The sequence below is a fragment of the Quadrisphaera sp. INWT6 genome (assembly GCF_015390235.1).
Classification (GTDB): domain Bacteria; phylum Actinomycetota; class Actinomycetes; order Actinomycetales; family Quadrisphaeraceae; genus Quadrisphaera.
Genome location: NZ_VUOH01000001.1, coordinates 804,886 through 918,013, shown reverse-complemented (window position 1 = coordinate 918,013; position 113,128 = coordinate 804,886). Strand labels below are relative to the sequence as shown.

Genomic DNA, 113,128 nt, shown 5'->3' with positions numbered 1-113,128 from the left:
ACCGAGCGCAGCCGATGCTGCTGCGAGGACGCGCCGTCCGGGTGGTGTCATCGCCCGCCCTCCTGCGTGGACATCATGGATCAAGGACGCGGTGTAGGTCTGGCGCGTTGCAGATGGACTTTATACAGATGAGCCCGTTCCCAAGGACGTGTTCGCGCCGGTGCTGGCCTCGTCCAAACCGCGGCGTCGACCAGGTCGTCCATGACCGGGTCGCCGGCAGGACAAGTCGCCAGTGGATCGTGTGACGGTCGGTGTTTCACTGATGACCGATGACCGGGCACTTCAGGTGCCCTGTCGCTCCTCAGCGACGCGCGCCGCGATCCGTCTCAAAACGAATCCCCGACCGGGTTGGCATTTCGCTGGAGATGACGCGATAGAATTCGACCCTAGGACAAGGCGGACGGCTACACCCTGGGAGCCAGCGGAATGACTCCTGGCACAGACGTTTGCACTCTTAGGTCGACCACATCCACGGATGTGTCATTTTCCCCCGGTCGCGGGATCGCAGCTGGTCGCATCGTCGCGAAGATGAGTGCCATCTCTTCTCGAGCCGGGAGGCATCCATTTCGATGGGGTACGGCCGAGTCGTCCGCGTTTGTGGCCGCCCACCTTGTGTAAGCGAGAGCCTTCTCGATCTTGTCGTTTCCGCCGATGTGGCCGGGATAGTAGTCTTCTAGACAACCACGAGACAGGACATGAACGTGCTGCCGACGAAGACTCTCGAGTACAACCCCTTGAGGCGGTGGAGTTCCGCATCGTCGGACTGGAGTAAGAGCCGGTATTGCTCAGAAGCCATGGCCCGCTGAAAGAAGGCCTCGACGGCGGCATTGAGCCGCTCGAACTGTTTCGGATCAACACGCCAGGCCTCGTGACACTCAACTGCTGTCCGCCAAAGACCTTGCACATCCCCTCGCCCTCGTAGCGACTTGAGTGAGGAGCTGGTCGCGTCGTCGGCAGAGGTCTGGGAAAGTCGTTGCAGGTGCGCCATGAGCGCATCCCGGGCTCGGAGGGAATCGTCATCCGGCCCCAGTTTGTCAAAACCCTCAGTCAGTGCATCGAGGTCACACGCAATGTGGACGTCGACTCCGAACTCCCCGAAGAAGTTTCTATATCGAGCAAAGCTTCCCTTTCCACTGACCCTCACAAAGACCACTGAGTGACGGTGACTGTCCCAGTCGGAATGCATACTTCTGGCGATCTCAGGCAGGACAATGAAGTCACTGTCACCCTCAACCAGGACGACGACGTCGGCGAAGAGAGCAGCGTTGTTGTTTTCGTACCCTATGAGCTGCAGCTGATCCTTCTTGCCAAGGTCGGAGAGGTCTACGGGATGACACGTCGTGGCCGGGGGTTTCTGTTCGTCAACCAGCACCTTGGCCACCTTGACGAAGTGCGTGGTTTCGCTGGCATCGACAAAGGCGGGTGAGTGTGTGGTCACAAGTACTTCATGCTCTGTCGCGAAGCTACTAAGGGCCTTGAACAACTGCTGCTGCGCTGCGGGATGCAGGAACAATTCTGGCTCTTCGAAGAGCAGGATGTACGGCTGACGCGGGGATGAGTGGCCTGGCTCAGAGCTGGCCTCGCGCGGACCTAAGCCCGTCGCCTTTAGCTCCGCCCACGCCTGCAGGACGGCGAATGCAACGGCCCGCTTTAAGCCATCCCCCTTGGCTGCAATCGGTCCCGAGGTCCCGTCATCCGCGGTCAACTCGGCACCATGGAGAACCTGCTTCAAATCTGGCGCTGAAACTGAGAGTCGCAGACTGACGTCAGGGAAGTTTTGGCGCACGTACTTCTCAAGGGTTTGCTCGACCCGCTGCACCTCAGGCAGCCTCTCATCTACCTCCTGTCCGTCGACCAGCACACGACTGAGTCGCCGCTGAAGGTCCTTGAACTGCTCGTCGATGGCATCAAACTCACCCTGGATCTCGTCGAATAGGATCGCCAGCAACTTGCCGAATGCAGCCGAGCCGGTCGTCTTAATCTCGTCCGCAACATCCTTGACGGCCGGGATGTACACCACCTCTGGCAGCAAAGGAAAGATGGACTTGTCCAGTCCCGTGCTAAGCGGCGCGTCCTCAGGGCGCATCTCGTCTTCGGCGAGGCGGGCACACAGCACCTCCAGCTGAGTTCTAACTTCTTTCTGCGTCACCTTCGGCGAGAGCAATGCATCCATTGCCGGAACGAGGTCGACGACAGCCTGGCGTGACCGGTCAGGATTAGCCTTCATGGCGTCGATCAGGATCGACTCGTTGAGATTTTCATCGCGCGGAATCAGTTTACGAAACAGCAGGGTGGACTTACCGGAAGTATCATAAAGGCGGACCAAGGTGATGCTGCCATTAACTAGCATCGCGCGGAACCGCTCTCGATGCTGCTCTTCCTTAACACGCAATAAATCCTGCTCGCCAATACCCTCAAAAGTTAGAGCAATGCGAATTGGCTTGAGGGGGTCGTGGTAATTTGATGGCCCCAACGAAGAGCCGCTCCGGAGCAGTAGAACTGCCTGCAGAAGGGAGGACTTGCCGCTGTTGTTGCGACCGACGAAGCAAGCAAATCTCGAGAGTGGGACTGTGACGTCCCGCAAAGCTCGGTAATTGCTCACACTCAACTCGGCAAGGCGCACTTTTCCCCCATGATCGACGCACTGCTGTCGTAACGCTAAGCACTGCGGGCCGATCACGTCAGCGATTGCCGGAACTGCGGCGACGGGTGAACGCTGGACACCACGTCCGTGGACTTGACTGACGCCAGGTCCCGGCGCGGGGCGCCGGGGAACCGGCGGACGTAAGACTGCTTAGGCCGCCCACCGACGGACCGTTGTCCGGTCAGCGAGTCACGGGGTGGAGGCGACATCCGGGAAACCGGCGCACGCCAGCTCGTGGAAGCCCGCGCGGGTGGTGAGCACCGGTCTGGAGCCCCTGTCACCGTCGGGGTCGTACTCGGAGTACAGCACCGCATCTGGCCCGGCGGCTGCCACTGAGGCCAGCTCTGGGGCACCGAAGTCCACCTGGCGCAGCTCGCTCTGGCTCCCGAACGCAGAGGCAATCACGAACTCGGTGGAGTCAAGGGGTAGCGACGCCGGAGCCCCGCTCCACCCAGGCGGCGGTGCCAGCAGCGACACTTCCGTCGGCGTGGTGACCGGTGCTGGGGCCTTCAGCACCGCGACGGGCGCGTTCACGCCTCCGATGTTGGGACCGGCCACGTCGATGGTGTCCACCGCGCCGCGACACACCTCCAAGACCAGCACGGGGCTGCCTGTCGCATCGGCGGCGAGCCCGACTTGGCCGTTGATCCCCGCGGGCCCGCCGTCGGGGCCGGTGTCACCGGGAAGCAGCGTGTTCACCGCCAGCAAGCCCACGAACAGGGTCCCGGTCACCAAGACCGGGACCAGGAAGGTCCCTGTGCCGAAGCGGACCCGGCGTGCCCCGAGCCGCGCCGCGGTGACCACCATGGTGATGAGGCCAGCGACGGCGATGACCTGAGCGACGAGGTAGATCAGGCCCCCGCCGATGTTGGGCCCGCCCCAGCTCAGGGGGTACAGGGTCCGGAGCACCTGGTCGGTGATCTGCCATGACAGGCCTAGCGCGAGCAGGGCCGCGCCGGTCCACCACGCCCTGGTCATGTGGTCTTTTCCTCGGTATCAGCGGGACCAGGTGTGGGCATGTGCTGAGGGAAGCAGCGAAGCCGTTGCGCAGGAAGCCGCCGCGCTGTGCTGGGGCTGTGGTGACGACCGGGTTGCGGCGTCGTCGCCGTCGCCGGATCCATCGCGACCGGTGTCGGGTCCTCGAAGTACCCCGCCACATCGAGCTGTCGCGCAACAGGCTCCGGAGCCCCTCGGCCACGAGAGCATGCCTCATGGCTGCCGGAGGATCCTTCGCTGTCCTGCTGCTTCTCGCCGTCAACGCCGCCTGCATCGCCGGCATCCTGGCGATCATCGTGCGCAGGCAGCCGGGGTGGGCAGCGGTGGGCGTCATCGGGTTGTGGGGTGTGTCCGTGCTTGCCACTGCACTCCTGGCGTGGCAGATCGGCCACCTCATGACGGCCTATGACGAGGTCTACGGCTGAGGGCACGGCGAGCGTTGCATTCGAGGACCGCTGCCCGGGCACGCCATGACAGTGCGTCACCGATCCCGAGCCTCTGACCTGCGGTGCCCGGGTACCCCGCCCGGTGGTCTGTCTCACCCGACGCACGCTCTACGAAGATCGGCGTCATCGATCCAGAGGGCGTGGGCGGTCGGCCACCAGGTGCGGGAACGACCGCTCCTGAGACACCGCGCCGACGGGACCGTGCACGACTCGCGTCCAGAGCACCTCGTGGACGGGCCCGACGTCGGAGACGAGTCCTGAGACAGCGGCGACGCGGCTGAGCGACTCGCGGTCAGACCCGTCGAGCGCTGAGCGGCCCCCACGCCCCGGCTAGCTGTCCGAGCTCGTGCTGGCGCGCCGCTGTGCGTCCAGGGCGACCAGGCGCTCGGCCACCGCCGCCGGCTGCAGGTCCGTGGTGTCGATGACGACGTCACCCACGCCCGCCTGCTCCATCGCGCGCTGGCGGGCGAGCGAGGCGGCCACAGCCCCCTGCTGCTCCACCTCGGAGAGCCCTCGCAGCGCATCGCCGGCGAGGTTCGCGCCCTCACCCCGTGCACGAGCGGCGGTGCGCTCCCGCAGCGCCGCCGCGCCAGCCACCAGGCGCACCGCGAGCACGGGGGTACCGGCGAGCGCCGCTCGGAAGGCGTCGACGTCAGCGGACGAGCGGACGTCGGCGCGCACCACCAGCGCCTCCGAGCCCGCAGCCCGGTGGGTGCCCCAGAGGTCGCCCACGAGCGAGGCGGTCGCCGCCGCGGCCCGGGGGTGGCGCCCCGGGAGGTCGGCGGCGAAGGACAGCTGGTGTCCGTCGAGGTACGTGCAGGTCTCGCCCCGCGCCCAGGACGACGACGCGAGCCCGAACCCCGCGGTCGAGGCCCCTGCGGCGGGCGGACCGCAGAGGAGCAGCGCTCGTCCCCCACCCACCGCCGCGTCCCCGGCGAGGCGCGGTGCGCCGCCGGGACCCGCCCTCGGCCGGGCCTCGGCGAAGAGCGCCGCCGCACGCTCCGCGGCCTCCCGGGTCGAGCAGTGAGTGGTGTCGACGGCGGGCACGTCGCTGCTGTCCCAGCGCAGCGCGTCATCGAGGGCTCGCGCCGCGGCGGCGTCGTCGTACCGCTCGCTGAGGCGGTCGCGGAGCAGGTCCTCGTCGGCGCGCACCCGGCCGAAGGCGACGGGCAGTTCGCCGAGCGCGTCGCGCACCAGGTCAGCGCCTCCGGGGGCGAGCACTCCCGAGACCACGACGACCTCCGCGCCGCGGCTCAGGTGGTGGCGCGCCACCACCGCCGCTGACCGCGCCTTGAGGGCCGAGCGCGCGCCGTCGTCGCGCGGCTCGGGGTAGCACATGCCGAGCTGGTCGACGTCGACGTACGAGCGCGGCCGGCCGGCCAGGACGCCGGCGAACAGCTCCCGAGCAGTGGCTGACTTGCCCGCGCACGGAGGCCCGGTGAGCCACCAGACGGCGGGATCCGCGGCGCACACGTGCAGTCCTGGGTGGTAGAGGGTGGTGGACGAGGCGGCGTCGTCGACGCCCCGCCGCGGGAGAACCTAGGGCTCCACCGGGGTCTTGCGGCAAGGGCCTGCGGTGCGCCAGTATCCGGCCCCGCCCGCGGGCTCGAGGGGGCCGGCCGGGTCAGTGGGCCGTCGTCGGAGCCGGGGCGCCGGCGCGCTCGGCCGCCGTGCGGAGCCGGAACGCGGGGACCGTCCGGTGGACGATCGGCCCGATGGCCAGCGCGTAGACGAGCGTCCCCCACCCGACGGTGCCACCGAGCACGAACCCGATGCCGAGGGCCAGCAGCTCGACGCCGGTGCGGACCACCCGCAGCGGCAGCCCGCGTGCGGCCAGGCCGAGGCTGAGCCCGTCGCGCGGTCCCGGCCCGAGACCGGCACCGACGTAGACCCCGGTGACCACGCCGTTCATCACGACACCGGTCAGCAGCAGCGCCCAGGCGGCCACCGCGCCCTGCGCCGGGGGCACCAGCGCGAGCACGGTGTTGATGGAGAGCCCCACGAGCACGACGTTGGCGATGGTCCCCAGACCGGGTCGCTGCCGCAGCGGGACCCACGTCAGCAGCACGACGACGCCGACGATGATCGACCAGGTGCCCACCTGGCCGCCGAACGCGCGAGACAGGCCCTGGTCGAGCACGGACCACGGCATGACGCCGAGCCCGGAGCGCAGCATCAGGGCGATGCTGGCGCCGTAGCCGACGAGCCCGGCCACGAGCGCCACGAGGCGCAGCGGCAGGCGGTCGGTGGGCAGCGGCAGGAGCAGGCGGGTGGGGCTCACCCGTCCACTGTCCGCGGCTTGGCCCTGTTGCAACAGGGCCAAAGCCACCACGATGGCCGGTGTGGACCCCGGCCGCCTGACCTCCCTGCTCACCCCGTGGCTGCGCGGCGGCCCCGGCTACGCCGCGGTGGCCGACGGCGTGCGCGGGCTCGCCCTCGACGGCCGCCTGCCGGCGGGCACGCGCCTGCCGAGCGAGCGGGCGCTCGCCGTCGCCCTCGGGGTCAGCCGCACGACGGTGAGCGCGGCGTACGACGTCCTGCGCACCGAGGGCTACCTCGTCAGCGCCCACGGCGCAGGCAGCCGCGTGGCCCTGCCGGCGGCGCTGCACGTGCGCCCCGACGCCGACCCGGGCGAGCCGGCGTCGGTGCTCGACCTCACCGTGGCCGCCCTGCCCGCTCCCCCGCAGGTGCTCGAGGCGGCGACGGCCGCCGCCGGCACCGACCTGGCGGCGCTCCTGGCCGACCACGGCCTCCACCCCTACGGGCTGCCCGCCCTGCGCTCGGCGGTCGCCGCGCACCTCAGCAGCCGCGGGGTGCCCACCGAGGCCGAGCAGGTGCTCGTCACCGGCGGGGCCCTGCAGGGCTGGAACCTCCTCCTGCGCACCCTGACCAGTCCCGGCCAGCGGGTGGTGGTCGAGCAGCCGACCTACCCCGCCGTCATCGACGCCGTGCGCGCCCACCACCTGCGGCCCGTGGCGCTGCCGGTCACCGCTGACGGGTGGGACCCGCCGTCGTCGTCCACCGCGCGCGGCGCGGTGCTCGCCCACGTCACCGCTGACGGGCAGAACCCGACGGGGCTGCTGGCCAGCGCCGAGCAGCGCCGTGAGCTGCTCGCCGGCCTCAGGGGCGTGCCGGTGGTGGCCGTCGACGAGACGTTCGCCGACCTGGTCGACCCGGCCGAGGCTCCTCCACGCCTGGCCGCGGTCGAGCGCCGCCCCGGTGACCCGGCGGTGGTGACCCTCGGCTCGATGAGCAAGAGCTTCTGGGCGGGCCTGCGGGTCGGCTGGGTGCGGGGCGAGCCCGACCTGCTGGCCCGGCTCGCCCAGGCGCGCGCCAGCCTGGACATCACCTCGCCGGTGCTCGACCAGCTGGTGGCCGTCCGGCTGCTCGCGCAGGCCGACGCCGTGCTCGCCGAGCGGCGGGCGCTGCTCACCGAGCGCCGCGACGCGCTCCTGGCGGCGCTGGCCCGCGGCGTGCCCGACTGGGTGGTCAGGCCCTCGCGCGGCGGGCTGGTGCTGTGGGTCCTGCTGCCGACGCCGGGCGCCACGCTGCTCGCCGCCCACGCCCTGGACCTGGGGGTGCGCCTGTCACCCGGGCCGCGGTTCACCGTCGACGGCACGGGCGACCGGTGGCTGCGCGTCCCGTTCACGACGCCCGTCGACGGCGTGGCGGCGCTCGTCGACGTGCTGCGCGAGGCCCGGGCGCGGGCGGTCTCGGCGACCCCCACCGACCGCACGCCCGCCCGGTGGACCGCGTGAGCGCCCCCCTGACCCGGTCGACCAGGGAGACCCGGACCGACCCGGGGCTCCGGGGGCCCGTGGTCGCGGGCGTCGTGGGGGCCGTCACCGGGTTCGCGAGCTCGTTCACCGTCGTCCTCACCGGTCTCACCGCCGTGGGCGCCACCCCCGCCCAGGCGGCGTCGGGCCTGCTCGCGCTGTGCGCGCTGCAGGGCGTGCTCGCCATCGCCCTGTCGTGGCGCCACCGGGTGCCGCTGTCGTTCGCGTGGTCGACGCCCGGCGCCGCCGTCCTGGTGGCCGCCGGGGCGAACGGCGTCACCTTCCCCGAGGCCGTCGGGGCGTTCGTGCTGTGCGGCGCCCTCGTGGTGCTCACCGGGGCGTGGCCGGCGCTGGCGCGCCTGGTGACGCGGGTGCCCGCGCCGCTGTCCGGAGCGCTGCTCGCGGGCGTGCTGCTGCCGCTGTGCCTGGCGCCCGTGACCGCCGTGGCCACCGAGCCGCTGGCGGGCGGGGCCGTCGTCCTGGTCTGGCTGGTGCTGCGCCGGCTCGCCGCGGCGTGGGCGGTCCCGGCGGCGCTGGTGGTGGCGCTGGTCCTGACGCTCACCGTCGAGCGCGCCGCACCAGGAGCAGCCACCTCCGCAGAGGGTCTCGGCTGGGCACCCGTGATCACCTGGACGACGCCGCAGCTCGACCCCCTCGTGCTCCTCGGCATCGGCCTGCCGCTGTACCTGGTGACGATGGCGAGCCAGAACGTCCCGGGGCTGGCGGTGCTGCGGGGCGCCGGATACCCCGAGCCGCCCGCGCGACCGGCGCTCGTCGCCTCGGGAGCTGCGACGGTGGTGGGCGCCCCGTTCGGCGCGCACGCGCTGAACCTCGCGGCGCTGTCCGCGGCGATCATGGCCGGGCCCGACGCCCATCCCGACCCGCGCCGCCGCTGGCCGTCGGCGGTCACCGGAGGGGTGACCTACCTGGTGCTCGCGCTCCTCGCGGGCGCCGCGGCGGCGCTCGTCGCGGGCGCTCCCCCGCTGCTGGTCCAGGCCGTGGCCGGGCTGGCCCTGCTGGGGGCCTTCCTCGGCGGCGCGGCGTCCGCCGTCGACGCCGCGCAGCCCGTCGAGCACCGGACCGCCGCCGTCCTCACCTTCCTCGTGGTGGCCTCGGGGGTGGCCGTCGCGGGCGTGGGCAGCGCGGTGTGGGGGCTGCTCGCCGGCGCGGTCTGCTGGCTGTGGCTGAGCCGCCGGCCCGCCGCCGCGACGTGACGGCGTCGCACCGCCGCTGACCCCCGGCTCAGGTGCTGCGCCGCAGAGCCAGCAGGCGCAGGGCTGCGTGCACGTCGAGGCTGCGCGGAGGGGCCTCCCACCCGGCCCCCAGGAGTTGGTGGAGCCGCTCCAGGCGTTGGCGGACCGTGTTGACGTGCACGAACAGGCGGGCCGCGGCGGCGCTGCGCGAGCCCTCCTCCAGCACCGCCGCGGCCGTCTCGGCCAGGTGCGTGCCGTGCTGGGCGTCGTAGGCGAGCACCGCTCCCAGCTGGCGCTCGACGAGCGCGTCGACGACGCCGGGGTCGTGCCCGCCGAGCAGCAGGCCGGCGACCCCGAGGCGGGCCCTGTCGACGTGGCCGCTGCGCCAGCCGAGCACCTGGGCGGCGCGCGCCACCTGCGCCGCCTCGGCGTGGGCCCGGGCCAGCGGACCCGCTCCGAGCGCCTCGGCCGCGGCGCAGCCGACGACCCCGGTGACGCCGGCGGCGGCGAGCGCGGCCTCGGCCCGGTCGCCGAGCTCGTCGGCGTCGACCCCGCGCCCCACCCCGCCAGCGCCCCCAGCACCGCCACCACCGCCGCTCCCCCCACCGGAGGTGCGCACGACGCAGACGTGCCCCGCGTGCACGGCGACCAGCCCGCCTCCCGTGACGAGGGGGCGCAGCGCGGCGGCGCTGCGCTCGCGGTCGGCAGGAGGCACCAGGAGCACCAGCGATGCCACCGGCGAGCGGAGGTCGACGCCGTGGGCCAGCGCCCGCGCCTCGACGACCTCGCGGCGGGCGGAGCGCTCTCCGGTGGCACCGGGGCCGCCGTCGTCCGTGCACTCCTCGAGCAGGTCGTCCAGGAGCGCCGCGGGTGAGCGGTCGCCGGCCTCGGCGAGCTCGTGCTCCACCTGCAGCGCCAGCCCGACGGCGAGCGCGCCCCGCTCCAGCACCGCGAGGGCGGTGGGCGTCTGCAGGTCGTCACCGTCGCAAGCCCCGGCGACGAGGCGCGTCCCCGTTCCGGGGACCTCGCTGACCACCCGCCCGTCCGGAGCGGGGGGGCGAACCGCAGCGCTGCGTCCCGTCAGCACCGAGCAGGACCACAGGGGCACCCAGCTCAGCGGCGAGCTCCTCCACGACGGCGTGGCAGCCACCGCCGTCGCGCAGCGCGGCGAGGAGCCGGGCGTCCAGCGCGAGCAGGGCGGCGTCGCGGGCGGCAGCTGCCGAGACCGCGTCGGCGCGGGTGCGCAGGGTGGCGATCTCGATGGCGCGGCGGGTCTGCTCCAGGGCGACGGCGGCCTGGAGCGCCAGCAGCCGCAGCGCCTCCAGCCCGGCCGGGGGCATCTCCACGGGCGTGCGGTGCGCCACGAGGAGGGCGCCGACGAGGTGCCCGTCGACCCGCAGCGGCTCGCCGCTGATCGCCCTGACGCCCTCGGCGGCCACCGCCTCGTCGATGTGGGTGAGGTGGTTGAGATCGGCGTCGGCGAGGTAGTCGTCGGTGTGCACCGAGGTCCCTCCCGCGGCCACCGAGCCGAGGATCCCCGTGCCCAGCGGCATCCGGATCTGGGCGTAGGCGCGGGTGCGCACGCCGTCGGTGACGTGGATCCAGGTCTCGCCGGCGTCGAGGTCGTTCAACGACAGGTAGGCCATGTCGGCGCCCAGCAGGGCGCGGGTGCGGCGCACCAGCGCCCGCAGGATCACCGCGCGGTCGCGCACGCTCGCCAGGTCGGTGGCGGAGTCGTGGACGGCGCGCAGCAGGGCCGCGGGTGACGGGTCGGAGAAGGAGCCCAGCGCCGACCCCGCGCCCTCGAGGGTGGTCACGAGCAGGTGTCTACCGCGCACACCCCGGGGCCGCCAGTGTGTGGGCAGCCTCCATGGTCACCTGCCGCCCGCCCGGCGCAGATTGGTCGTGCGCCGCAGCCCGGCGGCGCCCGCGACGACGCGAGACGAGGGGTCCCCGTGACTGGTGCTGCTCCCGAGATGAAGCTCCACGTGCTCTCCACCGGCGTGATGGAGACCGACCTGACCTGGCTCCTCCTCAAGGGCGGTCGGACCATCCGGGACCGCCACCACAAGGACGACCCGGTGGTCTGGGGCGACTGCCCCACCCACGCCGTCCTCATCGAGCACCCCGAGGGCCGGGTGCTGTGGGACACGGGCGTGCCGCGCGACTGGGAGGAGCGCTGGGCGCCCACCGGCTTCCACGACTTCTTCCCCGTGGAGGAGCCCACCGACGGCCCCGGGTACCTCGACTCCTCGCTGGCCTCGCTCGAGCTGGCCCCCGAGGACATCGACATCCTCGTGCTGAGCCACCTGCACTTCGACCACGCCGCCAACGCCCGCGACTTCGCGAACGGCAAGACCCGCATCATCGCCAACGACAAGGAGGTCGAGGGCGCGATGGCGGTGCAGGGGTACTCGTCCGGCGCGCACATCCGCAGCGACTACGAGGGCCTGCCGATCGAGACCGTCAGCGGTGACGTGGAAATCCTCCCCGGCATCTCGGTGATCGAGACCCCCGGCCACACCTGGGGGACCATGTCCCTCAAGGTCGACCTGCCCCAGGAGGGGCCGAAGATCTTCACCTCCGACGCGGTCTACCTGCGCGACTCGTGGGGTCCGCCCGCCGTCGGGGCCGCCATCGTCTGGAACAACCTGGCGTGGCTGGAGAGCGTGGAGAAGCTGCGCAGGATCGCCGAGGAGACCGGCGCCGAGGTCATCTTCGGGCACGACGCCGAGCAGGCCCGGCAGCTGCGCCACGCCCCCGACGGGGTGTACCGCTGATGGTCCTGCACGACTTCACCTGCGAGCAGGGCCACCGCTTCGAGGCGGGCGTGCCGTCCATGACCTCCCCCGACCCCGCGTGCCCGGCGTGCGGGAGCGCCACCCGCCGTCGTCCCAGCCGCCTCAACGTGGGCGGGCGCGCGTCCACCGGGGTGCCGCGCGAGCGGATGCCGCGCAGCTGGGAGGGCGTCGGCCGCGGCGACCGGGAGGCGGTCGCGCACTGGCGGAAGGTCGCGGAGAAGAGGGAGGCGCTGGAGGAGCGCCACCCGGAGCTCGCCGGAGACCGCCGCCCGGTGCTCGCGCACGAGGGCGTCTTCGCCGGGCGTCCGCTGCGCGCCGGCGACGACGTCGGCGCCGCGCTCACCGCCGCGAGGGCCGCTCGCGCGGCGGAGCAGGCCCCGTCGGCGGGGAGCGGGGCTGCATCGTGAGGGCGCGCGGCGCGGTGCTCGTGGAGATCGGCCGGGAGCGCCCCTACGCGAGCAGCCGCCCGGTGGAGGTGGTCGACGTCGAGCTGGACCCTCCCGGCCCGGGTGAGCTGCTGGTCCGCATGGAGGCGGCGGGGGTCTGCCACTCCGACCTGTCGGTGGTCGACGGCAACCGCGTGCGACCGGTCCCGATGCTGCTGGGACACGAGGCGTGCGGCCGCGTCGAGCAGGTCGGCGAGGGGGTCGACGACGTCGCCGTCGGCCAGCGCGTGGTCATGGCGTTCCTGCCGCGGTGCGGGGAGTGCGCGAACTGCCGCACCGAGGGCCGACTGCCCTGCACCCCCGGCTCAGCGGCCAACAACGCCGGGGAGCTGCTGGGCGGCGGACGGCGGCTGCACACCAGCGACGGTGCGGAGCTGCACCACCACCTCGGCGTCAGCGGCTTCGCGACGCACGCCGTGGTCGACCGCCGCTCCGCCGTGCCCGTCGACGACGACGTGCCCCCCGAGGTGGCTGCCGTCCTCGGCTGCGCGGTGCTCACGGGCGGCGGCGCGGTGCTGAACGCCGGGAAGCCCGGCGAGGGTGACACCGTCGTCGTCGTCGGCCTCGGAGGTGTCGGGATGGCCGCCCTCATCACGGCCGTCTCGCTCGGGCGTGGCGACGTCATCGGTGTGGACGCGGTGCCGGAGAAGCTGGCCCGTGCCTCGGAGCTCGGCGCCTCGGCGGTGTTCACCCCCGCCGAGGCGTTGGAGAACGGCCTCAAGGCTCCCGTCGTCGTGGAGGCGGCGGGTAACGCACGGGCCTTCGAGACGGCGGTCGCGCTGACCGGCGTGGGGGGCACCACCGTCACCGTGGGGCTGCCAGCGCCGACGGCGGAGGCCACCATCACGCCGCTCGGCATCACCGCCGAGGCCCGCACCATCGTGGGCAGCTACCTCGGCTCGGCGGTGCCCGCCCGCGACATCCCCACCTACGCGCAGATGTGGCGCGAGGGCCGGCTGCCCGTCGACGCGCTCATCTCGTCGACCACCACCCTCGACGGCATCAACGAGGCGATGGACGCCCTGGCCGAGGGCCGGGCGGTGCGCCAGGTGGTCCTGTTCGACGTCCCCGGTGACGCCCCCGCGGGCGCGGGAGGAGGAGGATCGGGGTCATGACCGCGACCGAGATCTCCCCCGAGCAGGCCACCCGCGAGGAGGCGCTCGTCGCGAGCGTCCCCACCGACCTCCTCATCGGGGGCCGCTGGGTCCCGTCGTCCAGCGGCGAGCGCTTCGCCGTGGAGGACCCGGCCACCGGCGCCGTCCTGACCACCGTCGCCGACGCCACCGCCGCGGACGGCGCAGCCGCGCTCGACGCCGCGGCCGCCGCGCAGGAGGCGTGGGGCCGCACCGCCCCCCGCGAGCGCGCGGAGCTGCTGCGGCGCGCGTTCGACGCCGTCATCGCCCGCACCGACGACCTCGCGCTGCTCATGACGCTGGAGATGGGCAAGTCCGTCGCCGAGGCGCGCGGTGAGGTCGCGTACGGCGCGGAGTTCCTGCGGTGGAGCTCGGAGCAGGCCGCGCACGTGGCGGGCCGGTACCTGCCGGCGCCCGACGGCAAGCAGCGCCTGCTGGTGGTGAAGAAGCCGGTGGGTCCGTGCCTGTTCATCACGCCCTGGAACTTCCCGCTGGCCATGGCCACCCGCAAGATCGCCCCGGCGCTGGCGGCGGGCTGCACCGTCGTCCTCAAGCCGGCGGCGGAGACGCCGCTGACGGCGCTGCTGTTCGCGCAGGTGCTCCTCGACGCGGGGCTGCCGGCGGGTGTGCTCAACGTCGTCCCGTGCACGAAGGCGGGTGAGGTGACCGGTCCGCTCATCGCCGACCCGCGCCTGCGCAAGCTGTCGTTCACGGGCTCCACGCCGGTGGGCAAGCAGCTGCTGAAGCAGGCCGCCGAGGGCGTGCTGCGCACCTCGATGGAGCTCGGCGGCAACGCGCCGTTCCTGGTCTTCGAGGACGCCGACGTCGACGCCGCGGTCGAGGGCGCCCTGCTCGCCAAGCTGCGCAACGGCGGCGAGGCCTGCACGAGCGCCAACCGCTTCTACGTGCACGCCTCGGTGGCGGCGGAGTTCTCCTCGAAGCTCGCGGAGCGGGTCGGGGCGATGAAGGTGTCGCGCGGCACCGAGGACGGCGCGCAGATCGGCCCGATCATCAACGAGAAGGGGCGCGCGAAGATCGCCGACCTCGTCGACGACGCCGTCTCCCGCGGCGCGACCGTGCTGACGGGCGGCAGCCGGGTGGACGGGCCCGGGTACTTCTTCTCCCCCACCGTGCTGGGCGACGTCCCCCTGGGCTCGCGGCTGCTGAAGGAGGAGATCTTCGGCCCCGTGGCGCCGGTGACGACCTTCGAGACCGAGGACGAGGCCGTCGCGCTCGCCAACGACACCGAGTTCGGCCTGATCTCCTACGCCTACACGGCGTCGACGTCGCGGGCGCTGCGCCTGGCCGAGCGCCTGGAGACGGGGATGCTCGGCATCAACACCGGCGTCATCTCCAACCCGGCGGCGCCGTTCGGCGGGGTGAAGCAGTCGGGCCTCGGCCGCGAGGGCGGCGAGGAGGGCATCGAGGAGTACCTCGAGACCCTCTACGTCGGCATCGCCGACCCCTGGGCCTGACCGCCGCGCCGCTCCACGCCGCCCCGCGCCGCCCCGCGCCGCCCCAGCGGTGTGACGCCGGACGGGCAGAGGTCCGCCCGGGCTCCTCGACGAGGCCCCTGGGCGGACTTCTGCCCGTCGGCCGTCACGCGGGCTGGCGGGCGGACCGACGGGGAGGTGTCGACCCGGTCTGGCGCGGTCTTCCGCGCTCGCACAGGGCTCCGGTCCTCCCGGCCGGTGCGCCCGGCCGGGAGGACCGCTCGGAGCGTCCCGCCGAGCATGCACAACCCGGTCCGCTGAGGGCTCAGCGAGCTGGACGGTCCCCTTCCGCATGCTCGACGGGACGCTTCCGCGGTGCCAGGCGCTGCTCCCGCGCTGCGGCCGCGGGCGACCCCGGTGTCGGCAACCACCGCAGGACCGCCAGCTGCTGGCCCAGCGACCACACCGCCGAGGTGGCCCAGTAGACGAGCAGCCCCAGCGGCACCGCAGCGCTGGTGGCGGCCATGACCAGCGGCAGCAGCCAGGCGGTGGCCCGCTGCGCCTGCCCGACGGGCCCCTCCAGCACCGCCGGGTCGGTGCCCCGGGTGAGCTGCAGGCGCGTGGTCGCCCAGGTGGCCGCAGCGACGACGAGCACCAGCGCACCACCCAGCAGGGCCCCGGCACCACCGCCCAGGAGCGAACCGGACAGCGGCGCCCCCAGCACCGTCGCCGCCCCGGCCTGCAGCGCCAGGGCCGGGGTCAGCAGCCCCACGGCGTGCCCCCGGGCGGCCCCGTCGAGCACCCGGGCCAGCGCGATCATCACCGGCACCTGGAGCAGCGCCGGCAGGAGCGGTGCCAGCGGGGAGGCCCCGGCCTCGCGGTACAGGGCGGCCTGCTCTGCACGCAGCTGCGCCAGCTCTCCCGGGTCGCGGGTCAGCCCCGGCCGGGAGTACCGCGCCTGGAGGGCGCGCAGCTGCGGCGCGACCGCCGCGGCGCGGTGACCGGCGCGCAGGCCCCGCACCACCAGCGGCAGCAGGGCGACGCGGACCACCACCACGAGGACGACGACGGCCGCCGTCCACGCAGGACCCCCGGCCGGGTCGAGCCCCGCGGCGGCGAGGAGGGAGTGGGCGGCCACGAGGACGCCGGAGACGGCGGCCTCCAGCCAGGCGAGGGGGTTGAGCAGGGACCAGGACTCGGGCACGACGGGGCTCCAGACGGGTGCGGGGGGACGTGGGGTCCCCCGCGCCGGGCCGCCGGGCGAGTCGTCAGGAGGCTCGTCAGGTGGCGGGGCGGCGCGGGGTGGTCCCCGCGCCCGGTGCCCGGGAGCGCGTGCGGCCGGGGCGTCCCGGCCTGTCGTCGAGGCGGACGGCGACGTCGGCCTCCCACCGCACCGCAGCGGGTGCGCGCGGCGGGCCGGACAGGAGCAGGACGACGAGCGCGGCGGCCACCGCGAGGCCCCCGGCCAGCGCGGACCCGGCGAGCACCGCGGCCACCAGGGCGCCGCCGGCGAGGACGTGCCCGTCGGCGAGCGACGGGCCGAGGAGCAGCAGCGGCCCGAGCACCACGGCGAGGGCGGCGACGAGCACGCGCAGGCGCCCGACCACCGCGTCCTCCTGCCAGTGCATCCCGCCACTGTGCGGCCGGGCCCCTGGCCGACGCAACACCCGGCGCGCGCGGCGGGGGCGTCGACCGCCGTGCTCGAGGCCGCCCACACCAACACCGCGGCCCAGGCCCTCTGCGAGAGCGAGGGCTGGGTGCGCGACACCACCCACCGGACCTGCGCGCTGCAGCTCTGGCCCTTGGCGCGAGGGCCCGACGCGGGTAAGTTCTTGCGACCGTGCGCCTCTCCCCGGGACCCCAGCGCCGGGGGCCCGAGCAGGACCTCCCGCGGGGCGCCGCCAGCACCTGGCTGAGGGTCCACGGACGCCTGCTGGCCTCGGGGTTCCGCCGGGGCGCCGCCTACCGCGGGGCGGCGCTCGGCGGCCTGGTCGCCAACGTGACGTTCGGCTTCCTCAAGGTCAGCGTCCTCACCGCCGCGGTCGCGGCCGGCGGGGGCGAGCTCGGCGGGTACGACGAGGCCGCGATCATCGCCTACGCCTGGCTGAGCCAGGCGCTGCTCGGCTCGGTGAACCTCTTCGGCCGCACCGACCTGGCCGACCGCATCAAGGACGGCAGCGTGGCCGTCGACCTGCTCCGCCCCCTCGACGTGCAGACGGCCACCACGGCGCAGGAGGTCGGCCGGGCGCTGTTCCAGCTGCTGCCGCGCGGGCTGCCGATCATCGTGCTGGGGGTGCTGGTCGGCGGGATGCGGCTGCCCACCGACCCGGCGACCCTCGCCCTCGGCCTGCTCAGCGCGCTGCTGGCGGTCCTGCTGTCGTTCCTGCTGGTCTACCTCGTGGCGGCGACCGGCTTCTGGACGGTCGAGACCCGGGGCGTCCAGGTGCTCTACATGATCGTGTCCGGGTTCCTGGCGGGGCTGTTCGTCCCCGTGACGCTCTTCCCGCAGTGGCTGTACGCGCTGGCGCTGGCCACGCCCTTCCCGTCGCTGCTGCAGGTCCCGATCGACGTCATCTCGGGGCGGGTCGACGGCGCCGCGGCCCTCGGCGTGGTCGGGGTCCAGGTCGCGTGGGTGGCGGCGGTCTTCGCCGTCGGGCACCTCATGACGCGCGCCGGGCGCCGCCGCCTGGAGGTGCAGGGTGGCTGACCCCGCCCTCCGCGGCGGGCGGACGGGCTGGTGGCGGCCCTACCGCGCGGTGCTCGCCAGCCGGGTGCGCGCCCAGACCAGCTACCGCGGCAGCTTCGCGCTCGACCTGGCCAGCTCGGTGCTCATCGGGCTGGTCGAGCTCGCCGAGATCTGGGTGCTGTACCGCTCGGTCGACGCGCTCGGCGGCCTCGACCTCGCCGCCGTGCTGCTCGTCTTCGGCATCGCCGACACCGCCTTCAGCACCGCCGACCTGTTCGTCGGGCACGTCGACACGCTCCCCCGCTACCTGCGCGCCGGGACCCTCGACGTCTTCTACCTGCGCCCGCAGCCGCTGCTCGCCCAGCTGGTGACCAGCGAGATCAGCGTGCGCCGCGTCACGCGCATCGGGGTGGGGCTCACCGCCCTCGTCGTCGGGCTCGCCGTGAACGACATCGCCTGGTCGCCGCTGGTGGTGGCGTTCCTCGTCGTCGTCCTCGTCGCCAGCACGCTCACGTTCGCCGGGCTGTTCGTCGCGGCGGCGGGGGTGCAGTTCTTCCTCGTCGACGCCTCGGAGATGACGAACGCCGTCGTCTACGGCGGGCGCTACGCCGCGACGCAGCCGGCGTCGGTGTGGGGCAAGCCGCTGGTGGCGCTGTTCGGGTTCGCGGTGCCGATCGCCTTCACCGCCTACCTGCCGGTGGTGGCGCTGCTGGGGCTGCCCGGCGCGGAGTGGCTGCCGTCGTGGCTGGGCTGGCTGGCCCCGCTCGCGGCGGTGTGGACGTGGGCGGTCGCGCTGCTGGCGTGGCGGACCGGGGTGCGGCACTACCAGGGGGGCGGCGGATGACCACCGCGAGCAGCGCGAGCGGGACGACGGCGATCGAGGTGGCGGGGCTGACCCGGCGCTTCCGCGTGCGCAGCAGGGGTTTCGCGCGCAAGGAGGTCACCGCGGTCGACGGCCTGACGCTGACCGTCGGCGCCGGGGAGTCGGTCGGGTACATCGGCGCCAACGGCGCGGGCAAGTCGACGACCATCAAGATGCTCGCCGGCATCCTCGTGCCGAGCGCCGGGACGGTCCGCACCTGCGGGCTGGAGCCCGTGCGGCAGCGCCGCGAGCTGGCCCGCCGCCTCGGCGTCGTCTTCGGGCAGCGGTCGCAGCTGTGGTGGGACCTGCCGCTGGCGGAGTCGTACCGGATCCTCGCGGCGGTGCACTCGCTGTCGCCGCAGCGCGAGCGCGAGCGCACCGCGGAGCTCGTGGAGCGCCTGGAGCTGGGCGAGTTCCTCGCGACGCCGGTGCGGCAGCTGTCGCTCGGGCAGCGGATGCGCGGCGAGGTCGCGGCGGCGCTGCTGCACTCCCCCGCCCTGCTGGTGCTCGACGAGCCGACGATCGGCCTCGACGTCCTCAGCAAGCAGCGGCTGCGGGAGTTCCTGCTCGCGGAGCGCGCCGCGCACGGCACCACGCTGCTGCTGACCACGCACGACATGGGCGACGTCTCGCGGCTGTGCGAGCGGGTGCTGCTGGTCGACCGCGGGCGCCTGGCCTACGACGGCTCGCTGGCGGGGCTGTCGAAGACCGTCGGGGCGCGGCGGGTGCTCGTGGTCGACCTGGCCGCTCCCGCCCCCGACCTGCTCGGCGTCCCGCACGCCGAGCACCTGGGCAGCGAGGGCGGCGGCCTGCGCCAGCGGCTCGCCTTCGACGACGCCGCGACGACGGCGGCCGCCGTGCTCTCCGCGGTGAGCGAGCGCGTGGAGGTGCGCGACCTGTCCGTGGAGGAGCCCGACGTGGAGGACGTCGTCCGCCGCATCTACGCGGCCGGTGGCCGGTGAGCCCACCCCACCGTGATCATGGGCTTCCGCCACCCAGCGCGAAGCTCTCCAGCACCTCGTAGCGCCCGTCGGAGGCGTGGCTCTGCACGAGCTGCACCTCGCGCGCCGTCCACGTCGGGCCGCTGAGGTGCGCCAGCTGCGCCGCCAGCTGCTCCGCCAGGCGCGGCAGCTCGCCACCCGCGCCCCGCCCGGCGGCGCGCGCCAGGGTGACGTGCGGGCGGTACGCCTGCTCGCCCGGCTCAGCGGACTCGCCGACGGCCCCGGCGCTGCGCCCGGCGTGGGCCACCGCGGCGGCCAGCGCCGACAGCCGGTCGAGGTCGCCGGCCACTCCGGCCCACAGCACCCGGTCGCCGAAGCACCCGGTGCCGGCCAGGCGCAGCCGCGGCGGCTCGTGAGCCGCCGCGGCCGCGGCCAGCGCCCGTGCGAGCGGAGGCACGCCGACGGCGTCGACCTCCCCGAGGAAGGCCAGCGTGACGTGCCACCGGTGCGGCGGCGACCACCGCACGCCCGGCACCCGCCCCAGCTCGGTGACGGCGTCAGCCACCGTCTGCACCGCCTCGAGGGGCGGGGTCAGCGAGACGAAGAGGCGCACGGGGCGAGGGGTCAGCGGACGTTCAGGAGCGACTCGATCGGCGCGATCGCGAAGTACACGACGAACAGCGCGGCCAGCAGCCACAGCAGCGGGTGCACCTTCCTGGCGCGCCCGGTCACGGCCATGAGCAGCGCGTACGACACGAGGCCCGCGCCGATGCCGTTGCTGATCGAGTACGTGAACGGCATGACGACGATCGTCAGGAACGCCGGCACCGCGAGGCTCACGTCGCTCCAGTCGAGCGAGCGGACCTGCGTGGCCATGAGGAACCCGACGACGACGAGCGCGGGCGAGGCGGCCTCGAAGGGCACGACCTCGACCAGCGGCGTGAAGAAGACCGCCAGCAGGAAGAGCACGCCGGTGACGACGCTCGCCAGACCGGTGCGCGCCCCCTCGCCGACGCCGGCGGCCGACTCGACGAACGTGGTGTTCGACGACGTCGAGCTCAGGCCGCCCGCCGCCGCGGCGACGGAGTCGACCAGGAGGACGCGCTGCACGCCGGGCAGCTGCTTGTCCTCGTCGAGCAGGCCCGCCTCGGCGCCGACGCCGGTCACGGTGCCGACGGTGTCGAAGAAGTCGGCGAGGACGAGCGTGAACACCACGAGGACCGCGGCCACCACGCCGACGCGGGCGAACCCGCCGAGCAGGTCGAACGCGCCCAGCAGCGACAGGTCGGGGGTGCCGACCAGCTGCTCGGGCAGCGTCGGCACCACCAGGCTCCAGCCCGAGGGGTTGGTGGCGCCGTCGGCCGCGGTGCGCGGGCCGGTGCCGGTGACGGCCTCGACGACGACGGCGAACACGGTGGCCGAGATGATGCCGATGAGGATCGCGCCCTTCACCTTGCGCGCCATCAGCACCAGGGTGAGCAGCAGGCCGACCACGAACGTGACGGTGGGCCAGCCCGTGAGGCTGCCGCCCACGCCGAGCTCCAGCGGCGTGCCGCCGCCGGCCGGGGTGCGGACGAAGCCCGAGTCGACGAAGCCGATCAGCGCGATGAACAGGCCGATGCCGACGCCGATCGCGGTCTTGAGCTGCGCGGGGACGGCCCGGAACACCGCCGTCCTGAAGCCGGTGAGCACCAGGACCGTGATGACGATGCCCTCGATGACCACCAGGCCCATGGCCTCGGCCCACGTCATCTGGCTGGCCACGGAGAAGGCGACGAAGGCGTTGAGCCCGAGGCCGGCGGCGATGGCGAAGGGGTACTTGCCGACCACGCCCATCAGGAGGGTCATGACGCCCGCCACGAGGGCCGTCGCCGCGGCGACCGCGGGCACGCCGAGCACGGTGCCGTCGACGTCGGCCGCCGTCCCGATGATCAGGGGGTTCAGGACGACGATGTACGCCATCGTGAAGAAGGTGGCGAAGCCGCCGCGGACCTCGCGCCCGACGGTCGAGCCGCGCTGGCTGATGGAGAAGTAGCGGTCGAGCCCGCCGCGGCCCTGGGGGCCGGGGTGCTCGCGCGTGCTGCTGGAGGAGGGTGCGGGTTCGGACACGTGGGCGGATTCTGCCCTGGCCGCGGCGTGATCGGCGCCCCCGCCGCCGAGTCGTGACCTGCGGAGCGCGTGCCGGTCACGCAGCGGGGTACGTCGGTCGCAGCGGGTCGAGACTCCGGCCTCCGGTCGCTCCTCGAGGAGGCCCCCGTGTCCCAGCCCCCGCAGCAGCAGTCCGTGCCCGGAACCACCGGCGCCATGGACCCCGCCCCCGACCACGGCGAGCAGAGCTACCGCGGCTCCGGGCGCCTCACCGGCAAGAGGGCGGTCATCACCGGCGGTGACAGCGGCATTGGCCGCGCCGTCGCCATCGCCTACGCCCGGGAGGGCGCCGACGTCCTGGTGTCGTACCTGGACGAGCACGACGACGCCGCCGAGACCCAGCGCTGGGTCGAGGAGGCCGGACGGCGCTGCGTGCTGGTGCCCGGCGACCTGGGCGACCCGGCGCACTGCCGCGCCGTCATCGCCCGAGCCTTCGAGGAGCTCGGCGGGATCGACGTCCTGGTCAGCAACGCCGCCTTCCAGATGAGCCGCGACTCCCTCGAGGAGACGCCGGACGAGGAGTGGGACCGCACCATCGCCACCAACCTCTCGGCGTTCTTCCACCTCACCAAGGCGGCGCTGCCGCACCTGGGGCCGGGCTCGTCGATCATCGGCTCCTCCAGCGTGAACTCGGACAACCCCTCGCCGCAGCTGCTGCCGTACGCGGCGACGAAGTCGGCGATCGCCAACATGACGGCGTCGATGGCCCAGCTGCTGGGTGACCGGGGCATCCGCGCCAACTCCGTGGCGCCGGGGCCCATCTGGACGCCGCTGATCCCCTCGACGATGCCGGAGGAGAAGGTCGAGCACTTCGGGGAGGAGACCCCGCTGGGCCGGGTCGGGCAGCCGGCGGAGCTCGCGCCGGTGTACGTGCTGCTGGCCTCCGACGAGGGCAGCTACATCAGCGGCGCCCGCATCGCGGTGACCGGCGGCCGTCCGATCCTCTAGCCGCCCCTGCCCCCTGCCCCCTGCCCCTGGTGGACCGCACCCAGGCGCTCGGCTGCGGTCCACCAGGGGCCAGGAACCGCAACCAGGCGCTCGGCTGCGATCCACCAAGGGCCAAGAACCGCAACCAGGCGCTCGACTGCGATCCACCAAGGGCCAAGAACCGCAACCAGGCGCTCGACTGCGATCCACCAAGGGCCAAGAACCGCAACCAGGCGCTCGGCTGCGGTCCGGAGGGGCTGCGCGTCAGGTCAGGCGCGCGGAGACCGCCTCGCCGTGGGCGGGCAGGTCCTCGGCGCCGGAGAGCGCCAGCACGTGCGGGGCGACGTCGGCGAGCGCGGCCTTCGAGTACTCGACCACGTGGATGCCGCGCAGGAACGTCGCGACGCTCAGCCCCGCGGTGTGCGAGCACGTGCCGCCCGTGGGCAGCACGTGGTTGGAGCCGGCGCAGTAGTCGCCCAGCGACACCGGCGCGTAGGGCCCCACGAAGACGGCGCCGGCGTTGCGCACCCGCGCCGCGACGGCGGCTGCGTCGCGGGTCTGGATCTCGAGGTGCTCGGACCCGTACGCGTCGACGACGGCGAGGCCCGCCTCGACGTCGTCCACCAGCACGACCAGCGACTGCGGCCCGGCCAGCGCGACGGCGACCCGGGCCCCGTGGCGGGTGGCGGGCACGCGGCGGGCGAGCGCCTCGTCGACGGCGTCGGCCAGGGCCGCGCTGTCGGTGACCAGCACGGCGGCGGAGGCCTCGCCGTGCTCGGCCTGGCTGACGAGGTCGGCGGCGACGTGCTCGGGGTCGGCGGTGTCGTCGGCGAGGACGGCGACCTCGGAGGGCCCGGCCTCGGCGTCGGTGCCGATGACGCCGCGCAGCAGGCGCTTGGCGGCGGTGACGTAGATGTTGCCGGGGCCGGTGACCATGTCGACGGGCGGGCAGGCCTGGGAGCCGTCGGCCTCGCGGGCGCCGAGGGCGAGCATCGCGACGGCCTGGGCGCCGCCGACGGCGTAGACCTCGTCGACCCCGAGGAGGGCGCACGCGGCGAGGATGGTCGGGTCGGGCAGGGCGGCGTCCGGGCCGGTGCCGCGGCGGGGCGGGGTGGTGACGGCGAGGCTCTCCACGCCGGCCTCCTGCGCCGGGACGACGTTCATCACCACGCTGCTGGGCAGCGGCGCCACGCCGGCGGGGACGTACAGGCCCACGCGCTGGACGGGCACGAAGCGCTCGGTGACGGTGCCGCCGTCGACCACCTGCGTCACCACGTCGGTGCGGCGCTGGTCGGCGTGGACGAGCCGGCTGCGGCGGATCGACTCCTCCAGCGCGGCGCGCACGGCCGGGTCGAGGGCCTCGAGCGCCTCGGTCAGGGCCGCTGCGGGGACGCGCAGGTCGGTGACGCGGACGCCGTCGAAGCGCTCACCCAGGTCGCGGACGGCGTCGGCGCCGCCCTCGCGGACCTGGTCGACCACGGGCCGGACGACGGCGAGCGCGGCCTCGACGTCGACCTCGGCGCGGGGCATGCGGCTGCGGAGCTCGCGCGCGTCGGCGTGCTGGCCCCGCAGGTCGAGGCGTCGCATCGTCACGGGGGCGGGGGTCGCGCTGGTCACGGGGCGCAAGCCTATTCGCCCCGCTCCCCTTGCCCCGTGATCATGGACGGGGTGGGGGTGGGACGAGGGCGGTCCGGGCGGCGGCGCGCAGTGCGGAGGCGGCCGCGTCCAGCGCCGGGCTGCGCAGCTTCCACTGCTGCCAGAACAGCGGGACGTCGACCGGCACCTCGTCCAGCAGCACCAGGCCGCCGGAGGCCAGCCCCGCTGCGGCGTGCACCTGCGGCAGCAGCCCCCACCCCCAGCCCAGGGCCACCGCCTCGGAGAAGTCGACCGACGCCGGCACGTGGTGGCGCGGCGGGTCGACGCGCACCCCGGCGGGGAGGTGGGCCGCGAGCCAGTCGTCCTGCAGGTCGTCGTCGCGGTCGAACACCACCACGGGCGCGCCCGCCGGGTCGCGCCGCCACCGCGCCGCCACCTCGGGGGTCGCCACCGGCAGGTACCGCATCGACCCCAGCGCGACCGCCGAGCACCCGGGCACGGGCTCGGCGTCGGCGGTGATGGCGCCCATGACGGTGCCGTCGCGCAGGAGGCGCGCGGTGTGCGCCTGGTCCTCGCGGCGCAGGTCGAGGCACACCTCGGCGTCCGGCCCGGCCAGGTGCGCGAGCGCCGGGAGCACCCACGTGGCCAGGGAGTCGGCGTTCACGGCCAGCGGCAGCACCGGCGGCCGCGCGACGACGGCGCCCGCCGCCTCCCCGGTGCCGTCCAGGGCCGAGGCGGTGTCGGCCACGAGCAGCTCGACCTGCCGCGCCAGGCGCAGCACCTCCTCCCCCGACGGGGTCACCCGCACGGGTCGCGACCGCACGAGCAGCACCCGGCCGGTGGCGCTCTCCAGGGCGCGCAGGCGCTGGCTGACGGCTGACGTGGTGACGTGCAGGCGCTTGGCGGCGGCGTCGAGGGTGCCCGCGTCGACGACGGCGGCGAGCGCCCGCAGCTGGCCCAGGTCGAGGTCCACGCCGCAGATGTTAAGCGCTGCTTCACCAACTTCACCAGGTGTTGCTGGACTGCACCAGGCCGTCTGCCTAGCGTCGTCCCCGTGATCGACGCGCACGTGCTCGCTGCGGCCTCCGGCCTCGGCCTCGGCCTCTCCCTCATCGTGGCCATCGGCGCCCAGAACGCCTTCGTGCTCCGGCAGGGCCTGCGGGGCGAGCACGTGCTCGCCGTCGTCGCGGTGTGCGCGCTGTCCGACCTCGCGCTCATCGTCGCCGGGGTCGCCGGCGCGGGGGCGGCCCTGGAGGCGTGGCCGCCGGCGCTCGTGCTGGTCCGGGTGGCGGGGGCGCTGTTCCTCGGCGGCTACGCCGTGCTCGCCGCGCGCCGCGCACTCCGCCCGGGCGACGACGCCGCGCTGCGCACCAGCACGGCGGGCACCGGCGCGGCGCTGCCCGCGGCGCTCGCCACGTGCCTGGCCCTGACGTGGCTGAACCCCCACGTGTACCTCGACACGGTGGTGCTGCTCGGGTCGATCGCCAGCACGCACGGCGAGGAGCGCTGGTGGTTCGCCGCCGGGGCGGGCGCGGGGAGCGTCCTGTGGTTCACCGCCCTCGGCTTCGGCGCCCGGCTGCTGCGCCCGCTGTTCGCCCGCCCGGCGGCGTGGCGCGTGCTCGACGGCGTGATCGCCGTCGTCATGGCCGCGCTGGCGGTGTCCCTGCTCCTGGGCCTGTGAGGCGCTGCGCGATGGCTCGGCGCAGCGCGTCGTGCTGGGACCCGAGGGCGGTGGCCGGGTCGTGCCAGCGCTCCACCGGGTAGACCCACACCGGGCGCTGGACCACCTCGGCCGGCTCCCAGCCGTAGCGGGGCCAGACGTGGGTGTGCAGGTGGGGGCTGTGGTTCCCGAGGATCTCGATGTTGACGCGCCGGAAGGCGGGGTCGGCGGCCGCGCACGCGACCTCCACGGCCTCGGCGAGGGCGGCGACGCTGTCGAGGTAGTCCCGGCGGGCCGCCGGCGCGAGGTCGGACAGCCGCGTGGCCGCCGGGTCGTCCGTCAGCAGCACGCAGTAGCCGGGGAGGAACTGCGGGGCGCCCATGGTCGCGAAGCCACCCGGCACGCGCGCGACCACGCTCGGGTCCTCCCCGCGCAGGGCCGGAGCCACCCGGTCAGACCGCCAGCCGTCAGTCACGTCCACGAGCCCCGATCCAACCAGCGGCCCAGCAGCCGACCGCTCAGCGGTAGACCAGGTCGACCTTCGAGAACGCCCCGTGGGCGTGGTCGCGCCGGTAGGTGGCGTGGTCGGCGCGGACCCGGTCAGCGGCCTCGGCGGCGAAGTCCACGACGTCCTCCACGAAGAGGTCCAGCGGGGCCATCGCCGAGAGGATCTCCGGCTCGACGTCGTGGTCGACGCGGCCCGCCTCGTCGGAGCGGGCGTGGAGGTTGGCCAGCACCCGTCCGCAGACGCGGGCGTAGTCGTGCCACTCCCGGGCGCTGAGGGAGCCCAGCTCCACGCCGTCGCGGTACCAGCTCCGCTCGCGCACGAGGTAGCTGTCGCCGTCGTGCTGGACGCTGCCGTAGAAGACCCCGCCGTTGACCATCGCGACCCGCTGCGCGTGGGCGATGCGGGCCCCGTGGCGGGCGGCCGCACCGCCGTCGGCGTCGTCGCCGCCGATGGAGGGGTCGGCGTGGTCCTCGTGGTCGTCGGGGCTGATGTCCGAGGGCGGCACGAGACCGGCGAGCGCCGAGCGCCGGGCCTGCTTGACCTCCAGGAGCAGGTCGTCGGTGCCGTCGGGGGCGTCGCCGCCGACGAGCAGGTAGTAGCGGGCGAGCCCGAGGGAGGCGGTGCCCTGCCCCTTGCGGACGGCGACGTCCTTGACGCGCATCCCGTCGGCGCGGGGCGGCACCTCGATGGCGTTCTCGCGCACGTACCTGTCGACGAGCTCCTGGAACTCCTCCAGGCGGCTGGTGACCGGCACGATCTTCTTGCTGGGGGCGAAGCGCCGGCCGGTGGCGTCGAGGTACTTGCGGGTCAGGTACTCCGCGCGGGAGCCGCGGACGGCGTGGTCGAGCAGCGCGGCGACGAGCGGCGGGGCGTTGTCGCGCCGCAGCTCGTCGAAGGCCTCGGAGGAGTCGGCGGCGTACTCGCGCACCGCGTCGCTGTAGCCGCGCACGAACGCCTCGGCCACCGAGCGCTGGTGCCCGGCGCTGCGGCAGCCCTTGGCGCCCTCGGACTCCGCCGCGACCATGAAGCCGGTCGCGCCGCGCTTGAGGTCCCAGGTGAAGGGGGCGTAGGCGGCCTCGTCGTAGTCGTCGATGCCGAAGACGGGCACGTCGTCGCGGTTGGGCACGACGCCGAAGTTGTCGGGGTGCACGTCACCGGCCGACAGGACCGTCGGCATCCAGGGGTCCTCGCCCGCCATGTCGCGGTAGAAGAGCAGCGCCGTGCCGCGGAAGAACATGAACGGCGAGGCGGCGAGCTTGGTGAACTTCTCGCGGGCCTCCTCGTCGTGGGTGGCGATGCGGGTCTGGTGGTCCTCGCGGATGGTCTGGCGCACGTGGATGCGGCGGTCCGAGCCGACCAGCTGGCGGGGCAGCAGCACCATCTCCCCCGCGGCCCGCCGCCGGGCGAGCAGCGTGAACGCCTCCACGCGGGAGGCTGCATGCGGCTCGCCGTCACCGCCGTGGTCGGGCTCGCCCGGGGCGCCGGCGTCGTCCGGGCGCTCGGAGGTCAGCACCTCCAGCAGCGACGCCCGCGTCTGACGGCGGGTCACGCGCAGGCCGCGGCGGCGCGCGAGCTGGTAGAGCTCCTCGCGGGTGGCCGTGGAGAGGGTGGAGGTGCCGTCGAGGCCGTCGGCGGAGTCGATCACCGCACTGGTGTACCGCCGCCGATGACCACCCGCACCCCGTGACCGCGCGGCCCGGCGGACCCGCTCAGCGCCGCCGCACCTCGCGCGCCACGAGGTGCACGAGGTAGGCGCCGCCGAGGGAGACCGTCACCACACCGGCGGGCAGCGGCACCGGCAGGGCGTGCTGGGCGACCACGTCGGAGACCAGCAGGAGCAGCGCCCCCGCAGCGCCGGACAGCAGCAGCGGCTGGTGCGGGGTGCGGGCCAGCCGCCGCGCCACGTGCGGGGCGACCAGCGCCACGAACGCCACCGGCCCCACCACCGCGGTCGCCACGCACACCAGCAGCACCCCGAGGAGCAGCGCAGCGGTCCGCACGGCCGGGACGCGCACCCCGGTGGCGGCGGCGACGTCGTCGCCCAGGTCGATCTGCCGCAGCGACCGCGACAGGGCCAGCGCCCCCACCACGAGCACCGTCGTGAGCGCCGCGGCGGGCGCGGTCTGCACCGCGGTGACGCCGTTCAGCGACCCGGCGCCCCACGCCGAGGCGGACATCGCGACGTCGAGCTCGACCTGCAGCAGCAGCCACGTGTTCACCGACGCGAGCAGCGCCGCGACCCCGACGCCGACCACCACGAGGCGCAGCCCGCCGACCACCCCGCCGCTGGCGAGCAGCCACACGGCCACCGCGACGGCCAGCCCGCCCGCCACGGCGCTGGCCGTGAGCACCACCCAGCTGCCCGCCCCGGCCGCGAGCGCCACGAGCACCCCGGTGAAGGCGCCGTGGGCGAGCCCCACCACGTCGGGACTGGCCAGCGGGTTGCGCGTGACGGTCTGGAACAGCGCTCCGGCCACGGCCAGCCCGAACCCGAGCACCACGGCTGCCAGCGCGCGCGGCAGCCGCCACTGCACCACCACCACGTGCCCCAGCCCGTCGCCGGCCAGCGCCTGCAGGACCTGCACCGGCGAGAGCCGGAACTGCCCCAGCCCCAGGCTCACGAGCAGCAGGACCACGACGACGACGGCGAGCACCGCGCCGACCACGGCGCTGCGCGAGCGGCGGCGCAGCCCCGAGACCGCGCTCACCGGGTGCTCCGCCGCGCCACGGCGATGAGCAGGGGCGCTCCGACCACCCCGACGACCACGCCCACCGGCACCTCAGCGGGTGGGAGCAGCACCCGGCCGAGCACGTCGGCGAGCAGCACGAGCACCGGCCCGAGCAGCAGGCACACGACCAGCAGCCGCCCCTGGTGCGGACCCACCAGCCAGCGCGCCAGGCGCGGCGCCACCAGGCCGACGAAGACCAGCGGCCCCGCCACCGCGGTGGCCGCCCCGGCGAGGAGCGTCACGGCGGCCACCACGGCCAGGCGCAGCCGCCCGGTCCGCACGCCCTGGGAGCGGGCGAGGTCGTCGCCGAGGGCGAGGGCGTCGAGCCCGCGGCCGCACGCGGCGGCGACCACCAGCCCGGCGAGCACGAACGGCACCGCAGGAGCGAGCACGTCCCAGCCGCGCCCGAGCACGGAGCCGGCGTTCCAGCTGCGCATCCGGTCGAAGGCGTCGGGGTCGCTGAGCACGAGGCCCGTGGTCACGCCCGACAGCGCCGCCCCCAGCGCCACGCCCGCGAGCACCAGCCGCAGCGGGTCACCCCCGCGGCCGCCGCCACTCCCGCCGCTGGCGCTGCCGACCCCGCCCACCACGACGACGGCGGCGCTCAGGACGCAGGCACCGCCGAGGGCCAGCCAGAGGACCGACCACGGGTCGCTGAGGCCGAGCAGCGCCACCCCGAGCGCCACGGCGAAGGCCGCACCGGCGTTCACGCCCAGCAGGCCCGGGTCGGCCAGGGGGTTGCGCGTGAGGCCCTGCACCAGCGCGCCGGCCACCGCGAGCGCGGCGCCGGCGAGCACGGCGGCGGCCGTCCGGGGCAGCCGCAGCCCCATGACGTAGTCGGCCTCCGCGGTGCCGCGCCCGGCGAGCGCGTCCAGCACGACGGCGGGCACGAGCGGCTTGGCGCCGACGGCCAGGGACAGGACCACCGCCAGGAGCAGCGCGGCGAGTCCCGCGAGCAGGACGACGAGCAGCGGGGCGCGCCGTCGTCGTCCTCGGTCCGCCCCGGACGACGACGGCGCAGCGGCCTCCAGCGAGCGAGCGGGCATCAGGAGCCCGCGCTGAGGATCCTGTCGAGGTCGTCGAGGACCTTCTGCCCCCCGAGCGGTCCGACCCCGGAGATCCACCAGCTGGTGTCGACGGGCACGACGCGCGGGAAGTCGGCGGCGTTCGCGGTGATGGCCGCGGGGACCGCGGCGGGGTCGGCGGGGTCCGCGGCGGTGACGAGCACCAGGTCGGCCGCCGCCTGGCTGACCTGCTCCGGGGAGATGTCCGTCTGGATGCCCTGCGCCCACTCGCGCTCGGGGATGGTCAGCCCGACGCACTCGATGGTGCTGCCGGCGAACGAGGTGGGGCTGTAGAGGCTGAGGGTGGTCTCGTCGCGCGGGCGGACGAGCTGCGCGGTCGTCCCGTCGGTGGGGTGCGCAGTGCGGACCTGCTCGCAGCGGTCGGTGTACTCCGCCAGCGCAGCGGTGGCCGCCTCGGCCTCGCCGAGGGCCTCGCCGACCAGGCGGACGCTGTCCTGCCAGGGGTCGGTCTGCGACCCCTGGAAGACCGTGGGGGCGATCTGCGACAGCTGGTCGTACAGCTCCGAGTGCCGCGCCTCCGTGCCGAGGACCAGGTCCGGCGCGAGCGCGGCGATGGCCTCGAGGTCGGGCTCGCTCACCGTGCCGACCGGCTCCACGCGGTCACCGACGCCCAGGTAGGCGGGCACACCGGCGGTCGCGCTGACGACGGCCGCGCCGACGGGCACCACGCCGAGCGCCACGGCGGTGTCGAGCTGCACGGGCTCCAGCACCACCACGCGCTGCGGCGCAGCAGGCACCTCGGTGGTGCCGCGGGCCCCTTCGACGGCGCGCGTCCCGGAGCCGGCCGCCGAGGACGGGTCAGCAGCGGAGGAACCGGCCGCGGAGGCGGAGGTGCCCGCGGAGGAGCAGCCGCCCAGCAGGGCGCTCGTGGCGAGCAGGGCGGCGGCGACGAGCGCCGGGCGGCGCAGGGCAGGGGTGGTCACAGGAGGCTCCCGAGGTGAGGTGAGGCTCTCCTAACCTAGAGGTGATCGTCACCGGGTGGCAAAGCAGGGGCGACAGCCGTCAGCCGTCCACCGTCGGCGTGCGCAGCCCGCGCTCGGCGTGCAGGGAGCGGTACACCCCCGTGCGCAGCTCCACCTCGTACGCCTCGGTGAGCGGCATCGACACCGCGCGGGCGGCCGCCACCTCGGCGTCGACGTCGTAGGGCACGCGCACGAACTGGTACGCGAACGGCGCGGGGTGCGCCCCGCCGCCGTCGTCGTCCCCCTCGCCCTCCAGGAGCAGGTACGACAGCTGCGGGTCCTCGTCGAGGGGGTTGCCCGCCGAGCCGCAGTTGATGAGCGTCCGCCCGCCGATGACCTCGCTGTAGGCGTGGTGGAGGTCGCCGTAGACGACGACGTCGGGTGCGGGCCCCTCCCCCGTCAGGGGCGTGGTGGCGAAGAACGAGTCGAACTCCGCCTGGCTGTGGTGGCGCCAGATGCGCGTGAACGGGCTGTCGGTGGAGGCGTGCACGAAGCGCACCAGGCGGCCCGACAGCCGCAGGTGGTGGGCCAGGGGCAGCGAGCGCATCCAGGCGCGGTCGTCGTCCGTGAGCTCACCGCGCCACCACTGCATGCCGGGGCGGGTGAGGCGGCGCGCGTCCTCGGAGAGCACCACCTCCCAGTTGCCCTTCACCGTCAGCGCGCAGCGCTCCCGGGTGAGGGCCACGCAGGCGGAGCCGCGCGGTCCCTTGCCGGCCACGTCACCGAGGTTGAGGACGACGTCGGCGCCGCGGCGCTCGGCGTCGTCGAGCACCGCGCGGTAGGCGGTCAGGTTGCCGTGGACGTCGGAGACGACGGCGATGCGCACCACTCCCCCACCTTCTCCCACCCCGCTGACGGCCGGTGCGGGGCCACCGGGCCGCGGGCCCCCAAGATGGGCACGTGGCCGACGACTCCCCCGAGGTGGTGACCCTGTGCGGCTCCACCCGCTTCCGCGACGCCTTCGAGCGGGAGCAGCGGCGCCTGACGCTGGAGGGGCGCATCGTGCTCAGCGTGGGGATGTTCGGGCACGAGGAGGGGCTCGACGAGACCTCGCCGGTCAAGGCCGACCTCGACGCGCTGCACCTGCGCAAGATCGACCTCAGCCAGCGCATCCACGTCATCAACGTCGGCGGCCACGTCGGCAGCAGCACCAGCCGGGAGATCGACTACGCGCAGCAGCTCGGCCTCGAGGTCACCTACCTGGAGCCCTGAGGCGGGCGCGAGCCCTCAGGCGTAGGCGTCCACGGCCGTCGGGGCCGCCCCGAGCGCAACGGGCCTGGCGCCGGGCGCGACGGGCGGCTCGGCCTTCGCGTCCGCAGCCTCCTGCTGCTCCTTCGCCATCGCCGTCATCGCCTGGGAGAGGGCCGCCGCGGCCATGTCGACGGCCTGCTGGTCCATCTTCAGCGTGTCCTCGTCGGCGTGTTCCAGGGCGTGCTCGGCCAGCTGCTGCTGCGCCTGCGCCATCTGCTTCACGGCCTGGCGGTAGGCGCGCTCGGCGCTCGACCCGCCGCCGGCTCCGGCGACGGTCGCGCCCTGGGAGCCGCCGGACCCGATCGCGATGCTCATGCTTCCTCCGTCGTCGTCAGCGTGGTGCCTCGACCTCTCGATCGTCACCGGCGGCTGGTCCTTGATCGTTCGGGCCAGGGGTACCCGATCGGCGGGTCCGGCACCCGCCCCTGTCCGTCGGGTGGACGACGTGCTCATCCGGGTCACCCACAGCGGCGCTGCTCCTGCTCGTCCTGACCGCCGTCGCAGCGCTGGCGACCCACCGCCTCCGCCGCGGCCCGTCGGCCGGGGTCAGGAACCGTCCCAGGCGTAGTCCATCTGCCGGGCCGTGGCGACGGCGAGGTCGTCGCCCGCGAGCCGGGCCACCAGGTGCAGGGCGAGGTCGAGGCCGGCGCTGATGCCCGCGCTCGTCGCGAGGTCGCCGTGGTCGACGAAGCGCACGCCGTCGACCACGTCCAGCGCCGGGTGGGCGGCGCGCAGCTCGTCGAGGTCCTCCCAGTGGGTGGTGACGGGCCGCTCGTCGAGGAGCCCGGCGGCGGCGAGCACGAAGGCTCCCGTGCACACCGACGCGACCACCTCGGCGCCCGGGCGGCACCGGCGCAGCCAGGCGAGCACCGCGGCGTCGGCGGCGACGGCGTCGACCACTCCCCCGGGCACGAGCACCACGTCGCAGTCGGGGGCGCCCGACACGTGGACGTCGGCGCCGAGGCGGAGCCCGCCGCGGGCGCGCACGCCCGAGGCGTCGTCGCCCGCGGCCACCAGCACCACCTCGAAGGGCGCCGGGGCGCCGGCGCGCCCGGCCACCCGGTTCGCCACCGAGAGCACCTCGAACGGCCCGCAGGCGTCGAGCACCTCGACCTCGTCGAACAGCAGCAGACCCACCCGTCGCACCACCCCGTCATCCTGGCCGCCGGACGGCCGCGGCGGCAGCACCTCGCACGGGTGCACCCGTGCGGGCGCTGGGGCGGCGGCTGTCAGGACGCCGTGCGACAGTGGGGCCGCTGTGACTGCTGAGACCCACGAGCCCGGAACGGGCAGGCCCGCCGACGAGGACGTCGCCGGGTCCTCCGCCGCACCCGCCGACGCGACCGACGAGCGGGTGCTGGAGCACCGCGACGTCGCGCGCACCACGCTGCACCACGCGCCGTCGGCCGCCGGTGCCGCGCGCCGGTTCGTGCGCAACCACCTGTGCCCCGTGCACGCCACCGGAGCGCTGGACGCCGTCCAGCTCATCGTCAGCGAGCTCGTGACGAACGCCGTGGAGCACGGCCGCCCGCCCGTCGTCCTGACCCTGCTGTGCAACGCCGACATGGTCACCATCGGCGTGCACGACGCCAGCGACGACGAGCCCCGCCCCACCGGCGCCGAGGTGCCGTGGCACTCCGAGAGCGGCCGCGGCATGCAGCTGGTGGAGGGCCTGACGGTGCACTGGGGCGTCCGCAGCGGAGGGCCGCGCGGGGGTGCCGGCAAGGGCGTCTGGGCCTCGCTCGTCCTCGACGAGCTGCCCTGAGCCGACCCGACCCCACCGGGGGGGGCGCGTCAGGGTGAGCCCAGGCCCGCCAGCAGGTTGATGGTCGCGCCCAGCACCACCGCGCCCAGCACGAACGACAGCAGCGCGTGCCGCAGGGCCGCGCCCCGCATCGCCGTCGACGCCAGCGCCGTGTCGGAGACCTGGTAGGTCATGCCGACGGAGAAGGCGACGTAGGCGAAGTCGAGGTAGCACGGCGGCCCGCCCTCGAACTGGATGCCGCCCGGCTCGCCGTCGTAGTAGAGCCACGCGTAGTGCAGGCACGACGTCGTGTGCACCACCAGCCACGACGCCGCGACGGTGAGCAGGCCCAGGCCGGCGAGCACGTCCTGCTCCAGGCCCTTGGCGCTGCTGGCCTGCACGAGCAGCCCCGCCACCCCGACCAGGCTCGCGAGGCAGGCGAGCAGCAGCGCCGAGCGGCTGGCCGGGCGCGACGGGTCGTCGCGGGTGGCGTGGGCGGCGGTGGCCGCGGCGTCGAGAGCCCTGATGAGGCGCAGGTCGCGCAGCAGGACGACGGCGGCCACCACCAGCCACCCGGCGGCGAAGGCCGCGGCTCCGGCGCCGGCGAGGACCGCGAGCCCGGCGACGACCGCCCCCGCCACGAGGGTGGTGGCGAGCCGGCGCGACGCCCTCCGCCTGGGCCTGACGAGCGTCTCGGTGTAGGAGTGGTTCACCACGGGCTTCGGGCTCACGTGCCGGAGAGTACGACCCCCACCCCTCGTGATCATGGGCGTCCGCCACCTCACGGAGCCGCAGGGTGGCGGACGCCCATGATCACGGTGCGGGTCAGGTGGCGGTGGGCTGGCCGTAGCCGGCGGGCATCGTGAACGGGCAGTAGAGGTCCATCTGCGGCGCCACCCTCTGCTGCGCCGCCTCGAGCGCCGCGCGGGCGTCGCGGGAGCCGAGCTTGACGTTCTCCTGCGCCGCGGACATCGAGTCCCACCACAGCTGGCCCACCGGGATGGGGGGCCGCGACTGCGTGAACTCCTGCTGCGAGACGAAGAACGCCAGCTCCTGCTGCAGCACCGGCAGGCTCCGCGACCGCACCAGCTCGAGGTTGGTGGGCTGCGTGAAGGTCTGCGGCACGTAGATCGACTGCGACTCCACGCTGGTGTAGAACGACATGAAGTCCCACACCTCCCGCGACAGGGAGGAGCCCTTCGGGCACACCAGCGCGAACCCGCCCGACCACGTGTAGGGCTTCGACCCCGCCTCCGGCAGCGGCAGGTAGGTGGCCCCGAACTCGAGGTCGGGCACGTACTTGCGCATCGACTGCTGGTAGGTGTTGGTCGAGATGATGAAGCCCTGCTGCCCGCCGTAGAAGGACGTCTGCGCCGGCGGGTGGTTGGGCGGCTCGTAGGTCGCCTTGAACGCGTCGACCCGCGGGAAGTCCAGGCGGCGCGCCTCGTCGTAGAGGAACTCGTAGGCCTTGAGCGTCGGCTCCGACACGAGGTCGACGGAGCAGCTCGCGTCGTCGAAGAACCGAGCTCCCCAGCCCATGGCCCAGGTGATGCCCCACCCCTCGGCGTCCCACGGGATCAGGCCCATCTGCGTGTAGTCGCCGCGGGCGTTCTTCTTCGTGACCTGGTCGCCGATCTCGAGGATGCGCTGCAGCGTCGGCGGCCCGTTGGACGGGTCGAGCTCGTCGGGGTCGACGCCGTTGTCGCGCAGGAGCCCCTTGTTGAAGTAGAGCCCGCGGGTGTCGCACTCCGTCGGCACGCCGTAGAGCTGCCCGTCGTACGTGAGCTCGTCCACGGCGAACTTCACGTACCGCGAGCGCACCTCGTCGACGTCACCGCCGGAGCGCGTGATCATGTCGTCGATGGGCTCGAGCAGCCCGAGCGCCGCGTACTGGGCGGCGCTGAACCTGTCCATGTACCAGACGTCGGGCGCCGTCCCGCCCCGCACGGCGGTGATGACGCTGGTGGCGTCGCCGGTGCCGTTGGACGGGACGGTGCTCTTGCTGATCGTCACGTCCCGGCCGGCGTCGGTCGCGGCGAAGGCCGCCAGCATCTCGGCCTCGGTGGAGGCGAACTCCCCCGCGATGCCCCAGTACCTGATGGTCCCCGGGGCGGAGGCCGGGCCACCGCCGCACCCAGCGAGCGCTCCCGTGCCGCCGGCTGCCGCCAGCGCCGCCAGGAAGGTCCGCCTGCTCAGGCCCGCCGTCGTCGCGCTCACTTGAAGCCCCCCAGGGTGATGCCGCGGATGAAGTACCGCTGGAACACGAAGAACAGGACGACGAGCGGCAGGATCACGAGGAACGACGCCGCCATCAGCTGGTTGAACTGGATGTCCTGTTGGTTGGTCTGGCGGAACGCCTGCAGCCCGATGGAGAGGGTCTGCACCTCCTGGTCCTGCAGGTAGATGAGCGGGCCGAGGAAGTCGTTCCACGAGCCGACGGCAGCGAAGATGGCGACGGCGGTGACCGCGGGCAGCGCCGTCGGGAAGACGAGCTTCCACGCGATGCGCCACTCGCTCGCGCCGTCGAGCCGGGCGGCGTCGAGCATGTCCTTGGGCACCTGGAGCAGGAACTGCCGCAGCAGGAACGTGAAGAACGCGCTCGCGAAGAGGTTGGGCACCACCAGCGGCACGAAGGTGTTGACCGCCCCGAGGTTGGCCCACAGGTCGAACATCGGGATCAGCGTGATCGGGAACGGCAGGAACAGCGTGGCCAGCACGACGTAGAAGACCTTGTCGCGGCCCGGCCAGTCGAGGCAGGCGAAGCCGTACGCCACCACGAAGTTGGAGACGACGGCGAAGGCCGTGGCCAGCACGGTGATGACGACGGTGTTGCGGAAGAACTGCCAGAACGGCATCGCGTCCACCGCGTCGCGGAAGTTGACCCAGTTCAGCTCCGTCGGGAACCACGTGGGCGGGTACTGCGCCAGCTCCTGGCCGGACTTCAGCGCCGAGGCGACCATCCAGTACAGCGGCAGCAGGAACAGCAGGCTGAGCCCGATGAGGACGACGCGCGCCAGGACCGACGAGGTCCACGAGCGGCGGGTCCCGTCGGCGCTGCGGTGGCGCCTCGACGACGACGGCGGGGTCGCCGGGGTCGCCGGGTCCGGTGCCGGGCGGGCGGACGGTGTGGTGAGTGCCATGTCGCCCCCCTCAGCCCGCGGCCACGTCGTAGTTCACGAACCGGCGCGAGAGCCAGTAGACGAGGCCCGCGAGCGCCATCCCGGCGGCGAACAGCAGCACCGCGAGCGCGGAGGCGTAGCCGAGCGAGGCGTAGCTGAAGGCGTTCTTGTACAGGTAGAGCATGTAGAAGAGCGTTCCGTTGTCCGGGCCGCCGACGCCGTTGGTGAGCACGTACGCCTCGGTGAAGACCTGGAGGCCGGAGGAGATGCCGGTGATGAGGTTGAAGAGGATCACCGGGCTCAGGAGCGGCAGCGTGATGGAGAAGAACTGCCGGACCTTGCCGGCGCCGTCGATGCGCGCCGCCTCGTAGAGCGTCTCGGGGATGTTGCGCAGCCCCGCCAGGAAGATGAGGGCGGCGTTGCCGGCGGCGAGCTGCGCCATCAGCACGATGACGGTCTTGGCGCTGGTCGGCCCCCCGAGGAGGTTGGTGGACTCGCCGCCGAACAGGCCCAGGAGCTGGTTGAAGACGCCGAACTGCGGGTTCACGAACACCACGAAGATGAAGGACATCGCGAACGCCGGCACCAGTGAGGGGATGTACAGCGCGGTGCGGTACCAGGCGACCTCCTTGACGTCGCGGTTCATGGCCAGCGCCAGCACGATCGCCACCACGAGGCCGATCGGCACCGCGAGGAGCACGTAGTAGAGCGTGTTGCCGACGCTGGTCGCGACGAGCGGGTCGCGGAACGCCGTCGTGTAGTTGTCGAGGCCCACCCACACGGGCGTCGTCATGCCCGAGTACCGGGTCAGGCTGATGACGGCGGAGTAGGCCAGCGGGTAGAGCACGAAGGCGATGACGCCGACGATCCACGGCGAGATGAACAGCAGGCCGAGCCTCAGCGCTCGGCGCTCGCGCAGGGTGGTGCCGCCGGGCCGTCGTCGGCGCGGTGGGGGTGCCTGTGAGGTGCCGGACGAGGCCCCGGGTGGTGTGCCGGGTGCGGCACCGGGCGGTGCGGTGGAGCCGGGCGGGGTGGGGCGTGCTGCGGTCGCAGCGCCGCTGGCGGCGGTGGCCGCCCTGGGCGCGATCGAGTCGACCATCTCGATCCTCCTGTACGTCGTCGTACCGGGGGCGAGGAGCCGCTGCTGGACCCCTCACTCTGCGTCGACCGTAACCCTTTCTTCCATCCACTTGAAGAACCCGTCGCGGTCGTGTTTGGGTGGGTGCGTCCGCATTTCACCGGTGAAACGGATCCGCACCGTGCCTTCTGCCCCTGGAAGTCGATCACTGCGCGTAGCCGTCCTCGGCTACTGGCACGTCCACGCCGACGACTACGCGCAGACCGTCGTCGCCCACCCCGGCACCGAGCTGGTGGCCGTCTGGGACGACGACGCCGAGCGCGGCCGAGCCGCCGCCGAGCGCCTCGGCGTGCCCTTCGAGCCCGACCTGACCGCGTTGCTGTCCGAGTCCGGCGCGGAGGGGGTCGGCCCCGTCGACGGGGTCACCGTCACCACCTCGACAGTGGCGCACCGCGAGGTCATCGGGGCAGCGGTGCGCGCCGGCAAGCACGTCTTCACCGAGAAGCTGCTGGCGCCCACGGTCGCCGAGTGCGAGGAGCTGCTCACCGAGGCCGAGCGCACGGGGGCCGTCGTCGTCGTGTCGCTGCCGCGGCTGTACGAGGGGTACACCGCCGCGGTGCGCGACGTCGTCGAGAGCGGCCGTCTGGGGTGCATCACGTACGCCCGGGTGCGGCTGTCCCACGAGGGGGCCGTCACCCGATGGCTGCCCGACAGGTTCTTCGACCCCGCGCCGTCGATCGGCGGCGCGCTCACCGACCTGGGCTGCCACCCCGTCTACCTGGTGCAGCTGCTGCTGGGCGCCCGCCCCGAGCGCGTCACCGCGACCTACACCGCGGTGACGGGTCGCGACGTCGAGGACAACGCCGTCGTCGTCGCCTCCTACCCGAGCGGGGCGATCGGCGTGGTCGAGGCGGGCTTCGCCTCTCCCACCCCGTTCACCATCGACGTGTTCGGCACCGAGGGCACCGTCAGCTGGACCGACACCCCCCGGCGCCTCACCGCCACCGGCGCGGCGTTCCACTCGCAGGACGACGGCGGCGGGAGCGGCTCCCCGGTGGAGCTGCCCGTGCCGGAGGACTCCCCCGGCGCCTTCGCCCAGTGGGTCGACCACATCTCCGCCGGCACCCGCGCCGACGACAACACCGCCCGCGCCGTCGAGCTCACGCGCCTGGTGGTGGCGGCGAACCGCGCCGCCGCCGAGCAGCGCGCCGTCGAGCTCGACTGACCCCGACGTCCCGCTCGACCACCCGCTCGACGAGGAGCCATCCCATGACCACCCAGAGCACCACCCAGGGCACCACCCAGGGCACCGGCCAGTCACTCCCCAGCGCCCCGGTCAGGGTCGGCCTGATCGGCGGCGGCGGCATCGCTACTGCCCACATCCGCGGCTACGAGGCCGCCGCGGGCCGCATCCGCATCGCCGCCGTGGCCGACGCCTTCGAGGCGACGGCCCGCAGCCGCGGCGAGGAGCTCGGCGTCCCGCACTTCACCGACTACGCCGAGATGATCGCCTCGGCGGAGATCGACGCCGTCGACATCTGCCTGCCGCACCACCTGCACGCCGACGCCATCGTCGCGGCGGCCCGCGCGGGCAAGCACGTGCTCTGCGAGAAGCCGCTCTGCCTCACCCCCGAGGAGGCGCAGCGCGTGCAGGCGGCGGTGCAGGAGGCCGGCGTGACGCTGATGTGCGCGCACAACCAGCTGTTCCTGCCGGCCGTGGCGACGGCGAAGGCCGTCATCGAGTCGGGGACGCTGGGCCGGGTCTACGAGGTGCGCACCACCGACAGCTTCTTCAACGACTTCGACCCGGAGAACATGGGCTGGCGCGCCCACGCCGCCACCAGCGGTGGTGGCGAGCTCATCGACACCGGCTACCACCCCACCTACCTGATGCTGCACCTCGCGGGCGGGGTCCCCGTCGAGGCGGTGGCGATGCTGTCGACGCACCGCCTCAAGTTCATGGAGGGCGAGGACTCCGCCCAGGTGCTGGTGCGGTTCGACAACGGCGTGGTCGGCCAGCTGGTCACCAGCTGGGCGTACGCGGCGGCCCCGGGCACCGAGCGCTTCTCGGTGGTCGGCGAGCTCGGGTCGCTGACCTCCGACGGCACCTCGCTGCGCTACGACCTGCGCGACGGGGCGAGCAAGACGCAGGAGTTCGAGTCGGTCGACACGTTCTCCGCGGAGATCGCGGCGTTCGCCGACTGCCTGCTCACCGGCACCCGGCCGATCCACACCGAGGTCGAGGGCATCGCGGTGCTCGGCACGATCCTCGCGGCGTACGAGGCGGCCCGCGAGCGCCGCGTCGCCGAGGTCATCCGCGCCTGACCCCACCCCCTCCCCCACCGTGATCATGGGCGTTGGCCACCCCGGGGTGACGGACGCCCATGATCACGGTGAGAGGGTCTGGAGGTGGGTGCGGTGGGGCAGCCGATGATCCGGGCCGAGGGGCTCGTCAAGGAGTTCACCCGGCCCGTCCGCAGGACCGGTCCGCTGGCGGGGCTGCGCTCGCTGGTCACCCGTGAGCGCGTCACCACCCGCGCCGTCGACGGCGTCAGCTTCACCGTCGAGCGCGGCGAGCTGGTCGGCTACCTGGGCCCCAACGGCGCCGGCAAGTCGACCACCATCAAGATGCTCACCGGGGTGCTGGTGCCCACCTCCGGCACCGTCGAGGTCGACGGGCGGGTGCCCTGGAAGGACAGGACCCGCAACGCCCGCGGCATCGGCGTCGTCTTCGGCCAGCGCACCCAGCTGTGGCACGACCTGCCGCTGCGCGACTCCTTCGAGCTCGTGGCGAAGCTCTACGGGCTCGACCGCCCGGACTACGAGCGCGCCCTGGGTCGCTTCACCGAGCTGCTCGACCTGGGCGAGTTCCTCGACACCCCGGTCCGCGGCCTGTCGCTGGGGCAGCGCATGCGGGGCGACCTCACCGCCGCGATGCTCTACGGCCCGCCGCTGCTGTACCTCGACGAGCCGACGGTCGGGCTCGACGTCGTCGCCAAGGCGCGCATCCGCGAGTTCGTCGCCGAGACCAACGCCGTCGACGGCACGACCGTGGTGCTCACCACGCACGACCTCGTCGACGTCGAGCGCCTGTGCCGCCGCGTGCTGCTCATCGACCACGGCGAGGTGCTCTACGACGGCGACCTCGCGGCGCTCCGACGGCGGTACGTGCCCTACCGCGACCTCGTGGTCACCCTGGCGCGGGAGGACGACGGACCGCTGGTCGCTCCCCCGGGGACGACGGTGGTCGAGGAGCCTCGCACCGCGCGCGCCGGCACCGGGGCGAGCGACGCCGCCCGCGTGGTGGCGTTCCGGTTCGACCCCGCGCAGACGCCCACCCCCGCCGTCGTCGCCGCGGTCACCGCCGAGCACGAGGTGGTCGACCTGGACGTCACCGACCCCGACCTCGAGGCCGTCATCGCGGAGATCTACAGCTCCGGCCGGGTCCGGGCGTGACGTCCGCCGCTCAGGTGGTGGCGCTCGTCGCGATCGGACGCCAGGCGGTGCGCAGCGCGCTCGCCGTCCGCAGCGAGGTGCTGGTCAGCGCGGTGGCGGTCCTCGTGCGGGTGGTCCTCGTCGTCCTGGTGTGGCGGGCCGTGTACGCCGGGGTCGACGAGGTGTCCGGCGTCGACGGCCCGACGGCGGTCGCCTACGCCGTCCTCGGGGCCGTGTTCACCAACGTGCTCAACCCGTTCTGGCGCTCGAGCCTGGAGATGAGGGTGCGCCAGGGGCGCATCGCCGTCGACCTGCTGCGGCCCGTCGGCCTGGTGCCGCAGACGCTCGCCCAGCAGGTGGGGACGACGGCGGCGGCCGTCCCGCGCTGCGTGCTGGCGGTGCTGCTGGCCCTCGCCATCGGTGCGCTCCGGGCACCCGCCGGCGGGGCGCTGGGACTGCTCGCCTTCGTGGTGAGCACGGCGCTCGGCATCGCCGTGGCGCTGCTGTGCAACCTGCTGGTGGCGATGACGGCCTTCTGGACCCTCGAGGTGGGCGGCGCGCTGATGGTCTACCGGGCGGTGGCGCAGTTCGCCTCGGGCGCGCTCATCCCCCTGTGGTTCATGCCCGGGTGGCTGCGCGGCACCCTCGAGCACCTGCCCTTCCAGGCCCAGGTGTTCACGCCGTTGTCGGTGTACTTCGGCGCGCTAGGCGGCGGCGACCTCGCGGCGGCGCTCGCCGTCCAGGCGCTGTGGGTGGTGCTGCTGGCGCTGCTCGCGCAGCTGGTGTGGTCACGGGCGCTGCACCGGGTGGTGGTCCAGGGTGGCTGACGAGGCGGGCGAGGCGGTCGGCGTGGCTGCCCCGGCCGTCCGCGCGCCGTGGCGGCCGCAGCTGCAGGAGGTCTCCCCGCTGCGCGCCTGGTGGGTGCTCATGGCGGCGTCGCTGAAGGTGGTGTTCGCCTACCGCAGCAACCTCGTGAACACCGCGCTCGGCTCGGTGGCGCTGCAGGGATCGCAGCTGCTGTTCGTCGGGGTGCTGCTGCACCGCTTCGAGGAGGTCGGCGGGTGGGGCTTCGGCGAGGTGGCGCTGCTGTTCGCCATGCGGCTGTGCGCCCACGCGGTGTGCACCGTGCCGTTCGGGCAGCACTCGGTGATCGACTTCCTCATCAACGAGGGCGACTACGACCGGCTGCTCCTGCGCCCGGTGAGCCCGTTCCTGCAGCTGCTCGCGTGGCGGTTCAACCCCGGCTCGCTCGGCGACCTCTCGCTCGGCGTGGTGGTGCTGGTGGTCGCGGCGCAGCTGGCCCCGGTGGACTGGACGCCGGGCACCGTGGTCTTCCTCGTGCTGACGATCGTCGCGGGCGGTCTGGTGGAGGCCGGCGTGCAGTTCGCCCTCAGCTCGCTGAGCTTCAGGCTGCGCGCCACGTGGTCGCTCAAGGTCACGGTCGACACGACGTTCGCCGACTTCGGCCCCTACCCGCTCGGGGTGTTCGGCACCGTCGGGTCGCTGGCGCTGACGTTCGTGCTGCCGCTGGCGTTCATCGCGTACCTGCCCGCGACCGCGCTGCTCGGCCGCACCGACGAGCTGCTGCTCCCGGCGCGGGCGGCGTACTCGTCGCTCGCGGTCGGGCCGCTGCTCTTCTGGGCGGGGTACCGGGCGTTCGTGCACCAGTCGCGCCACTACGACTCCCCCGCCGGCTGACCCTCCCCGCCGTGATCATGGGCGCTGGCCACCCCAGGGGTGGCGGAAGTCCATGATCACGGTCGGGAGGTGGCGACGGACAGGGTGGGGAGCCGGCCCGCGGCCACGTCGCGGAGCGTGGTGAGGGTCCGCTCCGTCGTCGTCGCCCAGTCGAAGTCGGCGGCGCGCCGGAGCCCCGCGGCGGAGAGCGCGGCCGCGAGGGCGTCGTCGTGCGCGACCTCCTCCACGGCACGGGCCATCGAGCCGAGCTCGGTGATGTCGACGAAGCGCGCGGCCCCCGCGCCGACCTCCGACAGCGACGGCGCGTCGTTCGCGATGAGCGGGGTGCCGAGCGCCATCGCGTTGAGCGCGGGCAGCCCGAACCCCTCCAGCGACGAGCCGTGCAGCAGCGCCACCGCGCCGGCCACGAGGTCGCGCAGCGCGTCGTCGTCGACCCGCCCGAGCACGACGACGGCGTCGTCACCCTCCTCCGCGAGGATCCGGTGCGTCTCCGGCTGGTCGGCGTTGACGAGCACCAGCGGGAGCTCGCGGCGCGGCGCGGCCGGGAGCAGCTGGTGCTCGCGGACGAGGAGGCGCAGGTTCTTGCGCCAGTGCGTCGGGCTCACCGCGACGACGAACCGGCCACCGGCGGGCAGCCCCAGCCGCCGCACGGCGCGGGCGCGGGAGGCGTCGCGGTCGACGTGGCCGACCGCGACGGTGGGCCCCAGGAGCGTCACGACGACGCGCGCCGGGTCGACGCCCCACAGCTCGACGACGTCGCGCGCGGTGCTCTCGGAGATGGCGAGGACGGCGTCGGCGCGCTCGGCGTCGGGGCGGCCGCGGTCGACGTAGAGCGCCCGGTTCTCGGGGCTGAAGCGGTCGGGGTGGTGCACGAAGGACAGGTCGTGGACCGTCAGCACCCGCGGGACGGGCGAGGGGTCCGGCAGGAAGAACGCCGGGGCCCAGACGACGTCGACGTCGTCGGCGGCGCGCTCGAGGGCGCGGGGCAGCTCGCCGTCGTACCAGTGGGCGGTCCGCTCGGTGCGGCTCGAGGACTCGGCGACGGCGACCCGCTCGACGGCGGCGACGTCGGCGAGCACCTCGGGAGCCCACCACGGGTGGTCGGGCGAGAAGAGCGTGGTGGGGGTCTGCGCGGCCAGCCCGTGCGCGAGCCGGGTGGAGTAGTCGACGAAGCCGTCCATGCCCAGGACCGGCGCGAACCAGTCGACAGCGACCCGGGGACCTGACGTCGTCGTCATGATCGGCACGCTACCCGCGGTCCCGGGCTGCGTCAGGATGGCGGCGTGAGCACCGAGCGCGTGCAGGCCTTCCTCGACGAGCACCTCCCCGGCGTGAGGGTGGTGGAGCCCGACGTCGACACCCCCACCGTCCAGGCCGCGGCCGACGCCCTGGGCGTCGAGCCGGGGCAGATCGCCAAGACCCTGGCGCTGCGAGCCGGTGAGCGCGTGGTGCTGGTGGTCGCCCGCGGCGACGCCCGCCTCGACAACGCGAAGTTCAAGGCCCGCTTCGGCGCCAAGCCCCGGATGCTGCCGGGCGAGGAGGCGCACGCGGTGACGAGCCAGCCGGTGGGCGGCGTCAGCCCCTTCGGGCACCCGGAGCCGCTGGAGGTGCACTGCGACGAGTCGTTGCGAGCCTTCGACGTCGTCTACCCGGCGGGCGGGAGCCGCCGGTCTGCGGTGCCGCTGACCCCGGCGCAGCTGGCCGGGCTCACGGGCGACCGGTGGGTCGACGTGACGAGGCCGCCGGAGGGCTGACCGGCGCAGGGTGGGGGAGGCCCATGATCACCATCGGAGAGCGCTCCGGGACTCCATGATCACGGCGGGGGGTCAGTCGCGGTCGGGGTCGCGGTGCAGCGCGAGGAACAGCGACACCGGGGCGCCGTCGGGCGTCGGGGGGCGTGTGGCGAACTCGTCGAGCACCTCGTCGAGGCGTCGCTGGAGCTCGGCGCGGCCGTCGTCGTCCAGCCGCAGGCCCAGTCGCGCGACCTGCAGCTCGGGGTCGGGCACCGCACCCGTGGCGGGAGTGGTCCCCGCGGGGCGGTCGGCTGCGTCGTCGTCGCCGAGGAGCACGGGCAGGGTCTGGGTGAACGCCTCGACCATGGCCCGCGCCGAGCGGCGCTCGTCGAGCACCCACGACTTGCGCGTGGCCCGGTAGGGCACGCTCCGGGCGCCGCGGCGGCCGCGGGTCGAGGGCATCGGCTCGAGGAACTCAGACGCCACCAGCGTGCGCACGTGGTGCAGCGCGGTGGCGGCGTTGAGGCCGAGCCGCTCGGCGATGGCCGCGTTGGTCATCGGGGTGTCGGCGCACATCCGCAGGATCCGCAGGCGCACGGCCGAGGCCAACGCCTTCGCCTCGGTGTCGGTCGGGGTGCGCCGTCCCGTCGGTGACGCGAGCCCCGACTGCCCGGCGGGCGGCGGTAGGGGGACGGCGAACGGCAGGGTCTCCGCTGCTTCCACGCGAAGACACTAACTCCGGGTCACCGCCGCGGCACGCGTTGCGACGAAGTCGACACCGCTGGTCAGCAGGTCGTCGACGCCTCCGGGATCACCAGCGCTCGCGCAGCCACGCCAGCGCCGCCGCGCCCTGGGCCGCCTGGAAGGCCCGCAGCCGCGGCAGTCCCTCTGGCGCTGGCTTGCGGGCAGCGTCCAGGAAGTACCCCGCCATGCCGGCCAGGACCGTGGTCACCGCGTCGTCGTCGCCCGGGTGGTGCCCGTCGAGCAGGGCGTCGGCGTCCACCGCGGGGTCCCACAGCTTGGCGTTGACCAGCAGCCCCAGTGCGTCGGTGAAGGGCGCGCCCCGGCCCGCGTGCGGCCAGTCGACCACCACAACCTCGCCCGAGGCTCGGATCAGGAGGTTGTCGGCCCGCACGTCGGTGTGGAGCAGCTGATCACCCGCGAGGGCTGCGGGGCACCTCCGCCCCAGCTCGACCAGATCGCCGAGGTGGTCTCGCGCCCACGGGTCGAGGTCGGCGACGGGGTCGGTCTCCAGGCGGGAGAAGCCGTCGAGGTCGTCTCTGAGGTCGTTCGCAGCGGTGGGCAGGCGCTGGGCCAGGCCGCCCGTGGGGGTGTGGGCGCTGACCTGGGTGAGCGCCGCCAGCGAGGCGTCGAGCTCGTCGCGGCGTCAGGGCAGCTCGGGCGTGCGCCCGTCGACGTCCTCGGTGACCAGCGCCAGCCACCCCGCTTCCTCGACCACCGCCAGCAGGCGCGGTACCGGAAGGTCACTCGGAAGCAGCGCCAGCACCTCGGCCTCGCGCCGGTGCAGGTCAGCAGACCCGGGGTGGCGGACGGCGTCGACGGCTTTCACGAAGGCGCGCCCCCCCGCTGAGGTCAGCACGCGGTCAGCAGATCCGGGTGAGAACCCCCCGGCCTGCGAGCTCGCCGCCACGACCGGTGATCCGAGCACGCCGATGACGGCGCTGCGCAGCTCCCCCGGGAGGTCCCTCCACGGCGGCCTGCCGCCTCCTTCGCCCTTCACGCGCCCAGGCCGGCCGAGTCGGACGGTCGGCCGCCACCCCCGTGGTGCGACCCCGCGGGGTGGCGAGCGCCCATGATCACGGTCGGCGGGTGCGGGTCAGCCGGTGCGGGGGCGGGCGGTGGGGACGACGGCGACGGGGCCGGGCAGCAGGCGGGCCCAGCCGACGCCGGTCCACACGTGGCTGGCGCGGCCGGTCCACGCCCCGCAGGTGAGGTGCAGGACCTCGTCGGCGGGGACGTCGGGGTCGAGGAACAGGTGTCCGGGCAGCGGCTGCTGCACGACCTCCAGGGCGTGGGCGCCGCGGCCGGGCACGCTGGCCAGGCGGGTGGGCGGCAGCTCGAGCGTCGGGGCGGACCCGACGTCGGTGCTCGCCTGGCTGCGCGCACGGCGGACGCGCGGGATGCGCGGGACGCGGGGGGTGCGGTCGGAGCGGGTCACGCGGTGACTGTAGGTCGCACTCGGTGATCGTCGCGGGCGATCGACACCAAAGCGCAACGGAGGGCGACCGGGTGTCACCCTCCGCTGAGGCGCCGGTCGAGCAGCTCCTGCAGGGCGATCGAGTCGCCGTCGCGCCCGCCGCGGCCCCACACGAGCGGGGGGTCGCTCGGCTGCAGGCGCACCCCGCACAGCCGTGCGCCGAGCTTCTCCGTGCCGCTCAGGAGCACCGCGAGGAGGTAGAACGCGCCGTCCTCACCGACCCCGGCACGACCGTCGCGGCGGAGCACCCAGCCGGTGACGCCCGTGCGGTAGCGGGTGCCGGCGGCGTCGACGGCGCGCAGCTCCTCGGTGGGCAGACCGGCCGCGCGCGCCCTCTCGACGAAGTCGGCGACCTGCTCGCGCGCCCGCTCCACCTCGGCGGCCTCGGCGCGGGCCAGGCGGTCGGCCTGGGCCCCCGCGGCCGCGCGACGACGGCGCACCCACTCCTCGTCGAGGCCGTGGCTCGCGGGCACCCCGCCGTCACCACCCACCGCACCGCCGTCCGCGCCACCACCGTCGACCACGTCGCCCACTCCCCCAGTCTCCCCCACGGAGGACACCCGGGAAGGGGCCCTCCACCTGCGGTGTCGCCGATCACCGACCGCTGCCAGAATGCCACCGGCACCGCACCGCGACGGTCTTAGAGCGGCCCCCCGCAGCGGTGCCGCCAGTCGCGAGGAGGCCACGATGCAGTGGTTCCAGTGCCGTTCCTGCCGGCGGTCCACCCCGGTGTCCCGCGTGAGCGGGTGGGTGCAGCAGTGGTCTGCCGGCCACGTCAGCTACTTCTGCGCGCAGTGCCGCGACGTGCCGGCGGGCCAGGCCGCCCAGGCCCCGCCGGTCCGCCGCGAGTACTTCGTCGACGAGCACGGCCTGGTGCGCACCCGGCCGGTGCGGGCCGCCGCGTCCTGACCGGCGGCCGTCTCCCCCGCCCGCCCCCGAAGAAGATCGCGCACGACCCTCCAGGTGGGGGCCCAGCCTGACGATCATGCACTCGTCAAGGTCCCCCGCACGGGGGGGCTACGGCCTCGCACCCCTAGGGGCACCACCGTGAAGTCGCACCGCGCCGCGTCGAAGGACGCCGCCCAGCGAGCCCTCGCCACCGCCCAGGAGGCCGAGCAGAACGTCTCGGCCACCACCGAGCTCGTCACCGCCCTGACCCTCGCGAGCACGACCGCCGAGGCCGTCGACACCGCGCTGGAGCTGGTGCGCGACCGCTTCGGCTGGGCCTACGGCTCCTACTGGGAGCTGCACGAGGCCGGCGCCAGCCAGCCCGTCCTCCGCTTCGCCCGCGAGTCCGGGCAGGTCAACCGGGAGTTCCGCGAGGCCACCCTGGCCGCGACCTTCGCCCGCGGCACCGGCCTGTCGGGGCGGGCGTGGGCCTCCGGCGACGTCGTGTTCGTGCCCGACCTGGGCCAGGTGACCGACTGCGTGCGCGCCCCCGCGGCCACCCGCGCCGGGGTGCGCTCGGGCGTCTGCTTCCCCATCACCGCGGCCGGCGCAGGCGGCCTCCGCACCGTCGGCACGATGGACTTCTTCACCACGGAGAGCGTGACCCTGTCGCCGCAGCGGATGGCCACGCTTCGCGCCGTCGGCGTCCTCGTGTCGCAGGCGCTGCAGCGGGTCCGCAGCGCGCAGGACGCCGCCGAGATCACCCAGGACGTCGCCGCCTCCAGCGCGGTGCTGCGCGCCGTCAGCAGCGCTCGGAACACCGAGGACGCCCTGGCCCAGGTGCTCGACACCATCCGCACGCGCTTCGGCTGGAGCTACGCCTCGTACTGGAAGGTCGACCGCACCGCTCCCCGCCCCGTGCTGCGCTTCGTCCAGGAGTCCGGGAGCGCGGGCGAGGAGTTCCGCCGCGTCACCGCCAGCGCCACCTTCGCCGAGGGCGTCGGCCTGGCCGGCCGCGCCTGGGCCGCGCGCGACCTCGTCTTCGTGCCCGACCTGGGCAAGGTCACCGACTGCGTGCGCGCCCCCGCCGCCACCCGCGCCGGGGTCAGGGCCGGCGTGTGCCTGCCCGTGCTCGTCGGGGGCGAGGTGGTCGGCACCCTCGACTTCTTCAAGGGCGACGACCGCCCGCTCTCCCCCGGCCGCGAGGAGGCGCTGCGCAACGCCGGCTACCTGCTGGCGCAGGGCCTCGAGCGCATCGCCGCCTCCGACTCGCTGGCCAGAGCGGCGGACGCGCTGACGTCGTCGATCGGCGAGGTGGAGCGCAACGTCAGCTCCGCCACCGGCGTCGCCCAGCAGGGCGCAGCGCTGGCCGCCTCGGCCAACGAGCAGGTGGCGGGCCTGTCGACGTCGTCCGCCGCCATCTCCAAGGTGGTCGCCCTGATCTCGGGCATCGCCTCCCAGACCAACCTGCTGGCGCTGAACGCCACGATCGAGGCCGCCCGCGCCGGCGAGGCCGGCCGCGGCTTCGCCGTGGTGGCCCACGAGGTCAAGGAGCTGGCCAGCGAGACCGCCCGCGCCACCGCCGACGTCGACGCCCAGGTGGGCGCGATCCAGTCGCAGGTGGCCGAGGTGACGACGGCGCTGGGCGAGATCACCCGGGCCGTGGAGCGCATCAACGAGACCCAGCACGTCATCGGCGGGGTGCTCACCGAGCAGGCCGCCGTGACCCGCTCGATCCTCGGCTGACGCCGGACGGCGGGCGGAGCACCCGGCACGCCGGCCCGGACCACCTCCTCGGAGGCGGCCCGGGCCGGCGCGTCAGTGACCGGCGCCGCTGAGGCGGGCGGGGATCATCCGCCAGGCCAGCACGGCGGCCACCGCCGTCAGCGCCGCGGCGCTCAGCGAGGTCACCTGCATCGCGTGGACGAACGCCTCGCGCGCCGCCTCGAAGGCCGCGCCGTCGGCCCCGGCGGCGTGCGCGCCGGCCAGGGAGTCGCCCGCGGCCGCCGCCACCGCCGGGTCGGTCCCGGCCGGCAGGTCGAGGCCACCCCGGTAGAGGAGCCCGAGTAGCGAGCCCAGGAGGGCGATGCCCAGCGCGGTGGCGAGCTCGTAGGCGGTCTCGGAGATCGACGACGCCGCACCCGCGCGCTCCGACGGGACGGCGCTGACCACGGCGTCGACGGCCACGGTCTGGCTCAGGCCCACGCCGAGGCCGATCGGCACGAGCGTCAGCGCGAGCCAGAGGTAGCTCGAGGCGCCCTCGGCCACGGCGAGCAGCACGAGCCCGGCGGCCGCCGCACCCAGCCCGACGGCGGCGGTGCGCCCGGCGCCCAGGCGCGGCAGCACCAGGCCGATGACGGCGATCGCGGCGATGGCCGCCAGCATCAGCGGCGTCTCGCGCAGACCGGCCTGCAGCGGGCTGAACCCGCGGGCGAGCTGCAGGTACTGGGAGAAGAAGAACAGCAGACCCGCGAGCGGGAACACCGAGGCGAAGTTGACCGCCACCGCACCGGAGAACGCCGGGCGGCGGAACAGCTCGACGTCGATCAGCGGGTGCTCGAGGACCCGCTGGCGGCGGACGAACGCGACCAGGCCGACGACGCCGACGACGGCGCAGAGCACGGTCACCGCGTCGAGCCCGACGTGGGCGAGGTGCTTGACGGCGTACACGGCGGAGACCAGGCCGACGAGCGAGAGCACCACCGAGCGCAGGTCGATCGGACCGGGCAGCGGGTTCTTCGACTCCGGCAGCAGCAGCGCGCCGCCGACCAGCAGGACCGCGACGACGGGGAGGTTGATGAGGAAGACCGAGCCCCACCAGAAGTGCTCCAGCAGCGCTCCCCCGACCAGCGGTCCGAGGGCGGCACCGCCGGAGGCCCCGGCCGACCAGATGGCGATGGCGAGGGTGCGCTGGCGCGGCTGCCCGAAGATGCTGCGGATCAGCGAGAGCGTCGACGGCATGAGCGTCGCGCCGGCCACGCCGAGCAGCAGCCGGGCGGCGATGAGGGTCTCCGGCGTCGTCGACAGCGCCGCGAGCAGCGAGGCGCCGCCGAAGGCGGCGGCACCCAGCAGCAGGAGCCTCTTGCGACCGATGCGGTCGGCGACGTTGCCCATGGTGACCAGGAGCCCGGCGAGGGCCAGGGAGTAGATGTCACCGATCCACAGCACCTGCGTGGACGTGGCACCCAGGTCTGCCGTGAGGGCCGGGACGGCGAGCGCCAGGACGGTGGCGTCGACCGCGAGCAGGACGACGGCGAGGACGAGCACGCCGAGGCCCGCCCACTCCCTCCAGCCAGCGGCTCGCTGCCGCTCGTGGGGGTGGGTGTCCTGCGGTGCCTGCTGCGCGTCGAGGGCCGGCGTGGCCATCGTCATCCTCCGTCATCGGTACTGCTGGTTACTGCACTGACCGGTCAGTACAGTAACCGAGGGTGGCAGGATGTCAACCGGCTTCGACGGAGGGACGACGGAGAGCACATGGGGCGCACCACCGGCAGGTCTGCCGCCGAGACGCGCGCGCAGGTGCTGCGCGCCGCCGCGGAGGTCGTCGCCGAGCGCGGCGGCAGCGCCGGACTGGAGGAGATCGCCTCGCGCGCCCAGGTCACCAAGGGCGGACTGCTCTACCACTTCGGGAGCAAGGAGGCGCTGATGCGCGCCGTCGCGCAGCGCCTCCTCGACGAGTTCGCGGACGACGTCGCCGCAGCCCTCACCCACGAGCCCGATGACGGCGCGAGCGGACGGCCGGCCCCGGGGCGCCTCACGCGCGCCTACGCCCGGGCCACCCTCGACTCAGCGGCGGACGCCGAGCGGACCCGCCGGGCCACCACGCTGCTGGTGCACCTGCAGACCGACCCCGCCGTCGCGGCGATGATGCAGGCCGACGCCGAGAGCTGGCGCGAGCGCCTCCTGGCCGACGGCCTCGACCCCCTCGTCGCGACCCTCGCGATCGCCGCCGCCGACGGCATCTGCATGGCACCGCTCTACGGCGACGCCCCGCTCGTCGAGGACCGCGAGCGCGTGGTCGAGGCGGTCCTGGCCCTCACCCGCCGCTGACCCTCCCTCGGTGCGGCGAGGTGGCGCAGAGACGCATGATCGTCGCGGAGAACTGACCCCACGACGATCACGCACCTGAGCGCCACATCCCGCCCACCGCCGAGGTAGCGACGCAGAAACGCATGATCGTCGCCGAAAACGGGCCCCACGACGATCACGCACCTGAGCGCCACATCCCGCCCGCCACCGAGGTCGTGGCGCAGAGACGCATGATCGTCGCCAGAGCCCCCCGCGACGATCACGCACCTGAGCGCCACATCGCACCCACCGCGGAGGCAGTGACGCGGAAACGCCTGATCGTCGCCGAGAACGGGCCCCCGCGACAATCACGCACCTGAGCGCCACATCCCACCCACCGCCGAGGCAGTGACGCAGAGACGCCTGATCGTCGCCAAAGCCCCCCGCGACGATCACGCACCTGAGCGCCACATCCCACCCGCCACCGAGGTCGTGACGCAGAAACTCGTGATCGTCGCGGGGTGGGGGTGGACCACCCCGCGACGTCGACGGGCGAGGTCGGTCAGGGGAGGTCGACCTTCTCGTTCTCCCCACCCGAGTAGGGCTTGCCGGTGACCTTCGCCTTGGCGAAGCTCAGCGCGGACGCGATGCGGCCCCCCGGGGTGTCCCAGTACTCGGCCGACTCGCCCTCCACCTTCAGCAGGGCGATCGAGGGGTCGTCCTTCCCGTCCGGGAACCACGCCTCGACCACGGGGTTCCACAGCTCGCGCTTCTTGGCGTCGTCGGTCACGACCGAGGCGCGGCCCGTGAGCGAGACCCAGCTGTCGGACGACGCGAAGGTGACGTTCACCTGCGGGTGGGCGGTGAGGTGCTGCACCTTGCGGGAGCTGCGCTCGGCGAAGAACCACAGGTCGCCGCCGAACTCGGCGGACTGGACGGCCATCGGCCTGCTCATGAGCGTGCCGTCGGGAGCGGTGGTGGTGAGCATCGCCTGGCGCTCGTCGGAGATGAGCTCGGAGACCTTGTGGACCTGGTCGCTGCTGGTGTCTGCCATGACCGCGCCCTACCCGGTGGCACCCGTTCGAAGCCCCGCCGCACGGCTCGCGCGCCCCCCTTCCGGGTGACGCGCCGCGCCGTGTCCCTCTCGTGTCCCAACCGTGTCTGAACCGTGCCCGAGCACGGAGCGCAACCAGCCCCACGGGAGGGCGGGGCGCCCTAGCGTGATCGACGTGTTCGGCATCGACGGCTTCGAGGGCGTCTTCACCATCGTCCCCCTGCTCTTCTGGGCGGCGGTCGTGGCGGCCCTCGGCTGGGTGGTCCGCCGGGCCGTCCGGCAGGGCCGCGCCCTGGCCGACGAGCGCCAGCGGCGTCCGGTGGAGCCGGACCCCACCTCCTCGACCTGGCAGCGCTGACACCGCCTCTGCCCCTACCCATGTCATGTCTGCCGATGTATCGTCGGGCATGGCACTGACCGAGCCCGCCACGCTCGTCCTGACCGCCCTGGTGGGCCAGCCCCACCACGGGTACGCGCTCATCGCCCAGGTCGAGGAGCTCTCCGAGGGCCGCACCCGCCTGTCGGTGGGCACGCTCTACGGCCTGCTCGACCGCCTCAGCTCCGAGGGGCTCATCGCCCTCGACCGCGAGGAGCGCCACGCCGGGCGCACCCGCCGCTACTACCGCCTCACCGACGACGGCGCCGCCGCCCTCGACGCCGAGGCCCAGCGCCTGGCGCACCTCGCCCGCGCCGCCTCCGCGCGGCTGCGCGCCGCCCGGGCGGTGTGACGTGGACGCCACGCCGCCGCCGCCGCCACCGCCGTCGCGGCTCGAGCGCGACTACCGCCGGGTGCTGCGCCTGCTGCCCGCCGGGTACCGCCAGCGGTGGGAGGACGACATGGTCGACGCCCTCCTCGAGGTCGAGCAGTCCGGCGCCGACGCCTCCGCCGCCGGCGAGGGGCCCGAGCGCCAGGCCGAGGAGCGCGAGATCGCCCTGCTCCAGCGGCCACCGCTGCGCGAGGTCGCCGGCGTGGCCTCCCTCGCCGTCCGCCTGCACCTCGCGTCGCCGACCACCGCCGGCGCGTCCGCGACCGCCCGACTGCGGGGCGACGCCGTGCGCCGCGTCGCGCTCGTCGGCCTGCTCGCGGCCGCGGGCCCGGCCCTCCTCAGCGCCGTGACGAGCCTGTACGCACCGATCACGCCCGACGTCGAGGCCCTGGGGTACACCCGCGGTGACGCGGTGGCCTCCGCGCTGTGGGCGCTCGTCGTGGTGGCGGCCTTCACGTTCCTCGCCACCGGGCGCTCCCGCACGGCGTCGGTGCTCGCCGTGCTCGCCGTCGTGCCCGACCTCCGGCACCCCGCCGAGACCCTCGCCGGCGCCTGGCGGGTCTCCCCCGGGACGCTCCTCGGGGCGGTCTGCTGGCTGCTGGTGCTCCTCGCACCGCTCGCAGCGCTGGCGGCGTGGCGCTCCGACGCGCCCCGACCGAGCCGCCGGTGGCTGCTCGCCCTGCCCGTCGTCGCCGTCCTCGGCTGGCTGCCCTGGCTCGTGTGGCGGGCGACGGGCGTGCTCGCGGCTCCCGACGCCGCGGGGCTGCTCTGCCTGGGTGCGGCTGCGTGCGCCGTCGTCGCCCTGCGCCGGCGCGACGGCTCGTGGATGGCCTCCGCCGGACTGCTCGCCGCGGTCGGCGGGGCGGGGAGCCTGGGCCGGCTGACCCTGCTCGCCGGCCCGCCGGGCCTCGAGCGCGACCTCGGCTGGACCGCGCTGGAGATGCTGGCGCTCGCCGTCTCGGTCGTGGTCGCCGCCGCGCTGACCCGCGGGCGTCTGCCCACGGTGACACCCGTCACATCGTCGGCGGATCGTTGAATCCTGGAACACCTTCCGGCCCAGCCCGGTTACCGCCTCCCGTGGACCTCTTCACCCCCGCCGACCTCGGCGCCCTGCACCTGGCCAACCGCGTCACGATGGCGCCGCTGACGCGCCTGCGCTCCGGCGAGCGCGGCGTCCCCGGTGACCTCGTCGCCGAGATGTACGCCCAGCGCGCCAGCGCCGGCCTGATCGTCACCGAGGGCACCTGGCCCGTTCAGGAGAGCCGCGGCTGGGTCGGGCAGCCGGGCATCACCACCGACGAGCAGCAGGCGGCCTGGGGCCGCGTCGCCGACGCCGTGCACGCCGAGGGCGGCACGATCGTCATGCAGGTCATGCACGCCGGCCGCGTCACCCACCCCGCCGTCACCGGCAGCCGCGTGGTCGCCCCCAGCGCCGTCGCCGTCGACGGCGAGGTGCGCACCCCCGCCGGCAAGGAGGCCTACCCGGTCCCCCACGCCCTGACCCTCGACGAGCTCGGCGAGGTGCGCGAGCAGTTCGTGGCCGGCGCCCGCCGCGCCCGCGCCGCCGGCCTCGACGGCATCGAGGTGCACGGCGCCAACGGCTACCTGCTGCACGAGTTCCTCTCCCCCGCCTCGAACACCCGCACCGACGCCTACGGCGGCTCGCCCGAGAACCGCGCGCGGTTCGTGGTCGAGGTCGTGCGCGCCGTCGCCGAGGAGATCGGCGCCGACCGCACCGGCCTGCGCATCAGCCCGATGCACAACATCCAGGACGCGTTCGAGCGCGACGAGGACGACGTGGTCGCCACCTACGGGGCGCTCGCCGACGGCCTGGCCGAGCTGGGCCTCGCGTACGTCTCCGTGCTCCACGCCCACCCCGCGGGCGAGCTCGTGCAGGGCCTGCGCAAGCGCTTCGGCGCCCCGCTCGTCGCCAACACCGGCTTCGCCGAGCCCACCACGCGCGAGGGCGCGGCCGAGCTGCTGGCCAGCGGCGCCGCCGACGCCGTCGCCGTGGGCCGCCCGCTCATCGCCAACCCCGACCTGGTCGAGCGCTGGCGCACCGGTGCCGCCGAGAACGAGCCCGACGGCTCGACCTTCTACTCCGACGGCGCCGCCGGCTACACCGACTACCCGCGCCTGGGCGCCTGAGGCTCCCTGCTCCTTGCGACGACCGAGGAGCTCCGCGCCACGTCCGACACGGCGCGGGGCCCCTTGCGGGCAGCAGCGCGTGGTCGCCGCCCGATCAGCGCAGCTGCCGCCTCATCAGTGCAGTTCCCGCCCCATCGACGAACCTGATGGGGCGGGAACTGCGCTGATCGGGCGTGAGCCGTGGTGCCGCGCTCAAGACCGCGGCCGCGGCGGCGTGGGCCACCCAGTGGCGGTGAGCACCGCGCGGGCGACGGCGAGGCGGTCGAGGCCGTCGACGTCCACCACCGCGTCGTCGACGGCGGCTGACTCCAGGACGGCGTGCAGCTCGCCGCAGCGCTCCAGGTGCCAGGCGAGGGAGGCCCCGCCGTCGACGTCGTCGGCGTGCCGGCTCCGCAGCCGCTCCTGGAGACGTGCCGGGTCGGCGCGCAGCCGGACCAGCACGACCGGCACGCCGAGCGCGTCCTCGAGGCGGCGGCGCTCGTCGAGGGTCTCCACCACCCCGGCCAGCACCAGGCGCTGGGCACCGGCGGCCCGGTAGGTGGCGCTGACGGCGGCCAGGTTGGCGAGCGCCACCCGCTCGGCGAACCGGTCACCCGGGGGTGGGGGCCAGACCTCCCGCAGCTGGTCGACGTCGACGACGGCGTGCGGCACACCCTCCGTCCCGGCGGCGCGCAGCAGCTCGCCGACAGCGCGGGCCGTCGACGTCTTGCCGACGCCGACGGTGCCGTTGACGACCAGCGCCCGCTCCTGGGGGCCTCCTCCCGGGTCGACATCGCGTGTGTCGGCGACCAGCGCGAGCGCCCCCTCGTAGTCGCCGAGGAGGTCGACGCGGGTGACCTCGCCCAGCTCCCAGTCGTCGAGGTGCGACTCCCACCGGGCGTCCGGGTCGATCGTGCGCATCGCCACCGCGCCGTCCTCGACCGCGGTCACCTCGCCGATGGAGCAGACGCCGGGGTCGTCGCGCTCGGTGTGCACCGTGACGAGCGGCGCGGCGCGGCCGGCGTCGCGCAGGAGCGCGGCGTCGTCGTCGAGGTCCAGGTCGATGCCGCGGGGCGGCCACTCCCCGCGGGCCCGCAGCGCCCGGGCGACGAACCCGTCGCGGTCACCCCGCACCTTCACCCGGACGACGTCGTCGAGGCGCACCGCCACCCACCCGTCGAGGTGGATGAGCGGGGTGAGGGGGACGAGCAGCAGCCACGTCCGGCCCACGCCGACGACGAACCCCTCCAGCACCTCGGCACCCTCGATCCGCCGCCGGACCCTCACGAGCGTGAGCTCCGCCGCTGCAGCCTCCAACCGCGAGCGCAGGCGCTCGGCCCTCGACGTCCCCGCTGCTCCAGACACGCCGGAGAGCCTGGCGGTGCGCCGGCCACGGCGCCAGCGACTTCTCCCCTGACGCCGCCGACGACCGGTGCGCGGCACGACGACGGACCGGCTCCCACCGCCTGAGCCGTCACGGCGCGGCGACCTTCCGCTCGGGAGCCGCGCGGTCCTAGCGTGCGCAGGTGTTCGCCATCGCTGACAACCCGGCACTGCTGGTCGTCGCCTTCGGCATCCCGCTGCTCATCGCGGCGGTGGTGCTGTTCGCGCTGTACTGGGTGGTCCGGCTGGCGGTGCGCCACGGCACCACCGACGCGAGCCGCCGCACGCCCGGGGCGAGCGCGCTCCCCGGGCCCCCTTCCACCTGACCGACCACCTCGTCGCCACCTCGTCGACCACCTGATCGCCCCAGCGCCGGGTCGACCGGCAGGCGCCCCTCCGGGAGCATGGGCGGGTGATGCCGATGCCCGAGGGCGTTCCCGCGTGGCTGCTCGCCGTCGTGCCCGTCGCCGTCCTCGCCGTCCTGGTCGTGAACCTCGTGGTGCGCAGCCGGCGCGGGGAGTTCGGGCGCGACGCCGGGGGCCGACGGCGCGCCCCGTGGCTGTGGCCGGTGCTGATCGCGGTCGGGGCCTTCGCCGTCCTGTCGCTGCTGACCCGCGGCTGAGGCCGCCCGTGCGCCCGGGCGCGGCCCGCACCTCGTTCCGCACCGCCGTCCGCACCGCCCACGCGGCGGTCGCGCTGGTCGTCCTGTTCGGGCTGGTGGTCCAGGTGGCCGTGGTGGTCGCCGGCGGCCAGGACGCCAACAGCGGCGACACCACCGCCGCCCTGGGTCTCGGCGAGCGGCTGGGCAACCTGTTCTCGTACTTCACGATCCTCAGCAACATCCTGGTGATGACGACCTCGGCGCTGTTCGCGCTGCGACCGGAGCGCGACGGCCGGCTCTTCCGCGTGCTCCACCTCGACGCGCTGCTCAGCATCGCGGCGACCGGAGTGGTGTTCGCCGCGGTGCTGGCGCCGATCGTCCACGTCACCGGCTGGGCGGCGGTGGCGAACGCGGTCTTCCACTACCTGGTGCCGGTGGCGTTCCCCCTGGTGTGGCTGCTGTTCGGACCGCGGCCCCGGCTGACGTGGGGGGTGGTGGCACTCGCCTTCGCGTGGCCGGTGGCGTGGCTCGGGTACACGTTCGTGCGGGGCGCGGTGACGGGCTGGTACCCGTACCCGTTCCTCGACGTGACCGAGCTGGGGTTCGGGCGGGCGCTGGCGGGCGGCCTCGTCGTCCTGCTCGGCGCGGCGGTGCTGGCCGTGGTGGTGAAGGCGCTCGACGCCCGCCTGCCGGCGCTGGGCGCTGCGCCACCGCGGCGCCGGGCGCCCACCCGCACTCGCTGACCCCGCTCCCCTCTCGCACCCTCCGTGGAGAGTGCGGACCAAGGGAATGCCCAGCGCGGGTGTCGAACCGGTTTGACACACCGGGGTCGAACCGGTTTGACTTCCCGACGTGGCACAGCGCAGCGCCAAGGCGACGATCGCCGACGTCGCCCGTGAGGCAGGGGTCTCCAAGGGCACCGTCTCCCTCGCCCTCAGCGGCCACGGGCCCGTCGCCAGCACCACCCGCGAGCGCGTCCTGGCCGCCGCCGCCCGCCTCGACTGGGTGCCGAGCGCCCGGGCCCGCAGCCTGTCCACGCACCGCGCCGACGCCCTGGGCCTCGTGCTCGCCCGCGAGCCCGAGCACCTGGGCGCCGACCCGTTCTTCGCGCCCTTCATCGCCGGCGTCGAGGCGGCGCTGTCGCCGCGGGGCCAGGCGCTCGTGCTGCACGTCGTCTCCGACCCCGAGCACGAGCGCGAGGCGTACCGCCGCCTGGCAGCGGGCCGGGTCGACGGCGCGCTGCTGACCGATCTGCGGGTCGACGACGCACGCCCGGCCCTGCTCGAGGGCCTGGGCCTGCCGGCCCTCGCCGTGGGGCACCAGCGGGGCAGCGCCCTGCCGCAGGTCGCCCTCGACGACCGCAGCGGCGTCCGCGCCGTCGTCGACCACCTGGCCGACCTGGGCCACCGACGCCTGGCGCACGTGACCGGCTCGCAGCAGCTGGTGCACGGCGTCGACAGGCTCGAGGCGTTCCGCGAAGCCGCGGCCGCGCGGGGCCTGCCCGAGCCGGTGGTCTACGACGGCGACTTCTCCCCCGCCAGCGGCGCCGCCGCGGCCCGCAGCTGGCTGGCCGACCGCGCGACCCGAGGCAGCGGCGAGGTGCCCACCGCGATCGTCGCGGGGGGTGACCTCATGGCCACCGCCGTGCTGGCGGTCCTGGCCCGGGCCGGGGTCCGCGTACCGCACGACGTGTCGGTCACGGGCTTCGACGACGCCGTGCTCGCCGCTCACCTGACGCCCGCGCTGACCACCGTGCGCAGCGACGCCCTCGCCTGGGGGCGCGCCGCGGCAGACGCCCTGCTCGACCTGGTCGGGGGCGGCGGGGAACGGCCCGACGTCGACCTGCCGGCGGCGCAGCTGGTGGTCCGCGCCTCGACGGGCACCCCACCCGCCTGAGCACCACGATCCACCCGTGCGCCGCCCCGCGGACGCGCGGGAGCACGCCACGACGACCCTCGACGAGGAGGACGCATGAGGACCAGCGCGCGATGGACGGCGGTGGCCGCGGCAGCTCTGCTGACGGCCACGACCGCCGCCTGCGGCGGTGGGCAGGGCCCCGGAGACCCCCAGGGGCGCGGCCCGATCACCATCTGGCTGTCCAACAACGAGCAGGAGGTCGCCTGGGGCGAGGAGCGGGTGGCCGCCTGGAACGCCGCCAACCCCGACCAGCAGGTGACCGCGCAGCAGATCCCCGCCGGCAAGTCCTCCGAGGAGGTCATCGGCGCGGCGATCGCGGCGGGCACCACGCCCTGCCTGATCTACAACACCTCGCCGGCGGCGGTGCCGCAGTTCGTGAAGCAGGGCGGGCTCGTGCCCCTCGACACGATGCCGGGCGGAGACGACTACGTCACGCAGCGCACCGGCGAGGCCGCCGCGCAGTACCGCTCCCCCGACGGGCACTTCTACCAGCTGCCGTGGAAGTCGAACCCGGTGATGATCATCTACAACAAGGAGCTGTTCGCGAAGGCCGGGCTCGACCCCGACGCCCCGCAGCTCCTCACCTACGACGACGTGCTGGCCGCCTCGGAGGCCATCGTCGGCTCAGGCGCCGCACAGGCCGCGATCTGGCCCTCGCCGGCCAGCCAGTTCTTCCAGTCGTGGTTCGACCTCTACCCGCTGTACGCCGCCGCGAGCGGCGGCCAGCAGCTGGTGGAGGACGGCGAGGCGCTCGTCGACTCCCCCGCCGCCCTGGAGGCCGCCGGCTTCTGGCGGCAGATGTACGCGCAGGGCCTCTCGCCGCAGGAGGCCTACACCGGCGACTCCTTCGCCGACGGCAAGGCCGCCATGGCGATCGTCGGCCCGTGGGCCGTCTCGGTCTACGGCGACGACGTCGACTGGGGCGTCGTCCCCGTGCCGACCCCGGACGGGCTGCCGGCCGAGGAGGTCCACACCTTCTCCGACGCCAAGAACGTGTCGCTGCCGGTCGCCTGCCAGAACCAGGCGACGGCCTGGGACTTCCTCCAGGCCTCCACCAGCGCCGACGCCGACCGCGCCCTGCTCACCGAGACCGGGCAGATGCCCCTGCGCGCCGACGTGGCGCAGACCTACGCCGACTGGTTCGCCAGCGCCGACGGCGCGCCGTACGCGCCGTTCGCGCAGCAGGCGGCCCGCACCGTGGAGGTGCCCAACGTGCAGAACTCCGTCGAGATCTGGCAGGACGTCCGCAACGCCTGGACGGGCTCGGTCATCTTCGGCACGGAGCCCGTCGAGTCCGCGCTGGCCGACGCCGACGCCGAGGTCCAGCACCTCCTGGAGGTGCCGTGATGAGCGCCGTCACCCCGGCACGCCCGGCCGCCACCGACGGCTCACGCCCGAAGACGGCGAGCGGATCGGACGGACACCCGCCGCGCAAGGGCCTCACCGGCCTGCAGCGGGCGTTCGGCCGCCACCCCATCGGCACCCTGCTGGCGCTGCCGTACGCCGTCTTCCTCGTCGCGGTCTTCGCCTACCCGGTGGTGCTCGCCGCGTGGATGAGCGTCCACGACTGGTTCTTCTCCGCGCCCGGCGTCGAGGTCGACCACCCGTACGTGGGGTTCGAGAACTACCGGCAGGTGCTCACCGACCCGGCCGTGCACCAGGCCTTCCTCAACATCGCGGTGTTCCTCGTCATCAACGTGCCGCTGACCGTGGCGCTGGCGCTGGTGCTCGCGGTGGCCCTGAACCGCGCGGCGCGCGGCCGCACCTTCTTCCGCGTCGCGTTCTACGTGCCGTACGTGACGGCGAGTGTCGCGCTGGTGGGCGTCTGGCTGTTCCTGCTGGGCGGTGACGGGGTGGTCAACTCCCTGCTCGGCCCGCTCGCACCGCAGCCGTCGTGGCTGGTCAACAGCTCGCTCGCGATGCCGAGCATCGCCGGCTTCGTGGCGTGGAAGCAGCTGGGGTTCTTCGTGCTGCTGTACCTCGCAGCGCTGCAGAACGTCAGCAAGGACCTCTACGAGGCCGCCTCGATGGACGGCGCCGGACGCGTCCGGCAGTTCTCCACCGTGACCGTCCCGGGCGTGCGGACGACGACGGCCCTCGTGGTCGTCCTGGCCACCATCACCGGCGCGAACCTCTTCACCGAGCCCTACCTGCTCACCGGCGGCGGCGGCCCGGACGGCGCGTCGACGTCGCCGGTGCTGCTGATGTACCAGCTGGGCATCGAGCAGGGGAACCCCGACACCGCCTCCGCGCTGGGCATCGTGCTGGTGGTCTGCGTCGGGCTGCTGGTCCTCCTGAACCGCCGACTGCTGAGGAGTGAGTCGTGAGCGCCACCACCCCCGTCCGCGAGGAGCTGGAGCGGAGGCCGAAGGGGGCGTCTCGGTGGCTCGTGCCCGCCGTCCTGACGCTCGGCGCGCTGGCCTTCCTGCTGCCCTTCTACCTGATGGTGATCGGCTCGCTGCAGGCCGAGCCGGACACGTCGCTGAGCGGGCTCGTCCCCTCCGGCGGCCTGACGACCGCCAACTACGCCGCCATCGACGGCTCCGTCGACCTGTGGCGCACCCTGCTGAACTCCGGCGTCATCACCGGCGGCGCGATCCTCGGCACTCTGGTGTTCGGGGTCCTGGCGGGGTACGCCCTCGCCGTCCTGCAGTTCCGCGGGCGCGGCACGCTGTTCGCGATGGTGCTGCTGGTGCAGGTCATCCCGTTCCAGCTGCTGACCATCCCGCTGTACGTGCTCACCGTGCGCACCTACGGCCTGGCCGACTCCTACCTCGGCATGGTGCTGCCGTTCCTGGTGAACACCACGGCGGTGTTCGTCTTCCGGCAGTTCTTCCTGCAGCTGCCGCCCGACCTGTTCTCCGCGGCCCGCATCGACGGAGCCTCAGAGCTTCGGGTGCTGTGGTCTGTGGCGCTGCCGCTGGTGCGCCCCGCCCTGCTGACCGTCGTCCTGCTGACCTTCATCGGCCCGTGGAACGAGTTCCTCTGGCCCTTCCTCGTCACCAAGGAGGCTGACATGCAACCGCTCGCCGTGGCCCTGGCCAACTACACGGCCAACGTGGCCGCCACGACGTCGAACCCCTACGGCGCAGTGCTCGCCGGCTCGGTGGTGCTCGCCGCCCCCGCCGTCGGCCTGTTCCTGCTGTTCCAGCGGCACTTCACCGCCACCAACCTCTCCGCGGGGGTGAAGGGCTGATGGCGCACCCCACCTCTCGCAGGACGACGACGCGCGCGGCCGCCGTCACCGCCGCGCTGGTGCTCGGCGCGGGAGCGGTCGCCGCTCCCGCCGCCGCAGCCCCCACCGCAGCGGCTGCTGCCAGCTCGCCGGCGGCGACCACGAGCACGCAGCGGCTGGCGAACACCGGCCACCTGACCACGCTCACCACGCGGGTGGCCCCGCCGGCCCAGGCCGGGCACTCCACCTACCGGTTGGCCGAGGAGCCCGAGGTCGGCGCGCTGTGGACCTACGCCGAGCCGGCGGGCACCGCGCCCCGAGCGGGCGTCACGTCGAAGGACGGCTGGGACCTCCTCGGCGGCGGCGACCTCGACCCGGCCACCGGCCACTGGACGCAGGGCGCCTTCAACGCCGACGACGTCACCCGCGCCGCCGTCGCCTTCACCCGCCACTGGCGGGCGACCGGTGACGAGGCCAGCCGCGAGCAGGCCTACGAGCTGCTGCGCGGCGCGACCTACCTGCAGGTCGACTCCGGCCCCGACGCCGGGAACGTCATCCTCTGGATGCAGCCCGACGGCGTGCTCAACCCGAGCGCGGAACCCGTGGAGCTGCCCGACCCGAGCGACTCCGCGGAGTCGTACTGGCTGGCCCGCACGGTGTGGGCGCTCGGCGAGGGGTACGCGGCCTTCGCCGCCTCCGACGACGCCGGTGACCGCGAGTTCGCGGCGTTCCTGGCGCAGCGGGTGGACCTGTCGCTCGACGCCCTCGACCGCCAGAGCCTCGGCCGGTACGGGCAGTGGGAGGTCTCCGACGGAGACCGCGTCCCGGCGTGGCTCGTCGCCGGTGGCGCCGACGCGACGAGCGAGGCCGTGCTCGGCCTGGCGGCGTTCGTGGAGGCCGGCGGCGGCGACGCGGCCGGACCCACCGGCGAGCGGGCGCGGACGGCGCTGGCGCGGTACGCCGAGGGCGTCGCCGCGATGGGGACGCCGACCACGACCGACGTCGGTGGGTCGCAGGTGCCGACGTACCCGTTCGGCGCGGTGCTGCCCTGGACCGGCTCGCGCGCCCAGTGGCACGCCTGGGGCGCCCAGATGCCGACGGCGCTGGCTGCGGCGTCCGAGGCCCTGGGCGACCCGGCGCTGCTCTCCCCCGCCGTCGACGACGCCTCGGTGTTCACGCCGCTGCTGCTCGCCTCCGGCGGGCCCGACAACTCGTGGGCGCCGGCGCCCGTGGACACCTCGCAGATCGCCTACGGCGCCGACGCCCGCCTGCAGGCGGTGCTCGCCGCCACCGGCGACCAGCAGCTCGCGGGCGCGGCGGGGGCCTGGTTCTTCGGCGCCAACCCCGCCGGCGTGCCGGTCTACGACCCGGCGACCGGCGTCACCAACGACGGCGTCAACGCCGACCGGTCGGTGAACGAGAACTCGGGGGCGGAGTCGACGATCCACGGGCTCCTCGCGGCGCTCGCGCTCGACGAGCACCCGGAGGCCGCCGCCATCGCCACCCAGCAGACCCGCGTGACCGCGAGGTCCGGGCTGCAGGTGGTCGAGGGCGAGGCCGGCACGCCGTCGGTCGGGGCGGCCTCTGACGGGACAGCCGACGGCAGCGCCGTCGTGCTGCCCGAGGGGAAGGCCTGGACCGGCGAGGCGCAGTGGTTCAGCGGCGCGTACCGCTCGCTGCCGGCCGGTGCCGCCACCCGGCTGGCGCTCCCGGCGAGCGGTGGCGACGCGCCCCGGTGGGCGTCCGTCGTCGTGGACCTCGCGGGTACTACGGGCGCCCCGGCGCCTCGGCTGACCGTGGCGGCGCTCGACGCCGACACCGGTGCGAGCACGCCGCTCGGCGACGTCGACCTCGCGGGCGTCGAGCAGGGGGTCTCCGAGGGCCCCGGCTCGCTGCGCGCGCTGCCCCTCGGCCGTCGCGGTGCCCGAGGGCGCCGACGCGCTGGTGGTCACGTCGACCGGGTCCGCGGACGCCGGCCCGGCCTCGCTCGACGCGGTGCTGCTGGCGCCGCAGACCGCCTCGCTGACCCTCACCTCGGCCGACGGCGGCGCCTCGACCACCGTCTCCGCCCCGCTGATCCCCTGACACCCGTTGACTGAGAGGAACCACCCGATGAGCGCGACCTTCCCCCTCGGCCCGTTCGCCCCGCACGCCTCCAACCCGGTCCTCGGCCCGCGCGGCACCACGTGGGAGTCGGGCAGCGTCTACAACCCGGCGGCGCTGGTCGTCGAAGGGTTCGAGGGCGCCGACGGCCAGGAGGTCGTGCTGCTCTACCGGGCGCACGCCGACGACGTCGTCAGCCACGTGGGCCTGGCCCGCAGCCGCGACGGCGTGACCTTCACCTGCGACCCCGCCCCGGTCTTCTCCCCCGTCGAGCCCCACGAGGTGCACGGCGTCGAGGACCGCGCGTCACCGAGGTCGACGGCACGTACTACCTCACCTACAGCGCCTACGACGGCGAGCGGGCGCTGCTGTGCCTCGCGACGTCGACCGACCTGCGCACGTGGGAGCGCCACGGCGTGGTGCTGCCCGAGCTGAACAGCTTCGCCGGGCACGAGGGCGGGCCCACCGGGCCGTGGACCAAGGCCGGCGGCATCCTGCCGACGAAGGTGGACGGGCGCTGGCTCATGTACGTGGGCGAGGGTCGATCTACCTCGCGGAGTCCGACGACCTCCTGCACTGGCGGCTCGTCTCGGAGAAGCCGGTGCTGGAGCCGGAGCCGGGCACGTGGTCGGAGTTCCTCGTGGAGGTCGGCCCGCCGCCGGTGCTGCTCGACAACGGGCTCATCTGCCTGGTCTACAACGCGCGGTGAAGCTGCCCGAGGGGGCGTGCGCTACGTCTGCGGGCAGGCGCTGTTCGACCCGGCCGACCCGACGCGCCTCGTGGCCAGGCTCGACGAGCCGTGGCTGGAGCCGCGGACGGCCGAGGAGCAGCACGGGCTCGTCTCCAACGTGACGTTCGTGGAGGGGCTGGTGCAGTTCCAGGGCTCGTGGTTCGCGTACTACGGGCAGTCCGACTCGACGCTCGGCGTGGCCGTGGCTCCCGCCGGTGAGCGCTTCGGCTCCTCCGCCCTTCCCGCACCCTCTGCGGAGGGTGCGCTCCCGACCCCCGTCTGAGCCGCACCCTCCGCGGAGGGTGCGGACGGGGGGCTGACAGGGGTGGGTGCCGGACGCCCATGATCACGGCAGGACGCTGCTCCCGACCGTGATCATGGACGTCCGGCCCGCGGAGTCACCAGCCATCGACGCGCAGTGACACCATCTGACCCCACGACTGATGGATCAGAGCCGTCGGAGGGGATGCGGACGGCGATCACCGCGCCGTAGTGTCGGGCCGTGGCGACGAAGCTCCCCTGGCCCATCCCCGTGCGCACCGGCGCCCCGGTGGAGGACGTCGACGACGCGCGCCTGAGGGTCACCCCGCCGCACCACGCGGCCGCGGGGGCCACCGCGGTCGCCGTCGCCCTGCGGCACGGCGTCGAGCAGATGGGCCCGCTGCGCACCGCGCAGACCCTGCTCAAGCTGAACCAGGTCGACGGCTTCGACTGCCAGGGCTGCGCCTGCCGGACCCCGACCCCGAGCACCGCCACGCCGCGGAGTTCTGCGAGAACGGCGCCAAGGCCGTGGCCGAGGAGGCCACCCGCCGCCGCGTCACCCGCGAGTTCTGGGCCAGCCACACCCTGACCGACCTCGCCGGCCGCACCGACTACTGGCTCGGCCAGCAGGGCCGCCTCACCGAGCCCGTGGTCCGCCGCCCGGGGTCCGACCACTACGAGCCCATCAGCTACGACGAGGCCTTCACCCTCATCGCCGAGCAGCTCCGGTCCCTGCCGACGCCCGACGCCGCGGCGTTCTACACCTCCGGGCGCACCTCGAACGAGGCCGCGTTCGCCTACCAGCTGTTCGTGCGGGCCTACGGCACCAACAACCTGCCCGACTGCTCCAACATGTGCCACGAGTCGACGTCGGTGGCCCTCGCGCAGACGATCGGCATCGGCAAGGGCAGCGTGCACCTCGAGGACTTCTACGACACCGACCTGATCATCGTGGCCGGGCAGAACCCGGGCACCAACCACCCGCGGATGCTCTCGGCGCTGGAGACGGCGAAGAAGGGCGGCGCGAAGATCATCTCGGTCAACCCGCTGCCCGAGGCCGGGCTGATGGGCTTCAAGAACCCCCAGACCCCAAGGGCATGCTCATCGGCGAGCGCCTGTCCGACCTGCACCTGCCGATCCGCTCCAACGGCGACCTGGCCCTGTTCCAGTGGTTCGGGCGCGCCGTCCTCGAGGCCGGGCGCATCGACCGCGCCTTCGTCGAGGAGCGCACCTCCGGCTTCGAGGCCTGGGCCGAGCACGTGCGCCGGCTCGACGTCGCCGACGTGCTCAGCGCCACGGGACTGACGCGCGCGCAGCTCGACGAGGCCACGGCGCTCGTCGTCGCCTCCCCGCGGTTCATCACCTGCTGGGCGATGGGCATCACCCAGCACAAGAACGCCGTCGGCACCATCAAGGAGATCACCAACCTCCACCTTGCCACCGGCGCCATCGGCGTCCCCGGCTCGGGCTGTGCCCGGTCCGCGGCCACTCCAACGTCCAGGGCGACCGCACCATGGGCATCTGGGAGCGGCCCCCGCAGCACTTCCTCGACCGGCTGCGCGACGAGTTCGGCTTCGAGCCGCCGCGCGAGCACGGGCACGACGTCGTCGACACCATCCGCGGCATGCGCGACGGGCACGTCAGGTTCTTCATGGGCATGGGCGGCAACTTCCTGCAGGCCGCGCCCGACACCGCCGCCACCGAGCGCGCCCTGGAGAGGTGCGCGATGACCGTGCAGGTCTCCACCAAGCTGAACCGCTCGCACGCCGTCGCGGGCGAGACCGCGATCGTCCTGCCGACGCTGGGCCGCACGAGCGCGACTCCCGCGGCGCCGGCCCCCAGGTGCGCGAGCAGTTCGTCACCGTCGAGGACTCGATGTCGATGGTCCACGCCAGCCGCGGCCGCCTCGCGCCGCCGGCACCCGGGGTGCTCTCGGAGGTCTCGATCGTCTCCGGCATCGCCGCCGCGACGCTGCGCGACCGCGACGACACCACCGGCGCCATCGACTGGGCCGGCTTCGCGCAGGACTACTCGACCGTCCGCCACCACATCGCGAGGGTGGTGCCGGGCTGCGACGACTACGACGCCAAGGTCCGCCGCCCCGGCGGCTTCCAGCTGCCGCACCCCCCGCGCGACTCCCGCACCTTCGACCTGCCCGACGGCCGCGCCGTCTTCACGGCCGTGCCGCTGGAGGTGCTGACCGTCGGCGACGACGAGCTGGTGCTGCAGACGATGCGCAGCCACGACCAGTACAACACCACGATCTACGGCCTGGACGACCGCTACCGCGGCATCCACCAGGGCCGGCGCGTGGTGTTCGTGAACGCCGACGACGCCCGCGAGCGCGGCCTGGCCGACGGCGACCTGGTCGACCTCGTGGGGGTCTGGGAGGACGACGTCGAGCGCGTGGCCCCCAGCTTCCGGGTGGTCGTCTACGACACCCCCCGCGGGTGCGCGGCGGCGTACTACCCCGAGACGAACGCGCTCGTGCCGCTCGACTCCACGGCCGAGCACAGCGGGACGCCGACGTCGAAGGGCGTCGTCATCACGCTGCGCCGCTCGGCCGCGGCGTCGGGCGGCCCCGCGGCCGACGGCGGCGGCGCCCCGGTGGGCGACCACCACAAGGACCCGGTGCAGCCCCACCACCTCAGCTGACCTCACCGGCCGGCTCCCGGGACCTCCCAGGAGCCGGCTCGGCGGGCCGCCTCGCGCGGCGACCCGCCGTCCGTCCGTCAGACCGTGAAGCGGCCCGTCAGCCCCGCCAGCCTGGTGGCCGAGGCCGCCACCGCGCTCGCCGCGGAGGCGGTGTGACCCGCCGACTCGCGGTTGTGGTCGGTGCCCCGGGCGATGTCGGCCACGTTGGACGAGATCTGCACCGACCCCGTGGAGATCTCCGTGACGTTCCGGACCATCTCCGACGTCGTCGCGGACTGCTCCTCCACCGCCGCGGCGATGGTCGACTGCAGCGCGTCCACCCGGCTGATCACCTCGCCGATCTCGGTGACCGCTGCGGCGGCCGCGGCGGCGTCACCCTGGGTGGCGGCGACCCTGGCGGTGATGTCGTCGGTGGCGCGAGCGGTCTGGCGCGCCAGCTCCTTCACCTCGCCGGCGACGACGGCGAAGCCCTTGCCCAGCTCCCCGGCGCGGGCGGCCTCGATGGTGGCGTTCAGGGCCAGCAGGTTGGTCTGCTCCGCGATGGAGGTGATGAGCCTGACCACGTCACCGATCTCCTGGCTGGACACGCCGAGCCTCTCGATGGCGCCGCCCGCGGACCCGGCCGCCGAGACCGCGGACGACGCCATGGCCGAGGCGTCGGCGGTCGCGGTGGCGATCTGCGCGATCGCCGCGGTCATCTCCTCGCCCGCGGCGGCGACGGTGGAGATCGAGGCGGAGACCTGCTCGGAGGCGGCGGAGACGACCTGGGTCTGGGCGGCGGCCTCCTCGGCCCCGGACGCCATCTGCGACGAGACGCTGCTCAGGGAGGCCGACGCCGTGCCGAGGGTGCGGGCCTCCTCGGCGATCTCCGTCATCGCCCGGCTCAGGGAGGCGATCGTGGCGTCGGTGGCGGCCGCCAGCTGGCCGACCTCGTCGCGGGTGCGCAGGCCGACCTGCCCGTCCAGGTGCCCGGCGGCGACGTCGGTCATGACGGCGACGACCCTGGCCAGCGGGCGGGTGACCGACCGCGAGATGAGGGTGCCGACGGCCACGGCGAGGGCGATCGCCACCGCCGCGCAGGCGAGCAGGACCGCGACGGCGCTCCGGTAGGAGCGCTGCCCCTCCGCCGACATGGCGGCCGCCGAGTCCAGCTCGGTCTGGGTGACCTGCTGGACCGCGGCGAAGGCGGCGGTGGCGGCGGGGTGGCGTCCGCCTCGCGGACCGCGACGAACTCGTCGGTCCGGCCGGCCAGGGCCAGCGGCACCATCTCGTCGAGCGCCGCGCGGTACTGCGCGACCCCGGAGGTGAAGGCGGACCGCTCGGCCTCCGAGCTGGTGGGGTCGGAGTCCAGGTAGGCCTGCCACGCCGCGTCGAGGGCGGCGTCGTCGTCCTGGAGCCTGGTGGCCGCGGTCTGGGCCGCGTCGGGGCTGCTCGCCAGAGCCAGGTTGGCGACGTCGAAGCGCAGCAGCATCAGCGCCAGCGCGGTGCGGTCGGCGGTGTCGACCGACGTCAGGCCGGACGTGGCCAGCTCGTGGAGGTCGGCCTGGGCCTGCCCCAGGCGGGTGATGCCCACCCCCGCGACCAGGAGCAGGAGGAGGCACACGGCGGAGAAGCCGGTGAACAGCTTGTGCGAGATGCGAAGGTCAGCGAGGCGAGAGACCACGACGGCTCCAGAGGACTCAGCGTGGCAGCGGCATCTTCACTGCAGGCCGTCCATCGGAAGGGATACGCCGGTGCTTGAGCCCCGTCTCGCGGACCCTCGCCGCCGGTCACCGCGGGCTGAGGTCCAGCACCGCGTCGCAGCGGTCCACGCCCTCGAGGCGGTGGGTGAGGAGCAGCACGCCGGGACGCCGCCCGTCGGCGCCGCGCTCGTCGGCGCCCCGGCCGTCGTCGTCCCCCAGCAGGTCGGCGACGAGCGCCCGGGCCGTCGGCTCGTCGAGGCCCTCGGTGGGCTCGTCGAGCACGAGCAGGCCGGGCTGCGGCAGCAGCGCCCGCGCGGCTGCGAGCCGGCGCCGCTCCCCACCGCTGACGGTGGAGCCGCCGTCTCCGAGCCAGGTGTCGAGGCCGTCGGGCAGTCGGGCGAGCCAGTCCTCCAGGCGCACCCGGCGCAGCACGGCGACCAGCTCGGCGTCGCTCGCCCCCGGGGCCGCCAGCAGCAGGTTGGCGCGCAGCGTGGTGGCGAACAGGTGCTCTGTGGCCTCGCTGACCAGCCCCACGCGGCGTCGCACCGCGGCGGCGTCGAGCTCGCGCACGTCCGTGCCGCCCAGGCTGACGGTGCCGGCGCGGGGGTCGAGCAGCCGCGCGACGACGGCGCCCAGCGTCGACTTCCCCGAACCCGACGGTCCCACCACGGCGACCCGCTCCCCCGGGGCGAGGTCGAGGTCGAGACCGTCGAGGGCGGGCGGGCGGGCCGGGTCCCACCCCGCCACCAGGCCGCGGACGCGCAGGGCGCCGCGCGGCACGTCGGCGCTGCGTCCGGGCCGCTCGTCGACCGACGGGACCTGCCGCGCCACGGCGGCGAGGCGTCGCTCGGCGGCCCGGGCGCGCTCGCGCGCCACGGCGGCGTCGACGAGGCCCAGCACCGGCTCACCCAGGGCCAGCACCACCAGGACGACGACGGCTGCGCCCTCGGCGCCCAGCGCGCCCCCGGTGACGGCGGCCAGCGCACCGGCTGCCGCGCCGACCACCGCCAGGCCGGCCCCCAGGTGCGCCACCGCGGTGGCGGTGCCGGCGCCGCCGGCGGCCCGCACCTCGGCGGCGGCGAGGTCGCGGCCCCGGGCGCGGGGCACCGCGAGCGCGGTGCGGGCCCCGGCGGCGGTGGCGCGGGCCGCGAGCTCGTCGACGGCGTCGACCGTCTCCACCGCGGCGTCGGCGAGCGCGGCTCGCTCGGCGGCCAGGGCCTCGTCGGTGCGCCGGGCGCTCCGGGCCGCGAGTGCGGGGGCGACGACGACGGCGAGGGCGAGCCCGACCGCGGCACCGAGCGCTGCCAGCGGGTCGAGGGCGGCCAGCGCCCCGACGACCACCACGACGGCGGCCAGCGCCGCGGCGGCGGGCAGGCGTCCGCGGAGCAGCCCGTCGAGGCGGGCGTCGACGTCGCCGACGAGCCGGGTCAGCAGGTCGCCGCGGCGCAGCAGCCCCGGCCCGGGGACCCTCGGGACCAGGTCGGCGAGCACCTGGGAGCGCCACCCGGCGAGGCGCCGCAGCGCGACCTCGTGGGAGGCGAGGCGTTCGAGGTAGCGCAGCAGCGGTCGCGCGACGGCGCTGCCGCGGACCGTGACGACGGCGGCCGACAGGGTCAGCACGGGGGGCAGCGTCGAGGCGCGCACGAGCAGCCAGGTGGCCGCGGTGGTCAGCGCCGCACCGGCCAGCCAGGAGGCCGCACCGAGGACGACGGCGGTGCCGGGGCGGCGCCCCAGCGCCCGGACCCGGCGGCCCCACCACCCCGGCTCGCCCCTGAGCCCTCCGTGATCATGGGCGTCCGCCACCCCTCCACCACCGTGATCACGGGCGTCCGGAACAGTGCTCGAGGCACTGTTCCGGAAGCCCATGATCACGGCCGGGGTGGTGGCGGAGCCAGCGGCGGGGGCGGGCGGGGGCGTCACCGCCACGGTCCGGTCGACCGCCGCCAGCAGCGCCGGGCGGTGCGCCGCCACGAGCACCGCGCTCCCGGCGTCGGCAGCAGCTCGCAGCGCTCCGACCACCCGCGCCTCCGCGGCCGGGTCCAGGTGCGCGGTCGGCTCGTCGAGCAGGAGCACCACGGGACGACGCCGTGCGGCGCGCAGCACCCGGGCGAGGGCCAGCCGCTGGCGCTGGCCGGTCGAGAGCCCCGCGGCGCGCTCCCCCACCGGAGTGCCCAGCCCCGCCAGGAGCGCCTCGACCTCGGCGCGCAGCCCGACCAGCTCCAGGGCGCCCAGCAGCTCGGTCTCGGCGGGGCCGTGCGCAGCGCGGCCGCCGTCGTCGCCCCCCGCGAGCAGCTCGCCACCGGGCAGCTCGCCACCGGGCAGCTCGTCATCGAGCAGGAGCGCGTCGCGCACGGTGCGGGCGTGGGGCAGCAGCGGGTCCTGGGTGAGCAGCAGCACCTCGCCGGTCGCCCCGACGGTCCCGGCGGCGACCGGCTGCACGCCCGCCAGCGCCCGGAGCAGCGTCGTCTTGCCGGCGCCGGACGGCCCCTGCAGGGCGACGAGCTCACCGCCGCGGACGGCGACCTCGTCCAGGGCCAGCGCGTCGACAGCCCGCCCGGGGTGCCGCACCCGCAGCCCAGCACCGCTCACAGAGGGTGCAGCAGCAGTGACTCCACTGACCGGAGTCCCATGATCACGGTCGGGAGGGGTGGGGTCGGAGGCCAGGACGGCGTCGACCTCCTCGACGACGGCGGCGGCGTCCGCCGAGGCGTGGAAGCGCGCCCCCACCTCGCGCAGCGGCCGGTACGCCTCGGGCGCGAGCAGGATGACGAGCAGCGCAGGGGCCAGCGGCATCGTCCCCGCCGCCACGCGCAGTCCCGTCTCGACCGCCACGAGGCCGACCGACAGCGTCCCGACGAGGTCGAGCGCCGTCGACGACAGGAACGCCACCCGCAGCACGCGGAGCGTCGCCTCGCGGTGGCGCTCGGTGGTCGCGGCGACCTCGCGCACCTGGCGGTCCGCCCGTCCGTGCAAGCGCAGCAGCGCGAGCCCGCGCACGACGTCGAGGAAGTGGCCCGCGAGCCGCGCACCCTCGAGCACCCGGTCGGCAGCGCGGCGCTGGGTGGCCCAGCCGATGAGGACCGCGAAGACCGGCACCAGGGGCAGCGTGACCAGCACCAGCAGCGCCGAGCGCCAGTCGACGGCGAGGAGCACCAGCACGACCACCGGGGGCATGAGGACGCCGACCACGAGGGAGGGCAGGTACCCGGAGAACCAGGGCCGCAGCGCGTCGAGCCCCGCCGCGCCCCCGCCGGCGCTCCCGCCGGGGCCGCTGGTCGCGGTCACCAGGGCGCGCAGCCGCCCCGCGCCGTGGGATGCCACCCATGCCGGGCCGCGCCGCAGCGCCGCCTCGAGGACCCGAGCGCGCAGCTCCTCCACGGCCAGCGAGCCGGCGCGCGCCGAGAGCACGGACTCGGCCCGCGCGAGCAGCGCCCGCGCGGCGAAGGCCCCCGCGAGGACCGCCAGCGGCAGCCCCACGCCTGTCGGCCAGGGGGGCAGCCCGTACCCGGCGGGAGACGGCGAGGCCCCGTCGCGCGCGGCCACCACGAGCCCGACCACCACCCCCGGTCGCGGCAGCGGCGACCAGCAGCGTGACGAGCACCTGCGCGGCCCCCACGAGGACCAAGCCGGCCACGGGACGGCGGGCGGCGCGGGCGTGGCGCAGCAGCCGCGGGTCGACGGGCCCGCGGGAGGCCCGCCGGGGGTGGCTAGCGCCCATGATCACGACGGTGCCGGGTGGAGCCGATCACGCGGTGGCGACCCGCTCGCTGGTGACGCGGCGGCGGAACACCCAGTACGACCACACCTGGTAGACCACCACACCCGGCACGGCGACCACCCCGAAGGCCGTGATCAGCCGCAGCGCGGCGGGCGTCGCGGCGGCGCCCTCCCGGGTCAGCGACAGCGCCGGGTCGAGCGTGCTGGGCAGCACCACGTCACCGTTCGCCAGCAGCACGGCCACGACGACGCCCGCCACCAGCAGCGACGCGACGGTGAAGGCCGAGCCCTCGCGTCCGAGCCGCACCGCCAGGGCGACGACGACGGCGGCGCCGGCCACCAGCGCCCCGAGCGCGACGAGACCGGTGGAGACCGCGCCCGCACCGGTCAGGCCGACCACGGCGACGACGGCGCCGAGCCCGACGACGGCGGCCGCAGCTCCGGCGGCGACGCGGTGCGCCCGGACGCGGACCGGACCGGTGGTGCGCAGCGCCAGGAACGCAGCGCCCAGCAGCAGCGACAGCACGAGCGCGGCGACCGCGCCGAACGCGGCCTCGGGGGTGAGCAGGGGCGCCACCGTGCGCGCCAGGCCGGAGGCGAGCCCCGGCTGCGCGACGACCTCGCCGTCAGCGCCGAGGGCCAGGCCGCGGACGAAGACCGACAGCAGCGCACCCCACAGCGCGACGACGCCGGCCGAGCACAGCGCGAGGACGACCTCGCAGCGGCGCCGCCACACCGGGTCGGAGTGCTTGGCGCGGAACTCGAGGGCCACGCCCCGCCCGGCGAGGAGCAGCAGCACGCCGACCATCGGCAGGTACGTGCCGCTGAGCAGCGCGGCGTACCAGGCGGGGAAGGCGGCGTAGGTGACGCCGATGGCGGCCACCAGCCAGACCTCGTTGCCGTCCCAGAACGGGCCGATGGTCTTCAGGGCGGCGCCGCGCTCGTGCTCGTCGCGCCCGACGAACGGGGTGAGCACGCCGACGCCGAAGTCGAAGCCCTCGAGGGTGAAGAACAGCACCCAGCACAGGACGACGAGGGCGAACCAGACGGTGACGAGGTCCACGGTGCGCCTCTCAGAAGGTGGTGACGGGGGCGGCCGGCTGCACCGGACGTCCGCGGTCGGGGGTGGGGGCGGCCTCGTCGTCGTCACCGGGGAGGGGGACGACGGGGCTCCCGGTCGCCGTGGCCGGGTCGGCGAGGTCCTGCCCCACGAGGTGCTTCACGAGCCGCAGCCACACCACCGCGAGCACGCCGTAGACGGCGGTGAACGCCGCCAGGCTCAGCCACGCCTCGCCTGCAGTGAGGCCCGGGGAGACGCCATCCCTCGTCAGCGTCAGCCCGAACGCGAGCCACGGCTGGCGGGCGGTCTCGGTGAAGACCCACCCGGCGGTGCCCGCCGCTGCGGGCAGCAGCGGCAGGGTCGGCAGCATGCGCAGCGACAGCTGCACGAGCGGGCGGGGGAAGAGGCGCTGGCTCATGAAGGGCAGGGCGCTGGCCCTGGGCTCACGGGGGTCGAGACCGGAGCGGGTCAGCCACAGGTACACACCGGCGACGAGCGCCGCGAGCAGGCCGATGGTGATCATCGCGCGGAACGACCAGTAGGCCAGCGGGATCACCGGCACGTAGTCGCCCGGGCCGTAGGTCTGGGTGTACTGGGCCTGCAGGTCGTCGATGCCCTGGACGGTGGAGTGGAACTCCCCCGTGGCCAGGAACGAGAGCAGGTACGGCAGCTCGAGGCTGAACAGCGGGCGCGACCCGTCGAGGCTGCCGATGGTCAGCAGGCTGAAGGGAGCGCCCGTCGTCGTCGTGTAGAGCGCCTCGGCGGCGGCCATCTTCATGGGCTGCACCGACGTCATCACCTTGCCGAGCACGTCGCCGGTGAGCGCGGTGGCCAGGCCCCCGGCCACGGTGGTCCAGGCGCCGAGGCGGGCGATGCCGGCGAAGGCGCGCTGGTCGGGGTCGACGGAGCGGGCCTCGGGCGACCCGGCCGCACCGGCCGGGGCGGGACCGATCCAGCGGCGCCAGGAGCCGACGGACAGCAGCAGCGCGCCGCCGAGCATCGCCGCACCCGCGACGGTGTGGGGGAACGTCGCGAGCAGCACCGGGTTGGTCATCAGCTCGGTGAAGCTGGTGAGCTGCGCGCGGCCGGTCACCGGGTCGAGCCCGTAGGCGACCGGGTGCTGCATGAAGGAGTTGGCGCCGAGGATGACGTAGGCGCTGATGAGCGTGCCGACGGCGACCACCCAGATCGTGGCGAGGTGCACCAGGCGCGGCAGCCGGTCCCACCCGAAGAACCACAGGCCCAGGAAGGTCGCCTCGAGGAAGAAGGCGAGCATCCCCTCGATGGCGAGGGTGGGCCCGAAGACGTCGCCGTAGAACCTGGCGAAGGCGCTCCAGCCCATGCCGAACTGGAACTCCTGCACCAGACCGGTGACGACGCCGACCGCGAAGGTCACCAGCAGCAGCTTGCCGACCAGCAGGGTCGAGCGGCGCAGGCGCTGGGCGCGGGCCGGGTCGCGGGTGAGCACGGACGCCGTCTGGAGACCGGCGGTCAGCGACGCCAGGCTGATGGACAGGGGCACGAAGAGGTAGTGGTAGATCGTCACGACGGCGAACTGGAGGCGGGTCACGTCCACGACGTCCATGCCCTGAACACTACGCCGCGTAGTACTTGTTGCGTAGTACGTGGACTGTCGTACTGGTCACACCCCGGGGTACCGTGGGGCCATGGCTGCTGGTGGCGCGTCGCTCGGGACGCTGGAGCGCGACGTGATGGCCCACCTCTGGGACGCCGGCTCGGCGCAGACGGTGCGGCAGGTGCACGAGGCGCTCTCCGAGCGGGGCCTCGCCTACACGACGGTCATGACCGTGCTCGACCGCCTCGCCAAGAAGGGCGTGGTGCGCCAGGAGCGCGCCGGCCGCGCCTTCGAGTACTCCCCGGTGCAGACCCGCGAGGAGATGACGGCCGCGGTGATGCTCGAGGCCCTCGGCGCCACCACCGACCCCTCCGCCCGCGACGCCGCGCTGGTGCACTTCGTCGGGCGGGTCGGCCCCCAGGGCGTGGCCGCGCTGCGCGCCGCCCTCGACGCCGCCGGCTGACGGCCCGCTGACGGACGGCAGACGGTCAGCAGAGCCCGCCTCCGGCGGTGACCGCCTTCGCGCTCGGCCTGCTGGGCCTGGTGCTCTCCCTCGTCGTGCCCGCGCCCCTCGCGCGGGCGCGCTGGACGGCGGCCACCCCCGCCGCCTCGGTGGTCCTGTGGCAGGCGGTGGTGCTCGCGTCGGTGCTCTCCGCGGTCGGCGTCGTGCTCATCGCCCCCGAGGAGCTGACCAGCGCGCTGCGCGCCGGTCCCGACGCGCAGGCCTGGGGTCTGGTGGGTGCGCTGGCGGTCGCGCTGCTCATCGTGGCGCGGCTGGTGGTGAGCTTCGTCGGGGTGCTGCGCCGCTCGGCCGCGCGGCGCGAGCGCCACCGCGAGCTGGTCGACCTGCTCGACGACGTCGAGCGCCGCACCGACCTCGGTGCGGCGTCAGCAGCGGGTGAGGGGCTGCGGGTGCTCGACGCCCCGCTCCCCCTGGCCTACGGGCTGCCCGGACGCAGCCCCCGCGTGGTGGTGAGCGACGGCGCGCTGCGCCTGCTCGACGACGCCCAGCTGCGCGCGGTGCTCGCCCACGAGCAGGCGCACCTCGACGCCCGCCACGACGTGGTGCTCGAGTCGTTCGCCGGCCTTCCACCGCGCCGTCCCCCGGCCGCTGCGCAACGAGCGCGCCCTGGGCGCCGTCGAGCTGCTGCTGGAGGCCGCCGCCGACGACGCCGCCCGCCGCCGCTGCGGCCGGGCCCCCGTGGCGTCCGCGCTGGAGCGCCTGGGCGGCGCGCTCGACCCGGGCGTGGGGTCGCTCGCCGCGGCCGACGCCGAGGCCCACCGCTCCCCTGACGCCGCAGCGGCCACCGAGCAGCGCCGCCGTCGGCTGGAGCGCCTGGGCGAGCCGCCCGGAGGGCGCGTGCGGGCGGCCGCCGTCGTCCTGCTGGCCGGGCTCGTGCTGGTGCTGCCCCCCGCGGTGCTCGTGGCCCCCTGGCTCGCCGGCGCCCTGGCGACGGCCCCGCTCCCCTGACCCCCTCCTGACCCCCTCCTGCCCCCCGGCCGTGATCATGGGATCCGTGCACACCTCGTGCACGGATCCCACGACCACGGTCGGGTCGCGTCAGGCGAAGTGCGCCTTCGGGATGACGCCGTGCACGCCGACCGTCCTGTCGACCAGCTGCGACACCACGAAGCTCGCCGCCGCCGACAGGTAGGCGTACGCCACCGGGCGCTCGACCCCCAGCTCCTCCACGAGGAAGTCGAGGGCGTTGACCACGGCACGGCGGGCCGCGACGTCGAGGTCGGTGCCCTGGGTGCCGTCGGCGATGCCGTCGGGGTCGGACAGGCCGATGGGGAGCCAGGCCTCGTCGGTCTCGCCGAAGGGGTAGCGGTGGGCGAGGGCCGGGGCGTCGCCGGACCCGGCCTTGCAGACGGTCAGGCGGAAGGTCGTGCGCAGCGACCCCTCCAGCGCGGTGAGCGCGGCCTCGCCGTCGCCCATGGCGAAGTGCGGGTCGCCGGTGTGGAACAGGGCGCCCTCGGCCGCCACCGGCAGGTAGAAGGTCGAGCCGGGGCCGAGCAGCCCGACGTCGATGTTGCCGCCGCCCAGCGTCGGGGGCACCGAGTCGAGCGTCGGGTCGACCAGGCCGCCCGCGGCCGGGGCGGGGAAGCGCGCGACGCCCATCATCCCCATGAAGGGGTCGAGCGGGAACGCGATGCGGCCCCCGGAGCGGGCCATCGTGCCCACGGCCGAGCCGCCCGGCCCGGGCTCGGCGGGGGTGAAGACCGAGACGTTGCCGTACCGCTGCGGGTCGCCGGTGCTGCGGCCGTCGGTGGCGACCGGCGGCATGACCTCGTCGATCGTGATGCCCGCGGGCGCACCGCCGTCGCGGGTCCTGGCGAGCGAGCCCTTCCCGTGCCGGCTCGACACGACGCCGTACGGGACGCGCAGCAGCGCGCTCAGCGTCTCGACCTTGAGCACGTCACCGGGCTGCGCCCCCTCGACGAAGACCGGGCCGGTGACCACGTGCGGACCGTCGACGTCGAAGCGCCGCTCGTGGCGCGCGTAGCCGGCGGCGATGGCGACGGCGTCCTCCAGCACCCCGGACGCGGCGACGCCGTGCTCGCCGAACCACGCCACCGGGTCGCGGCCCTGGTCCTCGAGGATCCCCTCGTGGCTGACGGTGTCGACGGTGACGGTGGCCCCGCTGGGCACCTGCAGCACCGCCTCCGCGCCGACGGCGGGCAGGTAGCCCCACCGGACGGCGTCGGGCTCGACGGCAGGTAGAAGTCGCCGTCGATCCGCCCGGCTCCCGGCTGCAGCGGCGCGGACGGGACCTCCACCCGAGCCCCGGTCGCCGGGCCCTCCACCGCCGGGGCCGCCCTTCGCCGCGGCGGGAGCAGCCGTGCCGAGCAGGCCGGCGCCGCCGCCGAGCGCCGCCGCGGCGGCGAGCAGTCCGCGGCGCCCGAGGCCGCGGTGCAGGAGGTGGGCGGTCTGAGGAGCGTCGAGCGCGTCGTGGGTCACCCCCCGACCTTGCGGGTGCACCCGTTTCGTCTGGGTTTCGACCGGTTTCCCGCACGTGAAGTCGACGGATGCCGCCGGTGGGCGCGCCCTCCCCCTGCGCGTGCCGCATCCGTGCGAGCCTGGGAGGGCGCACCTGCGCCCCCACTGCTGAGAGGGGCGGACCCCGTGGCCGCCGACCGACCGCCCCACCCCGACCGAGCGGGCCTCGACGAGCAGCGGCGCCTGCACGACGCCGCCGTCGGCGAGCGCGCCCAGCAGGCGGCGCTGCGGCGCCAGGCCGCCGTCGGCGACCGCCGCCGCCAGCAGGACGACGACGACCGCCGCCGCCACCTCGCCGAGCAGCAGCGGGCGGCGGAGCGGCGGGTCCGCGACGAGCAGGTGCGGCTGCGCCACCTCGCCGAGGACGAGGAGCGCCGCCGGCGGCAGGCCTACGACGCCGCGCTGCGCCGCGAGCGCGTGGTGACCCACCTGGCGCGCAGCGACCCGGCGCGCAGCGGGGAGCTGCTGCGCGCGCAGCAGGACGTCACCCGCACCGAGGCGCAGTGGCGCGAGGCCGACGAGGCCCGCCGGCGGTGGCCGTCGCGCTGGCCGTGGTGACCGCGGTCAGCAGGCGACCTGCGGGACGGCTGCAGCCCAGCCGGCGGGGTCGTCGGGGCCGGGCACGGCCACGAGGGCGTTCCACAGCAGCAGCGCGTCGAGCCACGCCCGCTCGGCCCCGCTGAGTCGCCGCACGGACCCGTACCCCTCGACCAGCGCCTCCTTCGCAGCGGGCGGGGTCGGCTCCCACCCGGTGAACCGGGTCGCGAGGTAGGTGCACGCCTGCGCCAGGTCGGCGACGCGGTGGCGGACGGCGACCTCGTCGAGGTCGAGCACGGCGGCGACCTCGGCCCCGCGCACCAGGACGTTGGCGGCGCGGAAGTCCCCGTGCACCAGCTGCCGCTCGCCGTCCAGCGCTGGCAGCCCACCGAGCAGCGCGGCCAGGCGGAGCGACGCCTCCGGCAGGTGCCCGGGGTCGTGGTCGGCGAGCCAGCCCGCGACCTGCGCCCGCGGGTCGCCGGCCGCGGTGGCGCCGGCGAGCCCCGGCGGCGCGGTGGCCAGGGCCGCGACCAGGTCGGCCGGCGCCTCGGCGAGCGCCGCGTGCACCCGCGCCAGGCACGCGCCCGCGGCGCGCACCGCGTCGAGGTCGGTGACGTCGAGCCAGTCGGCCGCCACCTCCGGCAGCACGCACGCCGACAGCGGGCCGGCGGGCCCGGGGACGACGACGCGCACCTCCCCGTCGGCGCAGGCCAGCGGAGCGGCGACCGGGACGCCGTGCTCGGCGAGCAGCGCCACCAGCCGCGTCGAGGCCGCCAGCCGCTCGAAGCGCTCCGGCGCGCACGACAGCTTGACGACGACGCGGCGCGCGCCGACCTCGGCCCACACGACGGCGTTGCGGTCGCTGATGACCACCCTGCTCACGGCCGGCACGACGCCGGTGGCGAGCCCCCAGGTGGAGGTGAGCGCCGCCGTCGTCCAGCGGCTGAGGTCGTCGAGGTCGGCGAAGCCGAAGCGCGCCTCCAGCGCCGCGGCGGGGTCGGTGGGCTCCCACAGCATCGAGAGCCCCGTCGGCAGCACGGCCGGCGCGTCGCCCACCGCCGTCAGCGGGGCAGGCCGTGCAGGTCGGGGTTGTGCGCGACCTCCCAGGCGTGGCCGTCCGGGTCGAGGAAGTACCCGTCGAGCCCGGCGAAGAACGGGCTGCGCTCAGCCGGCTTGCTGACCCGCGCGCCTGCGGCCTCCGCGGCTGCCAGGACGGCCAGCACGTCGTCGTCGGAGTCGCAGTTGATGGCGTACGTGGCGCCGCGGAACTCCCCCCGCGCCGGCGCCTGCGGGGGCTCGGCCAGCTGCGCGTCCTCGGCGAGCGAGCTCTGGTCGAACAGCGCGAGCATCGAGCCGGCGTTGTCGAAGAAGCTGATGGTCGGCTGCGACTCGGGGCGCCGCCGCCAGCCGAGCGCCTCGTAGAAGGCGGTCGACCGGGCGAGGTCGGCGACGCCGAGCGTGACGATCGAGATCCTGGACGGCACGGTCATGGAGGCACCGTGGCACGGGGGTCCGACGGTGCGGCAGGGGTGCGGCGGGGGTGCGGCGGTGGAAACCCGTGGCGGCCCGGGCGCGGGCGCGCCTACCGTGGGCGCGTGAGCACGGCGACGTCCCGCGCGAGCGGGAGCCCGGAGGTGGTCGGCGGGGTCTCCGCCGGCACGAGGTGACCGCCGCTCCCGGTGACCGACGCAGGTCACCGGACAGCGGCGCCGCGACAGCCCACCCCGACCTCCGACCGAGCGCCCGGCCCCGAGCCGCTGCGCTCCGGAGGTCCAGTGCTGGCGCCGCGCCCGTCCAGGCCCCCGCCCGCGCCGGCAGCCGCCGCCGGGCCCCACGGAACGGCTCCCCGATGCTCCCCCTCGACGTCCCCGCCCTGCGCGCCTCCCTCATCAACGCCTCTCGCAAGGAGGCCTCCGACCTCACCCCGCCCGACCTCGACGGCCTGGACTGGGCCCGCCTCGACCTCCTGGGGTGGCGCGACCCGAAGCAGCCGCGCCGCGCGTACGCGGTGGTCCCCTCCCCGGGGACGGGGACGGCACCGGCGTGGTCCGCGGCGTGCTGCTGCGCCAGGCCGACGCCGTCCCGCGCCGCCGCGCCCAGTGCGCCTGGTGCCAGGACGTCACGCTCCCGAACGACGTCGTCTTCTACTCAGCTCGGCTCGCGGGCCCGGCGGGTCGGCGAGGCGCGACGGTCGGCACCCTGCTGTGCCGCGACTTCGAGTGCTCGCACAACGCGCGGGTGCTGCCCCCGCTCGCCCACCAGGGCTTCGACCGCGACGCGGCGCGCGCCGAGCGGGTCCGGGTGCTGCGGGAGCGGTCGCGGTCCTTCGTCGAGACCGTCCGCGCCGGCGGCGGCGAGGGCTGAGCCCCCGAGCCGGCCCACCGGGCGGCTGTCGGTGGTGGCCCCGATGCTGGAGGGGTGTTCCTCTTCTTCAGCGAACGGGCCGGGTGCCTGGGATCGCTGGTGGTCTCGCTCGTCGTGACGCTCGTGCTCGTCGCCGTCTTCACGGCGCTGTGACGGTCCTGTGACGACGCCCGCACCGCCCGCGCGCCCGCGGCGGCTGCTCGACGTCCGCACCGTCTACGCCGAGCCCGCCGCCCTCGCCCTGCCGCGCGGACAGCAGGTGGTGCAGCGCTGGCCCGACGCCGAGGTGGTGGAGGTCCCCTCGGCGCTGCGCATCCCGCAGGTCCACGGCGACGACGCCAGCGTCGAGCGCTGGGTGCGCACCAAGACGGAGGTGCTGGCGCTCGGCGTGCGCAAGAGCATGACGGCGCGCAAGAACGACAGGTCGGCCAACTGGATCGCGCCCTCGCTGTCCAACGGCTGCGCCATGGCGTGCGCCTACTGCTACGTGCCGCGGCACAAGGGGTACGCCAACCCGATCACCGTCTACGCCAACAGCGACGACGTCGTCGGCTACCTCCAGCGCCACGTCGCCCGGCAGGGCGTGAAGCCCGCGCCCGACCAGTGCGACCCGGCCGCGTGGATCTACGACATCGGGGAGAACTCCGATGCCAGCGTCGACGCCGTCGTCTCCGACAACGTGCGCGACCTCGTCGCCGCCTTCGCGGACCTGCCCACGGCCAAGGCGAGCTTCGCCACCAAGCACGTCAACCGCGAGCTCCTCACCTACGAGCCGCGCGGCCGCACCCGCGTGCGCTTCTCCGTGATGCCGGAGCGCATGGCGAAGCTCGTCGACGTCCGCACCGACCCGGTGCGCGAGCGCATCGCCGCCGTCGACGACTTCGTGGAGGCCGGGTACGAGGTGCACCTCAACCTCTCCCCCGTCATCGTGCACGAGGGGTGGCTCGAGGAGTGGGCCGAGCTGCTGGCCCAGCTCGACGGCGCGCTCTCCCCGCGCTCGAAGGCCCAGTGCGCGGCCGAGGTCATCTTCCTGACGCACAACGCCGGGCTGCACGAGGTGAACCTCGGCTGGCACCCGAAGGGCGAGGAGGCCCTGTGGCGCCCTGACGTGCAGGAGGCCAAGCGCTCCCACAACGGCATGGAGAACGTGCGCTACCGGGCGCGGTGGAAGGCGGTGTGGGTGCAGCGCCTGCTGGACCTGATCGCCGAGCGCACTCCCTGGCTCACCGTCCGATACGCCTTCTGACCCCACCGCGCCGTGGTGGCGGTCACAGCGGAGCGGGGCGGGAGCGTCGGACCGGGCTGGGAAGATGACCGCGTGACGACCCAGCTCGACAGGCCGGCCGGCGGCTCCAGCGCCGACGCGCCCCAGGTGGCGACCCCCGACCTGCTCCGCGCCCTGCGCTCCTCCCTCGGCCTGCGCGAGGGCACCCCCGAGGCGCAGCGCGTGGTCGACGCCTCCACCCGGCGCCGCGCGGAGTACACCTCCGACGCCTCGAACTACCGCGTGGTGCCGCAGGTCGTCGTCTTCCCGCGCTCCGCCGACGAGTTGGGCGCCGTCGTCGACGTCGCCCGCGCGCAGTCCGTGCCCCTGACCCTGCGCGGCGCGGGCACGTCGGTGGCGGGCAACGCGTGCGGGCCGGGCATCGTCGTCGACACCTCGGTGCACCTGGACCGCGTCCTGGAGCTCGACCCGGCGAGCCAGACCGCGGTCGTCGAGCCCGGCATCGTCCTCGACGCGCTCCAGGCGCGGGCGCGGAAGCACGGCCTGCGCTTCGGCCCCGATCCGAGCACCCACGCCCGCTGCACCATCGGCGGGATGATCGGCAACGACGCCTGCGGCTCCCACGCCCTCGCGTACGGCCGCACCAGCGCCAACGTGCTCGAGCTCGACGTGGTCGACGGCCTCGGCCGCCGCTGGTCGACGACGGCGCCGCCGCCGGAGCTCGTCACCGCGCTCCGCGGCGTGGCCGACGGCCACCTCGCGACCCTGCGCACCAAGTTCGCGACCTTCGGCCGACAGGTCTCCGGCTACGCGCTGGAGACGCTGCTCCCCGAGCACGGCGGACCGATGGGTCACGGCGGCAGAGCAGACGCGACCGGCTCCAACCTCGCCCGCCTGCTCTCCGGCTCCGAGGGCACCCTCGCGGTGCTGACGAGCGCGAAGGTCCGCCTCGTGCGCGAGTCGCCCGCCACGGCCTTCGTCGTCCTCGGCTACCCCGACATGGCCACCGCGGCCGACCACACCCCGTCGCTGCTGGAGCACTCCCCCCTCGCGGTCGAGGGCCTGGACCGCCGGCTGGTCGAGGTCGTGCGCGCCCGCGGCGGCGACGTCGACGGGCTGCCCGGCGGCAACGGCTGGCTCTTCGTGGAGGCCGGCGGCGAGACCGAGGCCGAGGCGCTCGCCGCCGCGCGGGCGCTCGTCGCGGCGTCCGGCACCCGCGAGCACGTCATCATCCCGACCCGTGCGCAGGCGAAGGCGCTGTGGCGGATCCGCGAGGACGGCGCCGGCTACGCCGGCCGCTCCCCCTCGGGCACCCCCGCGTGGCCGGGCTGGGAGGACGCCGCGGTGCCGCCCGCGCGCCTCGGCACCTACCTGCGCGACCTGGCCGCCCTCATGAGCAGCCACGGCGTCGACGGCCACGCCTACGGCCACTTCGGCGACGGCTGCATCCACATGCGCCTCGACCTGCCGCTGTCCGAGCCCGGCGGCGCGGACCGCTCCGGGGAGTTCCTGCGCGCGGCAGCGCGCCTGGTGGCCGCGCACGGCGGGTCGCTCTCGGGCGAGCACGGCGACGGCCGCGCCCGCTCCGCCCTGCTCCCCCTCATGTACGACGACGACGCGCTGCGGGCCTTCGAGGAGGTCAAGGCCGCCTTCGACCCGGCGGAGCTGCTGAACCCCGGCGTGCTCGTGAGGCCCGCTCCGCTGGAGGCCGACCTGCGGGTGCCGTCGGCGCGCACGGCCGTCGAGATCCTGCCCGCCAGGCCGCTGTCGATCGCCTACCCCGCCGACGGCGGCGACCTCACCGCCGCCGTCCACCGCTGCGTGGGCGTGGGCAAGTGCCGCGTCGACGCCGTCGGCCTGGGGGGTGAGATCGGCGGCTCGACGACCGTGATGTGCCCGAGCTACCTCGCCACCGGCGACGAGAAGGACTCCACCCGCGGCCGCGCCCGCCTCCTGCAGGAGATGGCCAACGGCACGCTCGTCACCGACGGCTGGCGCTCGGAGGAGGTCAAGGAGTCGCTCGACCTGTGCCTGAGCTGCAAGGGGTGCTCGGTCGACTGCCCCGCCGGCGTCGACATGGCCACCTACAAGGCCGAGTTCCTCGACCACCACTACCGGGGACGACGCCGCCCGCTCAACCACTACGCGCTCGGGTGGCTCCCCCGGTGGACCCGCCTCGTGGCCCTCGGGCAGCCGGTCCTCCCGGCGCTCGTGAACCTCGCGGCCAAGGTCGCTCCGCTGCGGAGGGCCGGCATGAGGGCGGTCGGGATCGACCCGGCCATGGCGGTCCCGACCTTCGCCCGCCAGACCTTCCGCTCGTGGTTCCGCTCCCGCCCCCACCGTGATCATGGGCTTCCGGAGCAGCGACACACGACCGACAGCGCTGGGACGACCGACGTGGTGCTGTGGGTCGACACCTTCACCGACGGCTTCGACCCGCAGGTCGGTGCGGCTGCCGTGGAGCTGCTGGAGCACCTCGGCTTCCGCGTCCACCTGCCGAGCGCCAAGGTGTGCTGCGGCCTGACCTGGGTCTCCACCGGGCAGCTCGACGGCGCCAAGCGCCAGCTCGCCGCGACGCTCGACGCCCTGGACGGCGAGCTGGCGGGCATGCCGGTGGTCGGCCTCGAGCCGTCGTGCACGGCCCTCCTGCGAGAGGACGCCTCCCGCCTGCTGCCCGACGACCCGCGCGCCGCGGCCCTGCACACGCGGGTGCGCACGGTGGCCGAGCTGATCGCGGAGCACCGCCCCGACTGGACGCCCCCGCAGCTGAAGACGGCCGCCGTCGTCCAGCCGCACTGCCACCAGCACGCGGTGATGGGCTTCGGCGCCGACGCGGCGCTGCTCGCCAGGGCGGGCGTCGACGCCACCCAGCTCGGCGGCTGCTGCGGCCTGGCCGGCAACTTCGGCGCCGAGGCGGGGCACCGCGAGGTGTCGGTGGCCGTGGCCGAGCAGCAGCTGCTCCCGGCGCTGCGCGCTGCCGGCGACGCCGTGCCGGTCGTCGCCGACGGGTTCAGCTGCCGCACGCAGACCGACGCGCTCGCCGGGCGCCGCCCGAAGCACCTGGTCGAGCTGCTCGCCGAGGCCCTGCCCGACCGCCCCTGACGCCCTCGCCGCCGGGACGGGCGGGGGTCCGTGCGCGGCGGCTCCGCCGATGAGCCCCATCGCAGTGACCAGAGCACCACCCCGATGGGTCTCCTCTGCGGAGCCCCCCGTCAGGTCCCGGCGGCGCGCCGCGAGGATGGGCTCGAGCCCAGCCCCGACGAAGGAGTCGCCACCGTGCCCAGCCCCGCGAGGTTCACCTCCCCCACCGACGGCCTCGAGCTGGCCACCTGGACGTGGGCCGCCGAGGGCGCGCCCCGCGGCGTCGTCCAGCTGGTCCACGGGCTGGCCGAGCACACCGACCGGTACGACAGGTTCGCGCGGGCGCTGGTCGCCGCGGGGTTCGTGGTCTCCGGCGCCGACACCCGGGGCCACGGCGGCTCGGTGTCCGACGCGGTGCCCCTGGGCGGCTTCGGGGAGCCCGGCGCCGAGGGCTTCTTCGCGGACACCGCCGCGTACGCCGAGCACCTGGCCGCGGAGCACCCAGGGCTGCCGCTCTTCGCCTTCGCCCACTCCCTGGGCTCGATGTGCCTGCAGAACGTCCTGGTCGCCGGCCCCGTGCCGTACGCCGGGGTGGTGCTCAGCGGGTCGACGACGCTCGACGGGCTGGTCGGCGTCGTGCAGGGGCTCGCTGCCGACCCCGACGCGGGCGAGGGCCTCGCGGGCTTCAACGCCGGCTTCGAGCCGCGCACCGGCTTCGAGTGGCTCAGCCGCGACGCCGCTGAGGTCGACGCCTACGTCGCCGACCCGCTGTGCGGCTTCGCCACCGAGGACGCCGTCATCGGCGGCGTCCTCGCCACCGCCGGTCGCACCGCCGACCCGGCCGCCCTGGGACGCATCCGCCCCGACCTCCCGCTGCTGCTCGTCTCCGGCGACCGCGACCCCGTCGGGGGCCCGGGCGGCGCGAACGTCACGGCGCTGGCCGAGCGCTACCGCGCGGCCGGGCTGCGCGCCGTCGAGCTGCGGCTCTACCCCGGCGCCCGCCACGAGCTGGTCAACGAGACCAACCGCGACGAGGTCACCGCCGACGTCGTGACCTGGCTGGAGGCGCACCTGGCCGGCTGACGCCGACGAGCCGCGGTGGCCAGGCACGAACTGGACTCAGTCGGGAAGGGTCCAGTAGGCACGGGGGTCGCGGGGGCTCTTGCCCACCCACACCACGAGCCCGAGGTCACGCAGCTCGCCCAGGCGCCTCACGGCGACGGGACGCGTGACCCCGAGGACGCCTTCGAGGTCGCCTGTGCCCAGCCGCCCGGCTGTTCGGAGCGCGGCGACCACCTGACGAGCGCCGGACGGCAGACGGGACTCGAGCTCGCGGTCCGCCGGCTCTCCCGAGAGTGTGAGGCGGACGCTGCCCTGGGTCTCCTCGTAGAGCGGGTCGGACAGCCCCGAGCGCCGCATCTCCTCGAACATGCGGCGGATGCCCTCCCCGAGCTCCTGGCCGAAGCTGAGGTCGGCGCACACCCTGGCGATCCGGGGATTGCGTGCGAACCTGACCACGTTCAGGGGATCGTCCACGGTGACCAGGCCGGGGAACCGCCCTGGGCTCTCCACCTCGACCCGGTCGTCGAACACCTCGACGCGGATGTGGTCCCCCGCAGCGCTGTAGCTGCGGTGCACCACAGCGTTGACGAGGCCTTCGAGCCAGGCATCCTCGGGGACGAGAGGCACGTCCTCGAAGCGGCCGCGTGACCCGAGCGCCCTGCGGGTGGGCTGCAGCCTCTGCACGGCCGCCCGCGCCGCAGCCAGCGCGACGGGAACCGGGCCGTCGCACCGCACGTCGTCGACGAGCTGCTGACGTGCGCCGACACCGCGGTCGCGGCCGCGGTACCGCAGCACCCTCACGACAGCGGTGGGAAGGTGCGCCTGAGGCACCTCACCGAAGAGCAGGAGGGCGCCGACGGTCGTCTCACCCCTCCTCGTCGTCAGGCCGCGGGCCGCCAGGAGACGCAGAGCATCCGGAGCCGCCACGGCGTCTGCGTAGTCCTCCAGCAGGTCGAGGCGGAGATCCTCGGCACTGGTTCCTGGGACGGCGGTCACCTCGTAGGTCGCCTGGCCCTTGTCGTAGAGCAGCTCTCTGCGCTGGACGAACGTCAGCCGGCGGGTCTCGTCTCCGACGCGGAGGAAGACCTCGTCCTTGTGCGTGGTGTGGACTCCCTCGCTCGCCTCCACCTCGATGAGCAGAAGGTGGTCGCGCTCGCCATCACCGCGCTCGCACTCGATCAGGCGGCAGCGCGAACGCACCGGGGGCTGCGTGAAGTCGATGCTCGACTGGAACAGGGCGTTGCGGTGCCGCTCCGCCCCGTCCGTCCCCTCGACGACACCGTTGCTGACGCCGACCACGATGACGCCACCGTCCGCGTTGGCCATCCCGACCTGGGCCTCGGCCAGCTTGGTGGCGCTGACGCGGATCGACTTCCGTTCGAACCACTGGTCTTCGCGCAGGGCCAGGAGCGCCGGTCCGCGCTCAGAGGGGGCGAGGTCGAGCGACTGGGCGGCTCTCGTCGTCGACATGCAACTACTCTAAAGCATTGAGAGTATGCAAGAGCAGCGCTGAGTGACATCTGCTCTGACCCATCCGGTGGTGCAGCCGCACTCGTCACCGTGCAGGCTTGATCCCGTGCACATCGCAGTGACCGGCGGCTCCGGCAAGCTCGGACGGGTGGTGGTGGCCGATCTGGTCGCCCACGGCCACACCGTCGTCAACCTCGACCAGTCCCCGCCGCCCGGAGGGCCCAGCGCCCTGCCCGAGGGCGCGCGGTTCATCAAGGTCGACCTCGCCGACCACGGCCAGGTGCTGGAGGCGCTGCTCGGCGTCGACGAGCACCGCTCGAACCACGGCGTCGACGCCCTCGTGCACCTCGCGGCCGTGCCGGCCCCGGGCCTGCTGACCGACGCCGCGACGTTCTCGAACAACACGCTGTCGACGTACAGCGCGTTCGCCGCGGCCCGCGCCGCCGGCGTCAAGAACGTGGTGTGGGCCTCGTCGGAGACGGTGCTCGGCCTGCCGTTCCAGGAGGAGCCGCCGCCGTACGCGCCGGTCGACGAGGAGTACACCCCCCGCCCGAACAGCAGCTACTCCCTCAGCAAGGTGCTGGGCGAGGAGATGGCCCGGCAGTTCTGCCGCTGGGACCCCGAGGCCAAGATCATCGGTCTGCGGTTCTCCAACGTCATGTACCCGGACCAGTACGCCGAGTTCCCCGACTACGACGCCGACCCGGCCACCCGCGTCTGGAACCTGTGGGGCTACATCGACGCCCGCGACGGCGCCCAGGGCGTGCGCAGGGCGCTGGAGCTGCAGACCACCGGCGCCGACGTGTTCATCATCGCCAACGCCGACACGGTGATGCGCCGCTCGTCGGCCGAGCTCATGGCCGAGGTGTTCCCCGACGTCGAGGTGCGCGGCGAGCTGGGCGAGCACGAGACGCTGCTGAGCATCGAGAAGGCGAAGCGGGTGCTCGGCTACGCCCCGGAGCACTCCTGGCGCGCCAGCTTCACCGCCTGACCCCGTGTTCCGGAGGCCCATGATCACCGTGATCATGGGCCTCCGGAACACCCGGGAAGGGGTCGTGCGGCGCGGTCGTTGCACCAGGTGATGAGCGCTCCCACCAGCACGCCGACCAGCACCAGCACCCCGAGCTGACGCACGCCTTCGCCGACGCGCTGCCCGAGCTGGCGCTCCCCTGGCAGGCCGAGCCCGCCGCGGCCCCCGCCCAGCTGGCCCTCGACGAGGCCCTCGCCGCCGACCTGGGCCTCGACCCCGCGTGGCTGCGCACCGACGACGGCCTCCGGTTCCTCACCGGGACGCTCGTGCCCGAGGGCGCGCGCCCCGTGGCGCAGGTCTACGCGGGCCACCAGTTCGGCGGGTACTCCCCGCGCCTGGGCGACGGCCGGGCCCTGCTGCTCGGCGAGCTGCGCACCCGCGACGGCCAGCTGCGCGACCTGCACCTCAAGGGCTCGGGCCGCACGCCCTTCGCGCGCAGCGGCGACGGCCTCGCCGCCGTCGGGCCGATGCTGCGCGAGCACGTCGTCAGCACCGCGATGCACGCCCTCGGGGTGCCGACGACGCGCGCCCTCGCCGTCGTCGCCACGGGCAGCGACGTGCAGCGCGAGGTCCCGCTGCCCGGCGCCGTGCTCGCTCGCACGGCCAGCAGCCACCTGCGGGTGGGCAGCTTCCAGTACGCGGCGGCGGTCGAGGCCGGCTCGGGCGCCGTGCCCGGGGCGCCCGGCGGCCTCCTGCGCCGCCTCGCGGACCACGCCATCGCCCGCCACCACCCCGTGGCGGCCCAGGCCGGCCCGCCCGCGGCCCAGTACCGGGCGCTGCTCGAGGAGGTCGTCGCCGCCCAGGCGCGGCTGGTCGCGCAGTGGGTGCTCCTGGGCTTCGTGCACGGGGTGATGAACACCGACAACACCACGATCTCCGGCGAGACCATCGACTACGGCCCGTGCGCCTTCATCGACGCCTACGACCCGCTCGCCTCCTTCAGCAGCATCGACACCGGCGGCCGCTACGCCTACGGGCGCCAGCCCGGCATCGCCGAGTGGAACCTCGCCAGGTTCGCCGAGGCCCTGCTGCCGCTGCTGGTCGAGGGCGGTGCCGGTCAGCAGGACGACGACGCCGCGCGCACCGACCGGGCCGTCGCCGTGGCGACCGAGGCGCTGGAGGGGTTCCGGGTCGTCTTCGGCTCGGCCTTCGCCGTCGGCGTGCACCGCAAGCTCGGCCTGGACACCCGCGCCGTCGACCGGGCGGTCTCGGGACCGGTGGTCGACGACCTGCTCGCCCTCGCCGCGGACGCGCGCGTCGACCACACCACCCTGTACCGCCGCCTGGGCGACGCGGCCCGCGCCGGGAGCGGCGACGCCGTCCTGCCGCTCTTCGCCGACCCCGCCGTGCGCGGGCGGGCCGAGGCGTGGGTGCCCCGGTGGCTGGCGCTGCGGCCCGACGCGGAGCTCGCGGACCGCACCAACCCCGTCGTCGTCCCGCGCAACCACCTCGTCGAGGAGGCGCTGGCCGCGGCCACCGCGGGCGACCTCGCCCCCGTGGAGCGGCTCGTCGACGCCGTGTCGCGTCCCTTCGAGGCGCGCGCCGGCTTCGAGCGGTACGCCGAGCCCGCCCCGGCCTCCTTCGGCGACTACACGACGTTCTGCGGCACCTGACCTCGGCTGGCTCTGTGCCCGCCGTCACGCCCGTGATCACGGGCCGTTGTCAGCGGGTCTGCCTAGGGTGGGTCTGGTGAGCGAGCGGCTGCCCCTGTTCCCGCTGCGCACCGTGCTCGTGCCCGGGCTGGTCATGCCGCTGACGGTGTTCGAGCCGCGCTACGTGGCGCTGGTCGAGCACCTGCTGTCCCTGCCCGAGGAGGAGCGCGCGTTCGGCGTCGTCGCCCTGCGCCACGGGCGTGACGCGGGCACCCGGCACACGGCGGCCGACCTGCACGCGGTCGGCTGCAGCGCGGTGGTCCGCGACGTCTCCGAGCCCGACGGCGCCGGTGACGGCCGCTACGAGCTGGTCACCTCGGGCGCGGTGAGGTTCCGCCTCGACGGCCTCGACGAGTCCGCCGGCACCCCGTACCTGACGGGTCTGGTCAGCCCGCTGCCCGAGCACCCCGGCACCGACGACGACGCCCTGCGCGACCTCGCGGCCTCGGTGGCCGCGGAGTGGTCCGCCTACCGGGCGCAGCTCGGCATCTCCACCAGCGGCGTCGTCGGCGGCCTGCCGCAGGACCCGTCGGTGCTGAGCTACCTCGTGCTGGCCGGGATGGTCCTCGACCTGCCCGACCGCCAGCGCCTGCTGGAGCTGCCCGACACCGCCACGAGGCTCCGCGAGGAGCGCTCCCTGCTGCGCACCGAGCAGGTGCTGCTGCGCGAGCTGCGGTCCCTGCCGGCGCAGGACCTCACCTCCGAGACCCCCAACCCCAACTGAGGTCGGACGTGGCCAAGAAGACCGCCGGCGCCAGCACGCCCGCCACCGCCGCGCTCGTCAGGGCCGGGGTCGCGCACACGGCCCACGCCTACGCCCACGACGCCGCCGTCTCGGCCGAGGTGGGGTACGGCCTCGAGGCGGCGCACGCCCTGGGCATCGACCCGGCGCGCGTCCTCAAGACGCTCGTGGTGGAGGTCGACGGCGCGCTCGGCGTCGCGGTGCTGCCGGTCAGCGCCAAGCTCGACCTCAAGGCGGTGGGCGCGGCGCTGGGAGGCAAGCGCGCCGCCATGGCCGACCCGGCCGCCGCGGAGCGCACCACCGGGTACGTCCGCGGTGGCATCAGCCCGCTGGGGCAGCGCAGGCGCCTGCCGACCGTCGTCGACGCGAGCGCCCTGGAGCACCCGACGGTGCTCGTCAGCGGCGGGCGGCGCGGCCTCGACGTGGAGCTCTCCCCCGCCGACCTGGTCCGGCTCACCGACGCGGTGAGCGCGCCCGTCGCCGCGCCCGTCACGGCGCACTGACGACTGCCGGGCCCGGCTCAGGTCTCGCGGACGGCCTCGAGGTCGATGGTGATGCGCAGAGTGGTCCCGAAGATCGCCACCCCCAGCCCGAAGGCCTCCTTCCACCGCATCGCGAAGTCGTCGCGGCTGAGCTGCGCGGTGGCCTGGAAGGCGACCCGCTGGCCGCCCCAGGGGTCGTTGCCGGTGCCGGTGCACCGCAGCGCCAGGGGCACCCGGCGAGCCCTGCCGTTGAGCACCAGCTGGCCGTCCAGCTGCCACCCGCCCGAGCCGTCGGCCAGCAGGCCCCGCCCCTCGTAGGTGATCCACGGGTGGTTCTCCACGTCGAGGAAGTCGGCGCTGCGCAGGTGCTCGTCGCGCTTGGCGACGCCCGAGTCGATGCTGGCGGCGTCGATGCGCACCTGCACCGAGGAGTCGGTGAAGGACTCCGCGACCACGACGACCCCCTCCAGCCGGGAGAGGCGGCCGGTCACCGCGGACAGGCCCAGGTGGTGCGCGGTGGCCGCCAGCGAGGTGTGGTCAGGGTCGATGACCCAGCGCCCGGGCGGGGGCAGGTCTGCGGCGCCCACCCGCGCCAGGCGCAGCTCGCCGAGGTCGACGACCACCTCCTCGGCCCGGGCGGCGCCGGGGGCCTGCACCACGACGGAGCGGGCCTCCGGCTCGTGCCCCGCGCAGGCGACCAGCAGGGTCGCCGCGCCGGGCTCCAGGTCGGTGAGCACGAACCGGCCGTTCGAGCCGCTCGTCGTCCGCGCGCTGCCCGTGCCGTTGGTGGCCAGGAGCGTGACCGACGCCCCGGGCAGGGGCCAGCCGTCACGGGTGAGGACGACGCCGTGGGCCCGCGCACCCCCGAAAGCACCCGGAGCACCCGGAGCGGCCGGCGCGGAGGTCCAGGGGTCCTCGACGGGGGCGGGCGGAGGCTGGAGCTCGGTGCCCGGGGCGGGTGCACCGCGTCGTGCGGAGCTGCGGCCGAACCTCACGGCGCGTCGACCGGAGTCTCGACCGAGGTGTCGGTGTCCACCTGCTCCACGGTAGCCGCCAGCTCCCCCGCCGGCCGCGAGAGGATGTCCCGTGCAGTGCGACTACTTCGACGCCGGGGCGTGCCGCTCGTGCACGCTGATGGGTGTCCCGGAGGAGGTGCAGGTCGCGGACGCGCAGCAGAGGGTGGCGGCCCTCCTGCCCACCGTGCCGCACTGGCTCGCCCCCGCCACCGGCCCTGCCGAGGGGTTCCGCAACCGGGCCAAGATGGTGGTCAGCGGCACGGTCGAGGCACCGCTGCTCGGGATCCTCGACGGCGCCGGCCGCGGGGTCGACCTCGTCGCCTGCGGCCTCTACCCGCCGTCGGTCACCGCGGCGATGGAGCCGCTGCGGGCCTTCGTCACCCGCGCCGGGCTCGTGCCGTACGACGTCCCCGCCCGCCGCGGCGAGCTGAAGCACGTCCACGTCACCACGAACGACGACGGCGAGCTCCTGGTGCGCTTCGTGCTCCGGTCGACGGAGTCGCTGCCGCGCGTCCGCAAGCACCTCCCCTGGCTGCTGGAGCAGCTGCCGAGCGTGCGCGTGGTCTCCGCCAACCTGCTGCCCGCCCACGCGGCGCTGCTGGAGGGCGACGTCGAGGTCCCGCTCACCGAGCAGACCCGCCTCCCGGTGCGGCAGGGCTCGGTGGCGCTGCTGACCCGGCCGCAGGGGTTCCTGCAGACCAACACCGACGTCGCCGGGCAGCTGTACCGGCAGGTCGCCGCCTGGGTCGACGAGCTCGCCGGGGCCGCCCACCAGCCTGACGACGGCGCCGCCCCGCTGCAGGTGTGGGACCTCTACTGCGGCGCGGGCGGCTTCGCGCTGCACGTCGCCGGGCCCGGGCGCGAGGTGGTCGGCGTCGAGACGAGCGAGCAGGCGGTGGCCGCGGCCCGGGACGCCGCAGCCGCGCTGGGCCTCGACGCGTCGCGCGCGCGGTTCACCGCCGCCGACGCCACCGCCTGGGCGGAGCAGCAGGGGGCCGCGCCCGACGTCGTCGTCGTCAACCCGCCGCGGCGGGGGCTGGGTGACCGGCTCTGCGCCTGGCTCGACGGCCCCGCCGCTGAGGGCGGGGCGCGGCACCTCGTCTACTCCAGCTGCAACCCGGCCTCGCTGGCGCGCGACCTCGAGGCCCTGCCGGGGTGGGCGCCGGTGCGGGGGCGGCTGTTCGCGATGTTCCCGCAGACCGAGCACGCCGAGGTGCTCGTCCAGCTCACCCGCCGCTGACGTCCTCCGGCCGACCGCCAGCGGCCTCCGCCTCGGCGCGGGCGCGGGAGGAGCCGGTCCACGCGGCGGCGAGGTGACCGGCGCACATCACGAGCGCCGCCGCGGCCGGCCACACCAGCAGCACCCCGGTGCTGTGGGCGACCAGCGGGCTGATGAGCCCCTCAGCGGGCGTGGCCCCCGCCGCGAGCTGCGAGGCCACCGACGGCGGGCCCAGCAGGCCCCCCAGCCCAGCGGCCAGCGCCGACCCGAGCAGGCAGCCCGCCACCACCAGCAGGCTGCGCCGGGTCGGCGAGCCCCCCGGGCGCACCGCCGCGAGCAGCCCGCACAGCAGCCCCGCGCCGGCGCCGAGGAGCACCAGCACGCCGTCCTGCGCGGCGCTCTGCTCGGGGTCGACCTGGGAGAGCACCGTGCCGCCCTGGAGCAGCACCACCGGACCGGTCGGCGCCAGCAGCCACCAGGCGAGCCCGACGAGCAGGCCCAGCAGCACCGGCCCCGCGGCCGGCACGAGGGGCCTCAGACGAGACAGCTCGGCCCCAGCAGCGCCTTGAGGTCACCGAAGAGCGACGGCGACGGGGTCACCCGCAGCGCGTCGGCCAGGCAGGTGGTGACCTGCTTGTCGGTGGTCACCAGCCGCAGGTGCACCGCCGTCTGGCCGCGGTGGAACTGCAGCACCCCGCGCAGCTTCTCGGCCACGGGCTCGGTCACGCGCTGCTCGGGCAGCGTGATGACCACCGGGCCGTCGGCGGCGACGGAGGTGTCGGGGAGGGTGAGGTCCTGGGCGTGCAGGGAGGGCACGTCGTCGCGGCGGGAGAGCCGGCCCTTGACCACCACGACGGCGTCGGGCGCCAGCAGGTGCGCGAACTGCTCGTAGCTGGAGGGGAAGAACAGCACCTCGACGGCGCCGCCGAGGTCCTCCACGGTGGCGATGGCCCACTGCTTGCCCTGCTTGGTCATCTTGCGCTGCAGGCCGGTGATGAGCCCGGCGATGGTGACCATCGAGCCGTCCTGGCGCGACTCGTCGGTGAGCAGCGCGGCCACCGAGCAGTCGGCGGCCGAGGTGAGCACGTGCTCCAGCCCGAACAGCGGGTGGTCGGAGACGTACAGCCCGAGCATCTCCCGCTCGCGGGCCAGCAGCTCCTTCTTGTCCCACTCGGGGATGTCGGGGATCGCCACGCTGAGCAGCGAGCCACCGCCCTCGCCGTCACCGCCGTCGGCGTCGCCCATGAGCCCGCCGAACAGGTCGTACTGGCCCTTGTCCTCCTGGCGCTTGAGCCCGACGACGGAGTCGACCGCGTCCTCGTGGACGGCGAGCAGGGCGCGCCGCTTGTCGCCGAGGGAGTCGAAGGCGCCGGCCTTGATGAGCGACTCGACAGTGCGCTTGTTGCAGACGACGGCGGGGACCTTGGCGAGGAAGTCGCCGAAGCTGGTGAAGGCGCCCTTCTCCTGGCGGGCCTTCTCGATCGCCTCGACGACGTTCTCGCCGACGTTGCGGATGGCCGCGAGGCCGAAGCGGATGTCGGGGCCGACGGCGGCGTACGTCGCGATCGACTCGTTGACGTCGGGCGGGAGCACGGTGAGGCCCATGCGGCGGCACTCGTTGAGGTAGAGCGCCGACTTGTCCTTGTCGTCGCGCACGGACGTGAGCACCGCGGCCATGTACTCGGCCGGGTAGTGCGCCTTGAGGTAGGCCGTCCAGTAGGAGACGACGCCGTACGCCGCGGAGTGCGCCTTGTTGAACGCGTAGTCGGAGAACGGGAGCAGCACGTCCCACAGGGCCTTGACCGCGGCCTCGGAGAAGCCGCGCTCGTGCATGCCGCCGGAGAACTTCTCGTACTGCTTGTCCAGCTCGGACTTCTTCTTCTTGCCCATCGCCCGCCGCAGCAGGTCCGCCTGGCCGAGGCTGAAGCCCGCCACGGTCTGGGCGATGGACATGACCTGCTCCTGGTACACGATCAGGCCGTACGTCGTGCCGAGGACCTCCGCGAGCGGCTCGGCCAGCTCGGGGTGCAGCGGCGTGATCTCCTGCTGGCCGTTCTTGCGCAGCGCGTAGTTGGTGTGGCTCCCCGCGCCCATGGGGCCCGGGCGGTACAGCGCGCCGACAGCGGAGATGTCCTCGAAGTTGTCGGGGCGCATGAGGCGCAGCAGCGAGCGCATCGGGCCGCCGTCGAACTGGAAGACGCCGAGGGTGTCGCCGCGCTGCAGCAGCTCGTAGGTGCCCGGGTCGTCGAGCTCGAGCTCCTCGAGGACGACCTTCTCGCCGCGGTTGCGCTCCACGAGCCGGACGGCGTCGTCCATGATCGTGAGGTTGCGCAGGCCGAGGAAGTCCATCTTGATCAGGCCGAGCGACTCGCAGCTCGGGTAGTCGAACTGCGTGATGACCTGCCCGTCCTGCTCGCGGCGCATGATCGGGATCAGGTCGAGCAGGGGGTCGCTCGACATGATGACGCCGGCGGCGTGCACGCCCCACTGGCGCTTCAGGCCCTCGAGCTGCTTGGCCGTCTCGACGACCTTCTGCACGTCGGCCTCGGCCTCGTACAGGGCGCGGAACTCGCCGCCCTCGGCGTAGCGGTTGTGGGTGGGCTCGAAGATCTGGGAGAGCGGGACGTCCTTGCCCATCACCGCGGCGGGCATCGCCTTGGTGATCCGGTCGCCCATGGCGAAGGGGTAGCCGAGCACGCGGGAGGCGTCCTTGACGGCCTGCTTGGCCTTGATCGTGCCGTAGGTGACGATCTGGGCGACGCGGTCCTCGCCGTACTTCTCGGTGACGTACTTGATGACCTCGCCGCGTCGGCGCTCGTCGAAGTCGATGTCGAAGTCGGGCATGGAGACGCGGTCGGGGTTGAGGAACCGCTCGAAGATCAGGCCGTGGCGCTGCGGGTCGAGGTCGGTGATCTCGAGGGCGTACGCGGCGATCGAGCCCGCGCCCGAGCCGCGGCCGGGCCCGACGCGGATGCCGTTGCGCTTGGACCAGCGGATGAAGTCGGCGACGACGAGGAAGTACCCCGAGAACCCCATCCCGGTGATGACGCCGATCTCGTACTCCGCGACCTTGCGGCTCTCCTCGGGGACGGCGCCCTTGAACCGCATCTGCAGCCCGCGCTCGACCTCCTTGACGAACCAGGAGTCCTCGCTCTCCCCCTCCGGCACGGGGTAGCGCGGCATGTAGGTGCCGATGCCCTCGGAGAACTCCACCGAGCAGCGCTCGGCGATGGCGAGGGTGTTGTCGCAGGCCTCGGGGAAGTCGCGCCACAGGTGGCGCATCTCGGCCGGGCTCTTGAGGTAGAACTCCTCGGCGTCGAACTTGAAGCGGTTCGGGTCGGCGAGGGTGGAGCCCGACTGCACGCACAGCAGCGCGGCGTGGCCCTCGTGGTGCTCGGGACGCGTGTAGTGCAGGTCGTTGGTGGCGACCAGCGGCAGGCCGAGGTCCTTCGCGAGGCGGATCAGGTCCTTCTGGATCCGGGTCTCGATCTCGAGCCCGTGGTCCATGAGCTCGCAGTAGAAGTTGCCCGCGCCGAAGATGTCGCGGAAGTCGGCCGCGGCGGCGACGGCGGCGTCGTACTGGCCGAGCCTGAGGCGGGTCTGCACCTCGCCGGAGGGGCAGCCGGTGGTGGCGATGATCCCCTGGCCGTACGTGGAGAGCAGCTCGCGGTCCATGCGGGGCTTGTAGAAGTGCCCCTCCAGGCTGGCGAGGCTCGCCATGCGGAAGAGGTTGTGCATGCCGGCGGTGTCCTGCGCCCACATCGTCATGTGGGTGTACGCGCCGGCGCCGGAGACGTCGTCGCGGCCGGCGCTCGGGTCTCCCCACTTCACGCGGGTGCGGTCACCGCGGGCCGTGCCGGGGGTGAGGTACGCCTCGAGGCCGATGACCGGGTTGACCCCGTGCTTGCGCCCGGCCTTCCAGAACTCGTACGCCCCGAAGATGTAGCCGTGGTCGGTGGTCGCGAGCGCCGGCATGCCCATCTCGGCGGCGGTGGCGAACAGCTCGTCGATCCTGGCCGCACCGTCGAGCATCGAGTACTCGGTGTGGTTGTGCAGGTGGACGAACGAGTCACCAGCGGGCATGGGTCGAGGACCTCCGTGGAGCGGGCGGAGCAGGTCGGGGAAGGCCCCTCACTGTAGGCGCCGGGGACGACGGCGGAGCCCTCTCCCGGCACCCCGTCCGGCGGGCCCCGCGGCGTGACGCCCGACGGGCAGAACCCCTCCGGCGGGGCCCGCGGCGGCAGCTCGCCCTGGTTCTGCCCGTCCGGCGTCACAGGCCCTGCGGTGGTGGTCACCGAGGGCCAGCGTCGGCCCGCGGACGCGGTCCACGACGACCAGTGCGTGGTGACCATGAACGGCGGCAACACCTGCGTCGCCGCGCTGGCCTCGTTCCGCCCCGCCTGACGGCGGCGGGTCAGCGGCCGAGCGTCCCCTCCAGCATGCAGAAGGGCCGCCGCCTGCCGCCTGAGCGGCAGCGCGAGCTCGTCAGGCATCCTCGGCGGGTCGCCCTCCGGCACCACAGCGGCCTCACCACACCGGGGTGGCCCGCGCCGCAGCCTCGTGGAGCGCAGTGACCGGCACCTCCACCGACGTCTCGGCGATCCCCCGGTCCGGCCACGCGCAGACGACCCGCATCGTCGGCAGGGGCGGGAGGGGCCACAGCCAGATCCCCCGCCGCCAGCTGTCGTACCAGACCTGGGTCCGGCCGACCCCGTCCAGCACCGGGTGCGAGGGGTTCCAGTCAGAGGGGTCGGCGTCCTCGGGACGCTCGTTCCAGGGGCTCTCGTCGAGCGTCGTCGCCCTGCTGCCGTCCGCGAGCTCGACGCCCCAGCGCAGCCCTCCGGCCCCGAGGAAGAGGTCGAGCTGGCCCCGCCCGTGGTGCAGGTCGAGCGCCGCGAACACCCGCCGCCGGGCCTCGCGGCCCCGCTCCCGCACGTGGACGGCCAGGTCGAGGACCACCCCGGAGGCGTAGGCCTCGGCCCCCTGGAGGCTCACCACCGTCGACTCCGACCGCCCGACCTCCACCCCGAGGTCCGCCACACCGGGCCGCACGCCGTGGGGCGGCCCGTACCAGTCGGCCGGCTGGAAGGGCGGCTCCTCCTCGTCGGGGTCGTCGGACGGCACGAACTCCGGGAAGGACGACGGCGGGGCCATGATCCAGCCTGGCACCGGCACAGCCGCGACGTCACTAGGGTCGCGGCCATGGGACGCCAGGTCTGGGTGACCACAGCCGTCGCGGGTCCGCCCGACCGCCTCTGGCACCTCACCCAGGACACGGCCCACCACCCCCGCTGGGACCTGCGCTTCAGCTCCATCACGCCCGACGGCACCGACGCCGACGGCCACCAGCGCTTCACCTACGCCCTGGCGCTGCCGCACCCCCGGCTGCCGCTGCTCACCGTCCGCGGCACCGGGACGAGCACCGCCGAGCGCCGGGGCGGCGACGGCGCCGGCACCTCCGCCCTCCGCTTCGCCGCCGGTGATTCCCCGGCCGACCGCCTCTCGCCGCTCTCCAGCGGTGCCGGGTACTGGCGCTACGCGCCCCAGCCCGACGGCCGCACCCGCTTCACCACCGGGTACGACTACCGCCCCGGATGGGGCCGCCTCGGCGCCGCGCTCGACCCGTGGCTGACCCGCCCGCTGGTCGGCTGGGCGACGGCGTGGAGCTTCGACAGGCTCCGCCTCTGGGCGGAGCACGGCCAGACCCCCGAGCGCAGCCGCGACCTGGCGCTGGCGTGGACGGCGGCCCGCTTCGCGCTCGGCCTCCTCGGTGCGGGGGCGCTGCGGCGCCGCCGGCCGCTGCTCTCGGTCGCGCTCGCCGCCGCAGCACTGGCTGCCCCCACCCCGGCGCCCGTCCCCAGCGCCTGGCGGTGTGGCCGCCGCCCCACCCGAGAAGGTGGCAGCAGGTGAGCGTGGTCCTGCACGCCCTCGGCGACGACGCCGCCCGCCTGCACCCGCAGCTGCGCCGCCGCTTCGGCGCGAGCACCGCCGCGGGCTACAGCTGCGTCGGGCGCGGGGTCATGGAGGACGTGTGGCACGGCCCGGCGTGGACGCTCCCGTTCCTGCACGTCGGCGCGTGGCGGAACATCCTCGTGCCCGACGCCGCCACGGACGTCCCGTTCACCGTCGAGAACTTCGCGTACACCGACTCCCTCGGCCGCGAGACGCTGACCGTGGTCCGCACGTTCGAGGTCGCGCCCGGGCGCCGCCGCCGCTTCGACGCGACGCTCGTCGACGGCTCCCACGACGGCCGCCCCGGCTCAGGGCGGGTGCTCGACTACCTCGGTACGCACCAGCACCTCGCCGTCGACCTGCGGCTCCGGGTCGACGACGGTGGCGCGCTGCGCCTCACCTCGGACGGCCAGCGCTTCTACGAGGGTCCCGTCGGCTTCCGCTTCCCGATGCTCGCCTCGGGCACCGCCGAGCTGCGGGAGGCCTACGACGACGACCGCGAGCGCTTCACCATCGACGTCCGGGTCACCAACCGGCGCTTCGGGCCGCTGGTCGGCTACCGCGGGTGGTTCACCTGCACCTACCCCGAGGTGGTCGGCGACGCGGTGCCGGCGTCGGTGAAGCCCCTGCGGGAGGAGCGCCGCCGCTGACGCCCGGTCCAGCGTCCCGCCCAGCATGCACAAGACCAGCCGAGACCCGTCGGAGGGCCGTTCGACGACCGTTGTGCGTGCTCGGCGGGACGCGGAACCAGGTGGCACCCGCCTCCGGCGGTCGGGCAGGGTCAGCGGCGTGACGCTCTCGATCGTCGCCCGCTGCGAGGAGACCGCCGGGACATGACGGGACGGCGACGCCCCGCTGGGAGGTGTCGATCTCGACGAGCGGATCGCGCACGACGGGATGACGATCACCCCATGAAGATCCTGCTGATCGTCCTGTGCTTCTTCTTCCCCTTCATCGCGGTGCTCATCAAGGACGGTCCGAGCTCCAAGGTGCTCATCGCCTTCCTGCTGCAGCTCCTCGGCCACATCCCCGGCGTGATCTACGGCCTGCTGGTCGTCACCCGCGACTGAGCCCCGTGTGCGGGTCCTGCGCAGGGGTCGTGGAGACCGCTCCGCAGGGCCCGCGGCGCCCCTAGCGTCCGACGTGTGATCCACATGAGGCACCGCGTCCTGCGCGCAGCTCTGCTGCTGGTCCCCGTCGCCGTCGTCGGCGGGCTGCTCGCCACGCACGACCTCGGCGTCGTCTCCGCCGCCCAGGCACCGGAGCTGGAGGGGCTCCGGCTCCCGCTCGACCTCGCTGCTGCCGGCGGCGGCGTGCTCGTCCTGGTCACCGCGGCGCTGGCCTGGCGCTGGTCGCACCTCACCACGGCGACCGACCGCCCCACACGAGCCGGGCTCCGCGCCCTGCGCCACGTGTGTGCGGCCGTCGCGGTCGTCGCCCTCTACCTGGCCGTCTGCACGGTGGGCATGAGCTCCGAGCTCGACCGGCGCGACCTCGGGATGCCCGGTGCCTGGCTGCTGGCGCTGCTGGCCGAGGCCGGCCTGGTGGTGGCGCTGGTTACGGCGGGCCGGGAGGCGCGGCAGGCCGGCACGGAGGTCCGGTACGACCTGCGCACCGGCCGGGTCGCGCAGCCGCGGTAGCCGCGGTCGGTGCGCGGAGCCCGCGTGCCAGAGTGGTCACCGTGAGCAGCGCTGTCCGCCAGGCCGACCGGTTGCGCACGGTGCGCTACGACATCCGCGGGCCGCTGCTGCGCCGCGCCCGCGAGATCGAGGCCTCGGGCCACGAGGTCGTGAAGCTCAACATCGGCAACCCCGCGGCCTGGGGCATGCACGCACCCGACGCCGTCGTGCAGGGGCTGGTCGAGCACATCCACGACGCCGAGGGCTACAGCGACGCCCGGGGCGTGCTCGCTGCGCGCGAGGCGGTGGCCGACTACTACACCGGCCGCGGCGTCCAGGGCCTCGGGCCCGACCACGTGATGCTGGGCAACGGCGTCTCCGAGCTCATCGTCATGACGCTGCAGGCGCTGCTCGACCCGGGCGACGAGGTGCTGGTCCCCGCCCCCGACTACCCGCTGTGGACGGGCGCCGTGCGCCTGTCCGGCGGCACCGCCGTGCACTACCGCTGCGACGAGGACGCCGACTGGCAGCCCGACGTCGCCGACGTGGCCGCGCGGGTCACCCCCGCCACCAAGGCGCTGGTGATCATCAACCCGAACAACCCCACGGGCGCGGTCTACTCCCGCGAGGTGCTGCTCGGGCTGCTCGAGGTGGCCCGCGAGCACGGCCTGCTGGTGCTGGCCGACGAGATCTACGACCACATCCTGTTCGACGGCGCCGTCCACGAGCACGCTGCGGCCCTCGCGCCCGACCTCGTGGTGCTCACGCTGTGCGGGTTGTCCAAGAACCACCGCGCAGCCGGCTTCCGCTCGGCGTGGATGGCCATCAGCGGCCCCCGCGAGCGCGCCGCCGACTACCTCGACGGCCTCGAGCTGCTGGCCAACATGCGCATGTGCCCCAACGTGCCGGCGCAGCACGCCGTGGCCGCCGCCCTGGCCGACCGCGCCAGCATCGACCCGCTGCTCGCGCCCGGCGGCCGGCTGCGCGAGCAGCGCGACCACGCGCTGCGCCGCCTGCGGGCCATCCCGGGCGTCTCGTGCGTGGAGCCCCGCGGGGCGCTGTACCTGTTCGCGAAGCTCGACCGCGACGTCATCGCCGTGGACGACGACGAGGCCCTCGTCATGGACCTGCTCAACGCCGAGCACCTGCTGCTCACGCACGGCACCGGCTTCAACCTGCCGACGCCGGACCACCTGCGCATGGTGTTCCTCGCGCCGGTGGAGGTGCTCGACGACGCCGCCGACCGCCTGGAGAGGTTCCTCGCCGGTCGGCGGCGCTGAGCAGCGGGGGGCGGTCAGTCGTCGGAGACGGTGACCGTCACCTCGATGTTGCCGCGGGTCGCGTTGGAGTAGGGGCAGACGGCGTGCGCGGCGTCGGCCAGCTCCTGCGCCCGGGCGGGGTCGAGCTCGGGGATGGTCACCTCGAGGTGCACGGCGAGGCCGTAGCCGCCGCCCTCGACGGGACCGAGGCTGACGCGGGCGCCGACGCTGCTCCCCTCCACGGACACCTTCCGCTGGCGCGCGGTGCCGAGCAGCGCGGAGTGGAAGCACGCCGCGTACCCGGCGGCGAAGAGCTGCTCGGGGTTGGTGCCCTCGCCAGAGCCGCCGGTCTCCTTCGGCGGGGCGAGCTGGACGTCGAGCACCCCGTCGCTGGTGCGCGCGCGGCCCGAGCGGCCGGAGCCGGTGCTCAGGGCCTCAGCGGTGTAGACGGTCTTCTCGAGCGGGGTGGTCACGGGCTCTCCTTGCTGGGCACGACGAAGTGCTCCCAGCATGAGCCGCCCTGGAGGGAGCCGCGCGGCCACCTGTCGGAGGAGCTGGCTGACCGCGGTCACCCCCGGCCGCTCCTCGGGCTGACCGCGGTCAGCCAGCGACCCGGCGTCCTGGGGCGCAGCCCCGCCAGGTGACCGCGGTCACCGGTACGACTGACCGCGGTCACCTGGCGCGGCGCGGCGCGCGGTGGAGCGCTGCCGGGCTCTCGGGCGTCGGGATGCCGCCCGTCGTGTCGCGTGCGACCGTTCCGGCATGCCGATCACCACCACGGGCTTCAGCCACGTCCGCCTCACCGTCCGCGACATCGCCGTCTCGCGCCGCTTCTACGACGCCGTCTTCGGCTGGGACGTGGCCTACGAGGTGCCCGCCGACGCCGACCAGGCCACCCGCGAGCAGCTCTGGTTCGTCTTCGACGGGGTCATCTACCAGGTGCCGGGCGGCCTGCTGGGCCTGCGCCCCGTGGCGCCGGGCGACGACGCCTTCGACGAGGACCGCGTGGGCCTGGACCACCTGTCGTTCTCGGTCGCCTCGAAGGCCGAGCTCGACGCCGCCACCGCCGTGCTCGACGCGGCGGGGGTCGAGCACGGCGGGGTCAAGGACGCCGGCGCCATGCACCTGCTGGAGTTCCGCGACCCCGACGGGATCGCGCTCGAGCTGGTGGCCATGAAGGGCTGAGCCCTCAGGCCTCCACGGTGACGTCGGTGAGGGGCCGCGAGCAGCAGATCAGCACCTTGCCCATCGCGATCTCGCGGGGACGGATGCCGCCCTGGTGCTGCATGTCCACCTCGCCGTCGACGAGCACGGTCTTGCAGGTGCCGCAGACGCCCTCGCTGCACGACGACGGCGGGGTGATCCCGGCGCGGAACGCCGCCTGCAGGATCGTCTCGTCGCGGCCGCAGCGGATGGTGCAGCCGCTGCGCGTGAACTGCACCGCGAAGCCCTCGGCCACCGCCTCGTCCGCGCCGGCTCCCCCGCTCGAGCCGGCCTCGGCGTCGGCGACCAGCTCGACCTCGCCGGCGTCGAGCTGCTCGCCCGCCGGCAGGCCGAGGCTCTCGAAGGAGAACGTCTCCTGGTGGTAGCGCGCCTCGGGGAGGCCGGCGGCCAGGAGGCCGGTGCGCATCGCGTCCATGTACGGCGCGGGGCCGCAGACGAAGACCTCGCGCTCGGCGACGTCAGGCACCGCGGCGGTGAGCGCGGCGCCGTCGAGCTGACCAGTGAGCCGGTCGCCCCCCTGGCCCCAGCCGGGCTCGCCACCGGCATCGGCGACCACGGGCACCACCCGCAGCCAGGGGTGGAGCGCCTCGAGGGCCTCCAGCTCCCTGCGGAAGATGATGTCCGCGGGCGTGCGGGCGCTGTGCACGAAGACGACGTCGGCGGTGCGGCCGAGGTCGACCAGGGTGCGCGTCATCGACATCAGCGGGGTGATGCCGCTGCCGGCCGAGAGGAACAGGTACTTCGCCGCCGGGTGGCGGCTGGTGCTGAAGACGCCCAGCGGCGGCTGCACGCGCAGCTCGGTGCCGGGTCGCACGGTGTCGTGCAGCCACGGGGAGACCACGCCGCCCGGCTTGCGCTTCACCGTGATGGACAGCGCGTGGGGCCGGGTGGGCGGCGAGGAGACGGTGTACGAGCGGAGGACCTCGGTGCCGTCGACGTCGAGCCGCAGGGTGATGAACTGCCCCGGCTCGAAGTGGAACAGGTGCTGCCCCGCCGAGGCGAAGGTGAAGGTCTTGACGTCGTGGGTGACGTCGACGACGTCCTGCACCACGAGCACCGACTCGTCCTCGGCGTCGCCCCAGCAGGCCAGGCCCACCGGGTGCGGCGGGTGGTGGGGGCGCAGCGCGGGGTCGGCCGCCGCGCTGACGGCGGTGTCCACGGCGGCGGTCACGCCGTGGCCTCGACGCCCAGGTGCTCGCGCAGGCGCGTCACGTACCAGTTCACGAAGCCCTCGACCTGGTCCTCGACCATCGAGTACGGCCCGGGCACGTAGCTCGGGTCGCCGCAGCCGATCTGGGTGTTGGTGACCAGCACGCGGTCCTGGTCGTTGGTGGCGTTCCAGACGGTGCACAGCGACTCGAGGTCGTAGTCCTTCCCCTCCTCCGCGTCCGGGTGCACCAGCCACGTGGTGCGCAGGACGCTGGTGCTGGGCGAGGTGGGCATCACCGAGAACACGACGGCGTGGTCGCCGAGGAAGTGGAACCAGCTGTTGGGCTGCATGTGCAGCGACAGGTCGCCGAAGGCGGCGTCCTTGACCTCGCCGATGAGCTTCGAGCACACGGCGGCGCCGCCCGCGGCGAAGGACCTGCCCTCGCCGTCCAGCGGCAGGTGGGTCAGCTGGAAGCCGACCTGGCGGGTGTCGAGCTCCATGTGGTCGACCAGGGGGGTGCCCTGCTCCCGGCGCTTCTCGGCCAGCGCGTCCGCGGCCTTCGTGTACCGGTCGTAGAGGGGCTTCAGGCGAGGGGTGATGTCCTCCTCGTCGTAGGCGAAGATCGGGAAGTAGGCGCTGGTGAGCTCCGGGTGCCCGTCGCAGTGGTAGCACTCGCGGTTGTTCTCCATGACCAGCTTCCAGTTGCCCGCCTCGGGCAGGTCCACCTGGCGGGCCACCTTGGCCCTGTCGAGCTGGTACGGCAGCAGGTGCGGCTCGACGAGCTTCGCGACCTCGTCGAAGTCGGCCGGGGCCTCGGGCGCCAGGCAGATGAAGACCAGGCCGGCGAGGTTGCGCACGTGGACCGTGCGCAGGGAGAAGCAAGTCTTGTCGAAGGTCGGGGGCTGCGACTCGGCGTGCAGCAGCGAGCCGTCGAGGGCGTAGGTCCAGCGGTGGTAGGGGCAGACGATGTTGCCGACGAAGCCCTTGTCCTCCAGCAGGCGCGAGCCGCGGTGGCGGCACACGTTGTGGAAGGCGGCGATCTGGTCGTCGTCGTCGCGGACGACGATCACGGACGCCTTCCCGATGTCGACGGTCACGAAGTCGCCGGCCTCGGGGATCTCGGCGGCAGCGGCCACGAAGATCCAGTTCTTGCTGAAGACGACCTCGACGTCGAGGTCGTAGACCTCCTGGCTCGTGTAGAAGCCGCCCTCGAGGCTGTACCCCTTCTTCCGGCGCGCCACCATCTCGGCGGCGGAGGCGCCCACCGACGGCGGGGAGACCTGCCCGGCCGGCGGCGCGGCGGGTGCTGAGGGGGTGGTCAGCTGAGCGGTCATCGGGGCGCTTCCCTTCGAGGTGGGGTGCCTGGGGCGGCGCTGTCGCGACGGCGTCGTCACGGGTTGTTCCACGATGCGGAACTGTTGCGCTCTGGGGTGGAGGAATCTTCTTCCCCGGGAGAGCGGGCGGTCAAGGGGGTGGGACGAGATCCGCGGCGACCACCCGGCGGGTCGCCCGTGGCGCGCCTACTGTTCCGCTGTGCGGAACGACGAGACCCGCGGCGCGGCCCGCGACACCACGGTGCAGTCCGTCGACAGGGCGGTCTCGCTGCTGCAGGCGCTGGCCGTGCACGGGCCGCGCGGCCTGAGCGCCCTCGCGGGAGAGGTCGGGGTGCACAAGGGCACCGCCTTCCGGCTCCTGGCCACCCTGGAGGCCCGGGGCCTGGTCCAGCAGGACGGCGACCGCGGGCGCTACCGGCTGGGCCCCTCCGCCGGGCAGCTGGCCGCCGGCGCGGCCCGCGCCCACGACGTCGCCGCGCTGTGCCGCCCGCTGTGCGCCGAGCTCGCCGAGCGGGTCGGCGACACCGTGAACCTCGTGGTCAGCGACGGCACCGAGATCACCACCGTCGACCAGGCCAGCGGCCCGGCCATCGTCGCCAGCGCCGACCACGTGGGCCGCCGCGGCCCGCTGCACGCCACGGCGGCGGGCAAGGTGTTCCTCGCCGCGTCGCCGGCGGGCGAGGTGGAGCGCCTCGCCGCGGCCGGCCTGGAGCGCTACACCCCGCACACGCTGGTCGACCTCGGGGCGCTGGCCGCCGACCTGGAGCTCACCCGCACCCGGGGCTGGGCCCTGGCCCAGGAGGAGCACGAGGCCGGCCTGGTGGTGCTGGGGGCACCGGTGCGCGGCGCCGACGGCGAGGTGGCGGCGGCGCTGACCGTGGGCGGCCCCACCTACCGCCTCACCCCCGAGGCGCTGCCCGCCCTGGCCGAGCAGCTGCTCGCCACCGCGGCCCGGGCGTCCTGGCGCCTGGGCGCGGTGAAGCCCGGCTGAGCGGGCGGCGGACCGCCGCGCCCAGCCGGGCCGCGCGGGTGCGTCAGTCGCGCCCGGCGCCGACGGGCTCGCCCGCGCGGCCGCCGCCGACCTCCGGCTCGGGGGCCGTGGGCGCCTGGGCCACCGAGGGCCCCGAGGGGGCTGCCTGCCCCGAGCGCCCGCCCGCCTGCCGCGTGGGCGGCACGGCGAGCATCTTGCCGGTGATGGCCGACATCGGGGCGGTGTCGCTGCGCAGGTCCTTCAGCAGGGCCCAGCACATGAGCACCATGACCACGAGGAACGGCGTGGCGGCGATGATCGTGAGGTTCTGCAGCGCCTGCAGGCCGCCCGCCCCGAGGAGCACGATCGCGACGACGCCGGTCAGGCCTCCCCAGGCGGCGGTGAGCCAGCGGCGCGGCTCGTCGTCGCCGTGGCTGGACAGCGACGCCATGACGATGCTGGCGGCGTCGGCGCCGGAGACGAAGAAGATCGCCACCAGCGCCACGACGAGCAGCGAGGTCAGCCCGGACCACGGGAACAGCGCGAGCAGGTTGAACATCTGGGCGGTCTGGTCGCTGTCGGCGAGGACGTCGAGGGCGCCGGTCAGCTGGGCGTTGATGGCGGTGCCGCCGAAGACCGAGAACCAGATCAGGCTGACCAGCGTCGGGATGAGCATCACGCCGACGACGAACTCGCGGATGGTGCGGCCGCGGGAGATCTTGGCGAGGAAGGCGCCCACGAAGGGCGTCCAGGACATCCACCAGGCCCAGTAGAAGATCGTCCAGCCGGACAGCCACTCCTGGCCGCCGAAGACGCCGGTGCGCAGGGACATGTGGGGCAGCGCCGCCAGGTAGTTGCCGGCCGCGTTGGGGGCCATGTCGAGGATGAAGACCGTCGGGCCCACCACGAACAGGAACAGCAGCAGCAGGCCGGCCAGCACCATGTTGGTGTTCGACAGGATCTTGACGCCCCGCTCGATGCCGGAGATGGCGCTGATCACGAAGCAGATGGTCAGGACGGCGATGATCGCGACCTGCACGCCGTTGTTGTTGGCGACCCCGAAGACGTGGGAGAGGCCGCCGTTCATCTGCGCGGCGCCGAGGCCGAGGCTGACGGCCGAGCCGAAGACGGTGGCGAAGATCGCGAGGACGTCGATCGCCTTGGCGGCGCCGCGGCCGCGGGGGCCGCGCAGCAGCGGGGCGAACGCCGCCGAGAAGCCGCCGGGGCGGCCCTTGCGGTAGCTGGAGTAGGCCAGCGCGAGGCCGACGACGGCGTAGATGGCCCACGGGTGCAGGCCCCAGTGGAAGAGCGTGTACTGCATGGCCTCGTCGGCGGCGGCCGGCGTGCCGGCGGTGACGTCGCCCTCCGGCGGGGTCATGAGGTGCGTGACGGGCTCGGTGACGCCGTAGAACATGAGGCCGATGCCCATGCCCGCGGAGAACATCATCGCGATCCACGAGGCGCGGCTGAACTGGGGGCGCTCGTCGTCGGCGCCGAGGCGGATGCGGCCCACGCGGCTGAAGGCGAGCACCAGCGCCAGGGCCACGAAGCCGCTGGCGCTGACGGCGAAGGCCCAGCCGAGGTTGGTGGTGATCCAGGCCAGCCAGTCGCCGGAGACCTGCTGCAGCTGGTCCGGGGCGGCGACGCCCCAGATGCACAGCGCGACCACGACGACGCCGGAGACGGCGAGGACGGGGAGGTCGAGCGGCCGCTTGCCCTCCCGCACGGGTGTTCCGAGCTCAGACGACATGGGGTGTCCTCTCGTGACGGCGGCCCTGCCGGAGTGGCGGGTGGGTCGTGACGGTAGGGCCGCTGCGGGCAGCACTGCCGCGCGTGACCCAGATGTAACACGATGACTGATGCATCAGTCCAGACCCTGGAGTGACCCAGGTCACTCCGCGCGGCGTGTCTGCACGGAGCGTCGTGCGGAGCGACTCTGCGTGGCACCCCCTCGGACCGCACCCTCCGCGCAGGGTGCGGTCCGAGGGGGGGTGGGGACCCCGCGGGGTCAGCGGAAGACGACGGTGCGGTGACCGTTGAGCAGCACGCGCTGCTGGCAGTGCCAGCGCACCGCGCGCGAGAGCGCCAGGGCCTCGGCGTCGCGGCCCACGGTCGCCAGGGAGGCCGGGTCGTGGGTGTGGTCGATCCGGATCACCTCCTGCTCGATGATCGGCCCCTCGTCGAGGTCCGGCGTCACGTAGTGCGCCGTGGCGCCCACCTGCTTCACGCCCCGGTCGAAGGCCTGGTGGTAGGGCCTGGCGCCCTTGAACCCCGGCAGGAAGGAGTGGTGGATGTTGATGGCCCGGCCGCGCAGCTCCCGGCAGGTCTCGTCGGAGAGCACCTGCATGTAGCGCGCGAGCACCACCAGCTCGGACTCGGTCTCCCCGACCAGCTCCAGCAGCCGCGCCTCGGCCTCCGCCTTGGTGGCGGCGGTGATCGGGACGTGGTGGAACGGCAGGCCGGCGGCCTCGGCCATGGGGCGAAGGTCCTCGTGGTTCGACACCACGGCCACCAGCTCGGCGCCGAGGGTGTCCGAGCGCCACCGGAAGATGAGGTCGTTGAGGCAGTGGCCCATCTTCGAGACCATCACCAGCACCCGCGGGCGCTCACCGCCGCTGAAGCGCACGTCCATGCCGTACTTCGCCGCGATGGGCGCGAAGGCCGCCTGGAGCTGCGCCACGTCGGTGGTGCCGCCGAGGCTGGTGAACGCCGTGCGCGAGAACAGCCGGCCCGAGAGCGCGTCGTCGAACTGCTGGTGCTCCACGATGTCGTGGCCCTGCTGGTACAGGAACGACGTCACCGCGTTGACGATGCCGGGCTGCTGCGGGCAGCTCAGCGACAGCACGGCGGGAGCCGCGGAGCCGGGGGCCGCCGGAGCGGCGGCGGGAGCGGGAGCGGTCGTGGTCATGGGGGTGCCTCCTCAGCACTCGACGATGTTGAGCGCGAGACCGCCGCGGGCGGTCTCCTTGTACTTGTCCTTCATGTCCGCGCCGGTCTCGCGCATCGTCTTGATGGCCTTGTCCAGCGGCACGTGGTGGGCGCCGTCGCCCCGCACGGCCATGCGGGCCGCGGTGATGGCCTTGACCGACCCGACGGCGTTGCGCTCGATGCAGGGGATCTGCACCAGCCCGCCGACGGGGTCGCAGGTGAGGCCGAGGTTGTGCTCGATGCCGATCTCGGCGGCGTTCTCGACCTGCTCGGGGCTGCCGCCCAGCACCTCGGCCAGACCGGCGGCGGCCATGGAGCACGCCGAGCCGACCTCGCCCTGGCAGCCGACCTCGGCGCCGGAGATCGAGGCGTTGAGCTTGAACAGCATCCCGATGGCCCCGGCGGTCAGCAGGAAGCGCACCACGCCGTCGTCGTCGGCGCCGTCCACGAAGCGCTCGTAGTAGTGCAGGACCGACGGGATGATCCCCGCCGCCCCGTTGGTGGGAGCGGTGACCACGCGGCCGCCGGCGGCGTTCTCCTCGTTGACCGCGAGGGCGTAGAGGGTCACCCACTCCATCGCGCGCAGCGGGTCGCGCTCGTCGGCGTCGGTCTCCAAGCGCTCCTTGAGCGCCGCGGCCCGGCGCCGCACCTTCAGCCCGCCCGGCAGCACACCGGTGGTCTTGGTGCCGTGGGCCACGCACTCCTGCATGACCGCCCAGATCTGCAGCAGGCCCTCGCGGACCTCCGCCTCGGTGCGCCACGACAGCTCGTTGGCGAGCATCACGTCGCTGACGCGCAGCCCGGTGCGCCGGGTGACCGCCAGCAGCTCCTCACCGGTGGCGAAGGGGTGGGCCACCGG

General features: G+C 74.6%; 110 protein-coding genes and 3 pseudogenes (2 of these 113 running past the window's edge). 60 read left to right on the top strand and 53 right to left on the bottom strand.

Translation table 11 applies throughout. The features are described 5' to 3' along the window. The 3 genes from F1641_RS04100 to F1641_RS04090 all read right to left on the bottom strand — a co-directional run. Nucleotides 1-51 carry the start of a hypothetical protein gene (locus F1641_RS04100; protein ID WP_194903109.1) on the bottom strand. The gene continues 531 nt to the left of window position 1, outside the view, so the window shows 51 of its 582 coding nt (coding positions 1-51); the start codon lies at nt 49-51; the stop codon falls past the left edge of the window. Between the two features lie 622 nt (nt 52-673). Next, nucleotides 674-2,623 carry an AAA family ATPase gene (locus F1641_RS04095; protein ID WP_194903108.1) on the bottom strand — a complete coding sequence of 650 codons (1,950 nt, stop codon included), beginning with the start codon at nt 2,621-2,623 and terminating at the stop codon, nt 674-676. 210 nt (nt 2,624-2,833) lie between these two features. After that, nucleotides 2,834-3,622 (bottom strand): hypothetical protein, encoded by a 789-nt coding sequence (locus F1641_RS04090; RefSeq protein ID WP_194903107.1) that lies wholly within the window; start codon nt 3,620-3,622, stop codon nt 2,834-2,836. Nucleotides 3,623-3,855: 233 nt separating this feature from the next. Between F1641_RS04090 and F1641_RS04085 the strand changes: the two genes are divergently transcribed. Further along, nucleotides 3,856-4,065, top strand: a complete 210-nt coding sequence (locus tag F1641_RS04085; RefSeq protein WP_194903106.1) for a hypothetical protein — start codon at nt 3,856-3,858, stop codon at nt 4,063-4,065. 351 nt (nt 4,066-4,416) lie between these two features. Here F1641_RS04085 and F1641_RS04080 read toward each other — a convergent pair whose 3' ends face one another. Continuing rightward, complete coding sequence (locus tag F1641_RS04080; protein WP_194903105.1) at nt 4,417-5,559, bottom strand: AAA family ATPase; 1,143 nt, start codon at nt 5,557-5,559, stop codon at nt 4,417-4,419. Nucleotides 5,560-5,710: 151 nt separating this feature from the next. Then, on the bottom strand, nt 5,711-6,367 hold the full coding sequence (locus tag F1641_RS04075) for a YitT family protein (protein ID WP_194903104.1): 657 nt from the start codon (nt 6,365-6,367) through the stop codon (nt 5,711-5,713). A 52-nt stretch (nt 6,368-6,419) separates the two neighbouring features. Between F1641_RS04075 and F1641_RS04070 the strand changes: the two genes are divergently transcribed. Together F1641_RS04070 and F1641_RS04065 are read left to right on the top strand one after the other, a co-directional pair. Further along, the gene (locus F1641_RS04070) at nt 6,420-7,844 is read left to right on the top strand and encodes a PLP-dependent aminotransferase family protein (protein WP_255513850.1); all 1,425 of its coding nucleotides are present in this window, start codon (nt 6,420-6,422) and stop codon (nt 7,842-7,844) included. Beyond that, nucleotides 7,841-9,076, top strand: coding sequence for a benzoate/H(+) symporter BenE family transporter (locus F1641_RS04065; protein WP_206690453.1), 1,236 nt, complete (start codon nt 7,841-7,843; stop codon nt 9,074-9,076). The genes F1641_RS04070 and F1641_RS04065 overlap by 4 nt, the downstream gene beginning before the upstream one ends. Nucleotides 9,077-9,104: 28 nt before the next feature. On the opposite strand, the gene F1641_RS22875 is transcribed toward F1641_RS04065, so the two are convergent. Further along, nucleotides 9,105-10,091, bottom strand: a complete 987-nt coding sequence (locus tag F1641_RS22875) for a CdaR family transcriptional regulator (protein ID WP_194903102.1) — start codon at nt 10,089-10,091, stop codon at nt 9,105-9,107. Further along, nucleotides 10,033-10,872, bottom strand: a complete 840-nt coding sequence (locus tag F1641_RS04055) for a GAF domain-containing protein (protein ID WP_194903101.1) — start codon at nt 10,870-10,872, stop codon at nt 10,033-10,035. The genes F1641_RS22875 and F1641_RS04055 overlap by 59 nt, the downstream gene beginning before the upstream one ends. A 159-nt stretch (nt 10,873-11,031) precedes the next feature. Between F1641_RS04055 and F1641_RS04050 the strand changes: the two genes are divergently transcribed. The 4 genes from F1641_RS04050 to F1641_RS04035 are packed head-to-tail and all read left to right on the top strand — an operon-like array spanning nt 11,032 to nt 14,910. Continuing rightward, nucleotides 11,032-11,835, top strand: a complete 804-nt coding sequence (locus tag F1641_RS04050; protein ID WP_194903382.1) for an N-acyl homoserine lactonase family protein — start codon at nt 11,032-11,034, stop codon at nt 11,833-11,835. Further along, nucleotides 11,835-12,263 (top strand): zinc ribbon domain-containing protein, encoded by a 429-nt coding sequence (locus tag F1641_RS04045; protein ID WP_194903100.1) that lies wholly within the window; start codon nt 11,835-11,837, stop codon nt 12,261-12,263. The genes F1641_RS04050 and F1641_RS04045 overlap by 1 nt, the downstream gene beginning before the upstream one ends. Continuing rightward, nucleotides 12,260-13,417, top strand: a complete 1,158-nt coding sequence (locus F1641_RS04040; protein WP_194903099.1) for an alcohol dehydrogenase catalytic domain-containing protein — start codon at nt 12,260-12,262, stop codon at nt 13,415-13,417. Before F1641_RS04045 ends, F1641_RS04040 begins: the two co-directional genes overlap by 4 nt. Beyond that, nucleotides 13,414-14,910 carry an NAD-dependent succinate-semialdehyde dehydrogenase gene (locus F1641_RS04035; RefSeq protein WP_194903098.1) on the top strand — a complete coding sequence of 499 codons (1,497 nt, stop codon included), beginning with the start codon at nt 13,414-13,416 and terminating at the stop codon, nt 14,908-14,910. The genes F1641_RS04040 and F1641_RS04035 overlap by 4 nt, the downstream gene beginning before the upstream one ends. 283 nt (nt 14,911-15,193) lie before the next feature. On the opposite strand, the gene yidC is transcribed toward F1641_RS04035, so the two are convergent. Further along, nucleotides 15,194-16,072 carry a membrane protein insertase YidC gene (gene yidC / locus F1641_RS04030; protein ID WP_194903097.1) on the bottom strand — a complete coding sequence of 293 codons (879 nt, stop codon included), beginning with the start codon at nt 16,070-16,072 and terminating at the stop codon, nt 15,194-15,196. Between the two features lie 76 nt (nt 16,073-16,148). Continuing rightward, nucleotides 16,149-16,496 (bottom strand): hypothetical protein, encoded by a 348-nt coding sequence (locus F1641_RS04025; RefSeq protein ID WP_194903096.1) that lies wholly within the window; start codon nt 16,494-16,496, stop codon nt 16,149-16,151. A 284-nt stretch (nt 16,497-16,780) separates the two neighbouring features. Between F1641_RS04025 and F1641_RS04020 the strand changes: the two genes are divergently transcribed. Genes F1641_RS04020 through F1641_RS04010 form a run of 3 tightly spaced genes read left to right on the top strand, consistent with a single transcriptional unit; the run spans nt 16,781 to nt 19,378 of the window. Continuing rightward, complete coding sequence (locus F1641_RS04020; RefSeq protein ID WP_194903381.1) at nt 16,781-17,575, top strand: ABC-2 family transporter protein; 795 nt, start codon at nt 16,781-16,783, stop codon at nt 17,573-17,575. Next, nucleotides 17,568-18,398, top strand: a complete 831-nt coding sequence (locus F1641_RS04015; protein ID WP_194903095.1) for an ABC transporter permease — start codon at nt 17,568-17,570, stop codon at nt 18,396-18,398. Before F1641_RS04020 ends, F1641_RS04015 begins: the two co-directional genes overlap by 8 nt. Further along, complete coding sequence (locus F1641_RS04010) at nt 18,395-19,378, top strand: ATP-binding cassette domain-containing protein (protein ID WP_194903094.1); 984 nt, start codon at nt 18,395-18,397, stop codon at nt 19,376-19,378. The genes F1641_RS04015 and F1641_RS04010 overlap by 4 nt, the downstream gene beginning before the upstream one ends. Nucleotides 19,379-19,394: 16 nt before the next feature. Here F1641_RS04010 and thpR read toward each other — a convergent pair whose 3' ends face one another. Both thpR and F1641_RS04000 read right to left on the bottom strand, forming a co-directional pair. Then, complete coding sequence (gene thpR, locus F1641_RS04005; protein WP_194903093.1) at nt 19,395-19,970, bottom strand: RNA 2',3'-cyclic phosphodiesterase; 576 nt, start codon at nt 19,968-19,970, stop codon at nt 19,395-19,397. A gap of 11 nt (nt 19,971-19,981) precedes the next feature. Then, nucleotides 19,982-21,466, bottom strand: a complete 1,485-nt coding sequence (locus F1641_RS04000; RefSeq protein WP_194903092.1) for an NCS2 family permease — start codon at nt 21,464-21,466, stop codon at nt 19,982-19,984. A gap of 195 nt (nt 21,467-21,661) precedes the next feature. Here F1641_RS04000 and F1641_RS03995 point away from each other — a divergent pair, with 195 nt between their 5' ends. After that, nucleotides 21,662-22,453, top strand: a complete 792-nt coding sequence (locus tag F1641_RS03995) for an SDR family oxidoreductase (RefSeq protein WP_194903380.1) — start codon at nt 21,662-21,664, stop codon at nt 22,451-22,453. A 243-nt stretch (nt 22,454-22,696) separates the two neighbouring features. Here F1641_RS03995 and hisD read toward each other — a convergent pair whose 3' ends face one another. After that, nucleotides 22,697-24,019, bottom strand: a complete 1,323-nt coding sequence (gene hisD / locus F1641_RS03990; RefSeq protein ID WP_194903379.1) for a histidinol dehydrogenase — start codon at nt 24,017-24,019, stop codon at nt 22,697-22,699. A 70-nt stretch (nt 24,020-24,089) separates the two neighbouring features. Then, nucleotides 24,090-25,001, bottom strand: a complete 912-nt coding sequence (locus tag F1641_RS03985) for an ArgP/LysG family DNA-binding transcriptional regulator (protein ID WP_194903091.1) — start codon at nt 24,999-25,001, stop codon at nt 24,090-24,092. A gap of 84 nt (nt 25,002-25,085) precedes the next feature. Between F1641_RS03985 and F1641_RS03980 the strand changes: the two genes are divergently transcribed. Then, nucleotides 25,086-25,709, top strand: coding sequence for a LysE/ArgO family amino acid transporter (locus F1641_RS03980; RefSeq protein ID WP_194903377.1), 624 nt, complete (start codon nt 25,086-25,088; stop codon nt 25,707-25,709). On the opposite strand, the gene F1641_RS03975 is transcribed toward F1641_RS03980, so the two are convergent. The 6 genes from F1641_RS03975 to F1641_RS03950 form a co-directional block, all read right to left on the bottom strand. Continuing rightward, entirely contained in the window at nt 25,669-26,163 is a 495-nt protein-coding gene (locus tag F1641_RS03975) for an HIT domain-containing protein (RefSeq protein WP_194903378.1), read from the bottom strand. The genes F1641_RS03980 and F1641_RS03975 overlap by 41 nt on opposite strands. A 43-nt stretch (nt 26,164-26,206) precedes the next feature. Next, the gene (locus tag F1641_RS03970; protein ID WP_206690450.1) at nt 26,207-27,841 is read right to left on the bottom strand and encodes a DUF2252 family protein; all 1,635 of its coding nucleotides are present in this window, start codon (nt 27,839-27,841) and stop codon (nt 26,207-26,209) included. Nucleotides 27,842-27,905: 64 nt separating this feature from the next. After that, on the bottom strand, nt 27,906-28,904 hold the full coding sequence (locus F1641_RS03965; protein ID WP_194903090.1) for an iron chelate uptake ABC transporter family permease subunit: 999 nt from the start codon (nt 28,902-28,904) through the stop codon (nt 27,906-27,908). Then, on the bottom strand, nt 28,901-29,971 hold the full coding sequence (locus tag F1641_RS03960; RefSeq protein ID WP_194903089.1) for an iron ABC transporter permease: 1,071 nt from the start codon (nt 29,969-29,971) through the stop codon (nt 28,901-28,903). Before F1641_RS03960 ends, F1641_RS03965 begins: the two co-directional genes overlap by 4 nt. Beyond that, complete coding sequence (locus F1641_RS03955; protein WP_206690449.1) at nt 29,971-30,933, bottom strand: ABC transporter substrate-binding protein; 963 nt, start codon at nt 30,931-30,933, stop codon at nt 29,971-29,973. Before F1641_RS03955 ends, F1641_RS03960 begins: the two co-directional genes overlap by 1 nt. A gap of 79 nt (nt 30,934-31,012) precedes the next feature. Further along, complete coding sequence (locus tag F1641_RS03950) at nt 31,013-31,801, bottom strand: metallophosphoesterase (protein WP_194903088.1); 789 nt, start codon at nt 31,799-31,801, stop codon at nt 31,013-31,015. Nucleotides 31,802-31,872: 71 nt separating this feature from the next. On the opposite strand from F1641_RS03950, the gene F1641_RS03945 reads away from it, so the two are divergent. Then, nucleotides 31,873-32,184 carry a hypothetical protein gene (locus F1641_RS03945; RefSeq protein WP_194903087.1) on the top strand — a complete coding sequence of 104 codons (312 nt, stop codon included), beginning with the start codon at nt 31,873-31,875 and terminating at the stop codon, nt 32,182-32,184. A 15-nt stretch (nt 32,185-32,199) separates the two neighbouring features. Here the strand turns inward: F1641_RS03945 and F1641_RS03940 are convergent, their stop codons facing one another. Both F1641_RS03940 and F1641_RS03935 read right to left on the bottom strand, forming a co-directional pair. Then, nucleotides 32,200-32,538, bottom strand: coding sequence for a hypothetical protein (locus tag F1641_RS03940; protein WP_194903086.1), 339 nt, complete (start codon nt 32,536-32,538; stop codon nt 32,200-32,202). 231 nt (nt 32,539-32,769) lie between these two features. Further along, nucleotides 32,770-33,372, bottom strand: a complete 603-nt coding sequence (locus F1641_RS03935; RefSeq protein ID WP_194903085.1) for a DJ-1/PfpI family protein — start codon at nt 33,370-33,372, stop codon at nt 32,770-32,772. A 109-nt stretch (nt 33,373-33,481) separates the two neighbouring features. On the opposite strand from F1641_RS03935, the gene F1641_RS03930 reads away from it, so the two are divergent. After that, entirely contained in the window at nt 33,482-33,988 is a 507-nt protein-coding gene (locus tag F1641_RS03930) for an ATP-binding protein (RefSeq protein WP_194903084.1), read from the top strand. A 29-nt stretch (nt 33,989-34,017) separates the two neighbouring features. Here the strand turns inward: F1641_RS03930 and F1641_RS03925 are convergent, their stop codons facing one another. From F1641_RS03925 to F1641_RS03910, 4 genes are all read right to left on the bottom strand, one after another. Beyond that, entirely contained in the window at nt 34,018-34,698 is a 681-nt protein-coding gene (locus F1641_RS03925; protein WP_194903083.1) for a DUF1345 domain-containing protein, read from the bottom strand. Between the two features lie 94 nt (nt 34,699-34,792). Beyond that, complete coding sequence (locus F1641_RS03920; RefSeq protein WP_194903082.1) at nt 34,793-36,184, bottom strand: extracellular solute-binding protein; 1,392 nt, start codon at nt 36,182-36,184, stop codon at nt 34,793-34,795. After that, nucleotides 36,181-37,107 (bottom strand): carbohydrate ABC transporter permease, encoded by a 927-nt coding sequence (locus F1641_RS03915; RefSeq protein WP_194903081.1) that lies wholly within the window; start codon nt 37,105-37,107, stop codon nt 36,181-36,183. The genes F1641_RS03920 and F1641_RS03915 overlap by 4 nt, the downstream gene beginning before the upstream one ends. Nucleotides 37,108-37,117: 10 nt before the next feature. Beyond that, nucleotides 37,118-38,185 carry a carbohydrate ABC transporter permease gene (locus F1641_RS03910; protein WP_194903080.1) on the bottom strand — a complete coding sequence of 356 codons (1,068 nt, stop codon included), beginning with the start codon at nt 38,183-38,185 and terminating at the stop codon, nt 37,118-37,120. 160 nt (nt 38,186-38,345) lie between these two features. Between F1641_RS03910 and F1641_RS03905 the strand changes: the two genes are divergently transcribed. From F1641_RS03905 to F1641_RS03885, 5 genes are all read left to right on the top strand, one after another. After that, nucleotides 38,346-39,389 carry a Gfo/Idh/MocA family protein gene (locus F1641_RS03905; RefSeq protein WP_194903416.1) on the top strand — a complete coding sequence of 348 codons (1,044 nt, stop codon included), beginning with the start codon at nt 38,346-38,348 and terminating at the stop codon, nt 39,387-39,389. Between the two features lie 44 nt (nt 39,390-39,433). Beyond that, nucleotides 39,434-40,489, top strand: a complete 1,056-nt coding sequence (locus F1641_RS03900; protein ID WP_194903079.1) for a Gfo/Idh/MocA family protein — start codon at nt 39,434-39,436, stop codon at nt 40,487-40,489. A 105-nt stretch (nt 40,490-40,594) separates the two neighbouring features. Beyond that, a complete protein-coding gene (locus F1641_RS03895; RefSeq protein WP_194903374.1) occupies nt 40,595-41,620 on the top strand; it encodes an ATP-binding cassette domain-containing protein in 1,026 nt (341 codons plus the stop codon). After that, on the top strand, nt 41,617-42,426 hold the full coding sequence (locus F1641_RS03890; protein ID WP_206690446.1) for an ABC-2 family transporter protein: 810 nt from the start codon (nt 41,617-41,619) through the stop codon (nt 42,424-42,426). The genes F1641_RS03895 and F1641_RS03890 overlap by 4 nt, the downstream gene beginning before the upstream one ends. 22 nt (nt 42,427-42,448) lie before the next feature. Next, complete coding sequence (locus tag F1641_RS03885; RefSeq protein WP_194903078.1) at nt 42,449-43,297, top strand: ABC transporter permease; 849 nt, start codon at nt 42,449-42,451, stop codon at nt 43,295-43,297. Nucleotides 43,298-43,353: 56 nt separating this feature from the next. Here F1641_RS03885 and F1641_RS03880 read toward each other — a convergent pair whose 3' ends face one another. Further along, nucleotides 43,354-44,535, bottom strand: a complete 1,182-nt coding sequence (locus F1641_RS03880) for a glycosyltransferase family 1 protein (RefSeq protein WP_194903077.1) — start codon at nt 44,533-44,535, stop codon at nt 43,354-43,356. Nucleotides 44,536-44,580: 45 nt separating this feature from the next. Here F1641_RS03880 and F1641_RS03875 point away from each other — a divergent pair, with 45 nt between their 5' ends. Further along, nucleotides 44,581-45,051, top strand: coding sequence for a YbaK/EbsC family protein (locus F1641_RS03875; RefSeq protein ID WP_194903076.1), 471 nt, complete (start codon nt 44,581-44,583; stop codon nt 45,049-45,051). Between the two features lie 72 nt (nt 45,052-45,123). Here F1641_RS03875 and F1641_RS03870 read toward each other — a convergent pair whose 3' ends face one another. The 5 genes from F1641_RS03870 to F1641_RS03855 all read right to left on the bottom strand — a co-directional run bounded on the left by F1641_RS03870 (nt 45,124) and on the right by F1641_RS03855 (nt 47,781). Then, on the bottom strand, nt 45,124-45,753 hold the full coding sequence (locus F1641_RS03870; RefSeq protein WP_206690445.1) for a transcriptional regulator: 630 nt from the start codon (nt 45,751-45,753) through the stop codon (nt 45,124-45,126). Nucleotides 45,754-45,841: 88 nt separating this feature from the next. Continuing rightward, the gene (locus tag F1641_RS19670) at nt 45,842-46,393 is read right to left on the bottom strand and encodes a phosphotransferase (RefSeq protein WP_206690613.1); all 552 of its coding nucleotides are present in this window, start codon (nt 46,391-46,393) and stop codon (nt 45,842-45,844) included. A 24-nt stretch (nt 46,394-46,417) separates the two neighbouring features. Then, the gene (locus tag F1641_RS19665) at nt 46,418-46,771 is read right to left on the bottom strand and encodes a hypothetical protein (protein ID WP_206690444.1); all 354 of its coding nucleotides are present in this window, start codon (nt 46,769-46,771) and stop codon (nt 46,418-46,420) included. Nucleotides 46,772-46,867: 96 nt separating this feature from the next. Next, nucleotides 46,868-47,209, bottom strand: a complete 342-nt coding sequence (locus F1641_RS03860; RefSeq protein ID WP_194903075.1) for a hypothetical protein — start codon at nt 47,207-47,209, stop codon at nt 46,868-46,870. A 74-nt stretch (nt 47,210-47,283) separates the two neighbouring features. Continuing rightward, nucleotides 47,284-47,781: a hypothetical protein gene (locus F1641_RS03855; RefSeq protein ID WP_206690443.1), complete on the bottom strand. Its 498-nt coding sequence runs from the start codon at nt 47,779-47,781 to the stop codon at nt 47,284-47,286. A gap of 205 nt (nt 47,782-47,986) precedes the next feature. Between F1641_RS03855 and F1641_RS03850 the strand changes: the two genes are divergently transcribed. Together F1641_RS03850 and F1641_RS03845 are read left to right on the top strand one after the other, a co-directional pair. Then, on the top strand, nt 47,987-48,157 hold the full coding sequence (locus tag F1641_RS03850) for a hypothetical protein (RefSeq protein ID WP_194903074.1): 171 nt from the start codon (nt 47,987-47,989) through the stop codon (nt 48,155-48,157). A gap of 138 nt (nt 48,158-48,295) precedes the next feature. Beyond that, complete coding sequence (locus F1641_RS03845; protein WP_194903073.1) at nt 48,296-49,882, top strand: methyl-accepting chemotaxis protein; 1,587 nt, start codon at nt 48,296-48,298, stop codon at nt 49,880-49,882. A gap of 72 nt (nt 49,883-49,954) precedes the next feature. Here F1641_RS03845 and F1641_RS03840 read toward each other — a convergent pair whose 3' ends face one another. Continuing rightward, nucleotides 49,955-51,502 carry an MFS transporter gene (locus tag F1641_RS03840; protein ID WP_194903072.1) on the bottom strand — a complete coding sequence of 516 codons (1,548 nt, stop codon included), beginning with the start codon at nt 51,500-51,502 and terminating at the stop codon, nt 49,955-49,957. Between the two features lie 108 nt (nt 51,503-51,610). Here F1641_RS03840 and F1641_RS03835 point away from each other — a divergent pair, with 108 nt between their 5' ends. Further along, nucleotides 51,611-52,186, top strand: coding sequence for a TetR family transcriptional regulator (locus tag F1641_RS03835; protein ID WP_194903071.1), 576 nt, complete (start codon nt 51,611-51,613; stop codon nt 52,184-52,186). A gap of 520 nt (nt 52,187-52,706) precedes the next feature. Here F1641_RS03835 and F1641_RS03830 read toward each other — a convergent pair. Next, nucleotides 52,707-53,198: a pyridoxamine 5'-phosphate oxidase family protein gene (locus F1641_RS03830; protein ID WP_194903070.1), complete on the bottom strand. Its 492-nt coding sequence runs from the start codon at nt 53,196-53,198 to the stop codon at nt 52,707-52,709. A 175-nt stretch (nt 53,199-53,373) separates the two neighbouring features. Here F1641_RS03830 and F1641_RS03825 point away from each other — a divergent pair, with 175 nt between their 5' ends. The 4 genes from F1641_RS03825 to F1641_RS03810 are packed head-to-tail and all read left to right on the top strand — an operon-like array spanning nt 53,374 to nt 56,113. Continuing rightward, complete coding sequence (locus F1641_RS03825; protein ID WP_194903069.1) at nt 53,374-53,556, top strand: hypothetical protein; 183 nt, start codon at nt 53,374-53,376, stop codon at nt 53,554-53,556. A gap of 49 nt (nt 53,557-53,605) precedes the next feature. Further along, complete coding sequence (locus F1641_RS03820) at nt 53,606-53,926, top strand: PadR family transcriptional regulator (RefSeq protein ID WP_206690442.1); 321 nt, start codon at nt 53,606-53,608, stop codon at nt 53,924-53,926. Nucleotide 53,927: 1 nt separating this feature from the next. Then, nucleotides 53,928-55,001, top strand: coding sequence for a hypothetical protein (locus tag F1641_RS03815; RefSeq protein ID WP_194903068.1), 1,074 nt, complete (start codon nt 53,928-53,930; stop codon nt 54,999-55,001). Between the two features lie 41 nt (nt 55,002-55,042). Beyond that, nucleotides 55,043-56,113: an alkene reductase gene (locus tag F1641_RS03810; RefSeq protein ID WP_194903067.1), complete on the top strand. Its 1,071-nt coding sequence runs from the start codon at nt 55,043-55,045 to the stop codon at nt 56,111-56,113. A 192-nt stretch (nt 56,114-56,305) separates the two neighbouring features. Here F1641_RS03810 and F1641_RS19660 read toward each other — a convergent pair whose 3' ends face one another. Further along, nucleotides 56,306-57,457, bottom strand: a complete 1,152-nt coding sequence (locus F1641_RS19660) for an AAA family ATPase (protein ID WP_206690440.1) — start codon at nt 57,455-57,457, stop codon at nt 56,306-56,308. 161 nt (nt 57,458-57,618) lie between these two features. On the opposite strand from F1641_RS19660, the gene F1641_RS03800 reads away from it, so the two are divergent. The 11 genes and pseudogenes from F1641_RS03800 to F1641_RS23670 all read left to right on the top strand — a co-directional run bounded on the left by F1641_RS03800 (nt 57,619) and on the right by F1641_RS23670 (nt 68,917). Then, nucleotides 57,619-57,801 carry a hypothetical protein gene (locus F1641_RS03800; protein WP_194903066.1) on the top strand — a complete coding sequence of 61 codons (183 nt, stop codon included), beginning with the start codon at nt 57,619-57,621 and terminating at the stop codon, nt 57,799-57,801. A gap of 86 nt (nt 57,802-57,887) precedes the next feature. Further along, on the top strand, nt 57,888-58,097 hold the full coding sequence (locus F1641_RS03795) for a hypothetical protein (protein ID WP_194903065.1): 210 nt from the start codon (nt 57,888-57,890) through the stop codon (nt 58,095-58,097). A gap of 8 nt (nt 58,098-58,105) precedes the next feature. Then, the gene (locus tag F1641_RS03790) at nt 58,106-58,819 is read left to right on the top strand and encodes a Pr6Pr family membrane protein (RefSeq protein WP_194903064.1); all 714 of its coding nucleotides are present in this window, start codon (nt 58,106-58,108) and stop codon (nt 58,817-58,819) included. A 109-nt stretch (nt 58,820-58,928) separates the two neighbouring features. Continuing rightward, on the top strand, nt 58,929-59,972 hold the full coding sequence (locus tag F1641_RS03785) for a LacI family DNA-binding transcriptional regulator (RefSeq protein ID WP_194903063.1): 1,044 nt from the start codon (nt 58,929-58,931) through the stop codon (nt 59,970-59,972). Nucleotides 59,973-60,047: 75 nt separating this feature from the next. Beyond that, on the top strand, nt 60,048-61,340 hold the full coding sequence (locus F1641_RS03780) for a sugar ABC transporter substrate-binding protein (protein WP_194903062.1): 1,293 nt from the start codon (nt 60,048-60,050) through the stop codon (nt 61,338-61,340). Beyond that, complete coding sequence (locus tag F1641_RS03775; RefSeq protein ID WP_194903061.1) at nt 61,340-62,320, top strand: carbohydrate ABC transporter permease; 981 nt, start codon at nt 61,340-61,342, stop codon at nt 62,318-62,320. Before F1641_RS03780 ends, F1641_RS03775 begins: the two co-directional genes overlap by 1 nt. After that, complete coding sequence (locus tag F1641_RS03770; protein WP_206690439.1) at nt 62,317-63,189, top strand: carbohydrate ABC transporter permease; 873 nt, start codon at nt 62,317-62,319, stop codon at nt 63,187-63,189. Before F1641_RS03775 ends, F1641_RS03770 begins: the two co-directional genes overlap by 4 nt. Next, the gene (locus F1641_RS03765) at nt 63,189-65,267 is read left to right on the top strand and encodes a hypothetical protein (protein WP_194903060.1); all 2,079 of its coding nucleotides are present in this window, start codon (nt 63,189-63,191) and stop codon (nt 65,265-65,267) included. The genes F1641_RS03770 and F1641_RS03765 overlap by 1 nt, the downstream gene beginning before the upstream one ends. Nucleotides 65,268-65,280: 13 nt before the next feature. Beyond that, nucleotides 65,281-65,980: pseudogene (locus tag F1641_RS23675) on the top strand (hypothetical protein). Nucleotides 65,981-65,996: 16 nt separating this feature from the next. Then, nucleotides 65,997-66,284, top strand: coding sequence for a hypothetical protein (locus tag F1641_RS19645; protein WP_309225367.1), 288 nt, complete (start codon nt 65,997-65,999; stop codon nt 66,282-66,284). 219 nt (nt 66,285-66,503) lie between these two features. Continuing rightward, nucleotides 66,504-68,917 (top strand): annotated as a pseudogene (locus F1641_RS23670) (FdhF/YdeP family oxidoreductase). Nucleotides 68,918-68,994: 77 nt separating this feature from the next. Here the strand turns inward: F1641_RS23670 and F1641_RS20900 are convergent. The 5 genes from F1641_RS20900 to F1641_RS03735 form a co-directional block, all read right to left on the bottom strand. Next, a complete protein-coding gene (locus F1641_RS20900) occupies nt 68,995-69,987 on the bottom strand; it encodes a methyl-accepting chemotaxis protein (RefSeq protein WP_309225366.1) in 993 nt (330 codons plus the stop codon). Beyond that, a complete protein-coding gene (locus F1641_RS20895; protein WP_309225365.1) occupies nt 69,903-70,580 on the bottom strand; it encodes an MCP four helix bundle domain-containing protein in 678 nt (225 codons plus the stop codon). Before F1641_RS20895 ends, F1641_RS20900 begins: the two co-directional genes overlap by 85 nt. Nucleotides 70,581-70,686: 106 nt before the next feature. Next, on the bottom strand, nt 70,687-74,160 hold the full coding sequence (gene cydC, locus F1641_RS03745; protein WP_206690433.1) for a thiol reductant ABC exporter subunit CydC: 3,474 nt from the start codon (nt 74,158-74,160) through the stop codon (nt 70,687-70,689). Between the two features lie 184 nt (nt 74,161-74,344). Next, on the bottom strand, nt 74,345-75,379 hold the full coding sequence (gene cydB, locus F1641_RS03740; protein ID WP_194903059.1) for a cytochrome d ubiquinol oxidase subunit II: 1,035 nt from the start codon (nt 75,377-75,379) through the stop codon (nt 74,345-74,347). A gap of 10 nt (nt 75,380-75,389) precedes the next feature. Next, complete coding sequence (locus tag F1641_RS03735) at nt 75,390-76,961, bottom strand: cytochrome ubiquinol oxidase subunit I (RefSeq protein WP_194903058.1); 1,572 nt, start codon at nt 76,959-76,961, stop codon at nt 75,390-75,392. A gap of 82 nt (nt 76,962-77,043) precedes the next feature. On the opposite strand from F1641_RS03735, the gene F1641_RS03730 reads away from it, so the two are divergent. Genes F1641_RS03730 through F1641_RS19625 form a run of 3 tightly spaced genes read left to right on the top strand, consistent with a single transcriptional unit; the run spans nt 77,044 to nt 78,423 of the window. After that, on the top strand, nt 77,044-77,415 hold the full coding sequence (locus F1641_RS03730; protein WP_194903057.1) for a BlaI/MecI/CopY family transcriptional regulator: 372 nt from the start codon (nt 77,044-77,046) through the stop codon (nt 77,413-77,415). A 47-nt stretch (nt 77,416-77,462) separates the two neighbouring features. Beyond that, the gene (locus tag F1641_RS22870) at nt 77,463-78,245 is read left to right on the top strand and encodes a M48 family metalloprotease (protein WP_206690432.1); all 783 of its coding nucleotides are present in this window, start codon (nt 77,463-77,465) and stop codon (nt 78,243-78,245) included. Next, a complete protein-coding gene (locus tag F1641_RS19625; protein WP_206690431.1) occupies nt 78,199-78,423 on the top strand; it encodes a hypothetical protein in 225 nt (74 codons plus the stop codon). The genes F1641_RS22870 and F1641_RS19625 overlap by 47 nt, the downstream gene beginning before the upstream one ends. 90 nt (nt 78,424-78,513) lie before the next feature. Here F1641_RS19625 and F1641_RS03720 read toward each other — a convergent pair whose 3' ends face one another. Then, nucleotides 78,514-79,914: an acetamidase/formamidase family protein gene (locus tag F1641_RS03720; RefSeq protein WP_309225364.1), complete on the bottom strand. Its 1,401-nt coding sequence runs from the start codon at nt 79,912-79,914 to the stop codon at nt 78,514-78,516. A gap of 165 nt (nt 79,915-80,079) precedes the next feature. On the opposite strand from F1641_RS03720, the gene F1641_RS03715 reads away from it, so the two are divergent. Then, nucleotides 80,080-80,511: a hypothetical protein gene (locus F1641_RS03715; protein ID WP_194903056.1), complete on the top strand. Its 432-nt coding sequence runs from the start codon at nt 80,080-80,082 to the stop codon at nt 80,509-80,511. A gap of 6 nt (nt 80,512-80,517) precedes the next feature. Here F1641_RS03715 and F1641_RS03710 read toward each other — a convergent pair whose 3' ends face one another. Both F1641_RS03710 and F1641_RS03705 read right to left on the bottom strand, forming a co-directional pair. Beyond that, entirely contained in the window at nt 80,518-81,546 is a 1,029-nt protein-coding gene (locus F1641_RS03710; RefSeq protein WP_309225363.1) for a phosphotransferase, read from the bottom strand. A gap of 5 nt (nt 81,547-81,551) precedes the next feature. Beyond that, nucleotides 81,552-81,980: a VOC family protein gene (locus F1641_RS03705; RefSeq protein ID WP_206690430.1), complete on the bottom strand. Its 429-nt coding sequence runs from the start codon at nt 81,978-81,980 to the stop codon at nt 81,552-81,554. Nucleotides 81,981-82,339: 359 nt separating this feature from the next. Between F1641_RS03705 and F1641_RS23665 the strand changes: the two are divergent. The 5 genes and pseudogenes from F1641_RS23665 to F1641_RS03685 form a co-directional block, all read left to right on the top strand. Beyond that, a pseudogene (locus F1641_RS23665) lies at nt 82,340-82,459 on the top strand (FBP domain-containing protein); the annotation flags it as partial. 74 nt (nt 82,460-82,533) lie between these two features. Next, nucleotides 82,534-82,854: an FBP domain-containing protein gene (locus tag F1641_RS19615; RefSeq protein WP_206690429.1), complete on the top strand. Its 321-nt coding sequence runs from the start codon at nt 82,534-82,536 to the stop codon at nt 82,852-82,854. A gap of 160 nt (nt 82,855-83,014) precedes the next feature. After that, nucleotides 83,015-84,100, top strand: coding sequence for a spore photoproduct lyase family protein (locus F1641_RS03695; RefSeq protein ID WP_309225362.1), 1,086 nt, complete (start codon nt 83,015-83,017; stop codon nt 84,098-84,100). 72 nt (nt 84,101-84,172) lie between these two features. Further along, nucleotides 84,173-87,181, top strand: coding sequence for an FAD-linked oxidase C-terminal domain-containing protein (locus F1641_RS03690; protein ID WP_309225361.1), 3,009 nt, complete (start codon nt 84,173-84,175; stop codon nt 87,179-87,181). 174 nt (nt 87,182-87,355) lie between these two features. Continuing rightward, on the top strand, nt 87,356-88,243 hold the full coding sequence (locus tag F1641_RS03685; RefSeq protein WP_206690428.1) for an alpha/beta fold hydrolase: 888 nt from the start codon (nt 87,356-87,358) through the stop codon (nt 88,241-88,243). Nucleotides 88,244-88,279: 36 nt separating this feature from the next. On the opposite strand, the gene F1641_RS03680 is transcribed toward F1641_RS03685, so the two are convergent. Next, nucleotides 88,280-89,692, bottom strand: coding sequence for an ATP-binding protein (locus tag F1641_RS03680; RefSeq protein ID WP_194903054.1), 1,413 nt, complete (start codon nt 89,690-89,692; stop codon nt 88,280-88,282). A 106-nt stretch (nt 89,693-89,798) separates the two neighbouring features. Here F1641_RS03680 and F1641_RS03675 point away from each other — a divergent pair, with 106 nt between their 5' ends. From F1641_RS03675 to ybaK, 4 genes are all read left to right on the top strand, one after another. Continuing rightward, nucleotides 89,799-90,683, top strand: a complete 885-nt coding sequence (locus F1641_RS03675; protein WP_194903053.1) for an NAD(P)-dependent oxidoreductase — start codon at nt 89,799-89,801, stop codon at nt 90,681-90,683. A 134-nt stretch (nt 90,684-90,817) separates the two neighbouring features. Then, the gene (locus tag F1641_RS03670) at nt 90,818-92,335 is read left to right on the top strand and encodes a YdiU family protein (RefSeq protein WP_194903362.1); all 1,518 of its coding nucleotides are present in this window, start codon (nt 90,818-90,820) and stop codon (nt 92,333-92,335) included. A gap of 76 nt (nt 92,336-92,411) precedes the next feature. Further along, on the top strand, nt 92,412-93,098 hold the full coding sequence (locus F1641_RS03665; protein ID WP_206690427.1) for an LON peptidase substrate-binding domain-containing protein: 687 nt from the start codon (nt 92,412-92,414) through the stop codon (nt 93,096-93,098). An 8-nt stretch (nt 93,099-93,106) separates the two neighbouring features. Next, nucleotides 93,107-93,619 carry a Cys-tRNA(Pro) deacylase gene (gene ybaK, locus F1641_RS03660; protein ID WP_194903052.1) on the top strand — a complete coding sequence of 171 codons (513 nt, stop codon included), beginning with the start codon at nt 93,107-93,109 and terminating at the stop codon, nt 93,617-93,619. A 17-nt stretch (nt 93,620-93,636) separates the two neighbouring features. Here ybaK and F1641_RS22865 read toward each other — a convergent pair whose 3' ends face one another. Continuing rightward, nucleotides 93,637-94,593 carry a YceI family protein gene (locus F1641_RS22865; RefSeq protein ID WP_194903051.1) on the bottom strand — a complete coding sequence of 319 codons (957 nt, stop codon included), beginning with the start codon at nt 94,591-94,593 and terminating at the stop codon, nt 93,637-93,639. A gap of 91 nt (nt 94,594-94,684) precedes the next feature. Between F1641_RS22865 and F1641_RS03650 the strand changes: the two genes are divergently transcribed. After that, the gene (locus F1641_RS03650) at nt 94,685-95,854 is read left to right on the top strand and encodes a methyltransferase domain-containing protein (RefSeq protein ID WP_194903050.1); all 1,170 of its coding nucleotides are present in this window, start codon (nt 94,685-94,687) and stop codon (nt 95,852-95,854) included. Here F1641_RS03650 and F1641_RS03645 read toward each other — a convergent pair. Next, nucleotides 95,841-96,359, bottom strand: coding sequence for a hypothetical protein (locus tag F1641_RS03645; protein WP_194903049.1), 519 nt, complete (start codon nt 96,357-96,359; stop codon nt 95,841-95,843). The genes F1641_RS03650 and F1641_RS03645 overlap by 14 nt on opposite strands. A gap of 8 nt (nt 96,360-96,367) precedes the next feature. Next, nucleotides 96,368-99,916: a DNA polymerase III subunit alpha gene (dnaE, locus tag F1641_RS03640; protein ID WP_194903048.1), complete on the bottom strand. Its 3,549-nt coding sequence runs from the start codon at nt 99,914-99,916 to the stop codon at nt 96,368-96,370. Nucleotides 99,917-100,030: 114 nt separating this feature from the next. Here dnaE and F1641_RS03635 point away from each other — a divergent pair, with 114 nt between their 5' ends. Beyond that, entirely contained in the window at nt 100,031-100,237 is a 207-nt protein-coding gene (locus F1641_RS03635) for a hypothetical protein (protein ID WP_194903047.1), read from the top strand. 123 nt (nt 100,238-100,360) lie between these two features. Here F1641_RS03635 and F1641_RS03630 read toward each other — a convergent pair whose 3' ends face one another. Next, entirely contained in the window at nt 100,361-100,987 is a 627-nt protein-coding gene (locus F1641_RS03630; protein ID WP_194903046.1) for a hypothetical protein, read from the bottom strand. A gap of 48 nt (nt 100,988-101,035) precedes the next feature. Between F1641_RS03630 and F1641_RS20875 the strand changes: the two genes are divergently transcribed. From F1641_RS20875 to F1641_RS03610, 5 genes are all read left to right on the top strand, one after another. Continuing rightward, nucleotides 101,036-101,743 (top strand): hypothetical protein, encoded by a 708-nt coding sequence (locus F1641_RS20875; protein WP_255513847.1) that lies wholly within the window; start codon nt 101,036-101,038, stop codon nt 101,741-101,743. Beyond that, nucleotides 101,740-102,435, top strand: a complete 696-nt coding sequence (locus F1641_RS03625; protein WP_309225360.1) for a DUF4166 domain-containing protein — start codon at nt 101,740-101,742, stop codon at nt 102,433-102,435. The genes F1641_RS20875 and F1641_RS03625 overlap by 4 nt, the downstream gene beginning before the upstream one ends. Nucleotides 102,436-102,696: 261 nt before the next feature. Further along, complete coding sequence (locus F1641_RS03620; protein WP_194903044.1) at nt 102,697-102,855, top strand: YqaE/Pmp3 family membrane protein; 159 nt, start codon at nt 102,697-102,699, stop codon at nt 102,853-102,855. Nucleotides 102,856-102,939: 84 nt separating this feature from the next. Beyond that, on the top strand, nt 102,940-103,425 hold the full coding sequence (locus tag F1641_RS03615; protein WP_194903043.1) for a hypothetical protein: 486 nt from the start codon (nt 102,940-102,942) through the stop codon (nt 103,423-103,425). Nucleotides 103,426-103,466: 41 nt separating this feature from the next. Next, nucleotides 103,467-104,684: a pyridoxal phosphate-dependent aminotransferase gene (locus F1641_RS03610; RefSeq protein WP_194903042.1), complete on the top strand. Its 1,218-nt coding sequence runs from the start codon at nt 103,467-103,469 to the stop codon at nt 104,682-104,684. A 14-nt stretch (nt 104,685-104,698) separates the two neighbouring features. On the opposite strand, the gene F1641_RS03605 is transcribed toward F1641_RS03610, so the two are convergent. Then, nucleotides 104,699-105,136 (bottom strand): organic hydroperoxide resistance protein, encoded by a 438-nt coding sequence (locus F1641_RS03605; RefSeq protein WP_309225359.1) that lies wholly within the window; start codon nt 105,134-105,136, stop codon nt 104,699-104,701. A gap of 289 nt (nt 105,137-105,425) precedes the next feature. Between F1641_RS03605 and F1641_RS03600 the strand changes: the two genes are divergently transcribed. Further along, nucleotides 105,426-105,848: a VOC family protein gene (locus tag F1641_RS03600; protein WP_194903041.1), complete on the top strand. Its 423-nt coding sequence runs from the start codon at nt 105,426-105,428 to the stop codon at nt 105,846-105,848. 4 nt (nt 105,849-105,852) lie between these two features. Here F1641_RS03600 and F1641_RS03595 read toward each other — a convergent pair whose 3' ends face one another. Continuing rightward, on the bottom strand, nt 105,853-107,058 hold the full coding sequence (locus F1641_RS03595) for a hybrid-cluster NAD(P)-dependent oxidoreductase (protein ID WP_206690426.1): 1,206 nt from the start codon (nt 107,056-107,058) through the stop codon (nt 105,853-105,855). After that, nucleotides 107,055-108,371, bottom strand: a complete 1,317-nt coding sequence (locus tag F1641_RS03590) for an aromatic ring-hydroxylating dioxygenase subunit alpha (protein ID WP_194903040.1) — start codon at nt 108,369-108,371, stop codon at nt 107,055-107,057. The genes F1641_RS03595 and F1641_RS03590 overlap by 4 nt, the downstream gene beginning before the upstream one ends. 199 nt (nt 108,372-108,570) lie before the next feature. On the opposite strand from F1641_RS03590, the gene F1641_RS03585 reads away from it, so the two are divergent. Further along, nucleotides 108,571-109,362 carry an IclR family transcriptional regulator gene (locus F1641_RS03585; protein ID WP_206690425.1) on the top strand — a complete coding sequence of 264 codons (792 nt, stop codon included), beginning with the start codon at nt 108,571-108,573 and terminating at the stop codon, nt 109,360-109,362. 43 nt (nt 109,363-109,405) lie between these two features. On the opposite strand, the gene F1641_RS03580 is transcribed toward F1641_RS03585, so the two are convergent. From F1641_RS03580 to F1641_RS03570, 3 genes are all read right to left on the bottom strand, one after another. Next, nucleotides 109,406-111,091, bottom strand: a complete 1,686-nt coding sequence (locus F1641_RS03580) for a BCCT family transporter (RefSeq protein ID WP_194903038.1) — start codon at nt 111,089-111,091, stop codon at nt 109,406-109,408. Between the two features lie 258 nt (nt 111,092-111,349). Then, on the bottom strand, nt 111,350-112,249 hold the full coding sequence (gene purU / locus F1641_RS03575) for a formyltetrahydrofolate deformylase (RefSeq protein ID WP_194903037.1): 900 nt from the start codon (nt 112,247-112,249) through the stop codon (nt 111,350-111,352). A 12-nt stretch (nt 112,250-112,261) separates the two neighbouring features. Continuing rightward, nucleotides 112,262-113,128, bottom strand: the 3' portion of a protein-coding gene (locus F1641_RS03570) for an L-serine ammonia-lyase (protein WP_194903036.1). 522 nt of this gene lie beyond the right edge of the window; the window shows 867 of its 1,389 coding nt (coding positions 523-1,389); its start codon lies beyond the right edge, outside the window; the stop codon is at nt 112,262-112,264.

What these genes read in the sequence shown, in the direction of transcription:
- F1641_RS03910 (WP_194903080.1), bottom strand. Translation starts at nt 38,185, where the DNA reads ATGGTCGACTCGATCGCGCCCAGGGCGGCCACCGCCGCCAGCGGCGCT.
- F1641_RS04045 (WP_194903100.1), top strand. Translation starts at nt 11,835, where the DNA reads ATGGTCCTGCACGACTTCACCTGCGAGCAGGGCCACCGCTTCGAGGCG.
- F1641_RS03765 (WP_194903060.1), top strand. Translation starts at nt 63,189, where the DNA reads ATGGCGCACCCCACCTCTCGCAGGACGACGACGCGCGCGGCCGCCGTC.
- F1641_RS03680 (WP_194903054.1), bottom strand. Translation starts at nt 89,692, where the DNA reads ATGTCGACGACGAGAGCCGCCCAGTCGCTCGACCTCGCCCCCTCTGAG.
- dnaE (WP_194903048.1), bottom strand. Translation starts at nt 99,916, where the DNA reads ATGCCCGCTGGTGACTCGTTCGTCCACCTGCACAACCACACCGAGTAC.
- F1641_RS03880 (WP_194903077.1), bottom strand. Translation starts at nt 44,535, where the DNA reads ATGACGACGACGTCAGGTCCCCGGGTCGCTGTCGACTGGTTCGCGCCG.
- F1641_RS04070 (WP_255513850.1), top strand. Translation starts at nt 6,420, where the DNA reads ATGGCCGGTGTGGACCCCGGCCGCCTGACCTCCCTGCTCACCCCGTGG.
- F1641_RS03835 (WP_194903071.1), top strand. Translation starts at nt 51,611, where the DNA reads ATGGGGCGCACCACCGGCAGGTCTGCCGCCGAGACGCGCGCGCAGGTG.
- purU (WP_194903037.1), bottom strand. Translation starts at nt 112,249, where the DNA reads ATGACCACGACCGCTCCCGCTCCCGCCGCCGCTCCGGCGGCCCCCGGC.
- F1641_RS03840 (WP_194903072.1), bottom strand. Translation starts at nt 51,502, where the DNA reads ATGGCCACGCCGGCCCTCGACGCGCAGCAGGCACCGCAGGACACCCAC.
- F1641_RS03915 (WP_194903081.1), bottom strand. Translation starts at nt 37,107, where the DNA reads ATGGCACTCACCACACCGTCCGCCCGCCCGGCACCGGACCCGGCGACC.
- F1641_RS03780 (WP_194903062.1), top strand. Translation starts at nt 60,048, where the DNA reads ATGAGGACCAGCGCGCGATGGACGGCGGTGGCCGCGGCAGCTCTGCTG.
- F1641_RS20875 (WP_255513847.1), top strand. Translation starts at nt 101,036, where the DNA reads ATGGGACGCCAGGTCTGGGTGACCACAGCCGTCGCGGGTCCGCCCGAC.
- F1641_RS03580 (WP_194903038.1), bottom strand. Translation starts at nt 111,091, where the DNA reads ATGTCGTCTGAGCTCGGAACACCCGTGCGGGAGGGCAAGCGGCCGCTC.
- F1641_RS03730 (WP_194903057.1), top strand. Translation starts at nt 77,044, where the DNA reads ATGGCTGCTGGTGGCGCGTCGCTCGGGACGCTGGAGCGCGACGTGATG.
- F1641_RS03830 (WP_194903070.1), bottom strand. Translation starts at nt 53,198, where the DNA reads ATGGCAGACACCAGCAGCGACCAGGTCCACAAGGTCTCCGAGCTCATC.
- F1641_RS03735 (WP_194903058.1), bottom strand. Translation starts at nt 76,961, where the DNA reads ATGGACGTCGTGGACGTGACCCGCCTCCAGTTCGCCGTCGTGACGATC.
- F1641_RS04035 (WP_194903098.1), top strand. Translation starts at nt 13,414, where the DNA reads ATGACCGCGACCGAGATCTCCCCCGAGCAGGCCACCCGCGAGGAGGCG.
- F1641_RS03960 (WP_194903089.1), bottom strand. Translation starts at nt 29,971, where the DNA reads ATGCCCGCTCGCTCGCTGGAGGCCGCTGCGCCGTCGTCGTCCGGGGCG.
- F1641_RS03900 (WP_194903079.1), top strand. Translation starts at nt 39,434, where the DNA reads ATGACCACCCAGAGCACCACCCAGGGCACCACCCAGGGCACCGGCCAG.
- F1641_RS03615 (WP_194903043.1), top strand. Translation starts at nt 102,940, where the DNA reads ATGAGGCACCGCGTCCTGCGCGCAGCTCTGCTGCTGGTCCCCGTCGCC.
- F1641_RS03895 (WP_194903374.1), top strand. Translation starts at nt 40,595, where the DNA reads ATGATCCGGGCCGAGGGGCTCGTCAAGGAGTTCACCCGGCCCGTCCGC.
- F1641_RS03590 (WP_194903040.1), bottom strand. Translation starts at nt 108,371, where the DNA reads ATGACCGCTCAGCTGACCACCCCCTCAGCACCCGCCGCGCCGCCGGCC.
- F1641_RS04090 (WP_194903107.1), bottom strand. Translation starts at nt 3,622, where the DNA reads ATGACCAGGGCGTGGTGGACCGGCGCGGCCCTGCTCGCGCTAGGCCTG.
- F1641_RS04010 (WP_194903094.1), top strand. Translation starts at nt 18,395, where the DNA reads ATGACCACCGCGAGCAGCGCGAGCGGGACGACGGCGATCGAGGTGGCG.
- F1641_RS03630 (WP_194903046.1), bottom strand. Translation starts at nt 100,987, where the DNA reads ATGGCCCCGCCGTCGTCCTTCCCGGAGTTCGTGCCGTCCGACGACCCC.
- F1641_RS03820 (WP_206690442.1), top strand. Translation starts at nt 53,606, where the DNA reads ATGGCACTGACCGAGCCCGCCACGCTCGTCCTGACCGCCCTGGTGGGC.
- F1641_RS03995 (WP_194903380.1), top strand. Translation starts at nt 21,662, where the DNA reads ATGGACCCCGCCCCCGACCACGGCGAGCAGAGCTACCGCGGCTCCGGG.
- F1641_RS04085 (WP_194903106.1), top strand. Translation starts at nt 3,856, where the DNA reads ATGGCTGCCGGAGGATCCTTCGCTGTCCTGCTGCTTCTCGCCGTCAAC.
- F1641_RS03600 (WP_194903041.1), top strand. Translation starts at nt 105,426, where the DNA reads ATGCCGATCACCACCACGGGCTTCAGCCACGTCCGCCTCACCGTCCGC.
- F1641_RS03620 (WP_194903044.1), top strand. Translation starts at nt 102,697, where the DNA reads ATGAAGATCCTGCTGATCGTCCTGTGCTTCTTCTTCCCCTTCATCGCG.
- F1641_RS04025 (WP_194903096.1), bottom strand. Translation starts at nt 16,496, where the DNA reads ATGCACTGGCAGGAGGACGCGGTGGTCGGGCGCCTGCGCGTGCTCGTC.
- F1641_RS03705 (WP_206690430.1), bottom strand. Translation starts at nt 81,980, where the DNA reads ATGACCGTGCCGTCCAGGATCTCGATCGTCACGCTCGGCGTCGCCGAC.
- F1641_RS04050 (WP_194903382.1), top strand. Translation starts at nt 11,032, where the DNA reads ATGAAGCTCCACGTGCTCTCCACCGGCGTGATGGAGACCGACCTGACC.
- hisD (WP_194903379.1), bottom strand. Translation starts at nt 24,019, where the DNA reads ATGCGACGCCTCGACCTGCGGGGCCAGCACGCCGACGCGCGCGAGCTC.
- F1641_RS03940 (WP_194903086.1), bottom strand. Translation starts at nt 32,538, where the DNA reads ATGAGCATCGCGATCGGGTCCGGCGGCTCCCAGGGCGCGACCGTCGCC.
- F1641_RS03775 (WP_194903061.1), top strand. Translation starts at nt 61,340, where the DNA reads ATGAGCGCCGTCACCCCGGCACGCCCGGCCGCCACCGACGGCTCACGC.